This window comes from Streptomyces sp. NPDC018026 (assembly GCF_044327745.1).
GTDB classification, from domain to species: Bacteria; Actinomycetota; Actinomycetes; order Streptomycetales; family Streptomycetaceae; genus Streptomyces; species Streptomyces rubrogriseus.
Genome location: NZ_JBIRFY010000004.1, coordinates 1 through 111,777, shown reverse-complemented (window position 1 = coordinate 111,777; position 111,777 = coordinate 1). Strand labels below are relative to the sequence as shown.

General features: G+C 73.4%; 107 protein-coding genes and 1 riboswitch (1 of these 108 only partly in view). Of the genes, 51 read left to right on the top strand and 56 right to left on the bottom strand.

Features of this window, described 5'->3' with window-relative positions:
• Both ACH4D3_RS14500 and ACH4D3_RS14495 read right to left on the bottom strand, forming a co-directional pair.
• Positions 1-328 carry the 5' end (the start) of a serine/threonine-protein kinase gene (locus tag ACH4D3_RS14500; RefSeq protein WP_398321428.1) on the bottom strand. The gene continues 1,415 nt to the left of window position 1, outside the view, so 328 of the gene's 1,743 nt are visible here — the first part of the coding sequence; it begins with the start codon at positions 326-328; its stop codon lies beyond the left edge, outside the window.
• A gap of 122 nt (positions 329-450) precedes the next feature.
• Complete coding sequence (locus tag ACH4D3_RS14495; RefSeq protein WP_398321425.1) at positions 451-1,428, bottom strand: EamA family transporter; 978 nt, start codon at positions 1,426-1,428, stop codon at positions 451-453.
• 196 nt (positions 1,429-1,624) lie between these two features.
• Between ACH4D3_RS14495 and ACH4D3_RS14490 the strand changes: the two genes are divergently transcribed.
• On the top strand, positions 1,625-2,077 hold the full coding sequence (locus ACH4D3_RS14490) for an NUDIX hydrolase (RefSeq protein ID WP_398321422.1): 453 nt from the start codon (positions 1,625-1,627) through the stop codon (positions 2,075-2,077).
• A 9-nt stretch (positions 2,078-2,086) separates the two neighbouring features.
• Here the strand turns inward: ACH4D3_RS14490 and ACH4D3_RS14485 are convergent, their stop codons facing one another.
• From ACH4D3_RS14485 to ACH4D3_RS14475, 3 genes are all read right to left on the bottom strand, one after another.
• Positions 2,087-2,614: a DinB family protein gene (locus ACH4D3_RS14485; RefSeq protein ID WP_398321419.1), complete on the bottom strand. Its 528-nt coding sequence runs from the start codon at positions 2,612-2,614 to the stop codon at positions 2,087-2,089.
• A gap of 100 nt (positions 2,615-2,714) precedes the next feature.
• The gene (locus tag ACH4D3_RS14480; protein WP_398321416.1) at positions 2,715-3,878 is read right to left on the bottom strand and encodes a serine hydrolase domain-containing protein; all 1,164 of its coding nucleotides are present in this window, start codon (positions 3,876-3,878) and stop codon (positions 2,715-2,717) included.
• A 126-nt stretch (positions 3,879-4,004) separates the two neighbouring features.
• The gene (locus ACH4D3_RS14475) at positions 4,005-5,615 is read right to left on the bottom strand and encodes an FG-GAP-like repeat-containing protein (RefSeq protein ID WP_398321413.1); all 1,611 of its coding nucleotides are present in this window, start codon (positions 5,613-5,615) and stop codon (positions 4,005-4,007) included.
• A 224-nt stretch (positions 5,616-5,839) separates the two neighbouring features.
• Between ACH4D3_RS14475 and ACH4D3_RS14470 the strand changes: the two genes are divergently transcribed.
• Positions 5,840-6,649, top strand: a complete 810-nt coding sequence (locus tag ACH4D3_RS14470) for a hypothetical protein (RefSeq protein WP_398321410.1) — start codon at positions 5,840-5,842, stop codon at positions 6,647-6,649.
• A gap of 214 nt (positions 6,650-6,863) precedes the next feature.
• The gene (locus tag ACH4D3_RS14465; RefSeq protein ID WP_398321407.1) at positions 6,864-8,030 is read left to right on the top strand and encodes an alpha/beta hydrolase family protein; all 1,167 of its coding nucleotides are present in this window, start codon (positions 6,864-6,866) and stop codon (positions 8,028-8,030) included.
• Positions 8,031-8,048: 18 nt separating this feature from the next.
• Here the strand turns inward: ACH4D3_RS14465 and ACH4D3_RS14460 are convergent, their stop codons facing one another.
• Positions 8,049-10,934 (bottom strand): FAD-binding and (Fe-S)-binding domain-containing protein, encoded by a 2,886-nt coding sequence (locus tag ACH4D3_RS14460; protein ID WP_398321404.1) that lies wholly within the window; start codon positions 10,932-10,934, stop codon positions 8,049-8,051.
• A gap of 110 nt (positions 10,935-11,044) precedes the next feature.
• On the opposite strand from ACH4D3_RS14460, the gene serC reads away from it, so the two are divergent.
• Both serC and ACH4D3_RS14450 read left to right on the top strand, forming a co-directional pair.
• Complete coding sequence (gene serC, locus ACH4D3_RS14455; protein WP_398321401.1) at positions 11,045-12,163, top strand: phosphoserine transaminase; 1,119 nt, start codon at positions 11,045-11,047, stop codon at positions 12,161-12,163.
• Between the two features lie 191 nt (positions 12,164-12,354).
• A complete protein-coding gene (locus tag ACH4D3_RS14450; RefSeq protein WP_398321398.1) occupies positions 12,355-13,554 on the top strand; it encodes a methyltransferase in 1,200 nt (399 codons plus the stop codon).
• A gap of 24 nt (positions 13,555-13,578) precedes the next feature.
• Here the strand turns inward: ACH4D3_RS14450 and ACH4D3_RS14445 are convergent, their stop codons facing one another.
• From ACH4D3_RS14445 to ACH4D3_RS14425, 5 genes are all read right to left on the bottom strand, one after another.
• Positions 13,579-14,259, bottom strand: a complete 681-nt coding sequence (locus ACH4D3_RS14445; protein WP_398321395.1) for a response regulator — start codon at positions 14,257-14,259, stop codon at positions 13,579-13,581.
• On the bottom strand, positions 14,256-15,455 hold the full coding sequence (locus ACH4D3_RS14440) for a sensor histidine kinase (RefSeq protein WP_398321392.1): 1,200 nt from the start codon (positions 15,453-15,455) through the stop codon (positions 14,256-14,258). Before ACH4D3_RS14440 ends, ACH4D3_RS14445 begins: the two co-directional genes overlap by 4 nt.
• 2 nt (positions 15,456-15,457) lie before the next feature.
• Positions 15,458-15,994: a hypothetical protein gene (locus ACH4D3_RS14435; RefSeq protein ID WP_398321389.1), complete on the bottom strand. Its 537-nt coding sequence runs from the start codon at positions 15,992-15,994 to the stop codon at positions 15,458-15,460.
• A gap of 114 nt (positions 15,995-16,108) precedes the next feature.
• Positions 16,109-16,951, bottom strand: coding sequence for an ABC transporter permease (locus ACH4D3_RS14430; protein ID WP_398321387.1), 843 nt, complete (start codon positions 16,949-16,951; stop codon positions 16,109-16,111).
• A complete protein-coding gene (locus tag ACH4D3_RS14425) occupies positions 16,948-17,973 on the bottom strand; it encodes an ATP-binding cassette domain-containing protein (RefSeq protein WP_398321385.1) in 1,026 nt (341 codons plus the stop codon). Before ACH4D3_RS14425 ends, ACH4D3_RS14430 begins: the two co-directional genes overlap by 4 nt.
• Positions 17,974-18,069: 96 nt before the next feature.
• On the opposite strand from ACH4D3_RS14425, the gene ACH4D3_RS14420 reads away from it, so the two are divergent.
• Entirely contained in the window at positions 18,070-18,858 is a 789-nt protein-coding gene (locus ACH4D3_RS14420) for a TetR/AcrR family transcriptional regulator (RefSeq protein WP_398321383.1), read from the top strand.
• Here the strand turns inward: ACH4D3_RS14420 and ACH4D3_RS14415 are convergent.
• The gene (locus ACH4D3_RS14415) at positions 18,832-19,821 is read right to left on the bottom strand and encodes a WD40 repeat domain-containing protein (RefSeq protein ID WP_398321381.1); all 990 of its coding nucleotides are present in this window, start codon (positions 19,819-19,821) and stop codon (positions 18,832-18,834) included. The genes ACH4D3_RS14420 and ACH4D3_RS14415 overlap by 27 nt on opposite strands.
• A 111-nt stretch (positions 19,822-19,932) precedes the next feature.
• Here ACH4D3_RS14415 and ACH4D3_RS14410 point away from each other — a divergent pair, with 111 nt between their 5' ends.
• Positions 19,933-20,622, top strand: coding sequence for a GDSL-type esterase/lipase family protein (locus ACH4D3_RS14410; protein ID WP_398321379.1), 690 nt, complete (start codon positions 19,933-19,935; stop codon positions 20,620-20,622).
• Here the strand turns inward: ACH4D3_RS14410 and ACH4D3_RS14405 are convergent.
• On the bottom strand, positions 20,595-21,377 hold the full coding sequence (locus ACH4D3_RS14405) for an aminoglycoside adenylyltransferase family protein (protein WP_398321377.1): 783 nt from the start codon (positions 21,375-21,377) through the stop codon (positions 20,595-20,597). The genes ACH4D3_RS14410 and ACH4D3_RS14405 overlap by 28 nt on opposite strands.
• Positions 21,378-21,467: 90 nt before the next feature.
• Here ACH4D3_RS14405 and ACH4D3_RS14400 point away from each other — a divergent pair, with 90 nt between their 5' ends.
• Positions 21,468-22,055 carry a Uma2 family endonuclease gene (locus tag ACH4D3_RS14400; RefSeq protein ID WP_398321374.1) on the top strand — a complete coding sequence of 196 codons (588 nt, stop codon included), beginning with the start codon at positions 21,468-21,470 and terminating at the stop codon, positions 22,053-22,055.
• A gap of 48 nt (positions 22,056-22,103) precedes the next feature.
• Positions 22,104-23,096: an aldo/keto reductase gene (locus tag ACH4D3_RS14395; RefSeq protein ID WP_398321371.1), complete on the top strand. Its 993-nt coding sequence runs from the start codon at positions 22,104-22,106 to the stop codon at positions 23,094-23,096.
• A 139-nt stretch (positions 23,097-23,235) separates the two neighbouring features.
• On the opposite strand, the gene thpR is transcribed toward ACH4D3_RS14395, so the two are convergent.
• Genes thpR through ACH4D3_RS14380 form a run of 3 tightly spaced genes read right to left on the bottom strand, consistent with a single transcriptional unit; the run spans position 23,236 to position 25,702 of the window.
• Positions 23,236-23,808: an RNA 2',3'-cyclic phosphodiesterase gene (thpR, locus tag ACH4D3_RS14390; protein ID WP_398321368.1), complete on the bottom strand. Its 573-nt coding sequence runs from the start codon at positions 23,806-23,808 to the stop codon at positions 23,236-23,238.
• A gap of 49 nt (positions 23,809-23,857) precedes the next feature.
• Entirely contained in the window at positions 23,858-25,237 is a 1,380-nt protein-coding gene (locus tag ACH4D3_RS14385) for an MFS transporter (protein ID WP_398321365.1), read from the bottom strand.
• 27 nt (positions 25,238-25,264) lie between these two features.
• Positions 25,265-25,702, bottom strand: a complete 438-nt coding sequence (locus ACH4D3_RS14380) for a MarR family winged helix-turn-helix transcriptional regulator (RefSeq protein ID WP_003974639.1) — start codon at positions 25,700-25,702, stop codon at positions 25,265-25,267.
• A gap of 156 nt (positions 25,703-25,858) precedes the next feature.
• Here ACH4D3_RS14380 and ACH4D3_RS14375 point away from each other — a divergent pair, with 156 nt between their 5' ends.
• Positions 25,859-26,041, top strand: a complete 183-nt coding sequence (locus ACH4D3_RS14375) for a ribbon-helix-helix protein, CopG family (RefSeq protein WP_398321362.1) — start codon at positions 25,859-25,861, stop codon at positions 26,039-26,041.
• Between the two features lie 31 nt (positions 26,042-26,072).
• On the opposite strand, the gene ACH4D3_RS14370 is transcribed toward ACH4D3_RS14375, so the two are convergent.
• A complete protein-coding gene (locus tag ACH4D3_RS14370; RefSeq protein ID WP_398321359.1) occupies positions 26,073-27,530 on the bottom strand; it encodes an NCS2 family permease in 1,458 nt (485 codons plus the stop codon).
• Positions 27,531-27,733: 203 nt separating this feature from the next.
• Between ACH4D3_RS14370 and ACH4D3_RS14365 the strand changes: the two genes are divergently transcribed.
• Positions 27,734-28,012, top strand: a complete 279-nt coding sequence (locus ACH4D3_RS14365; RefSeq protein ID WP_398321356.1) for a DUF2530 domain-containing protein — start codon at positions 27,734-27,736, stop codon at positions 28,010-28,012.
• 99 nt (positions 28,013-28,111) lie between these two features.
• Positions 28,112-30,538, top strand: a complete 2,427-nt coding sequence (locus ACH4D3_RS14360) for an HAD-IC family P-type ATPase (RefSeq protein ID WP_398321353.1) — start codon at positions 28,112-28,114, stop codon at positions 30,536-30,538.
• A 98-nt stretch (positions 30,539-30,636) separates the two neighbouring features.
• Here the strand turns inward: ACH4D3_RS14360 and ACH4D3_RS14355 are convergent, their stop codons facing one another.
• Together ACH4D3_RS14355 and ACH4D3_RS14350 are read right to left on the bottom strand one after the other, a co-directional pair.
• The gene (locus ACH4D3_RS14355) at positions 30,637-33,765 is read right to left on the bottom strand and encodes a sacsin N-terminal ATP-binding-like domain-containing protein (RefSeq protein ID WP_398321350.1); all 3,129 of its coding nucleotides are present in this window, start codon (positions 33,763-33,765) and stop codon (positions 30,637-30,639) included.
• Positions 33,766-34,016: 251 nt separating this feature from the next.
• Complete coding sequence (locus ACH4D3_RS14350) at positions 34,017-34,943, bottom strand: DUF3027 domain-containing protein (RefSeq protein ID WP_398321347.1); 927 nt, start codon at positions 34,941-34,943, stop codon at positions 34,017-34,019.
• 333 nt (positions 34,944-35,276) lie between these two features.
• On the opposite strand from ACH4D3_RS14350, the gene ACH4D3_RS14345 reads away from it, so the two are divergent.
• Genes ACH4D3_RS14345 through ACH4D3_RS14330 form a run of 4 tightly spaced genes read left to right on the top strand, consistent with a single transcriptional unit; the run spans position 35,277 to position 38,797 of the window.
• Positions 35,277-36,668, top strand: a complete 1,392-nt coding sequence (locus ACH4D3_RS14345; protein ID WP_398321344.1) for an MFS transporter — start codon at positions 35,277-35,279, stop codon at positions 36,666-36,668.
• Positions 36,669-36,726: 58 nt separating this feature from the next.
• Positions 36,727-37,236 carry a DUF2771 domain-containing protein gene (locus tag ACH4D3_RS14340; protein ID WP_398321341.1) on the top strand — a complete coding sequence of 170 codons (510 nt, stop codon included), beginning with the start codon at positions 36,727-36,729 and terminating at the stop codon, positions 37,234-37,236.
• 15 nt (positions 37,237-37,251) lie between these two features.
• The gene (locus ACH4D3_RS14335) at positions 37,252-37,959 is read left to right on the top strand and encodes a futalosine hydrolase (protein WP_398321338.1); all 708 of its coding nucleotides are present in this window, start codon (positions 37,252-37,254) and stop codon (positions 37,957-37,959) included.
• A complete protein-coding gene (locus tag ACH4D3_RS14330) occupies positions 37,949-38,797 on the top strand; it encodes a 1,4-dihydroxy-6-naphthoate synthase (protein ID WP_398321335.1) in 849 nt (282 codons plus the stop codon). Before ACH4D3_RS14335 ends, ACH4D3_RS14330 begins: the two co-directional genes overlap by 11 nt.
• Before the next feature lie 26 nt (positions 38,798-38,823).
• On the opposite strand, the gene ACH4D3_RS14325 is transcribed toward ACH4D3_RS14330, so the two are convergent.
• On the bottom strand, positions 38,824-39,207 hold the full coding sequence (locus ACH4D3_RS14325; RefSeq protein WP_003974650.1) for a cold-shock protein: 384 nt from the start codon (positions 39,205-39,207) through the stop codon (positions 38,824-38,826).
• Positions 39,208-39,382: 175 nt separating this feature from the next.
• Between ACH4D3_RS14325 and ACH4D3_RS14320 the strand changes: the two genes are divergently transcribed.
• The gene (locus ACH4D3_RS14320) at positions 39,383-39,661 is read left to right on the top strand and encodes a hypothetical protein (protein ID WP_398321331.1); all 279 of its coding nucleotides are present in this window, start codon (positions 39,383-39,385) and stop codon (positions 39,659-39,661) included.
• Here the strand turns inward: ACH4D3_RS14320 and ACH4D3_RS14315 are convergent.
• Together ACH4D3_RS14315 and ACH4D3_RS14310 are read right to left on the bottom strand one after the other, a co-directional pair.
• Positions 39,610-40,272: an HAD family hydrolase gene (locus ACH4D3_RS14315; protein ID WP_398321328.1), complete on the bottom strand. Its 663-nt coding sequence runs from the start codon at positions 40,270-40,272 to the stop codon at positions 39,610-39,612. The two genes, ACH4D3_RS14320 and ACH4D3_RS14315, sit on opposite strands and share 52 nt — an antisense overlap.
• Before the next feature lie 82 nt (positions 40,273-40,354).
• Positions 40,355-41,371, bottom strand: a complete 1,017-nt coding sequence (locus tag ACH4D3_RS14310) for a hypothetical protein (protein WP_398321325.1) — start codon at positions 41,369-41,371, stop codon at positions 40,355-40,357.
• 150 nt (positions 41,372-41,521) lie between these two features.
• Here ACH4D3_RS14310 and ACH4D3_RS14305 point away from each other — a divergent pair, with 150 nt between their 5' ends.
• The 3 genes from ACH4D3_RS14305 to ACH4D3_RS14295 all read left to right on the top strand — a co-directional run bounded on the left by ACH4D3_RS14305 (position 41,522) and on the right by ACH4D3_RS14295 (position 46,429).
• Entirely contained in the window at positions 41,522-44,128 is a 2,607-nt protein-coding gene (locus tag ACH4D3_RS14305; RefSeq protein WP_398321322.1) for a helicase-associated domain-containing protein, read from the top strand.
• A gap of 390 nt (positions 44,129-44,518) precedes the next feature.
• The gene (locus ACH4D3_RS14300; protein WP_398321319.1) at positions 44,519-44,713 is read left to right on the top strand and encodes a hypothetical protein; all 195 of its coding nucleotides are present in this window, start codon (positions 44,519-44,521) and stop codon (positions 44,711-44,713) included.
• A gap of 78 nt (positions 44,714-44,791) precedes the next feature.
• Positions 44,792-46,429, top strand: coding sequence for a DNA repair helicase XPB (locus ACH4D3_RS14295; RefSeq protein WP_398321316.1), 1,638 nt, complete (start codon positions 44,792-44,794; stop codon positions 46,427-46,429).
• Positions 46,430-46,432: 3 nt separating this feature from the next.
• On the opposite strand, the gene ACH4D3_RS14290 is transcribed toward ACH4D3_RS14295, so the two are convergent.
• Complete coding sequence (locus ACH4D3_RS14290) at positions 46,433-46,618, bottom strand: hypothetical protein (protein WP_003974657.1); 186 nt, start codon at positions 46,616-46,618, stop codon at positions 46,433-46,435.
• Between the two features lie 377 nt (positions 46,619-46,995).
• On the opposite strand from ACH4D3_RS14290, the gene ACH4D3_RS14285 reads away from it, so the two are divergent.
• The gene (locus ACH4D3_RS14285; protein ID WP_398321313.1) at positions 46,996-49,044 is read left to right on the top strand and encodes a HelD family protein; all 2,049 of its coding nucleotides are present in this window, start codon (positions 46,996-46,998) and stop codon (positions 49,042-49,044) included.
• A 64-nt stretch (positions 49,045-49,108) separates the two neighbouring features.
• On the opposite strand, the gene ACH4D3_RS14280 is transcribed toward ACH4D3_RS14285, so the two are convergent.
• The 4 genes from ACH4D3_RS14280 to ACH4D3_RS14265 form a co-directional block, all read right to left on the bottom strand.
• Positions 49,109-49,705, bottom strand: a complete 597-nt coding sequence (locus ACH4D3_RS14280) for a TetR/AcrR family transcriptional regulator (RefSeq protein WP_398321310.1) — start codon at positions 49,703-49,705, stop codon at positions 49,109-49,111.
• Between the two features lies 1 nt (position 49,706).
• Entirely contained in the window at positions 49,707-50,276 is a 570-nt protein-coding gene (locus tag ACH4D3_RS14275) for a hypothetical protein (protein ID WP_398321307.1), read from the bottom strand.
• Positions 50,277-50,341: 65 nt separating this feature from the next.
• Positions 50,342-51,277: an N-acetylmuramic acid 6-phosphate etherase gene (murQ, locus tag ACH4D3_RS14270; protein WP_398321304.1), complete on the bottom strand. Its 936-nt coding sequence runs from the start codon at positions 51,275-51,277 to the stop codon at positions 50,342-50,344.
• Positions 51,278-51,376: 99 nt separating this feature from the next.
• Positions 51,377-52,357: a MurR/RpiR family transcriptional regulator gene (locus ACH4D3_RS14265; RefSeq protein ID WP_398321301.1), complete on the bottom strand. Its 981-nt coding sequence runs from the start codon at positions 52,355-52,357 to the stop codon at positions 51,377-51,379.
• Between the two features lie 55 nt (positions 52,358-52,412).
• On the opposite strand from ACH4D3_RS14265, the gene ACH4D3_RS14260 reads away from it, so the two are divergent.
• Together ACH4D3_RS14260 and ACH4D3_RS14255 are read left to right on the top strand one after the other, a co-directional pair.
• Positions 52,413-52,793 carry a hypothetical protein gene (locus ACH4D3_RS14260; protein WP_003974665.1) on the top strand — a complete coding sequence of 127 codons (381 nt, stop codon included), beginning with the start codon at positions 52,413-52,415 and terminating at the stop codon, positions 52,791-52,793.
• Between the two features lie 33 nt (positions 52,794-52,826).
• The gene (locus ACH4D3_RS14255; RefSeq protein WP_398321298.1) at positions 52,827-53,123 is read left to right on the top strand and encodes a DUF4031 domain-containing protein; all 297 of its coding nucleotides are present in this window, start codon (positions 52,827-52,829) and stop codon (positions 53,121-53,123) included.
• Here the strand turns inward: ACH4D3_RS14255 and ACH4D3_RS14250 are convergent.
• Both ACH4D3_RS14250 and ACH4D3_RS14245 read right to left on the bottom strand, forming a co-directional pair.
• Positions 53,105-54,211 (bottom strand): GNAT family N-acetyltransferase, encoded by a 1,107-nt coding sequence (locus ACH4D3_RS14250; protein WP_398321295.1) that lies wholly within the window; start codon positions 54,209-54,211, stop codon positions 53,105-53,107. The two genes, ACH4D3_RS14255 and ACH4D3_RS14250, sit on opposite strands and share 19 nt — an antisense overlap.
• A 10-nt stretch (positions 54,212-54,221) precedes the next feature.
• Entirely contained in the window at positions 54,222-54,932 is a 711-nt protein-coding gene (locus tag ACH4D3_RS14245; RefSeq protein ID WP_398321292.1) for a hypothetical protein, read from the bottom strand.
• A gap of 101 nt (positions 54,933-55,033) precedes the next feature.
• Between ACH4D3_RS14245 and ACH4D3_RS14240 the strand changes: the two genes are divergently transcribed.
• From ACH4D3_RS14240 to ACH4D3_RS14230, 3 genes are all read left to right on the top strand, one after another.
• On the top strand, positions 55,034-55,684 hold the full coding sequence (locus tag ACH4D3_RS14240) for a TetR/AcrR family transcriptional regulator (RefSeq protein ID WP_398321289.1): 651 nt from the start codon (positions 55,034-55,036) through the stop codon (positions 55,682-55,684).
• A 10-nt stretch (positions 55,685-55,694) separates the two neighbouring features.
• Positions 55,695-56,405 (top strand): maleylpyruvate isomerase family mycothiol-dependent enzyme, encoded by a 711-nt coding sequence (locus ACH4D3_RS14235; protein ID WP_398321286.1) that lies wholly within the window; start codon positions 55,695-55,697, stop codon positions 56,403-56,405.
• Between the two features lie 84 nt (positions 56,406-56,489).
• Positions 56,490-57,179 carry a copper homeostasis protein CutC gene (locus ACH4D3_RS14230; RefSeq protein WP_398321283.1) on the top strand — a complete coding sequence of 230 codons (690 nt, stop codon included), beginning with the start codon at positions 56,490-56,492 and terminating at the stop codon, positions 57,177-57,179.
• A 27-nt stretch (positions 57,180-57,206) separates the two neighbouring features.
• On the opposite strand, the gene ACH4D3_RS14225 is transcribed toward ACH4D3_RS14230, so the two are convergent.
• Positions 57,207-57,674, bottom strand: a complete 468-nt coding sequence (locus ACH4D3_RS14225) for an RrF2 family transcriptional regulator (protein ID WP_398321280.1) — start codon at positions 57,672-57,674, stop codon at positions 57,207-57,209.
• Between the two features lie 205 nt (positions 57,675-57,879).
• Between ACH4D3_RS14225 and ACH4D3_RS14220 the strand changes: the two genes are divergently transcribed.
• Both ACH4D3_RS14220 and ACH4D3_RS14215 read left to right on the top strand, forming a co-directional pair.
• Complete coding sequence (locus ACH4D3_RS14220) at positions 57,880-59,085, top strand: NAD(P)/FAD-dependent oxidoreductase (protein WP_398321277.1); 1,206 nt, start codon at positions 57,880-57,882, stop codon at positions 59,083-59,085.
• A 99-nt stretch (positions 59,086-59,184) separates the two neighbouring features.
• A complete protein-coding gene (locus tag ACH4D3_RS14215; protein ID WP_398321274.1) occupies positions 59,185-59,625 on the top strand; it encodes an SsgA family sporulation/cell division regulator in 441 nt (146 codons plus the stop codon).
• A gap of 29 nt (positions 59,626-59,654) precedes the next feature.
• On the opposite strand, the gene ACH4D3_RS14210 is transcribed toward ACH4D3_RS14215, so the two are convergent.
• On the bottom strand, positions 59,655-60,404 hold the full coding sequence (locus tag ACH4D3_RS14210; protein WP_398321271.1) for an SDR family NAD(P)-dependent oxidoreductase: 750 nt from the start codon (positions 60,402-60,404) through the stop codon (positions 59,655-59,657).
• A gap of 104 nt (positions 60,405-60,508) precedes the next feature.
• Between ACH4D3_RS14210 and ACH4D3_RS14205 the strand changes: the two genes are divergently transcribed.
• Complete coding sequence (locus ACH4D3_RS14205; protein WP_398321268.1) at positions 60,509-61,117, top strand: TetR/AcrR family transcriptional regulator; 609 nt, start codon at positions 60,509-60,511, stop codon at positions 61,115-61,117.
• A gap of 52 nt (positions 61,118-61,169) precedes the next feature.
• Here the strand turns inward: ACH4D3_RS14205 and ACH4D3_RS14200 are convergent, their stop codons facing one another.
• The 7 genes from ACH4D3_RS14200 to thrC form a co-directional block, all read right to left on the bottom strand.
• Positions 61,170-61,511, bottom strand: a complete 342-nt coding sequence (locus ACH4D3_RS14200; protein ID WP_398321265.1) for a hypothetical protein — start codon at positions 61,509-61,511, stop codon at positions 61,170-61,172.
• Positions 61,508-63,049: a carboxylesterase/lipase family protein gene (locus tag ACH4D3_RS14195; protein WP_398321262.1), complete on the bottom strand. Its 1,542-nt coding sequence runs from the start codon at positions 63,047-63,049 to the stop codon at positions 61,508-61,510. Before ACH4D3_RS14195 ends, ACH4D3_RS14200 begins: the two co-directional genes overlap by 4 nt.
• Before the next feature lie 33 nt (positions 63,050-63,082).
• Entirely contained in the window at positions 63,083-64,213 is a 1,131-nt protein-coding gene (locus ACH4D3_RS14190) for an NADH:flavin oxidoreductase (protein WP_398321259.1), read from the bottom strand.
• A 206-nt stretch (positions 64,214-64,419) separates the two neighbouring features.
• A complete protein-coding gene (gene groL, locus ACH4D3_RS14185) occupies positions 64,420-66,045 on the bottom strand; it encodes a chaperonin GroEL (RefSeq protein ID WP_030399380.1) in 1,626 nt (541 codons plus the stop codon).
• Positions 66,046-66,348: 303 nt separating this feature from the next.
• Complete coding sequence (locus ACH4D3_RS14180; protein WP_004929928.1) at positions 66,349-66,552, bottom strand: cold-shock protein; 204 nt, start codon at positions 66,550-66,552, stop codon at positions 66,349-66,351.
• 407 nt (positions 66,553-66,959) lie between these two features.
• Positions 66,960-67,235, bottom strand: a complete 276-nt coding sequence (locus ACH4D3_RS14175; RefSeq protein ID WP_003974680.1) for a MoaD/ThiS family protein — start codon at positions 67,233-67,235, stop codon at positions 66,960-66,962.
• Positions 67,232-68,524: a threonine synthase gene (gene thrC / locus ACH4D3_RS14170; protein ID WP_398321255.1), complete on the bottom strand. Its 1,293-nt coding sequence runs from the start codon at positions 68,522-68,524 to the stop codon at positions 67,232-67,234. The genes ACH4D3_RS14175 and thrC overlap by 4 nt, the downstream gene beginning before the upstream one ends.
• A gap of 17 nt (positions 68,525-68,541) precedes the next feature.
• Positions 68,542-68,689, bottom strand: a riboswitch (SAM riboswitch).
• Positions 68,690-68,841: 152 nt separating this feature from the next.
• On the opposite strand from thrC, the gene ACH4D3_RS14165 reads away from it, so the two are divergent.
• Positions 68,842-69,786, top strand: coding sequence for a glucosyl-3-phosphoglycerate synthase (locus ACH4D3_RS14165; protein ID WP_398321252.1), 945 nt, complete (start codon positions 68,842-68,844; stop codon positions 69,784-69,786).
• 8 nt (positions 69,787-69,794) lie between these two features.
• Here ACH4D3_RS14165 and ACH4D3_RS14160 read toward each other — a convergent pair whose 3' ends face one another.
• Positions 69,795-70,514: a hypothetical protein gene (locus tag ACH4D3_RS14160; RefSeq protein WP_398321249.1), complete on the bottom strand. Its 720-nt coding sequence runs from the start codon at positions 70,512-70,514 to the stop codon at positions 69,795-69,797.
• Positions 70,515-70,660: 146 nt separating this feature from the next.
• Here ACH4D3_RS14160 and ACH4D3_RS14155 point away from each other — a divergent pair, with 146 nt between their 5' ends.
• Entirely contained in the window at positions 70,661-72,049 is a 1,389-nt protein-coding gene (locus ACH4D3_RS14155) for a trehalose-6-phosphate synthase (protein ID WP_398321246.1), read from the top strand.
• 6 nt (positions 72,050-72,055) lie between these two features.
• On the opposite strand, the gene ACH4D3_RS14150 is transcribed toward ACH4D3_RS14155, so the two are convergent.
• The 4 genes from ACH4D3_RS14150 to ACH4D3_RS14135 form a co-directional block, all read right to left on the bottom strand.
• Positions 72,056-72,532 carry a hypothetical protein gene (locus ACH4D3_RS14150; protein WP_398321243.1) on the bottom strand — a complete coding sequence of 159 codons (477 nt, stop codon included), beginning with the start codon at positions 72,530-72,532 and terminating at the stop codon, positions 72,056-72,058.
• 139 nt (positions 72,533-72,671) lie between these two features.
• Complete coding sequence (gene otsB, locus ACH4D3_RS14145) at positions 72,672-73,544, bottom strand: trehalose-phosphatase (protein ID WP_398321240.1); 873 nt, start codon at positions 73,542-73,544, stop codon at positions 72,672-72,674.
• A gap of 380 nt (positions 73,545-73,924) precedes the next feature.
• Positions 73,925-74,158 carry a DUF3263 domain-containing protein gene (locus ACH4D3_RS14140; protein ID WP_398321237.1) on the bottom strand — a complete coding sequence of 78 codons (234 nt, stop codon included), beginning with the start codon at positions 74,156-74,158 and terminating at the stop codon, positions 73,925-73,927.
• A 36-nt stretch (positions 74,159-74,194) separates the two neighbouring features.
• Complete coding sequence (locus ACH4D3_RS14135) at positions 74,195-75,439, bottom strand: extracellular solute-binding protein (RefSeq protein ID WP_398321234.1); 1,245 nt, start codon at positions 75,437-75,439, stop codon at positions 74,195-74,197.
• Between the two features lie 129 nt (positions 75,440-75,568).
• On the opposite strand from ACH4D3_RS14135, the gene ACH4D3_RS14130 reads away from it, so the two are divergent.
• The 3 genes from ACH4D3_RS14130 (at position 75,569) to ACH4D3_RS14120 (ending at position 78,808) form a co-directional block, all read left to right on the top strand.
• Positions 75,569-76,606, top strand: a complete 1,038-nt coding sequence (locus ACH4D3_RS14130) for an ROK family protein (RefSeq protein ID WP_398321231.1) — start codon at positions 75,569-75,571, stop codon at positions 76,604-76,606.
• Positions 76,606-77,751, top strand: coding sequence for an N-acetylglucosamine-6-phosphate deacetylase (gene nagA, locus ACH4D3_RS14125; RefSeq protein WP_398321228.1), 1,146 nt, complete (start codon positions 76,606-76,608; stop codon positions 77,749-77,751). Before ACH4D3_RS14130 ends, nagA begins: the two co-directional genes overlap by 1 nt.
• A 124-nt stretch (positions 77,752-77,875) precedes the next feature.
• Positions 77,876-78,808, top strand: a complete 933-nt coding sequence (locus ACH4D3_RS14120; protein WP_398322724.1) for a 1-phosphofructokinase family hexose kinase — start codon at positions 77,876-77,878, stop codon at positions 78,806-78,808.
• A gap of 37 nt (positions 78,809-78,845) precedes the next feature.
• Here ACH4D3_RS14120 and ACH4D3_RS14115 read toward each other — a convergent pair whose 3' ends face one another.
• Complete coding sequence (locus ACH4D3_RS14115) at positions 78,846-79,799, bottom strand: CBM35 domain-containing protein (protein ID WP_398321225.1); 954 nt, start codon at positions 79,797-79,799, stop codon at positions 78,846-78,848.
• A 155-nt stretch (positions 79,800-79,954) separates the two neighbouring features.
• Positions 79,955-81,616: a diguanylate cyclase CdgB gene (cdgB, locus tag ACH4D3_RS14110; RefSeq protein WP_398321222.1), complete on the bottom strand. Its 1,662-nt coding sequence runs from the start codon at positions 81,614-81,616 to the stop codon at positions 79,955-79,957.
• Between the two features lie 335 nt (positions 81,617-81,951).
• Here cdgB and ACH4D3_RS14105 point away from each other — a divergent pair, with 335 nt between their 5' ends.
• Positions 81,952-82,560, top strand: coding sequence for a flavin reductase family protein (locus ACH4D3_RS14105; protein ID WP_398321219.1), 609 nt, complete (start codon positions 81,952-81,954; stop codon positions 82,558-82,560).
• Positions 82,561-82,608: 48 nt separating this feature from the next.
• A complete protein-coding gene (locus ACH4D3_RS14100; protein WP_398321216.1) occupies positions 82,609-83,079 on the top strand; it encodes a GNAT family N-acetyltransferase in 471 nt (156 codons plus the stop codon).
• A 17-nt stretch (positions 83,080-83,096) separates the two neighbouring features.
• Here ACH4D3_RS14100 and arfB read toward each other — a convergent pair whose 3' ends face one another.
• The gene (gene arfB, locus ACH4D3_RS14095; protein ID WP_398321213.1) at positions 83,097-83,534 is read right to left on the bottom strand and encodes an alternative ribosome rescue aminoacyl-tRNA hydrolase ArfB; all 438 of its coding nucleotides are present in this window, start codon (positions 83,532-83,534) and stop codon (positions 83,097-83,099) included.
• 157 nt (positions 83,535-83,691) lie between these two features.
• Between arfB and ACH4D3_RS14090 the strand changes: the two genes are divergently transcribed.
• Complete coding sequence (locus tag ACH4D3_RS14090) at positions 83,692-84,267, top strand: TerD family protein (RefSeq protein ID WP_003974698.1); 576 nt, start codon at positions 83,692-83,694, stop codon at positions 84,265-84,267.
• A 107-nt stretch (positions 84,268-84,374) separates the two neighbouring features.
• On the opposite strand, the gene ACH4D3_RS14085 is transcribed toward ACH4D3_RS14090, so the two are convergent.
• The gene (locus ACH4D3_RS14085; RefSeq protein WP_398321210.1) at positions 84,375-85,046 is read right to left on the bottom strand and encodes a response regulator; all 672 of its coding nucleotides are present in this window, start codon (positions 85,044-85,046) and stop codon (positions 84,375-84,377) included.
• The gene (locus tag ACH4D3_RS14080; RefSeq protein ID WP_398321207.1) at positions 85,043-86,338 is read right to left on the bottom strand and encodes a sensor histidine kinase; all 1,296 of its coding nucleotides are present in this window, start codon (positions 86,336-86,338) and stop codon (positions 85,043-85,045) included. The genes ACH4D3_RS14085 and ACH4D3_RS14080 overlap by 4 nt, the downstream gene beginning before the upstream one ends.
• Before the next feature lie 251 nt (positions 86,339-86,589).
• Between ACH4D3_RS14080 and ACH4D3_RS14075 the strand changes: the two genes are divergently transcribed.
• Positions 86,590-87,159 (top strand): heme-binding protein, encoded by a 570-nt coding sequence (locus tag ACH4D3_RS14075; RefSeq protein ID WP_398321204.1) that lies wholly within the window; start codon positions 86,590-86,592, stop codon positions 87,157-87,159.
• 87 nt (positions 87,160-87,246) lie between these two features.
• Complete coding sequence (locus ACH4D3_RS14070) at positions 87,247-88,668, top strand: M1 family metallopeptidase (protein WP_398321201.1); 1,422 nt, start codon at positions 87,247-87,249, stop codon at positions 88,666-88,668.
• 45 nt (positions 88,669-88,713) lie between these two features.
• Here the strand turns inward: ACH4D3_RS14070 and ACH4D3_RS14065 are convergent, their stop codons facing one another.
• The gene (locus tag ACH4D3_RS14065) at positions 88,714-89,685 is read right to left on the bottom strand and encodes a GNAT family N-acetyltransferase (RefSeq protein ID WP_398321198.1); all 972 of its coding nucleotides are present in this window, start codon (positions 89,683-89,685) and stop codon (positions 88,714-88,716) included.
• Between the two features lie 9 nt (positions 89,686-89,694).
• A complete protein-coding gene (locus tag ACH4D3_RS14060; RefSeq protein ID WP_398321195.1) occupies positions 89,695-90,789 on the bottom strand; it encodes an NAD(P)-dependent alcohol dehydrogenase in 1,095 nt (364 codons plus the stop codon).
• Between the two features lie 133 nt (positions 90,790-90,922).
• Between ACH4D3_RS14060 and ACH4D3_RS14055 the strand changes: the two genes are divergently transcribed.
• Positions 90,923-91,510 carry a TetR family transcriptional regulator gene (locus ACH4D3_RS14055; protein ID WP_398322721.1) on the top strand — a complete coding sequence of 196 codons (588 nt, stop codon included), beginning with the start codon at positions 90,923-90,925 and terminating at the stop codon, positions 91,508-91,510.
• A 2-nt stretch (positions 91,511-91,512) separates the two neighbouring features.
• Here ACH4D3_RS14055 and ACH4D3_RS14050 read toward each other — a convergent pair whose 3' ends face one another.
• Positions 91,513-93,273, bottom strand: coding sequence for a DUF4328 domain-containing protein (locus tag ACH4D3_RS14050; protein ID WP_398321192.1), 1,761 nt, complete (start codon positions 93,271-93,273; stop codon positions 91,513-91,515).
• Positions 93,274-93,452: 179 nt separating this feature from the next.
• On the opposite strand from ACH4D3_RS14050, the gene ACH4D3_RS14045 reads away from it, so the two are divergent.
• Positions 93,453-93,959: a hypothetical protein gene (locus ACH4D3_RS14045; protein WP_398321189.1), complete on the top strand. Its 507-nt coding sequence runs from the start codon at positions 93,453-93,455 to the stop codon at positions 93,957-93,959.
• 22 nt (positions 93,960-93,981) lie between these two features.
• Positions 93,982-94,731, top strand: a complete 750-nt coding sequence (locus ACH4D3_RS14040) for a hypothetical protein (RefSeq protein WP_398321186.1) — start codon at positions 93,982-93,984, stop codon at positions 94,729-94,731.
• Between the two features lie 6 nt (positions 94,732-94,737).
• On the opposite strand, the gene ACH4D3_RS14035 is transcribed toward ACH4D3_RS14040, so the two are convergent.
• Both ACH4D3_RS14035 and ACH4D3_RS14030 read right to left on the bottom strand, forming a co-directional pair.
• Positions 94,738-95,277 carry a hypothetical protein gene (locus ACH4D3_RS14035; protein ID WP_398321183.1) on the bottom strand — a complete coding sequence of 180 codons (540 nt, stop codon included), beginning with the start codon at positions 95,275-95,277 and terminating at the stop codon, positions 94,738-94,740.
• Positions 95,278-95,538: 261 nt separating this feature from the next.
• Positions 95,539-96,291 (bottom strand): DUF5919 domain-containing protein, encoded by a 753-nt coding sequence (locus tag ACH4D3_RS14030; protein ID WP_398321180.1) that lies wholly within the window; start codon positions 96,289-96,291, stop codon positions 95,539-95,541.
• Positions 96,292-96,483: 192 nt separating this feature from the next.
• On the opposite strand from ACH4D3_RS14030, the gene ACH4D3_RS14025 reads away from it, so the two are divergent.
• Positions 96,484-96,864 carry a DUF6415 family natural product biosynthesis protein gene (locus tag ACH4D3_RS14025; protein WP_398321177.1) on the top strand — a complete coding sequence of 127 codons (381 nt, stop codon included), beginning with the start codon at positions 96,484-96,486 and terminating at the stop codon, positions 96,862-96,864.
• Positions 96,865-97,018: 154 nt separating this feature from the next.
• Positions 97,019-97,477: a glycine-rich domain-containing protein gene (locus tag ACH4D3_RS14020; protein ID WP_398322719.1), complete on the top strand. Its 459-nt coding sequence runs from the start codon at positions 97,019-97,021 to the stop codon at positions 97,475-97,477.
• 344 nt (positions 97,478-97,821) lie between these two features.
• On the opposite strand, the gene ACH4D3_RS14015 is transcribed toward ACH4D3_RS14020, so the two are convergent.
• The gene (locus ACH4D3_RS14015; protein WP_398321174.1) at positions 97,822-98,544 is read right to left on the bottom strand and encodes a pentapeptide repeat-containing protein; all 723 of its coding nucleotides are present in this window, start codon (positions 98,542-98,544) and stop codon (positions 97,822-97,824) included.
• A gap of 164 nt (positions 98,545-98,708) precedes the next feature.
• Here ACH4D3_RS14015 and ACH4D3_RS14010 point away from each other — a divergent pair, with 164 nt between their 5' ends.
• From ACH4D3_RS14010 to ACH4D3_RS13995, 4 genes are all read left to right on the top strand, one after another.
• Positions 98,709-99,869 carry an NAD(P)-binding protein gene (locus tag ACH4D3_RS14010; RefSeq protein ID WP_398321171.1) on the top strand — a complete coding sequence of 387 codons (1,161 nt, stop codon included), beginning with the start codon at positions 98,709-98,711 and terminating at the stop codon, positions 99,867-99,869.
• A gap of 69 nt (positions 99,870-99,938) precedes the next feature.
• Complete coding sequence (locus ACH4D3_RS14005; protein WP_398321168.1) at positions 99,939-100,919, top strand: zinc-binding dehydrogenase; 981 nt, start codon at positions 99,939-99,941, stop codon at positions 100,917-100,919.
• A gap of 79 nt (positions 100,920-100,998) precedes the next feature.
• Positions 100,999-102,510, top strand: coding sequence for an MFS transporter (locus ACH4D3_RS14000; RefSeq protein WP_398321165.1), 1,512 nt, complete (start codon positions 100,999-101,001; stop codon positions 102,508-102,510).
• A gap of 50 nt (positions 102,511-102,560) precedes the next feature.
• Entirely contained in the window at positions 102,561-103,442 is an 882-nt protein-coding gene (locus ACH4D3_RS13995; protein WP_398321162.1) for an aminoglycoside phosphotransferase family protein, read from the top strand.
• Between the two features lie 25 nt (positions 103,443-103,467).
• Here ACH4D3_RS13995 and ACH4D3_RS13990 read toward each other — a convergent pair whose 3' ends face one another.
• The gene (locus tag ACH4D3_RS13990; protein WP_398321159.1) at positions 103,468-106,815 is read right to left on the bottom strand and encodes an AAA family ATPase; all 3,348 of its coding nucleotides are present in this window, start codon (positions 106,813-106,815) and stop codon (positions 103,468-103,470) included.
• A 342-nt stretch (positions 106,816-107,157) separates the two neighbouring features.
• Between ACH4D3_RS13990 and ACH4D3_RS13985 the strand changes: the two genes are divergently transcribed.
• The 3 genes from ACH4D3_RS13985 (at position 107,158) to ACH4D3_RS13975 (ending at position 110,793) form a co-directional block, all read left to right on the top strand.
• Positions 107,158-107,844: a LuxR C-terminal-related transcriptional regulator gene (locus ACH4D3_RS13985; RefSeq protein WP_398321156.1), complete on the top strand. Its 687-nt coding sequence runs from the start codon at positions 107,158-107,160 to the stop codon at positions 107,842-107,844.
• 193 nt (positions 107,845-108,037) lie between these two features.
• Positions 108,038-108,715, top strand: a complete 678-nt coding sequence (locus ACH4D3_RS13980) for a DUF4255 domain-containing protein (RefSeq protein WP_398321153.1) — start codon at positions 108,038-108,040, stop codon at positions 108,713-108,715.
• A gap of 5 nt (positions 108,716-108,720) precedes the next feature.
• Entirely contained in the window at positions 108,721-110,793 is a 2,073-nt protein-coding gene (locus tag ACH4D3_RS13975) for an ATP-binding protein (protein ID WP_398321150.1), read from the top strand.
• 24 nt (positions 110,794-110,817) lie between these two features.
• Here ACH4D3_RS13975 and ACH4D3_RS13970 read toward each other — a convergent pair.
• On the bottom strand, positions 110,818-111,777 hold a 960-nt coding region (locus ACH4D3_RS13970), incomplete at its 5' end, for an RICIN domain-containing protein (protein WP_398321147.1).

Here is a 111,777-nt window from a genome sequence, read left to right as displayed (position 1 = left end):
CGGCGTCCGACAGTGCGGGGCCGGGCACGTACAGCGTGGCCAGCCAGGGCGGGGTGCCGTCCGGGTCGGCGTCGATCAGTTCGGCGGTGTAGGCGCCCTTCACCTTCCGGGCCGCCTTGATCTCCCGGCCGAAACGCCGCCGGAAGGTCTCGTCGTCGGCCAGTTCCGAGCGTACGACCTTGATGGCCACGGGCCGCCCGCCCCGGGTGTGGGACAGATAGACCCGGCCCATGCCGCCCGCGCCGAGCCGGGCCGCGAGACGGTAACCGGCCACCGTGCGCGGATCGTCGTCCTGCAAGGGCTGGAAGACCTCGGCCGAGTGAGTCATCGGTTTCCTCCCCATGGTCCCGATGAGCTGACCAGGTACGCAGCCTATGCGCTGCGGGTGAGGGCCACGCGCGGCGGGGCCGTCACCGGGCGGTCACGCACACCGGGCGTCACCGGCGCGGGTCACGGCAGCTCGGGGACCGGCGCCTTCGTCCGCCGCCGCCCCACCTGGGTCCGTACCGCGCCCATGCTGGCCGCGATGACCAGGGCGATGGCGGCGGACTGGGTGGCGGTCAGGGCCTGGTCGAGGATGAGGAAACCGGCCGCCGCGGCGATGGCCGGCTCCAGGCTCATGAGGATCGCGAAGGTCGGCGCGGGAAGGCGGCGCAGCGCGAGGAGTTCGAGGGTGTAGGGCAGGACGGAGGAGAGCAGGGCGACCCCGGCGCCCAGCGCGAGCGTCACCGGGTCGATCAGCTTCGACCCCGACTCCACGATGCCGAGCGGCAGGAACAGCAGCGCGCCGACCGCCATCGCCAGCGCCAGCCCGTCGGCCTGCGGGAAACGGCGTCCGGTGCGGGCGCTGAAGACGATGTACGCCGCCCACATCACGCCCGCCGCGAGGGCGAAGGCGGCACCGGCCGGGTCGAGGCCGCCGAAGCCGCCGCCGCCCAGCAGGAAGACGCCGGCCAGGGCGAGCGCGGCCCAGAGCAGGTTGACCGCACGGCGGGAGGCGAAGACGGACAGGGCGAGCGGGCCGAGCACCTCCAGGGTGACGGCGGGGCCGAGCGGGATGCGGTCGACGGCCTGGTAGAAGAGGCCGTTCATGGCGGCCATGGCGATGCCGAAGACGACGACCGTGCCCCAGTCGGCCCGGGAGTGGCCGCGCAGCCGGGGGCGGCAGACCAGGAGCATGACGACGGCGGCCACGGCCAGCCGCAGGGTCACCACGCCGAGCGCCCCGGCCCGCGGCATCAGGCTCACCGCCAGCGCGGCACCGAACTGCACGGAGATGCCACCGGCGAGGACCAGGCCGACGGGGCCGAGGGCACCGAACCGTCCGCCCGGCGCACCGTCCGGCACGGACGCGTGACCGACGGCGGGCGCGGCGGCGGGCGCGGCGGCCGGGGACGAGGTGCCGGGGGTGGCGCTGGGGGTACTCACGGAGGCTCCGGGACGGTGTGCGGACGGACGTCGTTCAGCGTACTGCACTGCGCGGTCCACAGTAATGGACCATGTCAGGCACGTAGCACTTTTACGCAACTGTCGGGGCCGGGGTGTCCGGCTGTCAACGCACGTCCGCCAGGCGGGCCGGGACCACCCCTGCCCGGCCCCGCACCGAGCGGGTAGCGTCCACCGGGTGAGACGACTCCTGACCCGCCTGTGGCGCCTGCTGCGCCCCGTCCAGAGCCGCCTGATGTGGCTGGTGAACGCCAAGTTCGTGGTCGGCGTGACCGGCGTCGTGCGGGACGACGAGGGGCGGGTCCTGATGCTGAAGCACCGGCTGTGGGCGCCGGGCCGCCAGTGGGGTCTGCCGAGCGGCTTCGCGCACAAGGGCGAGGACTTCCGGCAGACCGTCGTCCGGGAGGTCAGGGAGGAGACCGGGCTCGACGTGGAGGCGGGCCGGCTGATCATGCTCAACAGCGGCCTGCGCACCCGCCTGGAAGTGGCCTACGAGGCCCGGCTGCTGGGCGGCGAGCTGCGCCTCGACCCCTTCGAGATCCTGGAGGCCCGCTGGTGCCGCCCGGACGAACTGCCCGAGGACGCCCAACCGGTCTGCCGTCCGCTGGTACGGGGCGAAACGGCACCCTGACCGGGCCGGTCATCCCATACTCTTGGCGCCGTCCAGGGCCTCTCGGATGATGTCGGCGTGGCCGGCGTGCTGGGCGGTCTCGGCGATCACGTGCATCAGCACCCGGCGCGCCGACCACTCGGTGTCGGCCTCGAACCACGGCGCCTTCGGCAACGGGTGGGCGGCCCCCAGGTCGGGCAGCGTGGCGATCAGCTCCTCGGTCCGGCGGGCCACCTCGGCGTAGTCGTCCAGCACACCGGCCAGCGTCTCGCCCGGCAGCATCTTGAACTCGTCGGCCCGCCGCGCCCAGTCGGCCTCGGTCATGGTCGCGAAGTCGCCCATCGCGGACGGGCCGTTCACGATGAAGCCGGTCCAGTTCCGCTCGGCGGCGGTCGTGTGCTTGATCAGGCCGCCCAGACACAGCTCGCTCACGGTGGTCCGCAGCCCGGCCTGCTCGTCGGTGAGGTCACGGGTGGTGAAGCGCAGGAAGTGCCGGTGCTTGGCCAGTGTCTCCAGCAGGTCGGCACGCTCGCCGGTGAGGGGCTCGGTGGTGGTCATGGGGGTCTCCGCCTTCCGGTGGTCTTGCTCCGCCTTGCTCTTGCTCCGTCGAACGAGGACCACATTAGGAGCGATCTAGGCCTGATCGTGTCCTATATCGTCAGCCGGCGGCAGAGGGACGGCACAGTTCCCGACCCACGAGTCCGGTCATGGCCTGCTGGGTGCCCCGGCCACCGTCGCTGTTGATGTACACCGCCGCGCTCCGGGCCCCGTCGCGGGTGGCGCCGGCCCAGGTGACGTAGCCGAGCAGTTCGCCCCGGTGACCGAACCAGCTGCCGCCGCAGGGCAACGGGATCTCGGCGAGACCGAGTCCGTACCGCACGCCCAGCTCGGGCGCCGCCACGGTGCGCGTCATCTCGGCGAGCTGCGCCGGAGCCAGCAGGCGGCCGCCGAGCAGCGCGGCGTAGAACCGGTTCAGGTCATGGACGGTGCTGATGACCGAGCCGGAGCCGACGGCCATCGTCGAGTTCAGCTCCGTGACCTCGGTGCCCGCGCCGGTGCCGGTGCCGAACGCGGTGTACCCCTGGGCGTGCCGCCCCCGGATGAACGGGAAGGCACCCGGCGTACCGGTGTCCCTCAGGTGCAGGGGCCGGATGATCCGGTCCGTCACCTCCCGTGCCCAACTGCGGCCGGTGACCCGGTGGATGATCATCGCGGCGAGCGTGTAGTTCGTGTTGGAGTACGACCAGCCTTCGCCCGGCGGGAAGTTGGGGGCGTGCCGCATCGCCGTGCCCACCAGCTCCGTCGGACTGTAGGTGCGGAACCGCTCCGCCCGGTAGCCCTCGGGGCTCCGCAGCGCGGGTATCTCCGGGACCACGTCGGGGACACCGCTGGTGTGCTGCAACAGTTGTCGCACGGTGATCCGGCGGCCGTCATTGCCGTTGCCGCGGACCACTCCCGGCAGCCACCGTTCGACGGTGTCCTCCAGGGACATCCGCCCCTCGCCGACGAGTTGCAGCACCACCGCGGCGGTGAAGGTCTTGGTGGCACTGCCGATCCGGAACCTGCCGTCCCGCGGCATCGGCCTGCCGGTGCCCGCCGCGGCCGTCCCGGCGTACGCGCTGTCACGGGCGCCCCGTGAGTTCACCTCGGCCTGCACACCCACGGCCCCGGTGTCGTGGATCGCCTCCACCTGCCGCTGGAGCGGATCGGCCGGGCGCGGCGCCCCCGCCGCCGCGGTGGGTGCGGTCGACGCGGCGAGGACGACCGCGGCCAGACCGGTCAGGACGAGCAAGTCCCTCCGGCGCCTTCTCAACCCGTGCATGACGGCTCCCTCCCCTGAGGTGGTCGGCGACCATTGCACCAGCGGAGGGCAGGCCGGCCCATCCGGCTGCCCCCAGACCCTCCGATGCGCTGTCCCCAAGGGCTGCCGGGGGGTTATCCCCCTGGTTCAGCGGGCGATCTCTCCGCCGCCCATCAGCATGTCCAGCCCCCTGGTGTCGTCGAAGGTGCGCGCGAGCAGCCGGCTGACGCCCTCGGTGGAGGGCCCCTTCGCCGTGCCCCGAAGCAGGTACACGACGCCCTCGGCCGTGTCGCCGCCCGGCGCGGTCACCACGAGGTCGGCCCGGCCGTCGCCGTCCAGGTCGGTGAGGCCCACGGCGGCGCCGAAGTCCGCCGCCCCGTCCGGCGCGGCCCCGAGGTCGTCCCCGTCGAACAGCCGGGCGCCCGCACCGCTGAGCCCGTCCGGCCCGCCCGCCAGGAACAGCACCTGCTCGGGCCCCGGTTCCCCGTACACGTCCCACCGGGGAGCCCCGGCCACCACGTCCGCGTACCCGTCGCCGTTGACGTCCCCGGTGTCCAGGCCGGTGAAGACGGCGTCCTCGTCCTGGGGTTCGTCGCCGGGCACGCCGGGGGTGTCCCGGTCGACGGTCGTCCTCCGCTTCCCCGGGCCGCCCTCCGACCCGTACACCACCGTCACCGAGCTGCGGCTCGCGTCGCCGCCTCGGGGACTGAGCACCAGGTCGTCGACGCCGTCGCCGTCCACGTCGCCGATCGCCCCCTCGCCCGCGCCGGGGAGCCGGACGTCCCCGGGCTGCGTGAAGCCGTCCCGGCCGCCGCGCAGGTAGCTCACCGGCTGGGTCCGGTCCCGCCAGGGCACTTCGCCTCCGGTGTCGGCGTCGTGGATGCTCACCAGGTCGTCCACGCCGTCGCCGTCGAGGTCCCCGGCGAGGAGGTCGTCGTAGTTCGCGCCCTCGACGTCCGGGGCGGGGCGGCGCGGAGCCGGGACGCGGCCCGTCCCGGCGGGGGTGCCGTCCCGCCCGAAGGGCCCCTTGAGCAGGCCCTTGTCGGAGCCGAGCCCGAAGACCAGGTCGGGGTGCCCGTCCCCGTCGAAGTCACCGGCGGCGAGCTGCTCGTCCAGGATCGGGTCCTCGCCCCAGGGGACGTGGCTGCCGTCCGTCCCCGGCACCCGGACAGCACGCGAGAGCCCGTCCTCGGACCCCCACATGATGATCACGCTCCGCTCCCAGTCGAAGACGGATGCGGCGAGATCGGTGTATCCGTCCCCGTCCAGGTCCCGCGCCACCACGTCCGTCCCGAAGAACGACTCGTCCCGGTTCTTGCCCGGTATCCCGGCGTCGGCCTGCGTCAGGTACTGGCAACGGTCGATCCCGGTCCCGTCCCCCGCCCCGTACACGACCTCGATGCTCCCCCCGCCGTACCCGCCCGGCACGTCCCCCATCGAGCCGAACGCCAGGTCGGGGTGCCCGTCCCCGTCGAAGTCGGCGGCGCCGTCCGACGCGGGCCGGTCCGACGCGGGCCGGTCCGACGCGGGCCGGTCCGACGCGGGCCGGTCCGACGCGGGGGAGGCGGCCGCGGTGCCGTGAGCGCCGCCGGTCCCGCAGCCGTACGGCGCGGCGATGTCGGCGGGCCCGTCGTCGGCGATCACCAGACCCGCGGCAACCGCCATGGCGACCAGGGCCGCGCCGCCCCCGACCACCCACGGCCGCCTACCGCCCCGCCACCGCGACGCCGCCTCCACCTGATCTCCCGAACCGTTCATACGGACGATCACGCGCTACTCGCGGCACGCGGTTCCGACGCCTCGGACGGGCCGACGCCCGACGGCAAGCAGGTGCGAACTCGCCGCCAACAACGCGGGGTAGGCTCCGGGGCCCCGTCTCCGGCGCCTTGCAGTACTGTGCGCACACGTGATCGAGGGGGGTCATGGACCAGACATCAGGACGATCCGTTGCGTCCGTCGCGGTGCGCGGGCGGGACGGGAGCGTGTGGCTGGAGGGCACGGCGGTCCGGCTGACGCAGGACGGATCGCAACGCCGGATACCACTCACCGCGATCGAAGAGATCCGGCTCGGCGTGGGACCGGAAGGGGCGGTCGAGGTTGTCCTGACCGCGAGTCCAGGCACGCCCCCGACGGTATACCGGCTGGAGGGCGGTGCCCCAAGGGCGGCGGACCAGTTCGCGCGCACGGTCAACGAGGCGTTGCCGCGGCGGATGCCGGGGGCGCCCGTGCGGGACGGGGAGCAACTCGTTGAGGTGCTCGGGAATGTCCCACCTGCGGCGAGGCCCCCGGCGCACGCCGGCAGGTGGAGGAGCCGCCTCCTCATAGCGGTGTCGGCGTTGCTCTACCTCGTCGGCCTGGCGGTCTTCGTGGCCGTGGACGACATAGGGCGGGCGATGCTGTGGGGCATCGGTGTCCTGCCCCTCGGTTCCGGGGGGTTCCTGCTGTCCTTGGGTATGACCTGGTGGTACGACTGGACCGTGCTGAACCGCCGCGGCGTCTCCGTCATGGCGAGGCATGCCCGGGGGTTCGAGAGCAGGAGCCACTTCGCCTACGTCGATCTGCAGGGTGTAGAGCGGGAGATCCTTCCGGGCCTGCCGTCGCGCCACTACGGCGGCGACTACACCCGGCTCGCGGTTGTCTTCGACCCGCTGCGTCCTACCCGGGCCGCGCCCGTGGCGCCGGGCCGACACTTCGCTGCGCGGATCTCCGGCCCCCTGGCCATCGGGGTGCCGCTCCTCGGCCTCGGCTTGTTCATGGTCCCGTACCAGATGATCGACTTCCTCGTTGGGTAAGCCTTTCGTCCGGCGCAGTTCAACTTGGTCTTCACAGCGGAACCGCTCGCCCACGCGTACGGTCTCCTCCCCCGCACGGCCGCCAACTCCGGCTCCGGGGCCCGAACCGATCCCACGGTGCCATCGCGCCGCCGGTCGTCAGACTCCGGTCGTACGCCCGAGTACCCCCCTGCTCCGACGCGTTGAACGCACCCGGACACCTAACGTCGTCCGCATGACCGGCAGATCACGCACCTCACGCAGGACCGTCCTGACCGCACTGCTCGCGGGAGCCGTGTCCGTCCCCCTCCTGGGGGCCGCCCCCGCGTCGTCGGCACCCGCCGGCGTGCTGGAGTTGCCCTCGCCCACCGGCCCCCGCCCCGTCGGCCGCCGCACCCTGCACCTCGTCGACCGGCACCGCGGCGACCCCTGGGTGCCGGCGGCGCGGGGCAGGGAGCTGATGGTGTCCGTGTCCTACCCGGCACGCTCGTCCGGCGGACGCCCGGCGGCGGCGTACATGACCGAGAGGGAGGCGCAGCGGCTCCTGGAACTCAAGGGGTTGGCCGGGGTCGTACCGGCCGCGACGGTCGCGGGGACGCGTACCCACGCGCAGGCCGACGCGCCCCCTGCGCCGGGTCGCTTCCCCCTCGTGCTGCTGTCCCCCGGCTTCTCCGTGTCGCGCACCACGCTCACCGCGCTCGCCGGGGAACTGGCCGCCCGCGGTTACGTCGTCGCCGCCGTGGACCACGCCTACGAGTCCGTCGGGACGGAGTTCCCCGGGGGCCGGGTACCGCCGTGCGTGGCCTGCGACCGTGTCGGCGTCGACGTCGACGAGGCGACGGTCGTGCGGGGCCGGGCGGCGGACCTCTCCTTCGTGATCGACGAGCTGACCGACCGCCGGAGAGCGGGGGCACTGGCACGCATGATCGACCCGGGCCGTATCGGCGCCGCCGGGCATTCGATGGGCGGAGCGGCCGCCATGGCCACGATGGCGGCCGACCGCCGGGTACGGGCGGGGGTCAACATGGACGGGGGCTTCTTCGTGCCGGACGCGGGACACCGCATCGGCGGGCGTCCGTTCATGATGATCGGGGCCGAGTCCATCCACGGTCCCGGCAACACCGCCAGCGACTGGGCCGCCACCTACGACCGCCTGCACGGCTGGAAACGCTGGCTGAGCGTGGCGGGGGCCGGGCACTTCTCCTTCACCGACATCCCGTGGCTGGCGGAGCAGCTGGGGCTGCCCGATCCGGAGGTGCCGCTCTCGGGCGAGCGGGGCTGGTACATCACCCGCGACTACGTCGGCGCCTTCTTCGACCTCCACCTCCGGGGAATCGCCCAGCCCCTCCTCCTCGGCCCCACGTCCTCCTACCCCGAGGTCGGATTCCACCACCGGCCGTAGCGGACCCCGACGGGACCGTCATTCCAGGCCCTCAGCCAGCCCCTCCGCCAGCCCTTCCGCCAGCCCCTCCGCCAGCACCTCCGCCAGGTGCCGCCCCCGCACCCCCGCCAGCTGCTCCAGCTGGGTCCGGCAGGAGAACCCGTCCGCCAGGACCACCGCGCCGTCCGGGGCCTCGCGCACCGCGGGCAGGAGCTGGTCCTCGGCGCACGCGGCCGACACCTCGTAGTGGCCGTCCTCGAAGCCGAAGTTGCCCGCGAGGCCGCAGCAGCCGCCGCTCAGCTCACCGGTCAGGCCCGCCGACTCGCGCAGGCGCCGGTCGGCCGCGTCGCCCAGAACCGCGTGCTGGTGGCAGTGGGTCTGACCGGTGACCGGACGGTTCACGGCCGGCGGGGTCCAGTCGGGGGCGTGACGCTCCAGCGCCTCCGCGAAGGTGAGCACCCGCGCCGCGAGGCGGGCCGCGCGCGGGTCGTCGTGCAGCAGCTCGGGCAGGTCCGTGCGCAGGGCGGCGGCACAGCTCGGCTCCAGGACGACGACCGGCACGGAGGTCTCCAGCACCGGGGCCATCAGGTCCAGCGTGCGGCGCATCACCGCGCGGGCCCGGTCCAGTTGGCCCGTCGAGACGTACGTCAGGCCGCAGCACACCTGTCCCCGGCGGGCCGTCAGCAGCGCCAGGGCCGACCTCGACGTACCGTCCCCGACCACCCCGCGCTCCCGCAGCGTCGGCGGCAGCACCACCCGCAGCCCCGCCGCCTCCAGCACCCGTACGGCCGCCCGGCCGACGGAGGGCGAGAGGTGCTCGGTGAAGGTGTCCGGCCACAGGACGACCAGGTCCCCACCCCCGACCGGTCCGCCCCGCCCCCGCCACCACCTGCTGAACGTCTCCCCCGCCAGCCGCGGCACCTCCCGCTCCCCCGCGATCCCGCCCAGCCGCTTCGCCACCGCGGCCAACGGCCGCACCGACGCGAGCGCGTTGAGTACCGGCGCAGTCCGCGTCCGCGCCGCCCAGCGCAGCCACACCGGCAGCCACCCCATCGCGTAGTGGGCGGCGGGCCGACGGCGCCCCTCGTAGTGGTGGTGCAGGAACTCCGCCTTGTACGTGGCCATGTCGACCTCGACCGGGCAGTCGGAGCGGCAGCCCTTGCAGGACAGGCACAGGTCGAGGGCGTCGCGGACCTCCGTCGACCGCCAGCCGTCCGTCACCAACTCCCCGGCGAGCATCTCGTGCAGCAGCCGGGCCCGCCCGCGCGTGGAGTGCGCCTCGTCCCCCGTCGCCCGGAACGACGGGCACATCACGCCCGCCCCGGACACCGACGTCGTACGGCACTTGGCGACGCCGACGCAGCGGCGCACCGCCGCCGAGAAGTCGCCGCCGTCGGCCGGGTAGCCGAACTCCACGTCCACCGGCTCGCGCGGCAGGACGGAGAAGCGCAGGTTGGTGTCGAGCGGCGCCGGGCGGACCAGCATGCCGGGGTTGAGGAGGTCGTCCGGGTCCCAGACGGCCTTGGCCCGCTCGAAGAGCGCCACCGTCTCCTCCCCGTACATCCTCGGCAGCAGCTCCGCGCGCGCCTGCCCGTCCCCGTGCTCCCCGGACAGCGAACCCCCGTGCGCCACGACCACGTCAGCCAGCTCCTCCGAGAAGCGGCGGAAGCGGGCCACCCCTGCCTCCGTCAGCAGGTCGAAGTCGATGCGTACGTGGATGCAGCCGTCGCCGAAGTGCCCGTACGGCGTGCCGCGCAGCTCGTGGGCGGTGAGCAGCCGCCGGAAGTCCCGCAGATAGCCGCCCAGCCGGGCCGGCGGCACCGCGCAGTCCTCCCACCCCGGCCACGCCTCCGAGCCGTCCGGCATCCGCGTCGCCGTACCACTCGCGTCCTCCCTGATCCGCCACAGCGTCCGCTGCCCGGCCGGGTCGGTCACCACCAGCGCGTCGACGACGTCCGCCGCCCGTACGACCGCCTCCGCACGCGCCCGCGCCTCCGCCTCCGTGTCGCCGCCGGTCTCCACGAACAGCCAGGCACCGCCCCTCGGCAGTCCCTCCGTGGACGGCACCAGGTCGACCGCCATGCCCTCCACCGTCAGCGGGCCCAGCGGCAGCAGCCCGGCCGCCGCCTCCGCCGCCCCGGCCTCGTCGGCGTAGCCCAGCACGGCCAGCGCACGCGCGCGGGGCGACTCGACCAGCCGGACGACCGCCTCGGTCAGCACGCCGAGCGTGCCCTCCGAGCCGCAGAAGGACCGGGCCACGTCCGCGCCGTTCTCCGGCAGCAGGGCGTCCAGCGCGTAGCCGGAGATGCGGCGGGGGAGGTCGGGGAAGCCGGTGCGCAGGCGGGCCAGGTCGCCGTCCACCAGATCGCGCAGGCCCTCCGGCGCCCCTGCCCACTCCCGCCCGAGCCGCAGCCGCCGCCCCCGCGCGGTGAGCACGGTCAGCTCGCGCACGCTGTCCGCCGTCGTGCCCCAGGCCACCGAGTGGGAGCCGCAGGAGTTGTTGCCGATCATGCCGCCGAGCGTGCAGCGGCTGTGGGTGGAGGGGTCGGGCCCGAAACGCAGCCCGTGCGGCGCGGCGGCGTCCTGGAGACGGTCGAGGACCAACCCCGGCTGGACGACGGCGGTACGCGCCTGCGGGTCGATCCCGACCAGCCGGTTCATGTGCCGGGTGAAGTCCAGCACCACCCCCGTACCCGTCGCCTGCCCGGCGATCGACGTACCGCCGCCCCGCGCCACGACCGGCACCCCGCGCTCCCGGCACACCTCCAGTACGGCCGCCACGTCGTCGGCGTCCCTCGGGGCCACGACACCGAGCGGGACCCGCCGGTAGTTCGACGCGTCCATGGTGGTCAGCGCCCGGGACGTGGTGTCGAACCCGACCTCGCCGCGGACGGCCCTGCGCAGTGCTGCCTCCAGATCGGTCATGCCTCCAGCATGGGCTCTCGTAGCTCCGCACAGGTCCGCACGGCGGAGATCTCGTCTCATCGGACGGACATGTCTTCGTCCGGTTTGGCCGAGGCGATACCCTCCGGCTCGTGGCTGAGATCCAGATTCCTGCTGACATGAAGCCCGCGGACGGTCGTTTCGGCGCGGGTCCCTCCAAGGTGCGGGTGGAGGCGCTGGACGCCCTGGCCGCCACCGGTACGTCCCTGCTCGGCACCTCCCACCGCCAGGCGCCCGTCAAGAACCTGGTCGGCAAGGTCCGTGAGGGCATCCGCGACCTGTTCCGGCTCCCCGACGGCTACGAGGTCATCCTCGGCAACGGCGGCTCCACCGCGTTCTGGGACGTCGCGACGCACGGCCTGATCGAGAACAAGTCGCAGCACCTGAGCTTCGGCGAGTTCTCCTCCAAGTTCGCCAAGGCCGCGAAGCTCGCCCCGTGGCTGGCCGAGCCGACCGTCGTCTCCGCCGACCCCGGCACCCACCCCGAGGCGCGCGCCGAGGCCGGCGTGGACGTGTACGGCCTCACGCACAACGAGACGTCGACCGGTGTCGCCATGCCGATCAAGCGCGTGGCCGGTGCCGACGAGGGCGCCCTCGTCCTGGTCGACGCGACGTCCGGCGCGGGCGGCCTCCCGGTGGACATCACCGAGACCGACGTCTACTACTTCGCCCCGCAGAAGTCCTTCGCCTCCGACGGCGGCCTGTGGATCGGCGTATTCTCCCCGGCCGCGATCGAGCGCGCCGAGCGCGTCCACGCGTCCGGCCGCCACGTCCCGGAGTTCTTCTCGCTGCCGACGGCGATCGACAACTCCCGCAAGAACCAGACGTACAACACCCCGGCGCTGGCCACCCTGTTCCTCCTCGGCGAGCAGCTGGACTGGATGAACGGCCAGGGCGGCCTGGACTTCACCACGGCTCGCACCAAGGACTCCTCGTCCCGCCTGTACACGTGGGCCGACGAGTCCAAGTACGCCACCCCGTTCGTCTCGGACCCGGCCCAGCGCTCGCAGGTCATCGGCACGATCGACTTCTCCGACGACATCGACGCGGCCGCCGTCGCCAAGGTGCTGCGCGCCAACGGCGTCGTCGACACCGAGCCGTACCGCAAGCTCGGCCGCAACCAGCTCCGCGTCGCGATGTTCCCGGCGATCGACCCGGCGGACGTCGAGGCGCTGACGAAGTGCGTGGACTACGTGATCGAGAAGCTGTAGCCGCGTCTCGTCGTACAACGACCTTGGGCGCCCGGCGGATCCCCCGCCGGGCGCTCCACGTTTCTCTCCCTCGCCCTGGTGGCCTGCTCCCCGAAGGACGGGACCCGCGCCCTGCCCTGCCGCATGCCTTGAATCGTGTTGCCGCACCCGCTCTTGAAACTGACATGGTGTGAGGACCTAGCGTTGCCGCCGTGGACGACGGGACGGCGTGGTGGACGGTCGGCGAGCTGGCGCTGGCGACCGGGGTGTCGGTGCGGGTGTTGCGGCACTGGGACGCGTTGGGCGTGGTGTCTCCCGAGCGGACGCCGAGCGGCCACCGCCGTTACGGCCCCGCGCACGTCACGCGTCTCTACCGGGCGACGGCCCTGCGCCGGACCGGCCTGGGGCTCCGGCAGATCGCCGCGTTGCTGGCGCACGAGGACCCGGACCCGGCAGCGACACTGCGCGCCCACCTCGACGACGTCGAGGAGGACCTCCGACGGCGAAGCCAACTCCGCGACCGACTCCGGGCCGCGCTCGAGAGTGCGGAGCCGGACCAGTTGATGAAGGTGATCGAGACCATGACCATGTTCGAGCAGTACGTGCACGGCTACCGCTCCGAGGAGAGCACACGTCTCGCGGACCAGGCGGACGCCCTCGCCGAGCTGTTGCACGGAGACACCGGCTTCCGGCCCGGCGAACGGGTCCTGGAGATGGGGTGCGGCGTGGGTGCTCAGACGACCACCCTGGCCGCACAGAGCCCGCACGCGCACTTCGTGTCCGCCGACGTCGCCCCCGACTCGCTGAAGTCGGCCTCGCGCCGCGTCGCCGCCGCCGGTCTGGCGAATGTCGAGTTCGTCGAGAAGGACGTGTTCGCGCTCCCCGAACCGGAAGGCGACTTCGCCGAGGCGTCCTTCGACCACGTCTTCGTGTGCTTCCTGCTTGAGCACCTGCCCGCTCCGGCCGACGCGCTGCGACGGCTGCGCCGCCTCGTCCGGCCCGGCGGCACGATCACCGTCGTCGAGGGCGATCACGGCTCAACGTATTTCCATCCGGACGACGAGGCCGCGCGCGCGGCCATCGCGTGCCAGGTGACGCTGCAACGCCACGCCGGCGGCGACGCCCTCATCGGGCGGCGGCTCTTCCCCCTGCTGCACGAGGCGGACTGGTCGGACATCAGCGTCACCCCGCGCACCGTCTACGTCGACGGCAGCCGGCCGGACCTCGCCGACAGCTTCACCAGACGCACCTTCACCGCGATGGTCTCCGGTGTCCGAGAGCCCGCCGTCGCGGCGGGGCTGATCGACCCGGACACCTTCGACGCGGGCATCGCCGCCCTACGGCGCACGGCTGAACCCGACGGAGTGTTCTGCTACACCTTCTTCAAGGCGGTCGCACACCGCCCGGCCTGACGGCGGGTCACGCACCCACGCCCCTCAGGCCAGCCCCGCCCCGATGGCGCGCCGGACGGCGTCCGCGCGGTCGCGGATGTGGGCCTTGGCGAACAGGTTGTTGATGTGGGTCTTGACCGTGGCCTCGCTGATGAAGAGCTGCTCGGCGATGCCCCGGTTGGACAGGCCCTGGCCAATCAGGGCGAGGACCTCGCGTTCGCGGGGGGTGAGGTCGCCCGGCAGGGGCTGACGGGCCGCCGCCCGGTCGGGGGCGGGTGCCTTCGCCCTGGCCGTGGCGAGCAGGCGGGCCTGGACCTCGCCGTCGAGTACGGACTGGCCCGCGCCCGCGGCCCGGATCGCGCGGGTGATGTCCTGGCGTCCCGCGTTCTTGGTCAGGTAGCCGCGGGCGCCCGCACCGAGCGCGCCCAGGATCGAGTCGTCGTCGGCGAAGGTGGTCAGGACGACGACCGCCACCTCCGGGTGCTCCTCGGTCAGGCGGCGGGTGGTCTCGATGCCGTCCAGCACGGGCATCCGCAGGTCCATCAGCACCACGTCGACGGGGCCGGCGGCGACCGCCGCCAGTACCTCGGTGCCGTCCGCGGCCGCCGCTACGACGTCGATGTCCTCGGCCAGGCCGAGCACCGCGGCGAGCGGCTCCCGCACGGCGGCCTGGTCGTCGGCGACGATCACCTTCAACCGCGTCGGCCCCCCGGTCTGTTCGCTCATCCTGGAATCACCGTCTCCACCTGCCAGCCGCCCCGGTCCGGTCCCTCGGTGACCGGCCCGGCGGTGACGCTCCCGCCCAGCAGGGCGACGCGCTCGCGCATTCCGATCAGACCCATGCCGCTGCCGACGCCCGGGGTCACCGCACGGGTGGCGGGCCGGTTGCGGATCCTCAGTGTGATCGACGCGGCGGTGAATGTCAGCTCCGCCTCGACCCGTCCGCCGGGAGCGTGCCTGGCCGCGTTGGTCAGGGCCTCCTGGGCGATCCGCAGCAGGTTCTGGGTCACCTGGGCCGGCACTTCCCGGACGGTTCCCGTGACCGTGAGGGCGTCGTGGTGGCCCGACGACTCGACCATCGCGGACAGGCTCTCCAGCAGCGGCAGCGCGTCCTCGCGCAGCGCGTGCACGGTCCACTGGGCCTGCTTCAGGCTCTCCTTGACCAGGCCGTGGGCCTTGGTGGTGGCCTCCCTGACCCTCTCCAGGTCACCGGTGTCGAGCAGTGCGTCGGCCAGTTCCAGCTGCATGTTGATCCCGGCCAGGGAGTGCGCGAGGACGTCGTGCACGTCCCGGGCGATCCGGCCGCGCTCGGTGAGGACGGCGGTCCGGGCCTCCGCACGGGCGGCGCGTTCCGCCGACTCGGCGGCCGAGAGCGCCGACCGTACGGCCTTGCGCTGGGCGCGGTTGAGGATGCCGACCACGACCGGGACGCCGGTGGTGAGGCCGAGCACCCAGGGCAGCTCCGGGTCCCCCGGCCCGAGGTCGAAGTGGAGGACGGCCGCGCAGAGCAGGGAGCATGCCGCCGCGAGGGTGAGGGCCCGGCCGGTGTCGAGGCGGTAGCCGATGTGGCCGGCGAGGAAGAAGGCGAACAGGTAGCTCGTACCGCTGCCGCTGACGCCGAGCAGCGCGGCCGCCGCGACGACACCGAGGGTGAGCCAGGTGAGCGCCGCCCGCGCGGAGACCCGGTGTTCGGGCAGGCCCCGGCCGAGCAGCGCCGCGGAGTTGAGCACGAAGAGGACGACGACGGCCAGACCCTGGCCGGTGAACCCCATGGGCCGGATCGTGAGCGCCCCCACGGCGACGACCGCGAGGCTCAGGGCCCACTGCACACGCGGGTCCCGGCCGGGGAGCGGACGCGGGTCCGCCCCCGGGTTCGGGGGCGCGGTGATCTCGGTGGCGGACACCGGCCGAACATAGCGCACGGTCAGGCCGTACGGTCGAGGACGGGAGCGGCGGGGACCACGGCCCCGGCCCCGGCCCGGACGCGGCTGCGTACGTAGATCGTGGCCACTCGGGTGACCACCTCGGTGACCGCCATCAGCACGAACGCCGTCACCCACGCCTGGTCGCCCGTGATGTGGTGGGCGACGCTGAACCGGGCGACGTCGTCGGCGCCGCCGCCGTGCTCGACCCAGACCTGGAAGCCCATGCGGGCGCCCATGCCCAGCACCCACAGGATCGCCGACACGGCGCCCGCCCTGATCATGAGGTGCCCGTCGAGGGGCCGGATCCGGGTGTAGACGCCGCCCGCGACGCCGAGCACGGCGCCCGCGCCCGCCAGGGCCGCGATCAGTACGAGGTCGTTGCCGCCGGTGGGGACGGAGTCCAGGTAGGAGTACGCCACGACGGCCACGATCCCCAGCGGGATCAGGAACGTCCTGCGGTCGAGCCGGCCTTCCCGCAGCTGCCGGAAGACGACGAGAACGAGGGCGATGTCGGTGATCCACTCAGTCGTTGTCATGCCCTCAAGGCTGCTCCGACCAGGCCCGCGACACCTGGACCCATGGGTGGAGCCGGGGGTGGAGATCCCTCGCTCCCCCGGTCTCCACCCTCGGCCCGGTCGTCCTGCGCGCCGCTACCGGCTGAGCCGCTGGAACCTGCGGACCGCCAGCGGCAGGAAGACCGCCGTCAGGATCACCGGCCACACGCCCGCCATCAGCAGCGCGTGCTGTTCCACCCACGAGTCGCCGCCGCCGACCGGCGTGCCGAACAGGTCGCGGGCCGCCGCCGCCGTGGACGAGATCGGGTTCCACGCGGCCACCCAGCCCAGCCAGTCGGGCATGAGCTGCGGGGCGACGAAGATGCTGGAGATCATCGTCAGCGGGAAGGCCACCGCGAACAGACCGCCCGCCGCCTCCGGGTTGGGAACCAGGAGGCCCAGCCACACGCCGATCCAGATCAGCGCGAACCGCAGCCACAGCAGCAGTCCGAACGCGGCCAGGAAGCCCCAGCCGCCGTCCGGGCGCCAGCCCATGGCCATCGCCGTCAGCATCATGATGGCCAACTCAGCGCAGGCCACGACCAGATCGGTCACCCCGCGCCCGGCCACCACCGCCGAGGACGCCATCGGCATGGAGCGGAAACGGTCGATGACGCCCTTGGTGGAGTCGTAGACGACGACCGTCGCGGTGTTGATGAAGCCGAACGCCATGGTCATCACGAACATGCCCGGCATCAGGAAGTCCTTGTAGTCCCCGCCGCCGGGCACCGTCATCGCGCTGCCGAACACATAGCCGTAGAGGAGGACCGACAGGATCGGGAAGCCCAGCTGCCAGGCGATGTTGACGGGCTGGCGCTGGTAGTGGGTCAGACCGCGGCGGACGATGTTGCCGCAGTCGGCGAGCAGCCAGTACAGGCGGCCGCGCTCGGGCGGGGCCGTCGCCGGACCGGCCGCGCTGTCGACACCGAGGGCGCTCATGCGGCCACCGCCTCCTTCTCCTTGCCCTTGCCGTTGCCCTTCTCCGTCTCCTTCTCCGCGTTCCGCGCGGGCTCCACGCTCGTGCGGTGGCCGGTCAGGCGCAGGAACACGTCGTCGAGGCTCGGCCTGCGCAGGCCGATGTCCTCGACGGCGACGCGCTCGTCCTGGAGGGTGCGGGCCACCTCCGTCAGGGCCGACACCCGGTCGGTGACCGGGGCGTGCACGCGCAGCGCCTCCTCCTCGACCTCGGGTTCGCCCTTGCAGACCCGGGCGACCGTCTTCACCACCCGTGGGATCTCGGCCCGGTCGGCGACCACGACCTCGATCCGGTCGCCGCCGACCAGGTTCTTCAGCCCGTCCGGGGTGTCGTCGGCGATGGCCCGGCCCCGGTCGATGACGGTGATGCGGGAGGCGAGCTTGTCGGCCTCCTCCAGGTACTGCGTGGTCAGCAGGACCGTCGTGCCGCTCGCCACCAGCTCGCGGACCGATTCCCAGACCTCGCCGCGGCTGCGGGGGTCCAGGCCCGTCGTCGGCTCGTCCAGGAACAGGACGGACGGGGCGAGGATCATCGACGCGGCGAGGTCGAGGCGCCGCCGCATGCCGCCGCTGTACTTGCCCACGCCCCGGTCGGCGGCGTCGGTCAGGTCGAACTGCTCCAGCAGCTCGACCGCGCGGGCCCGGGCCCGCCTGCCGCCCAGGTGGAACAGGCGCCCGAACATCTCCAGGTTCTGCCGGCCGGTGAGCACCTCGTCCACGGCCGCGTACTGGCCGGTGAGGCCGATCCGCGCCCGCACCTCGCGTGCCTGCCGGGCGATGTCGAGGCCCGCCACCTCGGCCCGTCCCCCGTCCAGCCTGATCAGCGTGGACAGGATGCGCACGGCCGTGGTCTTGCCCGCGCCGTTCGGCCCGAGCAGGCCGTGCACGGTGCCCTCGCGGACGCTCAGGTCGAAGCCGTCCAGAGCGCGTTTGTCGCCGTAGCGCTTCTCCAGACCCTCGGCCCGTACCGCGTGTCGCTCGCTCATGGGTCCCAGTCCCCCTTCCATTCCCTAACTGAGTACACCGTACCCGATTGCGCGTACACCGTACTCAGTTTTTCGTCGCGGACTTAAACTGACCCCATGGCAAGCGGTACGGAGACCAGCGGCAGCGGCGACATCGGCCGCACCCTCGAACTGTTGTGGGACACCGGCCGACGCCCCAGCCGGGGCCCGAGGCCGGGCCTGACGCTGGAGCGGATCGTGGAGGTCGCCGTCGAGGTCGCGGACCGGGACGGTCTGGGCGCGGTCTCGATGCGCCGGATCGCCACCGAGCTGGGCACCGGCACGATGTCCCTGTACCGCTACGTCCCCGGCAAGGGCGAGCTGCTCGACCTGATGCTGGACCGAGTGCAGCGCCCGTCCGAGAACCCGGCCGACCTCGGCGACGGCGGCTGGCGCCCGGCGCTGCACGCCCTCGGCCACGCCACGCTCGCCCTCTACCGCCGCCACACCTGGCTGCTGGAGGTCAACCAGTCCCGCCCGGTCCTCGGCCCGTCCGCCCTGGACGGCATGGAGAAGGTGCTCGCCCGGATCAAGCCGATGGGCCTGACCGACCCCGAGCTGGTCTCGGCGATCGTCATGATCGACGGGTACGTCGTCGGGGCCGCACGCACGCAGGTCTACGAGCGGGAGGCCGAGCGCAGGTCCGGGCTGACGGACGCGCAGTTCTGGGCGGCCCAGGAACCGGTGCTGGTGAAGGCCATGACCAGCGGGCGCTACCCGGTGCTCTCCTCCCTCTCCGAGGACGCCTTCGGCACCGGCTTCGACCACTTCGAGTTCGGGCTCCAGCGCATCCTGGACGGGCTGGAGGTGCTGGTGACCTCACGTCGCGCGGCGGACGGTTCAGCGGCGCCGGAACAGCCGGCGTAGCCCGAACAGCGCGGCGAGCGCGAGGAGCAGCCCGACCGCGCCCACCTTGAGCGTGATGCCGCCCGGGCCGTCGGACCCGGCGGAGTCCCCGTCCGATGCGCCGGAGCCGCCCCCGCCCGGACCACCGCCCTTCCCGGGCACGTCCTCGGCCTTCACGGGGCTGTTGACGCCCTCCATGCCGAGCAGCAGCTTCTTGCCGTCGGTGGTGTAGGTGGCGGACTCGCCCTGCCCCAGGGGCACGCTGATCCGCTCCCCGCGCTTGATCTTCCCGCCGTTCCAGTCGTACCAGATGCCCCCGAGGTAGCCGCGCACGGCGAGCTGCTCGCCGTCCGGGGAGAACGCGGCGTCCGTGGCCCAGAGGTCGACGGGGACGGTGGGCTTGAAGACGTTGGTGCCGGAGGGGGAGAGCTTGGCCGGACCCTCGTACAGGTGCCCGCCGTCCTCGTTCTTGTCGATGATGTAGACCCGCCCGGTCTTCGGGTGGACCACCATCGACTCCGCGTCGCGGGAACCGTCCGTGTACTTCACCACGTACTGCGTCGCCTTGACGGTCTGGTCCTTCAGGTCCGTAGGCTCGGGCAGCTCGTAGATCCACACGTACGGCCAGGTCACGCCGTCGTTGTCGCCGATGTCGCCGACGAAGATCTTGTTGCCGGGCCCGATGGCGATCGCCTCGACGTCGCGGGGCGTGCCGACGCCGGACAGCGCGACCCGGGCGACGGTCTCGCCGGTGGCGCCGTCCACGGCGTAGATGTACGGGCCGGTGTCCTGGTCGTTGTGCGTCCAGTAGATGCCGGGGTGCTGACGGGACGCGGCGAGGCCGCTGGACTCGGTGATGCGCGGGTCCTTGATGGTGAACCCGTCGCTCCCGGCGGGCCCGTCGCCCCCGTCCGCCGCGGAGGCGGGCACGGCGAGCGCACCCACGAGAAGGGCCGAGGCGAGGAGGGCGAAGGGTCGGCGCATGCGCCAAGCCTGCCATCCCGCGCGGGCGTTCACGTCGGCGGCCACCCCTCGGTCACCCTGCGTGGTCGGGCTCACATCGCGTCGACCAGGCCGATCGTCCATGATGAGCGGATGCTCAGGTTCATGTTCGTCGGTGACTCCATGACGATCGGAAGCGCCGGCGAACACACGTGGCGCTTCCGGCTGTGGCAGCACCTGCGCGACTCCTGCGGCCGCCCCTTCACCTTCGTCGGCCCGCGCGAGACCCTCCACGACCAGGGGACGGACGCCCCCACCTCGTGCGCCTACGCCGAACCCGGCTTCCCCCGCGCCCACCTGGCCGGCTGGGGCGAGGGCTGGCACCACATGGCCCCACTGATCGCGGAGACGGTACGGTCCTGCCGCGCGGACGTGCTCCTGGTCTCGCTGGGCCTCATCGATCTGGGCTTCTACACCAACGCCGAGCAGACCGCCGCCAACGTCCGCGCCTTCGTGGCGAACGCGCGCTCGGCGAACCCGCGCGTGCGCGTGGCGGTGCTGCCGGTGCTGCACAACATCCGGGTGGACGCCGACGAGACCTTCGCCGAGCAGGTCGCCCACTTCAACGAACTCCTCGTGAAGACCGTCGCCGACCTCGACGACGAGGGCTCCCCGCTGCTGCTCGTCCCGCCGCCGCCCGCGTACGACTTCCACACCGACACCTACGACGGCACGCATCCCAACCAGCGCGGCGAGCACCGGATCGCGGAGGCCTTCGCGACGGCGATGGCCGAGGAGTGGGGGCTCGGCGGGCCCTACTCCCCCGGCCCTTCGTCCCCGTAGGCCGCCCGGATCTCCCGGATCTCCCGGACCAGCCGGTCGGCGCAGGCCCGCACGGCCCGGCCGCTCCAGTCCTCCGTCTCCTGCCCGAGGTAGACGGCGCGCGCGTGGGCGAGCGGCGGCCGGTACGAGGCGGGCAGCCGCCCCAGGGCCCAGTCCGCCGCCGCGTCCTTCGACCGGATGTCCCCGGTGACCAGCGTGCTCCAGACGCGGGCGAGGGTGAGCAGCACGTTGCGCGTGTCCGGCTCCAGCCCGGCCAGCAGCTCCGGCACCCCGGCCGCGATCGCCCGCCGCAGGTCGCCGTGCGGCACCGGGTCCAGCAGGGCCGCGGGCGGCGGGCCGTACAGCGGGGCGTCGGCGCGCAGCACCATCGTCAGCAGCGGCGCCAGGTCGGGGTCGTCCGCCGGCTCCGGGACGGCGCCGCGCTCGTATTCGTCGCGCAGCCACTCGCCGTACAGGTACTCCCGGCGGGGCGGATACCGCCAGGGCCGGACCTCGTCCCGCACGACGGCGATCAGCTCGACGGGGCGCCCCTCACCGCCGGACACGCCGAGCAACTCCCCGGTGAGCCGCTCGCGTTGACCGTACGTGGTCGGGCGTCCCAGGACGACGAGGAGATCGAGGTCGCTGTACGGGCGCAGCCCGCCGAGGGTGGCCGAGCCGTGCGCGTAGACGCCGAGCACGTCGCCGTCCTCGTCGAGGTGCCGCCGGACGAGGGCGACGAGGTGATCGGTGCGGTCCCGGTCCCGCTCTGGCATATGCGCGTCCTCCCGTGTCCTGGGCGCCGTGCGTATCGTTGTACCGCGCGGCTGTACTCGTCGTTGAGTCAGCTGGGGAGGAGCGCCACGATGACCGTCGTAGACGACAGGATCGCCATGGCCGACGTCAACACTGAGCGTTTGGACGAGTGGTTCGAGCGGCTTGAACGGATGCCTGTCCCCGAAGGATTCAGGGCCGAGATCGTCGGGGGCACCGTTCACATGACACCGCAGCGCGGCACCCATTGGGACATCATCTTCGAGCTCGCGTGGGACATCCGGTCCCATTTCGGGAGGCGTGCCAAGGTGCTCTCCGATGTCCGCATCGACTTTCCGGGCCACCAGAACGGCTTCTGCCCGGACGTCGTCAAGATGCGCGACGGTACGAAGGCGGACGACACGGGCCGCTGGCGCTACCAGGACGTCGAATTCGTCGCCGAGGTCATCTCCCAGGGCACCGCCGCCAACGACTACGGCCCCAAGAAGGCCGCCTACGCGGCCGCAGAGGTCCCCCTCTACCTGATCGCCGACCCGTACCAGGGCCGCTGCCACATCTTCACGCACCCCAAGGACGGCGAGTACACCACCGAGACCAGGGTCGCCTTCGGGCAGGACCTGGACCTCACCGACACGGTCCTCGGCCTCACTCTCAGGACCGACGTCTTCCCCCGCGACTGAGCGTCCCCGCTTGCCTGGAGCGCACTCCAAGTCGTTGGCTTGGGGACCATGGAGTACACGCAGCTGGGACGCACAGGACTCAAGGTCAGCCGGCTCGTCCTCGGCACCATGAACTTCGGTCCGCAGACCGACGAGGCCGACAGTCACGCGATCATGGACGCGGCGCTGGACGCCGGTATCAACTTCTTCGACACCGCCAACGTGTACGGCTGGGGCGAGAACAAGGGCCGTACCGAGGAGATCATCGGCAACTGGTTCGCCCAGGGCGGCGACCGGCGCGACCGGACCGTCATCGCCACCAAGGTGTACGGCAACATGGGCGCCGACGGCGAGGCGTGGCCCAACCACGACAAGCTGTCCGCCGTGAACATCCGGCGTGCGGTCGACGCCAGCCTCAAGCGGCTGCGGACGGACCACATCGACCTGTACCAGTTCCACCACATCGACCGCGCCACCGGTTTCGACGAGATCTGGCAGGCCGTCGACGCGCTGGTCCAGCAGGGCAAGGTGCTGTACGCCGGGTCCTCGAACTTCCCCGGGTACAAGATCGCGCAGGCCAACGAGACCGCCGCCCGGCGCGGCGGGACCATCGGCCTGGTCAGCGAGCAGTGCCTGTACAACCTGGCCGAGCGCCGCGCCGAGATGGAGGTGATCCCGGCCGCGCAGGAGTACGGCCTCGGCGTCATCCCGTGGTCGCCGCTGCACGGCGGGCTGCTCGGCGGGGTCATCAAGAAGGAGGTCCAGGGCGGTCGCCGGGCCTCCGGACGGGCGGCCGACGCCCTGGCCGACCCGGCGAAGCGGGCGCAGATCCAGGCGTACGAGGACCTGCTCGACAAGCACGGCGTCGAGCCGGGCGAGGCCGCGCTGGCGTGGCTGCTGACCAGGCCCGGCGTGACCGGTCCCATCGTGGGTCCGCGCACCGCCGAGCAGCTCGCGTCGGCACTGCGGGCCGTGGAGCTGGAGCTGTCGCAGGAGCTGCTGGCCGGGCTCGACGAGGTCTTCCCGGGGCCGGGGCCCTCTCCGGAGGCCTTCGCCTGGTAGCGGCGTGAGGTGGTGAGCGGGGCGGCGGCCGCCTCGGGCCGGTCAGCCGAGGGCCGCCGCCAACGCCACCACCACGAGCATCAGCACGAGCACACCGGCCATGATCCGGTTTCGGGTCTTCGGGTCCACGCACCCGAGCCTAACCGGAGGCGCCGAGCGGGCTGCGGGCGACCGCCTCGTAACGGGGCCGCTCGCCCGGCACGCCCGACTCCGGCAGGTTGCTGCGGACCAGCGCCAGGTCGGTCACGGTCCAGGTGGGGCCGGTGAAGCCGGACAGCGCCTCGACGTAGGGGCGGACGTCGAACGCCTGTCTGCCGCGGGCCAGGGTCAGGTGGGGCCGGTAGCGGCGGTGCTCGCCCGTCCCGACGCCCGCCCTGCGCCCCGCGGCCTCCGCGCGGTCGGCCAGCAGCCGCAGGGTCGCCAGGCCGCCCTCCGCACCCGCCCACAGCGCCCGGCCGCGGCCGAACTGGCCGCCGCCGCGCAGCGCCAGTTCGAAGGGCGCGGTGCGGTGGGCCGCGCGCTCCAGGCGGGCCGACAGGTCGGGGACGAGTGCGTCGTCGACCTCGCCGTAGAAGGCGAGGGTGAGGTGCCAGCCCGGACGGCCGGTCCAGCGCAGCCCGTCGGCGCCGGGCAGCCCCCGCAGCACGGCCACCTCCGCGGCGAGGGCGGCGGTGACGTCCTCGGGCGGCAGTACGGCGGCGAACAGTCTCATGGGGCCAGCCTGGCAGAGCCCCGCCGCCCGGACCCCTGGATTTCCACCCCTACGCGGCCGGTGCCAGGGCCTCCTGCCGTTCCCGCGGCACGAACCGGACCTGCGGGTGGCCGCGGTGCCAGCCGACCGACAGGCGCAGGTTCCCGACGCGGGCCAGGACCAGGCCGATGACGAGGGCGGCGCCGGCGGCCACCGCGCCGCCCGCGGCGAAGCCGATCCGGGCGCCGTAGGTGTCGGTGACCCAGCCGACGATCGGGGCGCCGACCGGGGAGCCGCCGAGGAAGACCATCATGTACAGGGCCATCACACGGCCCCGCATGGCCGGGTCGGTCGACATCTGGATGCTGGTGTTGGCGGTGACGTTGACCGTCATGCTGAAGACGCCGATGGGGACCATGAGCAGCGCGAAGAGCCACAGCTCGGGCGCGGTCGAGGCCACGATCTCCAGGGCGCCGAAGCCGAGGGCCGCCGCGATCAGGACGCGCAGCCGGGCGGTGCCGCGCCGGGCGGCGAGCAGGGCACCGGCCAGCGAGCCGACGGCCATGAGGGTGTTGAAGAGGCTGTACGCCCCGGCGCCCGCGTCGAAGACGTCGTCGGCGAAGGCGGACAGGAAGACCGGGAAGTTGAAGCCGAAGGTGCCGATGAACCCGACCAGGGTGATCGTCCAGATCAGCTCGGGGCGGCCGGCGACGTAGTGCAGGCCCTCGCGCAGCTGGCCCTTGCCGCGCGGGGTGGGCCGGCCGGCGTGCAGTTCGCGGGCGCGCATCAGCAGCAGGCAGGTGAGCGGTGCGACGAAGGACAGGCCGTTGGCGAGGAACGCCCAGCCGGTGCCGACCCCGGTGATCATCAGACCGGCGACGGCGGGGCCGACGAGCCGGGCCGACTGGAAGTTGGCCGAGTTCATGCTGACCGCGTTCTGCAGCTGGTCGCGGCCGACCAGCTCGGAGACGAAGGTCTGGCGGGCCGGGTTGTCCATGACGGTGGCCAGGCCCATCGCGAAGGCGGCGACGTAGACGTGCCAGACCTGGACGTGTCCGCTCAGGGTGAGGACGGCGAGGGCGAGCGCGGTCAGCGCCATCGCGGTCTGGGTGACCAGCAGCGTGGGCCGCTTGGGCAGGCGGTCGACGAGGACGCCGCCGTAGAGGCCGAAGAGCAGCATGGGCAGGAACTGCAGGGCGGTGGTGATGCCGACGGCGGCCGAGGAGCCGGTGAGGCTGAGCACCAGCCAGTCCTGGGCGATGCGCTGCATCCAGGTGCCGATGTTGGAGACGACCTGGCCCATGAAGAACAGGCGGTAGTTCCTGACCTTCAGGGAGGCGAACATCGAGGTCCTGCGAGGGGCGGCGGGGCCCGTCGGACCGTCCGGGGTGGTCGGGTTGTCGTTGCCGTCAGGTGCGGGGGCGGAAGCTGCTCCGGATCCCGTACTCAAAAGGGTTCGCCTCCTCGCGAGAACTGCTTACTTGTGTGCGAGCTTCTCCAGCACGGGGGCGGCGGCGCGCAGTTTCGCCCACTCGTCCTCGTCGAGGCCCTCGACCAGCGTGGCCAGGAACGCGTTCCGCTTGCGGCGGCTCTCCTCAAGCATCACCACGGCCTGCTCGGTCTGCGTCACGACCTTCTGGCGCCGGTCCTCGGGGTGCGGCTCCAGCCTGACCAGGCCCTTGGCCTCCAGCAGCGCCACGATGCGGGTCATCGAGGGCGGCTGGACGTGTTCCTTGCGGGCCAGCTCGCCCGGGGTCGCGCTGCCGCAGTTCGACAGGGTGCCCAGCACCGACATCTCGGTGGGGCTGAGCGACTCGTCGACCCGCTGGTGCTTGAGCCGACGGGACAGCCGCATCACGGCGGAGCGCAGGGAGTTCACGGCGGCGGCGTCGTCGCCATGCTTGAGGTCCGGCATGTTCCTTAGCGTAACTCATTAGTCTGGCGAAATACCAACGCACGTCACCCCGGTGCCCCGTGACACCCGCCACTGAAACCCGCAGTTCACCCGTACGAGTGAGTCGTTTCCGGAAATGGAGGCATCACCCGGTCGGCCGGGGCGACCCTCGTCCTCATGGGGACCAGCGTGCTCAGCCTGCGGATGGACGGGGAGCTGCTCGACCGGCTCCGGGACCATGCGGCCAAAAGAGGAATGAGCGTCCAGGACTATGTCGTCCGGACGCTCATCCGCGATGACTTCGACGAGCGGTTCCAGTCCGCCGTGGAGGAGACGGAACGGTTCTACGGGGTGCCGTGAGCCGGAAGGCCCGGTTCGGACCCCCGCGGGATCAGGTCAGGCCCAGGGCCGGCATCAGGTAGTAGAAGGCGAAGACCGCCGACACCACGTGCATCGCCACCGGCACCTCGCGGCCCCGTCCGGCCGCCAGGCGCAGCACCGAGAAGGTGATGAAGCCCATGCCGATGCCGTTGGTGATCGAGTAGGTGAACGGCATCATCAGCATCGTCACGAAGGCCGGGATGGCGACCGTGAAGTCCGACCAGTCGATCTCCTTGATCGAACCGGCCAGGATCAGGAAGCCCACCGCGATCAGCGCCGGGGTCGCCGCCTGCGACGGGACCATGGTGGCGACCGGCGTGAGGAACAGCGCCAGGGCGAACAGCGTGCCCGTCACGAGGTTGGCGAAGCCGGTGCGCGCGCCCTCGCCGACACCGGCCGTGGACTCCACGAAGCAGGTGGTGGCGGAGGCGGAGCTGGCACCGCCGACGGCGACCGCGACGCCGTCGACGAACAGGACCTTGTTGATGCCCGGCATCTGGCCCTCGCCGTCGGTCAGCTTCGCCTCGTCGCTGACGCCCATGATCGTGCCCATCGCGTCGAAGAAGCACGACAGCAGCACGGTGAAGACGAACAGCACGCCGGTCAGGACGCCGACCTTCTCGAACCCGCCGAACAGGCTGACCTCGCCGACCAGCCCGAAGTCGGGCGTGGCAACGGGGTTGCCGGGCCACTCGGGCGTGGTCAGGCCCCAGGAGGGGATGTCGGCGACGGCGTTGACGATCATCGCGACGCCGGTCATCACCACGATCGAGATGAGGATGGCGCCCGGCGTCTTCCGGACGATCAGCGCGAGGGTCAGCAGCACGCCGAGGACGAAGACCAGGACCGGCCAGCCGGTGAGGTGCCCGCCGGTGCCGAGCTGGATCGGGACCGTGGTCTGGGCGGCGTCCGGCATCCGGGTGATGAAGCCGGAGTCGACCAGACCGATGATCATGATGAACAGGCCGATGCCGATCGCGATGGCCTTGCGCAGGCTGTAGGGCACGGCGTTCATCACGCGCTCGCGCAGCCCGGTGGCGACCAGCAGCATGACGACGAAACCGGCCAGCACCACCATGCCCATGGCGTCCGGCCAGGACATCCGCGGGGCGAGCTGGAGGGCGACGACGGAGTTCACGCCGAGACCGGCGGCGAGCGCGATCGGCACGTTGCCGATGACGCCCATCAGGAGCGTGGTGAACGCCGCCGTCAGCGCGGTCGCGGTGACCAGCTGACCGTTGTCGAGCTGGTTGCCGTACATGTCCTTCGCGCTGCCCAGGATGATCGGGTTCAGCACGATGATGTAGGCCATCGCGAAGAAGGTGGCGAAGCCGCCGCGGATCTCACGGGGCAGGGTGCTGCCGCGCTCGGAGATCTTGAAGTAGCGGTCGAGGCCGTTCTGCGGGGGCCGCCGGTCTTCCGGCGACTCGGGGGACGGGGGGACCTTGGCGGAGGCCGAGGTGGACATGCGGGGACCTCATCACCAACAGGTTCCCCCACGGCCTTGTCGGTGTTCCTATTGGTGTTTTCTACGAATGAAAGTGGTCAGAGACAAACGGGTTCAGTATGAACGTATGAGCCCCTGATCGCTATCTCCGCGCGTAGACCCGCGGAATCACCGTGTGGCGGCGCGCCGTCAACCCGTTCGCACGCTCCTCGTAAGCTGTACGCATGACGAAGTGGACACCCACGCACGAGGCGCCGGAGCCCCTGGAGGGCCCCGTGGTTCCGACCATCGTCGGCGGCACCATCCTCTGGTTCGTCCTCTTCCTGGTGCAGCTGCCCTTCTACGGCTGGTTCGACGACCACGGGCACACCTGGTGGGTGTGGACCTGCCTGGCCGGCGCGGGTCTCGGCCTGATCGGCATCTGGTACGTCCGGGGACGCGACGCCGCGATCAAGCGGGACTCGGCCGCCAAGGCCGCCGAGGCAGCCAGGGCGGAGAACTAGTACCAGGGCAGCACACCGCGCCCGCCCGTCTCGTACCCAGGTCGGATCTTCGCCGCACTCGATGGGTGGAGCCGTAAATCCGCACGTACCGTCGAATCCATGACGCATCTCGACGCGGACAGACTCGACCCCGGGCAACCCGCGCACGCCGTTGACGCCCCTTCGCCCGCTACCGGGCTCACGGCGGCCGGGGTCGCCGAGCGGATCGCCCGCGGCCAGGTCAACGACGTGCCGGTGCGCAGCAGCCGCTCCCTGGCCGACATCGTCCGCGCCAACGTCTTCACCCGGTTCAACGCGATCATCGGCGTGCTCTGGGTGATCATGCTGTTCGTCGCGCCGATCCAGGACAGCCTGTTCGGCTTCGTGATCCTCGCCAACACCGGCATCGGCATCATCCAGGAGTGGCGGGCGAAGAAGACCCTCGACTCACTGGCCCTGATCGGCGAGGTCCGCCCGACGGTGCGCCGGGACGGGAAGCCCGCCGAGATCAGCACGTCCGAGATCGTGCTGGACGACGTCATCGAGATCGGCCCCGGCGACAAGGCCGTCGTCGACGGGGTGTGCGTCGAGGCCGACGGGCTGGAGATCGACGAGTCCCTGCTGACCGGCGAGGCCGACCCCGTGGTCAAACAGCCGGGCGACCAGGTCATGTCGGGCAGCTTCGTGGTCGCGGGCGGCGGCGCCTTCCGGGCCACCAAGGTCGGCCGCGAGGCCTACGCCGCCCAGCTCGCCGAGGAGGCCTCCCGCTTCACGCTGGTCCAGTCCGAGCTGCGCTCCGGCATCTCCACGATCCTCAAGTACGTCACCTGGATGATGGTCCCGACCGCGATCGGCCTGATCCTCAGCCAGCTGCTCGCCAAGGACAACGAACTGGACGACTCGATCGCGCGCACCGTCGGCGGCATCGTGCCCATGGTCCCCGAGGGCCTCGTGCTGCTCACCTCCGTCGCCTTCGCGATCGGCGTCGTCCGGCTCGGCCGCAAGCAGTGCCTCGTCCAGGAGCTGCCCGCCATCGAGGGCCTGGCCCGCGTCGACACCGTCTGCCTGGACAAGACCGGCACCCTCACCGAGGGCGGCATGGACGTCACCGACCTGCGCCCGCTCAACGGCGCCGACGAGGGTCACGTCCGCGCCGTGCTCGGTGCCCTCGGCGCGTCCGACCCGCGCCCCAACGCCTCCCTCCAGGCGATCATCGACACCTACCCGGTCGACGGGTCCGCCGGGGCCGACGGGTCCGCCGGGGCGTGGCGGACCACGGGGGTGCTGCCCTTCTCCTCCGCCCGCAAGTACAGCGGCGCCGCCTTCGACGAGGGCGACGGCGCCACCGGCACCTGGCTGCTGGGCGCCCCGGACGTGCTGCTGCCCGAGGACGACCCGGCGCTCGCCGAGACCGGCCGGCTCAACGAACAGGGCCTGCGCGTACTGCTGCTCGCCCGCGCCGCCCGCGACCTGGACGACCCCGAGGTCGCCGAGGGCGTCGAGCCCACCGCCCTGGTGGTCCTGGAGCAGCGGCTGCGCCCGGACGCCGCCGACACCCTGCGCTACTTCGCCGACCAGGACGTGCGCGCCAAGGTCATCTCCGGCGACAACGCGGTGTCGGTCGGCGCGGTCGCCGCCAAGCTCGGGCTGTCCGGAGCCACCGTGGACGCGCGCCGGCTGCCCGCCGAGCGGGAGGAGATGGCGGGCGCCCTGGACGAGGGCACGGTGTTCGGGCGGGTCACCCCGCAGCAGAAGCGGGACATGGTGGGCGCCCTGCAGTCACGCGGCCACACGGTCGCGATGACCGGCGACGGCGTCAACGACGTCCTCGCCCTCAAGGACGCCGACATCGGTGTCGCGATGGGCTCCGGCTCGGAGGCGACCCGGGCGGTCGCGCAGATCGTGCTGCTCAACAACAGCTTCGCCACACTGCCGTCGGTGGTGGCCGAGGGCCGCCGCGTCATCGGCAACATCACGCGCGTGGCGACCCTGTTCCTGGTCAAGACCGTGTACTCGGTGCTGCTCGCGATCCTGGTGGTCTGCTCGCAGGTGGAGTACCCGTTCCTGCCCCGCCACCTCACCCTGCTCTCGACGCTCACCATCGGCGTCCCGGCCTTCTTCCTGGCCCTCGCCCCGAACAAGGAACGGGCCAGGCCGCACTTCGTCCGGCGCGTGATGCGGTACGCGATCCCGGGCGGGGTGGTGGCGGGGGCGGCGACCTTCGTGACGTACCTCGTGGCCCGGCAGCACTACACCGGCCCGGGCGCGCTGGACGCGGAGACCAGCGCGGCGACGCTGACGCTGTTCCTGATCTCGATGTGGGTGCTGGCGATCATCGCCCGGCCGTACACGTGGTGGCGGGTGCTGCTGGTGGCGGCGATGGGGCTGGGCTTCGTGATCGTGCTGGCGGTGCCGTGGTTGCAGGACTTCTTCGCGCTGAAGCTGGTGGGGGCGACGATGCCGTGGACTGCCGTCGGCATTGCGGTGGTTGGCGCCGGGGTTCTGGAGTTCACCTGGAGGTGGGTGGACCGGCGGTTTCCCGTATGACGGTTCGTTGTTTGCCGCGGCGCCGTCGTGGCTGGTCGCGCCCACGCGGCGGAGCCGCATATCGAACACAGCCCCGCGCGACCAGATGGCACCGCCCGTCAGTCGAACCAGCGGTCCCTGGCCAGTTCCTCCGTGCGTGACTCGTCCTCCAGGAGGGCCGCCACCTCGAAGCGGCGGGGCCACTGGCCCGCCGCCCAGGCGAGGCCGGCGGCCACGCCCTCCAGCGTCGCCGCGTGGAGCGCACCGTCGTCGGTCAGACGCCAGTCGATCTCCACGCCGTCGACGAGCAGTTCCCCGTGCTCCACGTACGACGCCGGGGTGCGCGCCCCGAGCAGCACCCGCACCGGCTCCGGTACGTCGTGCTCGGTGCCCTCGGAGTCGACGCGGCCGGTGACGGACTCGCTCAGCCGCCGCACCTGGAACAGCTCCGCCAGCTCGGCGGCCCGGGCCGGGCGGACCGGCAGCAGCGGCACGCCGGAGGTGAAGGGCAGCAGGTCGGGCGAGTCGACCACGACGGCGTCGGCGGCGTCCACGACGCGCACCTCGCCGTCGACCACGGCCCGCACCTCGTCCGGCAGGGTGACCTGCTCGGGGTCCAGCTCGGCCAGCGCGCCGTACAGGGCGTGCAGTTGGGCGGCCGTGACCGGGCGGTCCGGGTCGGCGAGGCGGTCCAGGAGTTCGGCCGCGCCGCCGGGCTCGTCGAGGAGCGCGGCGACCGAGGTGCGCACGCCGAGCGCCCGCAGCACCTGCTCGTCCTCGAAGCCGGTCGCGTCGGCCTCGTCGTACAGGCCCCGCAGCAGCGGGTCGCCGCCCGCCGCGCGCAGACCGGCCGGGCGGCGTCCGCCGAGCACCGGGTGCCCGCGCAGCCACCACGCGGTGTACGGCCGTACGACCTCGTGGGTGCCGTCGGGCAGCAGCACGCGCACGGGCTGGACCAGCGCGTCGCGCAGCGGCGGCCGGGACAGCAGGGCGAGGGCCTCGGGCCAGTGGTCGTCGTCCACGAGGTCGAGGTCGCGCACGGCGACGATCTCGGTGGCGACCGGCGGGACGGGGGTGTCCGGGAAGCGGTCGAGGACGTCCTCGCTCCACACGTCCACGGCGTCGAGCAGTCCCGCGTCGTCGGGCTCGGCGAAGTCTCCCTCGCGGGGCTCCAGTTCGTCGGGGTCCAGGACGACGTCGGTGGCGCGGACGAGGGCGAAGGTGACGAGGACGCCGCAGGCGGCCAGCGGGTCGGGACCCCACTTCTCGGCGAGTTCCGCGTCCACGGCGGCGAGTTCGTCCTCCCGCATGACCCGGGCGAACGGACCGCCGGGGAAGACGAGTTCGCCCGCCGGGGAGAGCTCGCCGTCCTCGTCGGGCAGGGCGAGGGCGCCCAGCCAGGGCTCGTCCCCGGCGTCGAGCCCGGCGTCGCGGACCAGGCCGAGCACGGTGTCGGCCAGCTCCTCGGCGTCGAGGGCGTCCTCCTCCCAGTTGGTGCCGCCCTCGTCGTCCAGGGAGGCGGCGACGGCGGCCCTCACCTGCGGGGTGGTGAGGACGGCGCGCGGGGTGGCCGGGAGGGCGCCGAGCTTCTCCAGGAGCGGGTGCGCGGCGTCGGGGTGGGCGACCTTGAGGCCGAGCCGGGTGAGGACCTCCGGGTCGAGGGAGGCGGCCTCCGGGGAGGGCAGCAGCACCTGCCGGGGCCCGATGGTCGTGCGTCCGTCGGCGAGCGGCACCGGCAGCCCGGACAGCCGGTCGGGGTCGACCCCGGCGAGGCTGTCGTAGAGGCTGCGCCACCAGGCGGGTGCCTTCTCCAGCCCCGCCAGCCGGTCGATCGCGTCGGTCAGCGGCACCCGGGCCACGCCCAGGGTGCGCAGTTCGGCGCGGCGTTCCAGACCGGCGGGCAGCAGGGTCGGCAGTACCTCGGCCAGCACCCGCACGGTGTCGGCGCCCGCGCCCTCCACCACCTCGGCGTCGCGCGGCCGCAGGGACTCCGGAAGGTCGTCCTCCGCTTCCTCGCCCCCGGAGGGGACGGCGGGCGGCAGGAAGGACGTACGGGGCAGCCGGTCGAGGATCGCCTGCCGCAGCGCGCCGTCCAGTTCGCCCCGGCCCAGCGCGCCGGGCACCAGGTCGATGAGACCGGCGGTGACCGGCCGCCAGTCGGCGAGCAGCCCGGCGTAGGCGTCGGCGGCCCGTTCCGTCAGGAAGTCGGTCAGCGGTCCCGGCGCGGTGTGCCGGCGGGTGGAGTCCAGCGGGAAGGACGCGATGAGCAGGGCGGGCACGCCGAGCGGTTCGTCGCTGGGGGTGGGCGCGTGGACCACCGGGCTGGTGCGGGGGCGGGCGGGAGCGCCGTCGGCGTCGACGGGCACCGCCCAGGTGACGGACCAGTGGGGCCGCAGCCGTTCCTCCACCGGCCGGTCGGCGAGGAGGTCGGGGGTGAGGGGGCCGTGCGCGGCGGCGGTGCGCCAGCGGGTGACGCCCTGCCGGGAGTCCTCCACGACGGTCAGGGCGCCCTCGGCGCGGCGGGAGAGGGTGCGCACCTCGTCGCCCGCCTCGATCACGACCTCCTCCAGACCCGGCAGGGCGAGTAGCAGGGCGTCGTCCACGCCGTGCAGGAGCCGTTCGGCGAGGTCGGCGGCGGCCGTGTCGCGCAGCGGAAGGATGACGGCCGTGTCGTACGGGTCCGGGGCGGTGCCCTCGGCGGGGAACGGCAGCCGCAGCAGCGGTACATGCCCGTCGCGCCGCCGGATCTCGTCGCCCAGGCCGGGGCTGTGCCGGGCGGTGTCGGCGGCCAGGTCGCGGGCCTCGGCCAGGGACCAGCGCACCCCGCCGTGCCGGCCGACGACGGCGGGCTCGTCGGTGACGGCCAGGACGGCGGCGAAGCCGACCCCGAACCGGCCGACCGAGCCGTCCACCGCGTCCCGCTTGGCGGAGGCGCGCAGGGTGGACAGCGACTCGACGCCGGTCGCGTCGAGCGGGGCGCCGGTGTTGGCGGCGACGAGGACGCCGTCGCGCAGGGTGAGCCGGAGCCGGCCGGGCACGCCGGCCCGGGCGGCGGCGTCGGCGGCGTTCTGCGCGAGTTCGACGACCAGCCGGTCGCGGTAGCCGCCGAGGACGAGGTCCTCCTCCGCGTTGGCGTCCTCACGGAACCGGGCCGGGCTCGTCGCCCACGCGTCCAGCACCCCGCGCCGCAGCCGTGCCGTACCGAACGGATCGGCACCCTCGGCGGCAGGCCGTACGAACATGCTCACGGTGACTCTCCTCATCGACGGACCACGAAGGTACCGCCCACGCGGCCCGTCCGATGCCGTGTGGCCCCGGCCGGCACCATCCAGCCCGTCCGATGCCGTGTGCCCCCGCCCGGCACCATCCAGCCCGTCCGATGCTCTGTGGCCCCGGCCGGCACCATCCAGCCCGTCCGGCGTTTGAGGACGAGGCCGTCAAGGCCGAAGGGGGGTCTGGGGGCGCAGCCCCCAGGGACCTCAGCCACCCACGGCGGGCCTCAGGAGTGCCCCAGCTCCGCCACCGCCTGGTCCTCGGTCGCCGGGACCGACCCCGAATCCGCGGCCGGCCGCAGCGGGAACGGGTCCACCCGCGTCTCGTCGATCACCGGCGGAGCCACCCGCGGCGGCTTCGGCATCACCGCGGCCTCGGAGTGCCCGCCGCACCCGTAGGCCAGCGACACGACGTGCCCGTCGGCCGGGGAGAACTCGTTGGCGCACACGCCGAAGGCCTGCCCGAGCGAGCCGCCGATGCGGGCGAGGAAGCCGCAGCTGACGCAGGAGGCGGGGGCCGCCTGGGCCATCGCGGTCTTCGGGCCGTAGCCCTCCTCCCAGCGGTCGGCGGCGACGTGCAGGCCGTACCGGGACAGCACCCGGGTGCGGCGCAGGCCCAGCTCCTCGGCGACCGCCGAGATCGTGCCGCGGGCCGGGACGGTCGGCAGCTCGGCGGGCGGCCCGGCGGTCACCTCGGCGTCCTCGGCCTCGACCAGGTCGGCCATCTCGTGCGAGACGGCGGAGTTCGGCGGCGGCTCGTCCTCGCCGGTCCAGCCGGGCTCCAGGCGCAGGTCCTCCGCGTCGGTGGGCAGCAGGTCGCCGGGGCCCATGTCGCCGGGGCGCAGCCGCTCGCTCCACGGCACCCACTCGGGGGCCAGGAGCGCGTCGGGGCCGGGCAGCAGCACCGCCTCGTCCACCGTGACGATCTTGGCGCGGGAGGCGCGGGCCACCGTCACGGCCCAGCGCCAGCCCCGGTAGCCCATCTCCTTGCAGGCGAAGTAGTGGGTGACGACCCGGTCACCCTCCGACACCAGGCCCTCGTGCTCGCCGACGACGCCGGGTGCGGCGGCCTCCTCGGCCGCGGCCCGGGCGAGGTCGACGGCCTCGGCGCACAGGCGGTCAGGGGTGCGGCTTCGCGTTGTCGCTGCGCTCACAGGTATCGCTTCTCTCCATACGCCGTCTCACGAGTGCGCCGCTGTGTGCGAGGGGCGGACGGAGCGGACCTGTGGACCGCGTCGACGTCCGCGCCCGATCGCGCTCGGGCGCACCTACGTCATCCATTCTGCGGGATGGCCGTACGGCGCGCGGCCGAGAACGTTCGCCACGGCGCGCTACGCACGCTACCTGCTCATGTGCCCTGGGCCTACACCGACGGGGATTTCGGCGGGGTACGGCCACGCGTTCCCGGGCGGGTCGCGCCCGACTCGATCACCGCCATCCGTGCCGTATCGACGCTACAGCCGCCTCTGACGGGGCACTATGACGGGGTGGCAGCCGCACGGACGGAATTCAAGCGCGGGAGCCGGTGGCGCGGTCCCGGCTCCCGGTTCCGTGCGGTCGGCCGCGCCCTGCGCCTGCCGGTGACCGGTACCGCGCGCGGCATCCGGCGGGCGACGCACGCGCACGGCGCGGGCGAGTCGGGCCTCGGCAAGCTGATCGAGCTGCACGGGGTGAACGGCGCCGGCGACGTCATGATCACCGTCGCGCTCGCCTCCACCGTGTTCTTCTCCGTCCCCACCGACGAGGCACGCGGGCGGGTCGCGCTGTACCTCGCCATCACCATGGCGCCCTTCACGCTCCTCGCGCCGGTGATCGGCCCGCTCCTGGACCGGCTGCCGCACGGCCGCCGCGCGGCGATGGCGACCGCGATGGGTGCCCGCGCGGTGCTCGCGCTGGTGCTGTCCGGCGCGGTCGTCACCGGCGGCATCGAGCTGTACCCGGCCGCGCTCGGCGTACTGGTCTCCTCGAAGGCGTACGGCGTGGTCAGGAGTGCCGTGGTGCCGCGGCTGCTGCCGCCCCGGGTCTCGCTGGTGAAGGCGAACTCCCGGGTCACGCTGTGCGGGCTGCTGGCCACCGGGGTGGCCGCGCCGATCGGTGCGGGCCTCCAGCAGGTGGGGCCGCGCTGGCCGCTGTACGGGGCCTTCGTGATCTTCGTGGCGGGCACCGTGCTGTCGTTCACGCTGCCGCGGAAGGTGGACTCGGCGCGCGGCGAGGACCGGGCGCTGCTCGCCGCGGACGAGGGCCACCTGCCGGGACCGCTGCGAAAGCGGGGCAAGCGTCCCGGCCTGCGCACGGTGGGCCCGGCGGTGACCCACGCGCTGGCCGCCAACGCCGCCATCCGCTGCCTGACCGGCTTCCTGATCTTCTTCCTGGCGTTCCTGCTGCGGGTGCACCCGATGACCGGCCAGAGCGCGGCGGTGTCGCTGGGGATCGTGGGCGTCGCGGCCGGTACGGGCAACGCGCTGGGCACGGCCGTCGGGGCGTGGCTGCGGTCCCGGGCACCGGAGGTGATCATCGTGACGGTGGTCGTGATCGTGCTGGGCGCGGCGGTGGTCGCCGCGGTGTTCTTCAGCGCCTTCCTGGTGGCGTGCCTGGCGGCGGTCGCCGGGTTCGCGCAGGCGCTGGCCAAGCTGTCCCTGGACGCGCTGATCCAGCGGGACGTGCCGGAGCACGTGCGCACGTCGGCGTTCGCGCGCTCGGAGACGCTGCTCCAGGTCTCCTGGGTGCTCGGCGGCGCGGTCGGCATCGTGCTGCCGCTCAACGGCACGCTGGGCCTGTCGGTGGCCGCCGCGATCATCGCCACCGGGTGGCTGACGACCGTACGGGGGCTGCTCGACTCGGCACGGCACGGGGGCCGGACTCGGCCGAGAGTGGCGTGACCACGCCACGCCGTACCCAGGTGGGGGACGGGGCTCGGGCGCCGTATAGCCTTCCGCCATGACCACGTTGCCCCGCGGCACCGCCGCTATCGGACACCGCGTTGTGCGACGCCGCCGCGCCGTCGCCGCTGTCGGCGCCGTGTCCGCCGGACTTCTCCTGCTGTCGGCCTGTGACGAGCCGACCCCGATCGCGACGATCACGGTCGGCAGTGACTCGGTCAGCTCCGAGGCCACCTGCGGCGGAGAGGGCGAGAACCTTTCCCCCGAAGAGATCGACAAGTGCCTGAAGGACAAGGACGCGAAGTCCATCACCGTCGACCAGGACGAGACCGTGCGGTTCGGTGTCGACCCGGACATCGCCGACAAGCACTGGACAATCCTGATGAACGGTCAGCAGCTCGTCGAGGACAGCGACAAGACGTACCGCACCGTGCCGGGCAGCGTGTTCTTCAACGCCCAGTACGGCGCCCAGGGCGACTCGACGAACGTCGCCGTCGCGGTCCGGGACGGCAAGGACGACAGCCAGAACATCACCGGTGTGTGGGTCTTCGAGCTGAAGAAGGACTGACCGCCCACGTCCTCCGTGCACCTCCTCGTGGCCACCGCGGTCCCCGTCGAACGGGACGCGGTGGCTCGGGCGTTCCCGGCGCCGGGCGCGGAGGTGTCCCGGCCCGGGGTCACCCTCCACCGGCTGCCGGACGGCTGGGACCTGCTGGCCGCCGGGGTGGGCCCGGCCCGCGCCGCCGCCTCCACGGCCGCCGCCCTGACCGCCGCCGCCCTCGACGCCACGCCCTACGACCTGGTCGTCTCGGCCGGTATCGGCGGCGGCTTCGCGCCCGGGGCGCCCGTCGGCTCACTGGTCGTCGCCGACGCGATCACCGCCGCCGACCTGGGCGCCGAGACCGCCGACGGCTTCCTGCCGGTCACCGACCTCGGCTTCGGCACCGTCACCCACCTGCCGCCGACCGGTCTGGTCCGCGCCGCCGCCGAGGCGACCGGGGCCCGGCCCGGCACCGTACTGACCGGGTCCACCGTCACCGGCACCGCGGCCCGCGCCGCACTGCTGCGCGAGCGCCACCCGGACGCCCTGGCCGAGGCGATGGAGGGCTTCGGCGTCGCCGAGGCCGCCGCCGCGCACGGCGTGCCGGTGCTGGAACTGCGCGCGGTCTCCAATCCGGTCGGACCGCGCGACCGCGCCGCCTGGCGCATCGGCGAGGCGCTCGCGGCCCTGACGGACGCCTTCGGGAAGCTCGCACCCGTCCTTGAGAGTTGGAAACCGCATGAGCGCTGACACCCTGCAGATCGCGTACTCCCCCTGCCCGAACGACACCTTCGTCTTCGACGCCCTCGCCCACGGCCGCGTCCCCGGCGCCCCCGCCCTCGACGTGACCTTCGCGGACATCGACATCACCAACGGCATGGCCGAGCGCGGCGAGTTCGACGTGCTGAAGGTGTCGTACGCCGTGCTGCCCTACGTCCTCGACGACTGGGCCCTGCTGCCCTGCGGCGGCGCGCTCGGCCGGGGCTGCGGGCCGCTGGTGCTGACCCGGGAGGCGGACGCCGACCTGCGGGGCCGCACGGTCGCGGTGCCCAGCGAGACCTCCACCGCCTACCTGCTCTTCCGCCTCTGGGCGGCGGACACCGTGCCCGGCGGGGTGGGCGAGATCGTCGTCATGCCGTTCCACGAGATCATGCCGGCCGTGCGGGACGGGAAGGTCGACGCGGGCCTGGTGATCCACGAGGCCCGCTTCACGTACCAGAACTACGGGCTGCACAAGCTCGCCGACATGGGCGAGCACTGGGAGCACACCACCGGGCTGCCGATCCCGCTCGGCGCGATCATCGCGAAGCGCTCGCTGGGCGCGCCGGCGCTGACCCGGCTCGCGGACGCCGTGCGCGCCTCGGTCCGCGCGGCCTGGGACGACCCGGAGGCGTCCCGGCCGTACGTCATGGAGCACGCGCAGGAGATGGACCCGGCCGTCGCCGACCAGCACATCGGGCTGTACGTCAACGAGTTCACCGCCGACCTCGGCGAGGACGGCTACGCGGCGATCCGGGGACTGTTGACCCGCGCGGCGGCCGAGGGACTCGTACCGGCCCTCGGCCCGGACGCGCTGGCGTTCCCGTAACGGGGGCTCCCCCGGCGGGACGGCGATCAGACGTCGAGCTGGTCCGCGACCGCGCGGAGCAGCCCGGCGATCTTCTTGCCGGCCGTCTTCTCGGGGTAGCGGCCGCGCTCCAGCATCGGCGTGATGTTCTCCAGGAGGGTCGTCAGGTCCTGCACGATGGAGGCCAGCTCGTCCGGCTTCTTGCGCTGCGCGGCCGCGACCGAGGGGGCCGGGTCGAGCAGGGCGAGCGACAGTGCCTGGTCGCCGCGCTGCCCGGCGACGACACCGAACTCGACGCGCTGTCCCGGCTTCAGGCTCTCGACTCCGGCGGGGAGGACCGAGGAATGGACGAAGACGTCACCGCCGTCGTCGCGGGAGAGAAAGCCGAAGCCCTTCTCGCTGTTGAACCACTTGACCTTGCCGGTAGGCACGTCTGTCCTCGTCCTCGTACTCGTCGGGAACACTGCTCGGAAATATGCTCGAAAACGGCTCTTGATAGCACTCGGGCGGGTCGTCCTGACCCGCCGGTACCAAGACTATGGGTCTTCAGACGGGTGACAAGACGTCCCCCGGCTGTTCTCCAGACCTGGGAACTACCCTGGTCGAGTGCGTGAACAAACCCAAACGAATTCCGCCGCTCCCGGTGACCGGTTGATCCGCGCCGGTGCGATCGTCTTCTTCGTCGGCGCCGTGGCCACTCTGGTCACGGTGGCCCCGCTGCTGCTGGACACGACGCCCTTCCCCACCTACATGTTCGGGCTGAGCATGCTGATGGGAGTGGGCTTCCTGGTCGCCGGTGCCGGGGTGCTCCGGTCGGTCGCCGCCGGGCGGCGTCAGGCGCGGGCCGCGTCGAGCCCCTCGGTGTCGCCCTCGCCGTCCCGGTAGGCCGCGAGCCACTCCGGGAACGCGGTGAGGTCGGTGAGGACCACGTCGGCGCCCGCCGCGCGCAGTTCCCCGGCGTCGCACGGCCCGCTGGCCACGGCCACCGAGCGGGCACCGGCGGCGCGGGCTCCGCGTACGTCGCCGACGTGGTCGCCGACGTAGACGTCCGCGTCGTGCTCGCGCAGTGCCAGGGCCTTCTGCTCGGCCCACAGGCCGCCGATCACGGCGTCCGGCTCGATGCCGAGGTGCGCCAGGTGCAGCTTCGCGTTCGGCTCGTACTTGGCGGTGACGACGATCGCGCGCCCGCCGGCCCCGCGCACGGCGGCCACCGCCTCACGGGCGCCGGGCAGCGCGAGCGTGGGCTCGATCGCGTACACCGGGTAGATCTCCCGGTACAGGTCGGCGACGGCGTCGATCTCCCCGGCCGGGAACCAGTTGGCCAGTTCCTCGGCCAGCGGCGGCCCGAGCCGGGTGACGGCCAGGTCGGCGTCCACGTACGTCCCCGTGCGGGCGCTCAGTTCGAGGTAGCAGGCACGGATGCCGGGCCGTGAGTCGATCAGCGTCATGTCGAGGTCGAAACCGACGGTGGGCGCGGGGCGGGTGGTGGAGGCCATGGCTCCCATTGTGCCGGGCCACCGGCGGGTGCCGTCGGCCGCGGGGCCGGTCGGCCGCAGGGCCGGTCAGCCGCGGGGCCGGTCAGCCTCGGGGGCGGCGGGACCGCCAGAGGAGATAGAGGGCGGTGGCCACGGCGGCGGTGCGCAGGACCCAGGGCCAGGTCTCGGTGATCGCGTCGTTCATGTGGCCCTCGGCGACGGGGTCGCCCCAGCGGCCCTCGGTGCGGCCCCACAGCCAGACGACGCCCGCGGCGGCGACCGTGCCGGGCAGGCCCAGGACGGCCCACTTCGACTGGGCCGGGGTCAGCCGGCGGGAGAGGTAGGCGATCAGCCAGCCCAGGCCGAGGGGGACCAGGCTGCCGAGCACCGCACCGGCGAGCAGCAGGGCCGCGGCGAGCAGGAGGAGGGGGTTGTTCCAGCCGCCCTCGGGCCACAGGCGGGGCAGGCGGCGGCCCTCCCGCTTCCCGGCGGGCACGGCGGTCGGCTCCTCGGCCTCCTCCACGGGCGGCTCCGGTGCGGCCGGCTCCGTCCTCCCCGCCTCGTCCAGCGCGCCCGGCGGCTTCCTCAGCAGCTCCGGGATCTCGACGCCGCCGACGAACCCGGGCACGCTGTCGCCGAGACCCCCGCCGGCGAAGGGGCCGTCGTCGACGCGCCACCAGTCCGGCTGTCCGTCGCCGACGTCGCCCAGTTCCCGGGCGCTCGCCAGGTGGGGCGGGGAGGCGGCGGGAGGCGCGGCCGGGGTTTCGGGCGCGGGCTTCCGCCGGCCCTTGCGCCGCCCGGCGTCGCGGGGACCGGCATCGCGCGGACCGGTGTCGCGCTGCTCGGGCACCGCGGTGGGCGACGGCGCCGCCGCCTGCTGCCGTACGCCGCTCGTGCCGCCCGCCGCGGTGACGATGTCGTCGGGCTCGCCGAGCCGGTCCAGGATGCGGCGGACCGCGGCGGGGCTGTCCACGGTGGTCTTCGCACGGTGCCGGTCGATCTCGTTGCGCAGCTCCGACACCAGCCGCATCCGGGTGGCCGACGGCAGCTGCCGCTGCTGGGCCACGTCGCCGACGCGGCTCAGATACTCGAAGACGACCTGGTCGCTCTCGATCCCCACGTTCCCCTCCGGGGCGGTGCGTTGCGGTACTCCGTCGTGCCCTGTCGTACCCCGTCGGACGAAGGTACCGAATCTTCCGCGTCCGGCCGACGGCACCGCACCGTCGCGGGCACACCTCCGCCGTCGCACGCACCCGCTAACGTGGACCGGATGAGCACCGAGGAGAAGTCCGCGGCCCCCCGGTCCCTCGCGGAGGCGCTCCGCGTCCGGGACGACGTCTCGCTGGCCGCCCTCCTGCGCAGCCGCCCCGACCTCATCACCCCCGTGCCGACCGACCTCACCCAGCTCGCCACCCGCGCCGGCACCCGCGCCTCCGTCGTACGGGCGCTGGAGCGGCTGGACCGGTTCGCGCTGCAGACGGCCGAGGCGCTGGCTGTGGCGCCGGAGCCGGCGTCGTACGGCGAGCTGCTCGCCCTGATGGGCGGTGACGAGGAGGATCCCGTCGTCGCGGCGGCGCTGCCCCGGGCCGCCGCCCTGTTGCGCGAGCAGGCGCTGGTGTGGGGCGCCGACGACCGGCTGCGGCTGGTGCGCACCGCCCGTGAGCTGCTCGCGCCCTCCCCGCAGCACCCGTCCCCGACCGGGCTCGGGCCGACCGTGCGGGAGGCGACGGCGGGGATGTCGCCGGGCCGGATCCAGGACATCCTCGCCGCCGTCGGCCTGCCCTCGACGCACGACTCGGTCTCGGCCGTGTCCGCGCTCGGCGGCCTGTTCGCCGACCGGCGGCGGATGGCCGCGCTCCTCGCCGAACTGCCCGGGGAGTCCCGGGAGGTGCTGGACCGGCTGGTGTGGGGGCCGCCGTACGGCCAGGTCACCCACGATCCCGCGGCACATCTGCGCGCGCTCCTCGACCGCGGTCTGCTGCTGCCGACGGCGCCCGGCACGGTCGTGCTGCCCCGCGAGGTCGCCCTGCACCTGCGCGCGGGCCGGGCGCACCGGGCGCCCGAGCCGGTGCCGCCGCCGGTGGAGGCGGCCGCCACGCACCGTCCACAGGTTGTGGACGCCACCGCGGCCGGCCAGGCGCTGGCGGCGCTGGCCACCGTCGACGAGCTGCTGAAGGAGTGGGACGAGGGCGGTCCGACGGTGCTGCGGGCCGGCGGCCTGAGCGTGCGCGACCTGAAGCGGACCGCCGTCGCCCTGGACGTGCCCGAGCCGGTCGCCGCGTTCTGGGTCGAGCTGGCCTACGGGGCCGGTCTGATCGCCTCCGACGGGGCGGCCGAGGAGCGGTACGCGGCGACCCCGGCGTACGACGAGTGGCGCGAGCTGCCGCCCGCCGAGCGCTGGGCGCACCTCGCGGCGGTGTGGCTGACCGCGACCCGGACGCCGGGCGTGGTCGGCGGGCGGGACGCGAAGGACCGCACGCTCTCCGCGCTGGGCCCGAACCTGGACCGTTCGGCGGCGCCGGAGGTGCGGCACCGGGTGCTGGCGCTGCTCGCGGGGCTGCCCGAGGGTGCCTCGCCGATCGAGGAGTCGCTGCTGGCCCGGCTGCGCTGGGAGCGCCCGCTGCGCGGCCCCCGGCGCGAGCAGCGGGAGCAGCGCGAGCCGGGGCAGGCGCGGGACGACGACCTGCGCGGCCGCGTCGCCCGGTGGACGCTGTCCGAGGCCGAGCTGCTGGGCGTCACCGGCCGCGGCGCGCTGGCGGCGCCGGGGCGGGCCCTGATCGGCGCGCCCGAGGTGCCCCGTCCGGCGGAGGCCCAGGAGTCGGAGCCCGCGGGTCCGGGCGACAAGCTCCCCGTCCACCACCACCGCATGCCCCCGGTGACCGCTCCCCCGACCCCCGCCGAGCGGGCCGCGGCCACCGCGACCGCCGCCCGGCTGCTCGCCCCGCTCTTCCCCGAACCGCTGGACCACGTGCTGCTCCAGGCCGACCTGACGGCGGTGGCGCCGGGGCCGCTGGAGCGCGGGCTTGCCGACGTGCTGGGGGTGCTCGCGGACGTGGAGTCCAAGGGCGGGGCGACCGTCTACCGGTTCACGCCGGGCTCGGTGCGCCGGGCGCTGGACGCCGGGCAGAGCGCCGCCGACCTGCACGCGTTCCTCGCCCGGCACTCCCGTACGCCAGTGCCGCAGCCCCTGACGTACCTGATCGACGACGTGGCCCGGCGGCACGGGCGGCTGCGGGTGGGCGCGGCCTCGGCGTACGTGCGCTGCGACGACGACGCGACGCTGGACGAGATCCTCGCCGACAAGCGGGCCGCCAATCTGGGCCTGCGCCGGCTGGCGCCCACCGTGCTGGCGGCGCAGGCCGACCCGGCGGCGCTCCTGGAGGGGCTGCGCGCGATCGGGTTCGCGCCGGCCGCCGAGTCCGCCGCCGGTGACGTGCTGATCGCCCGCGCGGACTCGCACCGCACCCCGCCGCGGGCGGCGCCCGAGCCGGTCCCGGACGGTCCGCCGGCGCCCGACGACACGCTCCTGACGGCGGCGATCCGGGCCGTGCGCGCCGGTGACCTGGCCTCCACGACCCCGCGCAAGCCGGTCCCGGGGGACGGCGAGGGCGGCGGCGAGGCGGGCGCGCCCGGCGGCACGCTGCCCCGCACGGGCGCCGCCGAGACGCTGGCCACGATGCAGGCGGCGGTCCTGACCGGCGAGGCGCTGTGGATCGGCTACGTGAACGCCGAGGGCGCGGCCAGCCAGCGCGTGATCGCGCCGATCCGGGTCGAGGGCGGCTTCGTCACGGCGTACGACCACACGGCGGACGAGGTGCGCACCTATCCGCTGCACCGGGTCACCGGCGTGGCCGAGCTGGCCGACGACGCGGGCTGACCTGAGTTCTTGCGCACGGTGCGCTCTTTCGGGTGTACGGCGTGATCCATGCACGCCACGCCGGGTGATTCGCACCTGAGAGGGAGCTTTTTTCATAAACCGCATCGAGCCGTCGGGGCTCGGGCAGCCACCGGTTGTCCTGCACCGAAGCGAAAGGAAGAGCCCGATGCGCACTGCAGTTCGCCGTCTCGCCACCGTCCTGGCCTCCACCGCGACGCTGGTCGCCGCGTTCGCCGCCGAGGCCGCCGCGGTCGGCATCGACCTCGGTGGAGGCCTCACCCTCTGACCGTCCGCCCACCGCGTCCCCGGCGGCGGGCCGGGGACGCGGCCCTTCCGGACCCGGCCCGCCGTCTCTCTCCCCCCTCCCCCGAGAACCCCGAAAGGCCCCCCATGCGTGGCAAGACCCCCGCCCCAGGTCCCGACCGGTCCGCCGACCGGACCGCCGCCCGTTCCGCCGCCCGTTCCGCCGTCGCCGTCTCCGTCGCCGCCCTGATCACCGCCGCGGCGCTGTTCGGCGCCCTCGCCCCGAAGGCCGCCGCGCTGGAGGGCCCGCTCATCAACAACATCAGCATCGCTCTCGGGTAGGCCCCGCCCCGCGATCAGGCACACTTGACGTTTGGCCGAGCCGTCGTCCGGCCGTACGCACGCGAAAGGGTGCCGCCCGTGAATGGTCCGCTGATCGTCCAGTCCGACAAGACCCTGCTCCTGGAAGTCGACCACGAGCAGGCCGCCGACTGCCGTCGGGCCATCGCGCCGTTCGCCGAACTGGAGCGGGCGCCGGAGCACATCCACACCTACCGGGTCACCCCGCTGGGCCTGTGGAACGCGCGGGCGGCGGGCCACGACGCCGAGCAGGTCGTGGACGCCCTCGTCGAGTACAGCCGCTACCCCGTGCCGCACGCGCTGCTGGTCGACATCGCCGAGACGATGGACCGCTACGGCCGCCTCACCCTCTCCAAGCACCCGGCGCACGGCCTGGTCCTGACGACCACCGACCGGCCGGTCCTGGAGGAAGTGCTGAAGTCGAAGCGGATCGCGCCGCTGGTCGGCAACCGCATCGACCCCGACACGGTGGCCGTGCACCCCTCCGAGCGCGGGCAGATCAAGCAGACGCTGCTCAAGCTGGGCTGGCCCGCCGAGGACCTCGCCGGGTACGTCGACGGCGAGGCGCACCCCATCGAGCTGGCCGAGGACGGGTGGGCGCTGCGCCCGTACCAGAAGCAGGCGGTGGAGAACTTCTGGCACGGCGGCAGCGGCGTCGTCGTACTCCCCTGCGGCGCGGGCAAGACGCTGGTCGGCGCGGGCGCGATGGCCCAGGCCAGGTCGACGACGCTGATCCTGGTCACCAACACCGTCTCCGCCCGGCAGTGGAAGCACGAGCTGGTCAAGCGCACCTCGCTGACCGAGGACGAGATCGGCGAGTACAGCGGCACCCGCAAGGAGATCCGGCCGGTCACCATCGCCACGTACCAGGTGCTGACGACCCGGCGGAAGGGCGTCTACCCGCACCTGGAGCTGTTCGACTCCCGGGACTGGGGGCTGATCGTCTACGACGAGGTGCACCTGCTGCCCGCGCCGGTCTTCAAGTTCACCGCCGACCTCCAGGCCCGCCGCCGCCTCGGCCTGACCGCGACCCTGGTCCGCGAGGACGGCCGCGAGTCGGACGTGTTCTCGCTGATCGGGCCGAAGCGGTTCGACGCGCCGTGGAAGGAGATCGAGGCGCAGGGCTACATCGCGCCCGCCGACTGCGTGGAGGTCCGGGTCAACCTCACCGACTCGGAGCGGCTCGCGTACGCCACCGCCGAGACGGAGGAGAAGTACCGCTTCTGCGCGACGACCGACACCAAGCGGAAGGTGACGGAGGCGATCGTGCGGCGGTTCGCCGGGCAGCAGATCCTCGTCATCGGCCAGTACATCGACCAGCTAGACGAGCTGGGCGAGCACCTGGGCGCGCCGGTCATCAAGGGCGAGACGTCCAACGCCCAGCGGGAGAAGCTCTTCGACTCCTTCCGGCAGGGCGAGATCAGCGTCCTCGTGGTGTCGAAGGTCGCGAACTTCTCGATCGACCTGCCGGAGGCGACGGTCGCCATCCAGGTGTCGGGCACCTTCGGGTCCCGGCAGGAGGAGGCCCAGCGCCTGGGCCGGGTGCTGCGGCCGAAGGCCGACGGCCACCAGGCGCACTTCTACTCGGTCGTCGCCCGCGACACCCTCGACCAGGACTTCGCCGCCCACCGCCAGCGCTTCCTGGCGGAACAGGGCTACGCCTACCGGATCATGGACGCGGACGAGGTCCTCGGCTGACGTTCAGTGACGGCGGACGCCGGCCTCCTCGCCGTACTCGCCGAGAACGACCACGTCGAAGGCGGCGCCCGCGAACACCCTGACGGCGCGCAGGGTGTCACCGAGCCGGTGCCGGTGGCTGCCGGCCACGGGCGTGGCACCGGACGCGCGGCCCGGTGCCGGGGCGGGGGAGATGGTTGCTGCGCTCATGTCTCCATGGTGCGACCGCCACCCCCCGACCGGCATCGGTCTACGGACCCAATCCCCGCACGCCTCGGCTACAACCCTGGAGGGAGCGCATCCCCCAGCGCGGATGACGTGATCCCCTAGGGGTCCAGCGCGGGGCGGGGCGCGGGGCGGCGCGGGGCAAGGCGCGGGGCGGAGAAAAACGGTTGGCCCGCGCCGCACGCCCTACCCTAGAATCTCCGCTCTTGCCCGCCTCCCCTCACGGAGTGCCCGCCCGTCTCCCACCACCACCCTCAACCGAGGCCCTAACGGGCCGCAGTGACTTTTCCGTCCGGACGGAAACCGGTCGGTCCCCGCGCGTCCCGCGCCCACCACACCGCAGGTCATCCGGAGGCACCCCCTTGTCCACGCCCGTCCACGACGACCCCCTCTCCAAAGAGCGCTCCCACCTCGCCGCGTCCCGTTCCGCGCTGCGCGCCATGCGCGAGGACGTCGAGTCCCTCGACATCACCGACGTGACGGCGAACTGGGTCAACGCCGCCGTCCTGGAGAGCCAGATCGAGCAGCGCATCAAGGCGCTCGCGGACCTCAGCGAGACCCCGCTGTTCTTCGGGCGGCTCGACTACCTGCACGCCCCGGGCGCCGAGCGGGCGGAGGGCGGGGACGGGGAGCGCTTCTACGTCGGGCGGCGGCACGTGCACGACGCCGACGGCGACCCGATGGTGATCGACTGGCGGGCGCCGGTGTCCCAGCCGTTCTACCGGGCGTCGAAGAAGGACCCGCAGGACGTCTCGCTGCGCCGCCGCTTCGGCTACACCGGCGGCGACCTGACCGCGTACGAGGACGAGCACCTGCTCGACCCGGCGGAGGCGGCGACCACCAGCAGGCTGCTCCAGCAGGAGATCGAGCGGCCCCGCGTCGGACCGATGCGGGACATCGTGGCGACCATCCAGCCCGAGCAGGACGAGATCGTGCGCGCCGGGCTGGCCGGCTCGGTCTGCGTGCAGGGCGGCCCCGGCACCGGCAAGACCGCCGTCGGCCTGCACCGCGTCGCCTTCCTCCTGTACGCGCACCGCGAGCGCCTGGCCCGCACCGGCACGCTGGTCATCGGCCCGAACCGGTCCTTCCTGCACTACATCGAGCAGGTCCTCCCGGCGCTCGGCGAGCTGACGGTGCGCCAGGCCACGGTCGACGACCTGGTCGCCCACGTCGAGGTGCGCGGCGCGGACGAGGCGGCGACGGCGGTGATCAAGGGCGACGCGCGGATGGCGGAGGTGCTGCGCCGGGCCCTCTACTCCCACGTCGTCCCGCCCACCGAGGGCGTGGTCGTGGTGCGCGGCTCGCGCCGCTGGCGGGTGCCGGTGTACGAGCTGGAGGAGATCGTCCGCGAGCTGCTCGCCCGTGACATCCGCTACGGCGCCGCCCGCGAGGCGCTGCCGCAGCGGGTGGCGCACGCCGTGCTGGTGCAGATGGAGCGGGCGGGCGAGGCGCCGGACGACCGGGTGCAGAACGCGGTGGCGCGCAACGCCGCCGTGAAGGCGCTGGTGAAGTCGGTCTGGCCGCAGGTCGACCCGGCCAAGCTGGTGCTGCGCCTGCTGGCCGACGCGGACTTCCTCGCCAAGCACGCCGAGGGGATCCTCACCGAGGACGAGCAGAAGGCGGTGCTGTGGGTGAAGCCGGCCCGCTCGGTGAAGTCCGCGAAGTGGTCGCCGGCCGACGCCGTGCTGATCGACGAGGCGACCGACCTGATCGAGCGCACCCATTCGCTCGGGCACGTGGTCCTCGACGAGGCGCAGGACCTCTCCCCCATGCAGTACCGCGCGGTGGGCCGGCGCTGCACCACCGGCTCGGCGACCGTCCTGGGCGACCTGGCGCAGGGCACCACGCCGTGGGCGACCCGGAGCTGGGCGGAGGCGCTGGGGCACCTGGGCAAGGGCGAGGCGGTGGTCGAGGAGCTGACGGCCGGTTTCCGGGTGCCGACGGACGTCATCGCGTACGCGTCCCGGCTGCTGCCGTACATCGCGCCGGGTCTGACGCCGGTCGCGTCGATCCGCGAGAACCCGGGCTTCTTCGACATCCGTGAGGCGGCGGACGCGGGCCCGGCGGACGTGCTGGCCGCGTGCCGCGAGCTGCTGGAACGGGAGGGCTCGGTCGGCCTGATCGCCGCCGACGCGCGGGTGCCGGAGCTGGCGGCGGCCCTGGCGGCGGCCGGTATCGGCCACGTCGGCCCCGGCGAGGAGACCACCCGTGCCACCCGCCTGACCCTGGTCCCGGCCTCGCTGGCCAAGGGCCTGGAGTACGACTACGTGGTCCTGGACGAGCCGCGGGCCGTGGTCGACGGCGAGCCGGACGAACGGACGGGGCTGCGACGGCTGTACGTGGCGCTGACGCGAGCGGTCTCGGGCCTCGTCGTGATCCACGCGGCCGGGCTGCCGCCGCAGTTGGCGTAGGCAGGACACGCGGCGCCCCGGAGTCACGGCACCCACGGCGCGGCAATCCGGGCAGGTCATGTGGTCAGGGACGGTCGAGTACGCCCCCCGGCGTCACGATGCGCTCGACCGCCGCCGCCACCAGTTCGTCGCGCTCGGCCGGGGTGAAGACGTCCGGCAGGGTGAGCTGTTCGACGATCAGCCAGTTCAGGGCGAGGATGAGCAGCTTGACGGCCATGGCGTCGCCGGGGAGGCCGGACGCCTCGTGGTAGGCCACGTTGGCGGCGACGTCCTCGCGGATGCGCTCGGTCAGCACCGCGCGCAGGCCGGGGCGCCGGGTGGCCTCCAGGCGCAGCTCCAGCAGGGCGAGGTAGCCGGTGCGGAACGAGGCGACGCGGTCGACCAGTTCGCGCATCAGCTGGACGTAGGTGTCCCGGTCGCGGCCGGCCGTGCGCTGCCGGGCGATGGTGGCCTCGTCGGGGCGCAGCCGCTCGTAGACGCGGGCGCCCGCCTGGGTGAGCAGGTCGTCGCGGTTGGCGAAGTAGTTGGACGCGGTGCCGGGCGGGACGGCCGCCTCGGTGTCCACCGCCCGGAAGGTCAGGCCCCGGGCGCCCTGCGCGGCCAGTACCTCGATCGCGGCGTCGACGAGGGCGGCGCGGCGCTGGTCGTTGCGTCTCACCATGTCACGGGCCGCCCATCGGCTCGATGTCCACCCGTACCGGCGTGCCCCACATCCGCAGCACCTCGTAGTCGGTGAACTCGTGGACCAGCCGGTACGCCATCGCGGCGTGCGGGCCGCGCAGTTGGGCCGCGATGTACAGCTCGGCCTCGCGGCGGTCGCGGCGCGGGGTGCCGCACAGCTGCCACGCCTGGCCGTTCCACAGCTCGGGCAGCCAGCGCTGCTGGGGCTGCGGGCGGTCGCCCCGGACGCCGTAGCGGGACTGGACCGGCTCGGTGGGCCGGGCCGGCAGCGGGCCGCCGTTGTACTCGGCGCGGCGGGCCGTGCGGCGGCGGGTCTCGCAGAGCAGGCACAGGTCGGGGGCGGCCTGGTCGACCGGCCCGTTCGGGTGCTCCGGGCAGCGGGTGCTGGGGGCCGTCGTGGTGACGCTCTCCTCCAGCTGGTCCAGCGCGCGCTTCAGGTCCGCGCGGACCTCGTGGAGCTTGGCCTCGGGCGTGTCGGCGGTCAGGGCCTCGCCGTGCTCGCCGAGGAGACGCAGGGCGCGGCCCAGGGCGGTCAGCTGGGCGTGGTTCATGTCCTTCAGAATCGCACACGGCGCCGACGGCCCCGGGCCCGCGCCCGGAGGGGATGCCGCGCCGGTCAGCCGAGCGCCGCCGTCAGCGCCGCCCGCAGGTGGCCGCCGGACTCGGTCAGGAGGCGGCCGGCCGTCGGGCCGTCCACGTCGGCCAGCAGGACCAGGATCGCGTGCTTGACCTCGCCGTCGGTCGCCGTCAGGGCGCGCTCGATGTCGTCGTCGGCGGCGCCGGTGGCGAGCGCGACGATGCGGCGCGAGCGGGCCCGCAGCTTCTCGTTGGAGGCGCGCACGTCCACCATCAGGTTCCCGTACGTCTTGCCGAGCCGGATCATCGTGATCGTCGACAGCATGTTCAGGACCAGTTTCTGCGCCGTGCCCGCCTTCAGCCGCGTCGAGCCGGTGAGCAGCTCCGGCCCGGTGACCACCTCGATGCCGTGCTCGGCCGCGGCGGCCAGGGCGCTGCCCCGGTTGCAGGCGAGACCGACGGTCAGGGCGCCGCGCGCGCGGGCGTACTCGACGGCGCCGACGGCGTACGGGGTGCGGCCGGAGGCGGAGACGCCGACCACCGTGTCGTCGGCGGTCAGCGCGAGGGCGTCCAGGTCGGCGCGGGCCAGCTCGGGGGAGTCCTCGGCGCCCTCGATGGAGGTGACCATGGCGTCCGGGCCGCCCGCGATCAGGCCGACGACCTGCCCGGGGTCGGTGTTGAAGGTGGGCGGGCACTCGGAGGCGTCCAGCACGCCCAGCCGTCCGGCCGTACCGGCGCCGGCGTAGATCAGCCGCCCGCCGCGCGCCATCCGGACGGCCACGGCGTCGATGGCGGCGGCGATCTCCGGCAGCCGCTCGGCGACGGCGGCGGGCACGGTGGCGTCCTCGCCGTTCATCAGCCGCGCGATGTCGAGGGTGGGCAACTGATCGATCTCGGCCAGCTCCGGCCGGAACGCCTCGGTGGTGAGCGTCTCCAACTGGGAACGCAGATCGGGGTGATGGGGGGTGGAGGTCATAGGAATGCGGCCCTTTTCAACTTGCGATGCCTGTACTAACCCAGGTGCGCGGGGAACTGCGCGACCAGCCACACTCGGCCCGCAGCCACCCGCGAAAGCTCAAGCCCTACGGTCCCCCGCCCCCGCGCGGAGCGCCCCGTGCCGATGCGCCAGGGCCTCGTAGGACGCGGCCAGAGCCGGCGCGGCCGCCTCGTACGTCCGCTGCGCCACCCCCACGAAGAGGCAGTCCACGACCAGCAGCTGGCTGGTCCGGGACGACATGGCCGCCGGTCGCAGCTCGCTCTCCCGGGCGGTGGACGTGGTCAGCACGTGGTCGGCGTACTGGGTGACGGGACTGTCGGGGCGGCCGGTGATGGCGATGGTCGTCGCGCCCCGCTCGAAGGCGACCCGGAGCGGCTCGATGACGTCCCCCGTGGAGCCGGAGTGCGTGATCGCCAGAGCCACGTCCCCCGCGCGCAGCTGCACCGCGTTGGTGACGGCGAGGTGCGGATCGCCCGGGGCGTGGGCTATGAGCCCTATGCGCAGCATCTTCTGGGTGAGGTCCTGGGCGACCAGGTTGGACGCGCCGATGCCGTACACGTCGGTGCGCCGGGCGGCGGTCAGGGCGGCGACGGCCGCGCCGAGCTGGACGGTGTCCAGACCGGCGGCGGTGTCCGCGAGGGTCTGCTGCTCGTCGTAGGCCAGCTTGGCGACGACGTCGGCGATCGGGTCGTCGACCGCGATGTCCGTCGTGATGGCGGGCGCGCGGCCGGACTGCTGCTGGGCGGCCAGCCCGGCGAGCGCGAGGCGCAGATCGCGGTAGCCGGGGTAGCCGAGCAGCCGGGCGGTGCGTACGACGGTCGCCTCGCTGGTGCCGGTCAGCTCGGCCAGGCCGGTGACCGTGAGGGCCGCGCAGCCGGCCGGGTCGCCCGCGACGGCCTCGGCGACCCGCTGCATGGAACGGGTCATCGACGGCGCCAGGGTGCGGACCTTGGCCGCGAGGGCGGCGGGCGCGGGTGGTGCGGGTGGCGCGCTGCCGCCGCCGGTGGCTCGGCGGCCCCCGGAAGCATTCACGAAAGTTTCCTTCACTTCATCGGTCACTCATGAAAGATATTTTCGTTTCGGTCCGCGGGTCAAGAGTGCGCACAATGGGTGCATGAACCCCATCAGCCCCCTGGAGCAGGCGCTGCACGCCGCACGCGCCCTCGTCCTCGCCGACCTGGTGGCGGGCGAGGTCGCCGAACCGGACGTCGTCTCGCTGGTCGAGGAGTCCGTCGTGCAGCGGCGCTGGTGGGTCGAGCAGTGGCCCGAGGGCGTGGAGTTCGTGGCCGGGCTGGTCGCGCAGGACGTGCAGGACGCGCTGCTGGAGCGGTACGGCCGCTGGCCGCTGTGCCCGGTGTGCGGCTCCGGCGACCCGCACGCGCTGGACGTCGAGCCCGAGCTGGGTCCCGACCCGCACTGGGTGTGCGGCAAGGCGGGCGTGAAGGTCGCGGCGGTCGGCTCGCTGGGCGCGGCCACCGGCGGAGCCCCCTCGTGACCACCGGAGGAGCGCCCTCGTGAGGACTCCCGGATGACCCTCTACATCGACCCGCCGACCTGGCCGGGCCACGGCCGCCTCTGGTCCCACCTGGTGAGCGACGCCTCCTACGCCGAACTGCACGCCTTCGCCGCCGCCCTCGGCGTGCCGCGCCGCGCCTTCGAGCGCGACCACTACGACCTGCCTGCCCACCGGTACGCCGACGCGGTGGCCGCCGGTGCGCTGGAGGTCAGCAGCCGCGAGGTGGTGCGGCTGCTGCACGGGGCGGGACTGCGCCGCCGCAAGGGGGCCGCCCGTACCGCCCCGGATGCTCAGCCGCGCAGCTCGTAGGCGAACTGCCCGGCGCCCTCGCCGCCCGTACCGCCCGCACCGCCCTCGGCGGAGTCCCCGGCGACCCGGGTGAACCCGGCGCGGGCGATGACCGCCTGCGACGCCGTGTTCTCCGGATCCGTCGTCGCGCGCACGGAGGTCACCGTCTCCCGCCCCAGCGCCCATGCGGACAGCGCGCGCAGTCCCTCGGTCGCGTAGCCGTTGCCCCGGGCCGCCTCGACGAGGTCGTAGCCGATCTCCACCCGGCCCTTCTCGTCCGGCGCCCCGTGGAAGCCGATGCCGCCGACCGCGCGCCCGTCCTCGCGCCGGACGAGGACGAAGACCCCCCACGCCGGGCGGTGGGCCCCCGTCTCGTAGGCCTTCACCAGCATTCCGGCGGCGTCCCGGGTGCCCTGGAAGGGCCCGCCGTCGACCCACGCGAAGCCGCCGTCGCCGCCCGCGGCGAGGTCGGCGGCGGCGGCGGGCGTGACGCCCTGGAGGGTGAGCCGCTCGGCCGGGATCACCAGGTTGTTGCGCCAGCGCCACTCGGTGACCGGGGCGCGGCCGGGCAGGTCGCCGCGGCCCGTGGCCCACAGCAGGGTGCGCCAGGGGTCGGTGTCGGGCCGGACGTGCGGGAAGAGCCGGGCGAGGAGGTCCGCGCAGCGCTCGGCGGGCGGTGCGTAGGTCAGCCCGAGGCCCTCGGCGATGTCGTGGGTGTGCAGGAACACCTCGGCGATCCCCATCGCGGCGAAGCCCTCGCGGTTCGCGCTGCGGAACGGGTACGGGTGGAAGGCACGGACCTCGCGCGGGGTGGTGCGCAGGGTGGCGGCGAGCAGGGCGCCGGTCGTCTCGATCACCTGGAGCACGTCCTCGTTGCCGGTGCCCTCGTCGAGGGTGATCTCGAAGGGCACGTACGCCTCGGTGGCGCGGCCGGCCAGCTGACCGGCGTAGGCGATGAGGTCGCCCGCGACGTGCTCCGCCGTGTACCGGCAGCTCCACTCCAGCCGTCCGGCCCGTACCGACTCCCAGTCCCGGTCCGTCGCCGTCCGCAGCAGCGCGACGGCGCCCGCGACGGCCTCTTCCACCTGTTCCCCGCCCAGTGTCCGCATGCCGGGCAGGCTAGACGCCCGGGCTGTCCGGGAGCGACAGCATTTCCAGCTCGCCGGTGAGGTTGTGGCGGGCGGTGGCCTCCCACTCCCGTCGTCCGTGCGGGGTGTGGAACAGGCTGGGCAGGCCGAGGAGTTGCCGCAGGATCGCGGCCCGGCCCGCGCGGAAGGCCTCGTTCGGCACGAAGTGGTACTCCTCGCGGACGGCCGCCGCGTACGCCGCGTACGCCGACGGCGGCGCGGCGAGGACCGCCAGGTCGGCGTCGCACAGCACCTGGCCGTCGCGGTCGTCGCCGGCCGGGGCGTGCGTGACGGTGAGCCGCACCAGCCGGGCCACCTCGGCGGTCTTCGCCGCCGGTACCCCGGCCTCGGGCAGCGCGCGCTCGGCGAGCCGGGCCGAGCGCTCCTCGTTCTCGGACCGGTCGGGCTGGTAGACGGCGTCGTGGAACCACGCGGCGAGGCGTACGACGTCCACGTCTTCGGCGTGCTCCGCCAGGACGTCGATCCGGTCCAGGACCGCGGTGAGGTGCGCGAGGGTGTGGTACCGCCGCTGGGGCTCCTGCCAGCGGGCGAGCAGGTTGTCGGCGTACGGCGCGGGGTCAAAACCGGAACCGGAGGCGGGACCGGAACCGGAGGCGGGACCGGCGGTGGCAGCGGGGGCGGCGGCGGTGGCACCCGCCATGGCGTGGGCGAATCGGGAGCGCAGGGCGTCGAGGTCGGCCATGGGGCGCATTCTCCCAGATAATGTTCGTGATAGCTTCTAACCAAAGTGCCCGCGTTCCCGGCGGGCGGGCCGGGCAGGACTCGAAAGGCGGCGGGCGGACCATGCCTCAGGCGCGCACCAGCACCCCGCGCGAGCGGTACCGCGCCCAGGTGCGTACGGAGATCAAGGACCACGCGTGGGAGCAGATCGCCACGGCCGGGGCCTCCGCGCTCTCCCTCAACGCGATCGCCAAGCGGATGGGCATGAGCGGACCCGCGCTCTACCGCTACTTCGACGGCCGCGACGAGCTGATCACCGAACTCGTCCGGGACGCCTACCGCAGCCAGGCGGACGCCTTCCGGGCGGCCGCCGGGTCCGGCGCCGACCTGGCCGGCCTGGCGCACGTCCTGCGCGCCTGGGCCCTCGACGACCCGCAGCGCTACTTCCTCGTCTTCGGCACCCCCGTCCCCGGCTACCACGCGCCGGACGACATCACCGAGATCGCCGCCGAGACCATGGCGGTCATCGTCGACGCCTGTGCCGCACTGCCCGCGCCGGACGGCACCGACGCGGCGTTGGACGCGCACCTCGACACCCACCGGCAGTGGGCGGGCGGCCACCCGGCGCCGTCCTCCGCGCTCCACCGCGCCCTGTCCTTCTGGTCCCGGCTGCACGGCGTCCTGTCCCTGGAACTCGCCGGCCAGTTCACCGGCATGGGCTTCGACCCCGCTCTTCTCTTCGACGCCGAACTGAAGGACCTGCTGGGCCCCTAACGTGGAGCTCATGACGACTCCCGCAGACCTGCGCGACGTACGCGACCCCGAGCTGCCCGGCCGGCTGCTGATCCTCGAACGCGACGACCTGGTCCCGCTGCTGCGCTCCCGCGCGGACGCGGACTTCGCCCTGCCGGTGGCCGCGTGTCCGGGCTGGACCGTGCGCGACGTACTGGCGCACTGCTCCAGCGCCCTGATCCGGGTGGTGGAGAAACGCTTCGAGAAGGGTGTCTACTCACCCGAGTCCAACGACCGCGACATCGCCGAACGGGCCGACTGGAGCAACGCCCGGATCGTCGACGAACTGGAGCGCGGCATGACGGAGGCGGGCCCGGCGATCGCGCGGGCGGGCGGCGTGCTGGACGCCGTGGCACTGGGCGAGTGGGTGCACGCGGGTGACGTACGGGTGGCCTTCGGCGAGCCGGGGGCGTACGGCGGGCGCGGGCTGCCGGAGGCGCTCGCGCTGCTCGGCGCGGTCACCCGGGCGCGCGGTCACCTGCCGCTCCACGCCGACCTGGACGACCTCGACGAGCCCCTGAAACTGGGCGAGGCCAGCGGTGAGCGGCCGCCGGGCCGGTACATCGGCGACGCCGCCACCCTCGTACGGCTCTACTCGGGCCGCCCCCTGGACGGCACGGACGACGCGGGCGGCGTGAACGGCGCGACGGCGTACGAGCTGGCCGGGGTGGAGGCGGCGGAGCTGAACATCTTCGGCGACTGAGCGGCGGCGCGGGCACCTCGGCCTGCCGTCGGGGCGTAGTCTTAGATTGGACTAGACCTGTAGCAGGCCGACGAATGGGGTCCCATGAGCAAGCGTGCAGTCCTGGAGGTGATCGCCCTCGACGCCGAGGACGCGGTCGCCGCCCAGGCCGGAGGCGCGGATCGCCTCGAACTGGTCACCGACATGGCGGCCGACGGACTCACCCCGTCGGCCGCCACCGTCGCCGCGATCCGGGCCGCCGTCGACATCGACGTACGGGTGATGCTGCGGCTCGCGGACGGGTTCGCCGCCGGGGACATCGAGCGGCTGTCGCGCGTCGCATGCGAGATGCGGGAGGCCGGGGCCACGCAGTTCGTACTGGGATTCCTCGACACGCAGGGCGATGTGGACCTCGGGGCGGTGGAGCGGCTCGCCGAGGTGCTGGACGGGTGCCGGTGGACGTTCCACCGCGCGATCGACCGGGCCGCGAGCCGGGACGCGCTGCGCAAGCAGCTCGCGGACTTCCCGGGCCTGGACACGTATCTGACGGCCGGGGCGGCCGGCGGCGTGGACGACGGCCTGAACGTACTGCGCGCGGAGGCACGGCGGCGCGGCGAGCCGGGGTACGAGCAGCAGCTGCTGGTGGGCGGCGGACTGCGCCTCGACCACGTGCCGGGGCTGCTGGACGCGGGGATCGACGGCTTCCACATCGGCGGCGCGGCCCGGCCGGCCGGGTGGAGCGGGCCGGTGTCGGCGGACGCGGTGGGCGCCTGGCGCCGGGTGCTCGGGGAGTAGTTACGGGCGGTCGGTCCGCCGCGCGGGTCAGTCCAACGCCTTGCGCACCAGCCGGGCGGCCGCCGGAGTGACGTTCAGGTCCGCCCTGATGCCGGCGAGGGTCTGGGCGGCCAGCGCCTGCCGCCACGCGTCCTCGGCGCGGCGCATGGCCGCGTGGACCGCGCAGGTACGGGTGGGCGGCGGCGAGAGCGCGCCGATCTTCCCTTCGCAGCGGATCTCCGTGCAGTGGAAGGCCTTGACGTCACCCTCGATGGCCTCCACCACGTCGAGCAGCGTGATGTCCTCCAGGGCCCTGGCCAGCCGGAAACCGCCGTGCGGACCCGACACGGAGGAGACCAGACCTGCCTGGGCCAGCTGCTGGAGCTGTTTCGTCAGATAGGACGGCGACAGGCCGTGGGCCTCGGCGAGCCGCCCGCTGTGCATCGGGCCGCCCCCGATCACGTCCAGGTTGATCAGCGTGTGCAGGGCCCATTCGACCCCCTTCGACATCCGCATATCCAGGACATTACAGGTCCAAGAAGAAGGTTGGTACAGACCCCGGCACCCCTCTCACCCCTCTCGCCTCCCTCTCCGCTCATTCTTGACATCAGATATCCAGGATATTTAAAGTCCTGGATATCGAATATCCCGGATCTCGGGTTCCCGCCGGACCCACGGACTCACCGGACCGGCGGACTCGGGACGGAGTGGAGAGAGGCCCATGAAGGACATCCTCGTCATCGGTGGCGGTTTCGCCGGCATCTGGAGCGCGGCGGGCGCCGTCCGCGCCGCACGCGAGGCGGGCGTCGCCGCGGACGCGCTGCGCGTGACCCTGGTCAGCGGCGGCGACGACATGGTGGTCCGCCCTCGTATGTACGAGGCCGACCCCGAGGGCATGCGGGTCCCCCTCGACCGCGTCCTCGGCCCCATCGGCGTGCGCCGCATCACGGCGACCGTCACCGGGATCGACACCGAGGCACACACCGTCCGCGCCGTCGCGCGCACCGGTGAGGAACTCGACCTGTCCTACGACAAGCTCGTCCTGGCCACCGGCAGCCGGCTCGTCCAGCCCGAACTGCCCGGCTCCGAGCACCTCTTCGACGTCGACACCCTGCCCGCCGCGGCCCGCCTCGACCACCACCTGAGGCAGCTGCCGCAGACGGGGCCGGCCGAGGGCCGCTACACGGCCGTCGTGGTCGGTGCCGGATTCACCGGCCTGGAGATCGCCACCGCCCTGGTGGAGCGGCTGCGCCTGCTCGCCGAGCCGCACGGCGACGCGGAGAGCGCGCGCGTCGTCCTGGTCGACCGTGCCGACGTCCTGGGCCCGGAGCTGGGCGCGGGGCCGCGGCCCGTCATCGACGCCGCCGTGGACGAGCTCAAGATCGACCGACGCCTCGGGCGCACCGTGGCCACGCTGACCCCGCACAGCGTCACGCTCTCCGACGGCGAGGTGATCCCCACCGCGACCGTGGTGTGGACCGCCGGCATGATCGCCAGCCCGCTCACGCGGCAGATCCCGGGCGAGCACGACCGGCTGGGACGGCTCGTCGTCGACCCGCAGCTCCGGGTCGTCGGCGTGCCCGACGTGTACGCCGCGGGCGACACCGCGCACGCCCCGGCGGAGGACGGCCGGACCACCACGCAGTCCTGCCAGCACGCCCAGCCGATGGGCAAGTTCGCGGGCCACAACGTGGCGGCCGAGCTCCTGGGCGGCGACCTGCTGCCGTTCGCCCCCGACCCCTACGGCACCTGCCTCGACCTGGGCCCGGCCGGCGCCGTCCTCACCCAGGGCTGGGACCGCCAGGTCGTGGCCACCGGCGAGGACGCCAAGACCCTCAAGCGCAACGTCAACGCCGCGTGGATCTACCCGCCGGTCGACGAGGCGGACCTGATCCTCGCCCAGGCGGGCCGCTACACCAACGGCTGACACCTGGATCCGGACGGGTGTCCGTGACGCTCCGGCGCCGCGGACACCGCGGCCTCGCGCACGTCGGCCGGGTGTCGAGAAGAAGGACTGGAAGACGCCATGAGCGACCAGAGTGAGCCCGCCACCACCGTCGTGAGCCCGGTGACCGTGGCCGTCGGCATCCCCGGGGATCCCGCCGTACTGCTGGCCGCGCAGCTGCGTTACGACATGACCGACCCCTACGCCGTGCGGCTGTCCCTGGGCGCACCCGAGGCACCGGAGCCGGTCGACTGGATCTTCGCCCGCTCGCTGCTGGAGGAGGGCATGCGCCGCCCGGCCGGTCTCGGAAACGTGCTGGTGAGTCCGCCGCACCGGTGCCACCGCGACGCCGTCGCCGTCGTCGTGAGATCGGCCGCGGGCGCCGCGCGCCTCGAACTGCCGGCCCGGGAGACCGCCGAGTTCCTGCGCCGGTCGCACGCGCTGGTGCCGGCCGGCCAGGAGGGCCCGTACGTCGAGGACGCGCTGGCCACGCTCATGGACAGCTGCGACAGCTGCGACTGACGCACCGGCGTCCGTCCGGCCGCGCCGGGTCAGATCTGGTTCTCGCCGCCGTCGACGTACCAGTTGGCGCCGAGGACGAAGCTGCTCTGGTCCGAGGCCAGGAAGGCCACCACCGCGGCGACCTCCTCGGGGCGCCCCATCCGGCCGATCGCGGTGTCCCCGGCGAGCTTCGCGTGGACGGTGGGCGCGTTCGAGGCGCCGAAGAGATTGGTGATTCCGGGGGTGTCGACGGGGCCGGGCGAGATCGCGTTGACCCGGATGCCACGGCCCTTGAGTTCGTTGGCCCAGCCCCGCGCGAAGGTCCGCACGGCGGCCTTGGAGGCGGCGTACAGGCTGAACGCCTCCGCTCCGTTGTCGGCGGCGGTGGAGGCGTTGAGGATCACCGAGGCTCCGTCGTTGAGCAGCGGCAGGGCCTTCTGCACGGTGAAGAGCGTGCCCCGCACGTTGACGCCGAAGATCTCCTCGAAGCGCTCCTGGGTGATCTCCTCCAGCGGTACCAGCGAGGCGGTCGCCGCGTTCGCGAAGACCACGTCGAGACCCCGGCCGCGGGCGCGGACCGCGTCGTAGAGCCGGTCCAGGTCGGCCGGGTCCGAGACGTCACCGGTCACGGCCGTGACCCGCTCCGCACCGATGATCTCCACGGCCGCGTCCAGGGCCTCCTTGCGCCGCCCGGTGATGAACACGTGCGCGCCCTCGTCCGCCAGCCGCACCGCGCCGGCCAGGCCGATACCCGTGCCGCCGCCGGTGACGACGGCCGTCCTGCCTTCGAGCTGTCCCATGGTGAAAGACCTCCGCGATGTCCGACGCGATTCAGTACCGATCGGTACTGAAAACGACCGTAGCACATCAGTACCGATCGATACGGAAGGCGTAGACTGGAGGCATGGAGACGCGACACAAGGGGGCGGTCGGCCGGCCGAGGGGCTTCGACGCCGACGAGGCCCTGGAGAAGGCCATGCTGGTGTTCTGGGAACAGGGCTACGAGGGCGCCAGCCTCACCGACCTGACCGGCGCCATGGGCATCACCCGCACCAGCATGTACGCGGCCTTCGGCAACAAGGAGGACCTGTTCCGCAAGGCGCTGGAACGCTACGAGGAGGGGCCCGCCTCCTACGTCGCCCGCGCCCTGCGGGAACCGACCGCGCGCGAGGTGGCGACCGCGTTCCTGAAGGGTGCCGTCCAGGTCAGCACCCGCCCCGACTGCCCGGCCGGATGCCTGGGCGTCCAGGGCTCACTCGCCGCCGGCGAGACCGGACGCTCCGCCCGGGACCTGCTCGCCGACTGGCGCGAAGGGGGCGTCGACCAGCTCCGCGACCGGTTCCGGCAGGCCGTGGACGACGGCGACCTGCCGCCCGGCACCGATCCGCTGCACGTCGCGCGCTACCTCATGACGTTCGCCAACGGCATCTCCGTGCAGGCCGCCGGGGGCGCCACCCGGGAGGACCTCCAGCGGGTGGCCGACACGGCCCTGCGCACCTGGCCACCCGCCTGACGCAGCGCCGCCCGGCGCATCATCCGCCTGACGCGCCGCCCGGACCCGCGGCTCAGGAGCGGCGGCTGCGGCCCGGGCGGGAGACGGCGAACAGGCCCGCCGCGCCGTACACCAGCCACCAGCCCCCGGTCAGGTAGTCGCTCCTCGCCTCCTCGTCCTGCGCCTTCTTCTGCTGCTCGTACGTCCGCGTGCCCGCCGAGCGGCCGTCGGCGAAGTCGTACAGATTGCACGTCTGCCCCGGCTTCATGGGGCCGGAGCGCTCCGCGTCCCCGTACTCCTCGATGATGCCGTCGCACTGCGGGGTGCTGCTCCGGAGCGCCGGCTCGCAGAGCAGGTACACGCCGGCGACCACCGGCACGACGAACAGGGCCAGCAGGTATCCCCGCCCGGTCACTCCCCCGTTCCCAGCAGCGGCAGCGGCGCGAACTCGTGGCCCTCCCACAGGCGCCGGGAGGCCTCTTCCGGGTACGGCACGACCGCCGGCTCGGCGTCCAGGACCTGGACCGAGCGCCGCTGGGTGTCGTACGCGGGCCAGCCCGGGTCGCCGGTGCGGGCGAACGCCGTCCAGGAGGAGCGGAAGCGGGCGGACAGGGCCAGCGCCTCCTCGGACGGCTCCGCGCCGCCGAACTGGAGCAGCGCGAGGTCCGCCTGGAAGGTGCCGAAGAGGAGCGGGATGTCCAGGGCGTGACAGGCGCCCAGGGCGCCCCCGTAGGCCGGGGCCGGCCAGGTGAGTTCGTACACGTGGGCCCGGCCGCCGCCCGCGAGGTGGGCCTCGGCCAGGTGCAGGGACGGCATCGCGAACAGCCAGTCGGTCTGGACGCGTTCGTAGAGGTCGTTGGCCGACGCGTCCGGGAAGGCGGCGCGGTAGGCCGCCTCGCCGCCCGGGGCGTACAGGCGCAGGGCGGCGCTCGCGCGGTCCTCGCCGATCTCGCCGAGCTTGCCCGCCAGCGCGGTGAACAGGCGGCTCTCGTCCCGGTTGTGACCCACCATCAGCTCAATGTCCCGGGCCGCACCGGAGGCCAGCGCCTGCCAGGGCGCGACCGGCAGGAACTCCCCGTCCACGACCGGCGCGTACGGGGTGACCGTGGGCGCCGCCCGGCCCCAGCGGGGGACGTTGCCCGGCATCTTCGGGGCGAGGGCCTGGCCCGCCTTGACGAGCTGGTCCGGCGTGACCTCCGAGAGGTCTTCGACGGTCGGGCGCAGGCCCAGCTCGGCGGCGAGGGCGGCGCCGATGTCGGCGGCGAGGGAGGTGGAGAGGAACGTGCCCGGCACGCTCTGGGCGACGGCCCGCCGGAAGAGTCCGGCCGCGCGGGGCATGGCGAGCAGGGAGGCCACGGAACCGGCGCCGGCCGACTCGCCGAAGACGGTGACCCGGTCGGGGTCGCCGCCGAACGCGGCGATGTTCTCCTGCACCCAGACCAGCGCCGCGATCTGGTCGAGCAGGCCCCGGTTGGCGGGGGCGCCCTCGATGTGGGCGAATCCCTCCATGCCGACGCGGTAGTTGAGGGTGACGACGACGAGGTCGCCGTCGACGGCTATGCGGCGGGCGTCGTAGGCGGGGCTGCCCGAGTGCCCCATCTTGTATGAGCCGCCGTGGATCCAGACCATGACCGGACGGTGGGCGGCCGGGTCGGGCACGGGGCTCCAGACGTTGACCGTGAGCCAGTCGTCGCCCTCGGGGGCGGCCGGGCCGCCGGCGGCGCCCGCGACGCCGAGGTCCTGCGGGGGCGGCGGGCCGAAGGCGTGGGCGTCGCGCACGCCGTCCCAGGGGCGGGGGCGGCGCGGGGCGGCGAAGCGGGCGTCCCCCACCGGGGGCTGGGCGAAGGGGATGCCGCGGAAGACGGTCAGCCCGTCCTCGGTACGGCCGCGCACCGCGCCGGAGGAGGTGCGCACCACGGGTTCCACTGACTCGGCAGGTTCAGGGATCGTCATCCTCCGGACCCTACGCCGTGGTGCGCACCGCGCTCAGCTGAGGGTCTTGAGCGATGCCGCGTCGTACGGGGCGAGTTCGTCGAGGCGTCCGGTGAGGACCTTCTCGGCCCACCGCGGGTCGTGGAGCAGCGCGCGGCCGACGGCGACCAGGTCGAACTCGTCGCGTTCCATGCGGTCGAGGAGGTTGTCGAGGCTGCCGACCGGGGCGCCCTCGCCCTGGAACGCCTTGGTGAAGTCGCCGTCGAGGCCGACCGAGCCGACGGTGATGGCGGTCCTGCCGGTGAGCTTCTTGGTCCAGCCGGCGAGGTTGAGGTCCGAGTCCTCGAACTCCGGGAGCCAGTAGCGGCGGGTGGAGGCGTGGAAGGCATCGACACCGGCCGAGGCGAGCGGGGCGAGGACGGCCTCCAGCTCCTGGGGGGTCTCGGCGAGACGGGCGTCGTAGGCCTCCTGCTTCCACTGCGAGTAGCGGAAGATCACGGGGAAGTCCGGGGAGACGGTCTCCCGTACGGCGGCCACGATCTCGGCGGCGAACCTGGTCCGGGACACGGGGTCGCCGCCGTAGGCGTCGGTGCGGCGGTTGGTGCCGGACCACAGGAACTGGTCGACGAGGTAGCCGTGGGCACCGTGGATCTCCACGCCGTCGAAGCCGATGCGCTCGGCGGCCGCGGCGGACTCGGCGAAGGCGCCGATGACGTCGTCCAGGTCGCGCTGGGTCATCGCGGTGCCGGTGGGCTCGTCCTCGCCGATGCGCAGGCCGGACGGGCCGACGGCGGGGGCGTCCGGGAAGGGCTGGTCCCCGGCCTTGCGGACCATGCCGATGTGCCACAGCTGCGGCACGATCGTGCCGCCGCCCGCGTGCACCGCCTCGGCGACCTTCGCCCACCCGGCGAGCTGCTCCTCGCCGTGGAAACGCGGGACGCGGTCGCTCAGCCCGGCCGACTCGTGGCCGACGTAGGTGCCCTCGGTGACGATCAGTCCGACTCCGGCGGCGGCGCGGCGGGAGTAGTACGAGACCACGTCCTCGCCGGGGACGCCGCCCGGGGAGAACATGCGGGTCATCGGCGCCATCGCGATGCGGTTGGGCACGGTGAGGCCGTTGATCGTGGCCGGGCGGGCAAGGAGTCGGGCGGCGCGGGTGGCGACCTCGGTGGGGGTGACGGTCACGTGGGGGCTCCTGAGGTGGGTACCGGCTGGTATGTGCACGCGCATGCAACGCACTCCTACGGGAACGGGGCCGCCCCGCCGGGCCATTCCGTCCGGCGCCCGGATGTGAGACTGGCCACAGCCGGAAACGCCCGAGGGCGGCACCCCCTGTCGGGGAGTGCCGCCCTCGGTCCGTACTGGACGGTCGATCAACCGGAACCGGTCGATCAGAAGTCCATGTCACCGCCCGGCATGCCGCCCGGGGCGCCCGCCGGAGCGGCCTTCTCGGGCTTGTCGGCGATGACGGCCTCGGTGGTGAGGAACAGCGCGGCGATGGAGGCGGCGTTCTGCAGCGCGGAACGGGTCACCTTCGCCGGGTCGATGATGCCCTCGGCGATCATGTCGACGTACTCACCGGAGGCGGCGTTCAGGCCGTGGCCGACGGTCAGGTTGCGGACCTTCTCCACGACGACGCCGCCCTCGAGACCGCCGTTGACGGCGATCTGCTTCAGCGGGGCCTCCAGGGCGAGCTTCACGGCGTTGGCGCCGGTCGCCTCGTCACCCGACAGCTCCAGCTTCTCGAAGACCTGGGAGGCCTGGAGCAGGGCCACGCCACCACCGGCGACGATGCCCTCCTCGACGGCCGCCTTCGCGTTGCGAACGGCGTCCTCGATGCGGTGCTTGCGCTCCTTGAGCTCGACCTCGGTGGCGGCACCGGCCTTGATGACGGCCACGCCGCCGGCCAGCTTCGCCAGGCGCTCCTGGAGCTTCTCGCGGTCGTAGTCCGAGTCGCTGTTCTCGATCTCGGCACGGATCTGGTTGACGCGGCCCTGGACCTGGTCGGCCGAGCCGGCGCCGTCCACGATCGTGGTCTCGTCCTTGGTGATGACGACCTTGCGCGCGCTGCCCAGCAGGTCCAGCGTGGCGTTCTCCAGCTTGAGGCCGACCTCCTCGGAGATGACCTCGCCGCCCGTGAGGATGGCGATGTCGCCGAGCATGGCCTTGCGGCGGTCGCCGAAGCCCGGGGCCTTGACGGCGACGGACTTGAAGGTGCCGCGGATCTTGTTGACGACCAGGGTCGACAGGGCCTCGCCCTCGACGTCCTCGGCGATGATCAGCAGCGGCTTGCCCGACTGCATGACCTTCTCCAGGAGCGGCAGCAGGTCCTTGACGTTGCCGATCTTGGAGTTGGCGATCAGGATGTACGGGTCGTCGAGCGACGCCTCCATACGCTCCATGTCGGTGGCGAAGTACGCCGAGATGTAGCCCTTGTCGAAGCGCATACCCTCGGTGAGCTCCAGCTCCAGACCGAAGGTCTGGGACTCCTCGACGGTGATGACGCCTTCCTTGCCGACCTTGTCCATGGCCTCGGCGATGAGCTCGCCGATCTGGGTGTCGGCGGCGGAGATGGAGGCCGTGGAGGCGATCTGCTCCTTGGTCTCGACGTCCTTGGCCTGCTCCAGCAGGGCGGCGGAGACGGCCTCGACGGCCTTCTCGATACCGCGCTTGAGGGCCATCGGGTTGGCGCCGGCCGCGACGTTGCGCAGGCCTTCCTTGACCAGGGCCTGGGCGAGGACGGTCGCGGTGGTCGTACCGTCACCGGCGACGTCGTCCGTCTTCTTGGCGACTTCCTTGACCAGCTCGGCGCCGATCTTCTCGTACGGGTCCTCGAGCTCGATCTCCTTGGCGATGGAGACACCATCGTTGGTGATCGTGGGGGCGCCCCACTTCTTCTCGAGGACGACGTTGCGGCCCTTGGGGCCGAGCGTCACCTTGACGGCGTCCGCGAGCTGGTTCATGCCGCGCTCGAGGCCGCGCCGCGCCTCCTCGTCGAACGCGATGATCTTGGCCATGTGAAGTGGTCCCTCCAGGACTGGGGGTGATTCCTTCGGACCGCGCCCGCGCCCGCGACGGACGGCTCGCCGGCCTTGTGGTTCCTTCCCCACCCGGCCTGCGGGCCTCACCGACCCGGTCCTTCGTTGTCACTCTCACCTTCAGAGTGCTAACGCCAATGATTAGCACTCGGCATGGTCGAGTGCAAGCGCCTCTCGGGGATCGGGCCGCCCCGTCAGCCACCCGCGAACAGGCCGAAGGGCCCGTACCCAGCGGGTACGGGCCCTTCGGATGAAGACCGGGTGCTGCGGCGGCCGCGCGTCTCAGGCGCTGAGGCGAACCATGTCGGCCTGCGGGCCCTTCTGACCCTGCGAGATCTCGAACTCGACCCGCTGGCCTTCTTCGAGGGTGCGGTAGCCGTCCATCTGAATCGCGCTGTAGTGGACGAATACATCCGCACCACCGTCGACCGCGATGAAGCCGTACCCCTTCTCCGCGTTGAACCACTTGACGGTGCCCTGAGCCATGCCTAACTCCCCTATTACTGGCCCTTGCACAGATCCGCACTTCGCGGATCCGGGTCAGACCTCGCCCCCTCACGACTGGGGGCGTGCGCCGGAACGCGTCGACCGCGGCTGAATGTATCTGTCCAACTGCCGTCTGCAACAGGTCAATCGGACGAGAAATCTGGACGCACCCGGTCCGGAATGTAGCGAGAATTCGCCTGAATTCGGGTCAAGTCGGGTCACGCAAAGGGAACAAAAGCCGCAGAATACGCTCGCACTTTGGCTACTTCTTGTCGGGCGGGCGGCAGGAATTGACGGTTCCCGTTGTGCCGATCGGGAGCGCGTTCCCCAACTCTACCGCGCTCAACCACATGGAATTGCCCCCTCCGTTTCTCTTACGGAGAGGGCAATCAACGCTACGACACGTATCAGCCGCCGGCGACCGCCGGGATGATCGAGACGCCCGCGCCGTCCGGGGTGGCCGTCTGAAGGCCCTGCTCGAAGCGGACGTCGTCGTCGTTGACGTAGACGTTGACGAAGCGGCGCAGCTTGCCCTGGTCGTCCAGGACGCGGGCGGCGATGCCGGTGTGGTTCTTCTCCAGGTCGGAGATGACCTCTCCGAGGTTGGCACCGTCGGCGCTGACCTCGGCCTTTCCGCCGGTGTAGGTGCGCAGGATGGTCGGGATGCGAACGGTCACGCTCATGCGAGGCCAGCCTCTCGGAAGGAGTCCAGGTTCGGGCGGATGGTGGCGGTCAGGCCGGTGCCGGCCACCGCGTCGAGGGTCTTCAGGCCGTCGCCGGTGTTCAGGACGACGGTGGTGAGCGACGGGTCGAGGACGCCGTTGTCGATCAGCTTCTTCGTGACGCCGACCGTCACGCCGCCCGCCGTCTCCGCGAAGATGCCCTCCGTGCGGGCGAGCAGCTTGATCGCGTCCACGACCTGCTCGTCGGTCACGTCCTCCACGGCACCGCCGGTGCGGCGGGCGATGTCGAGGACGTAGGGGCCGTCGGCCGGGTTGCCGATGGCCAGCGACTTGGCGATGGTGTTGGGCTTCTGCGGGCGGACCACGTCGTGCCCGGCCTTGTACGCCGTGGAGACCGGCGAGCAGCCCTCGGCCTGCGCGCCGAAGATCCTGTACGGCCGGTCCTCGACCAGACCGAGCTCGATCAGCTCCTTGAGCCCCTTGTCGATCTTCGTCAGCTGGGAGCCGGAGGCGATCGGCACGACGATCTGGTCGGGCAGCCTCCAGCCGAGCTGCTCGCAGATCTCGTAGGCGAGGGTCTTGGAACCCTCCGCGTAGTAGGGGCGCAGGTTGACGTTGACGAAGCCCCAGCCCTCGCCGGCCGGGTCGCCGATCAGCTCGGAGCAGAAGCGGTTCACGTCGTCGTAGTTGCCCTCGATGCCGACCAGCTCGCCGCCGTAGACCGCGGCCATGACGACCTTGCCCTGCTCCAGGTCGTGCGGGATGAACACGCAGGAGCGGAAGCCGGCCCGGGCGGCGGCGGCGCCGACGGCACCGGCGAGGTTGCCGGTGGAGGAGCAGGACAGGGTGGTGAAGCCGAAAGCGCGGGCGGCCTCGATGGCCTGGGCGACGACGCGGTCCTTGAAGGAGTGCGTGGGGTTGCCGGAGTCGTCCTTGACGTACAGCCCACCGGTGACGCCCAGTTCGCGGGCGAGGTTGTCGGCCTTGACGAGCTTGGTCCAGCCGGGATTGATGTTCGGCTTGGTCGCCACGTCGGCCGGGACGGGCAGCAGGGGGGCGTAGCGCCAGATGTTCGCCGGGCCCGCTTCGATGCGCCCCCGCAGTTCCTCGGTGTCGTAGTCCGAGAAGTCGTAGGCGATCTCGAGGGGGCCGAAACACTCTTCGCAGGCGAAGACCGGTCCGAGCGGAACCCGGTGGCCGCATTCCCGGCAGCTCAGCGCGGCGGCGGGGCCGAGGTCGACGGCGGGGTCGGCGGGGTTCGTGGCGGTTTCGGCAGTCTGCACAGCCATGGAGGCGAGGCCCTTTCTCCTCATCTTCCTCACGACGCATCTCGCCGTGAGACGGATTTGGCACCTTCCCTAGCCGGGAGCCTCGCCACGTCCGTGTGACAAGAACCGACTGGAGGGTTGCCGGGGCTTCATCGGGCCGTATCCCTCTGCCCCTCTGGATGAGCGGTATGAAGTTGTTTCGCGGTGGTGCACGCGGCGACCCCGGCATGCGGTGGTCCCACGCGTTGTTCAAGACTGTAACCGAAGGCCAGGACGGTTGAGATAGTCGTCCGTACCGCGAGATGCATCACAATGGATCACGAAGGAGACCACGGGACGTGCTGGAAGAAGTCGAGCGCTGGCTGAACGCACGCTCCTGGTCGGCCGCGGACCGGCCGGTCCAGCACCTTCTGTCCGCCAAGCACGCCACCGGGCAGTCGGTGAGCGTGGTGCTCCCCGCCCTGGACGAGGAGGCGACGGTCGGCGACATCGTCGCGGCGATCCGGCGCGAGCTGGTGCTCCGCCACCCGCTCGTCGACGAGATCGTGGTCGTGGACTCCGGGTCGAGCGACCGCACCGCGGAGGTGGCCGCGGCGGCCGGCGCGCGCGTCGTGCACCGGGACGCGATCCTCCCCCGCATCCCCGCCGTGCCCGGCAAGGGCGAGGTGCTGTGGCGTTCGCTGCTGGTCACCGGCGGGGACATCGTCTGCTTCGTCGACGCCGACCTGCGCGAGTTCTCCGCCGACTTCGTCTCCGGGATCGTGGGCCCGCTGCTCACCGATCCGGACGTGCACCTCGTCAAGGCCATGTACGACCGCCCGCTGGCCGGGGCGGCCGGGCAGGGCGGCCGGGTCACGGAGCTGATGGCCCGCCCGCTGCTCAACATGCACTGGCCGCAGCTGGCCGGCTTCGTCCAGCCGCTGGGCGGCGAGTACGCGGCCCGCCGCTCCCTGCTGGAACGGCTCCCCTTCCCGGTCGGCTACGGCGTCGAACTGGGCATGCTGGTCGACGCCCTGCACCTGGTGGGCCTGGACGCGCTCGCGCAGGTCGACGTCGGGGTCCGCGTCCACCGCCACCAGGACGGGCGGGCGCTGGGCCGGATGGCCGCGGCGATCTACCGCACCGCCCAGCTCCGGCTGGCCCGCGGCCACCTGGTGCGCCCGGCCCTCACCCAGTTCGAGCGCGGCGTCGACGGCTTCGAGCCGCGCACCTACGCCGTGGACACCGAGGAACGGCCCCCGATGACGGAGATCGCGGAGTACGCGGCCCGGAAGGTGGCCTGACCCGGGGCTCAGCCGGAGACGCCGTCCGACCAGCGCCACCTGCCGTCGGAGTCCGGCTCGCAGGTCAGGTACTCGCCGCCGCGGCCGTGGGTGCTCAGGCCCCGGTGCTTCTTGGCGCAGAACTGGCCGTCGGCGTAGCAGTTGCCGGCCGGACTCATCAGCTCGCAGGCGCCGGTGCCGCCGCCTGTTCCGCCGCCCCCGCTCGTGCCACCGGTGCCGTCGGCCCGGGTCTTCGACGGCTTCGGGACCGGCTTCGGCGTGTGCAGCAGGCGCCCGGCGCAGTCTCGGCCGTCGCGGGGGACGGTGAAGGTCACGGTGCCGGAGCCGCCGCTCTGCTCGCAGACCTTCTCGTCGAGGCCCCAGGAGGAGGCCTGTCGCCCGGTCCCTTGGAGGAGCACGGTGTAGTCGACGTGCGCCTTCTTGGCGGCGAGGACGGCCGCCCCCATGGTGCGGCCGGTGAAGTCCGACAGCGTGACGGCGGTCGGGGTGGGCGGCGGTGCCTCGGTAGTGGGGGACGCCTCGGTAGTGGGGGACGCCTCGGGGGTGGGGCTGCTGCTCGGCGTGGCGGCGGCGGTCGCGGTGGCCGCCGCGGGTGTCCCGTCCGCCTTCGTGCTCGCGTCGCCGCCGTCGCCGCAGCCCGCCAGGGCCAGCGCGCAGGCCGCGATCAGGGCCGCCGTGCCGGTGAGTCCGCCCCCGCGCGGGTGTCGCCTACGTGTGCGTATGGGCATGGTTCGCCCGCCCCCCAAGAAGTTGAAATGCGCACCGCACATCCTCGACCTGTTCACAGTTTCCACACAAGACGCGTGACCGAATCGCCGCCGAGGTGACACCGGGAAACGTTTGAGGTGGGAGGGGCCGGGCTAGGTTGAGGCGTATGGCTTCAAGCTTCGGTGCTGCTCAGGTGCTGGTCGCCTCCAACCGGGGGCCGGTCTCGTACGAGGTGCGGGAGGACGGGTCGCTGCACGCCAAGCGGGGCGGTGGCGGGCTCGTGTCGGGGCTGTCGGCCATCGGTCCCGACGCCGGGGCGCTGTGGGTGTGTTCGGCGCTGTCCGACGGGGACCGCGAGGCGGTGCGGCGCGGGGTCGGCGAGGACGGCGTACGGATGCTGGACGTGCCGGCCGGCGTGCACGCGGACGCGTACAACGGGATCGCCAACTCGGTGCTGTGGTTCGTGCACCACATGCTCTACCAGACGCCCCTGGAGCCGGTCTTCAACGCGGAGTTCCGGCGGCAGTGGGCCTCCTACGAGGCGTACAACCGGGCCTTCGCCGAGGCGCTGGCCGAGGAGGCCGCCGAGGGCGCGGTCGCGATCGTGCAGGACTACCACCTGACGCTGGTGCCGGGGATGCTGCGCGAGCTGCGTCCGGATCTGCGCATCGGCCACTTCTCGCACACGCCCTGGGCCCCGGTGGACTACTTCCGGCTGCTGCCGGACGACATCGCCGAGCAGGTGCTGCGCGGGATGCTGGGCGCCGACCGGCTCGGGTTCCTGACCCGGCGCTGGGCCGACGCGTTCACCGCCTGCTGCGACGCCGTGGTGGGCGGGCTCGGCGGCACGGAGATCGGCGTGCACGGGCTGGGCGCCGACGGCGACTTCCTGCGCAAGCGGTCGCACGAGGCCGACGTCGAGGAGCGGATGGCGGAGCTGCGGGAGCAGATCGGCCAGGGCCGCCGCACGATCGTGCGGGTGGACCGCACCGAGCTGTCCAAGAACATCGTGCGGGGCCTGCTGGCCTACCGGGAGCTGCTGGCCGGGCGGCCCGAGTGGCGCGAGCGGGTCGTGCACGTCGCGTTCGCCTACCCCTCGCGGCAGGATCTCGCCGTGTACCGGGAGTACACGGCCGAGGTGCGGCGGGTCGCGGAGGCGGTCAACGAGGAGTTCGGCACGCCGGGGTGGACGCCGGTCCTGCTGAATCTGGAGGACGACTTCGCGCGGTCGCTGGCCGCGTACCGGCTGGCGGACGTGGCGCTCGTCAACCCCGTCCGGGACGGGATGAACCTGGTCGCGAAGGAGGTGCCGGTCGTCTCCGACGCGGGGTGCGCGCTGGTGCTGTCGCGGGAGGCGGGCGCGTACGAGGAGCTGGGCGAGGACGCGGTGGTGGTCAACCCGTACGACGTGGTGGGCACGGCGGACGCGCTGCACGCGGCGCTCGGCCTGTCGGTGGAGGACCGGGCCGAGCGCTCGAAGCGGCTGGCGGCCGCCGGTACCGCGTTGCCCCCGGCCCGGTGGTTCCTGGCGCAGCTGGAGGCGCTGCGGGGCTGAGGCGGGCTACTTGTCCTGCACCGGCGGACAGGTGCCGGTCTCCTCGCCGATGGAGTTGATCTCGGCGTTCGGCCGCGGGTCACCGGCGTAGTTCACCTGGTCCGTGCACTTGACCCCGTCCTCCTTGGGGGTGCCGGAGGGGGCGTTGCCCGACTGCGGCTCGGGGCAGGTGCCGGTGTCCGCGCCGATGGAGTTGATCTCGGCGTTCGACCGCGGGTCACCGGCGTAGTCCCGCTGGTCCGTGCACTTCTCGCCCGCCTCCCGGTCCGGCTTCGAGGCCGCCGGGGGCTGCGAGGACGCGCCGCCGGTGTCGGTCCCGGCGTCCGCGGCGGGGGACTGTGCGGTGCTCGGCGCGGTCGCGGTGGGGGCGGCGTCGACGTTGACGTCGCCGTTGCCGCCGTCGCCGCTGTTGCCGCAGGCGGTCAGCGCCAGGCCGAGGGCCACGGCGGCGAGGGCGAGCATCGGGGTCTTCCGAGCGGACATGGCGGGTTCCTCCACGGTCGTGGGCCTCACTGAGCAGGCCTTACGGCGGGCAAGACAGCGAAGGCGGCGGCCCGGGTTGCCCCGCCCCCGGCGTCCGGACACGCCTGTGACAGGCGGGGGAACCGTCCGTGACGTTGTCTCAGGCCAGCCGCCGCGCGAGGGCCGCCAGCAGGGCCACCACTCCGGCGGGGCCGGGCACCTCGACGTCCGCGCGCTGCCTCAGTTCCGTCACCTCGTCGCTGCCGCTGCAGACCAGGAGGCCCGGGGTGCCCTCGGTGCGGAGGGTGTCGACGGCCGCGTAGGCCGGGAGGTCGCCGAGGTCGTCACCGGCGAAGAGGACGCAGCCGGCGTCGAGGGAGCGGACGTGCGACCGCAGCGCCGCGCCCTTGTCCATGCCGGGTGGGCGCAGTTCCAGGACCATGCGGCCCGGCTCGACGATCAGGCCGTGCCGGGCGGCCAGGCCGGTGAGCGGGGCGCGCAGGGCGTCGAAGGCGGCCTGCGGGTCGGGGGCGCGGCGGGTGTGGACGGCGACCGCGTGGCCCTTGTCCTCCGTCCAGGTGCCCTGCGCCGCGGCCCCGGACCGCTCCAGCAGCCCCGGCAGCCCGGCGCGCACGGCGGCGACGCCGGGGTGCGGTTCCGGCGTGGTCAGGGTCCCGGTGGCGGCGTCCCAGCGCTCGGCGCCGTAGTGGCCGAGGACGACGAGGTGGTCGAGGCCGGGGACGTCCGCGAAGCCGCCGTGGTGGACGGCGACCTCGGCGGGGCGCCCGGTGATCACCGCGACCGAGGCGACCTTCGGGGCCAGGGCCGCGAGCGCCGGTACGGCCTCCGGGTGGGCGCGGGCCCGGTCGGGGTCGGGCACGATCGGGGCGAGCGTGCCGTCGAAGTCGAGCGCGACCACCGCGCGGCCGGGGTCGGCGAGGAGGGCGTCGAGCCCTTCGCGTCCGGCCGCCGTCGCGGGCGTCGGCAGGGGCGGTGGGGAGTCGTCTCGGGTGGAGTCCTGGTGGCTGCCCATACCGCGAACCTATCCCCCCGAGGCCGGGCCCACGCGTCGCGCGCGAGCCGCGTCACGAGGGCCGGCTCCCGGCGTGCCGGCGCGGCCGGACCCATGGTCCCGGGGCGGCCTCTTCCGGAACGCAGCCCCGCCCCGCCCGGCCCGGCGTCCCGCCCATCACCGGCGTCTCGGGGAAACCGGCACGGCGCCTCGTCCGGCGCGGCGGCTCGTCCGGCGCGGCAACCGGCCGGAGCGGCGGCCCGGCCCTGGCGGGCGGTCCCGGTGACCCACACGGGCCGGGGCGGTGTCCCGGCTCGCACGGTGACCGGATGGTGCGGGCCGCCCCCGCACCACGGCACTCGACGCGGACCCGCGCCGAGTCCCACCCGGCGGGGTGGGACTCAGCGGTCCGTGCGGCGGGATTCCCGTATGCGGCGCAGGCGGTTGACCGTCACCGGGTCGGTCGCCAGGGCGCGGGGGTCGTCGAGGAGGGCGTTGAGGAGCTGGTAGTAGCGGACGGGGGCCAGGCCCAGCTCCTCCCGGATGGCGCGCTCCTTGGCGCCGGGGCCGGTGAAGCCCCGGCGTTCCAGCGCGAGGATGCTCCGCTCCCGCTCGGCCAGCTCTCCCGGGTCCATGTACGGCACCGTAGCGCCCGCCGCCGACAGCGGCCGCTACTCCGCGCTGCCCGCCTTCATCGCCGTCGCCTGGATCTGGCCGAGGACCTCCTTGGGGCTGGCGCCCGGGGCGACCGCCTGGCCGATGCGCTTCTTGACGTCCGCGCTGACCGAGGCCCAGGAGGTCTTGCCGACCGGGTACAGCTCGGAGAGCAGCAGCTCGTCCAGGAACGGCTTGAGGTTCTCGTCCTCCGCCGCGGCGCTCATGGTCTGGGAGGCGGAGGTGGTCACCGGCAGCAGGTCGTACTCGCGGGAGAAGTCGAGGACGTTCTCCTCGCTGTAGACGAAGTCGAGGAAGTCGCCGATCTCGTCCTGGTGGCCGTTCTTCTTGAAGGCCGTCATCCAGTCGGAGACCCCGAGGGTGCTCTTGCTCTCGCCGTCGATGCCGGGGGTGGTGACCATGCCGTACTTCACGCCCTTGTCGGACGCCATCTTCATCAGCGAGGGGTGCCCGTTGAGCATGCCCACGTCGCCGGCCGCGAACGCCGCGAAGGCGTCGGCGCGGTTGAGCTTGCCGGGGGCGACGGGGCCGGTGAGGCCCTTGCCGACCAGTTCGTCCCGCAGCCAGGTGAAGGTGGTGACGTTCTGCGGGGAGTCGACGGAGTAGGTGCCGACGTCGTCGGTGTAGCCGCCCTCGCCGCTGAGCATCCACTGCATCGTCTCGGCCTGCGCCTCCTCGGCGCCCAGCGGCAGGGCGTAGGGGTACTTCACGCCCTTGTCCTTGAGCGCCTCGGCGGCCTCGGCGAGGTCGTCCCAGGACTTGGGCGGCTGGACCCCGGCCTTGTCGAAGAGGGTCTTGTTGTAGAAGAGCACGCGGGTCGAGGCGGCGAACGGCAGGCCGTACTGCACGCCGTTGACCTGCCCCGCGGCGGCCAGCTGGGAGACGAAGTCGGCCTGGACCGGAATGGAGAGCACGTCGTCGGCCCGGTAGAGCAGGTCCTTGTCCGCGTAGTCGGAGTAGGCGCCGATCTGCGCCATGTCGGGCGCCTCGCCCGCCTCGACCATCTCGCGGACCTTGCGGTCGACGTCGTTCCAGGAGTAGACGCTGACGTCGACCCGCACGTCGGGGTTCTTGGCCTCGTAGGACTTGGCCAGCTCGTCCCAGTACTTCTGGGAGCTGTTGTCCTTGCTGTCGCCGTAGTCGGCGGCGACGAGCTTCAGGGTCACCCCGTCGGAGTCGCCGGTGAGACCGCAGCCGCCGAGGACCGCCGTCATGCCCAGCGCGGACACCACCGCGATCATTCCTGTCCTACGCCGCTGCACCCTGTTCCCCAACCCTGACTGCTCGTTCGCGCGTTCGCTTACCGAATTAAGGTCTACACCACCGCAGTGGACTAGACCTCTCCCGGGTGCACGGGCCACACTGTCCCCGTGAGACATGTCATCGCCCTCGATGTGGGCGGCACCGGGATGAAGGCCGCCCTGGCGGGGCCTGGGGGCGAGCTGCTGCACCAGGCGCGCCGGGCCACCGGCCGCGAACGGGGACCCGAGGCGGTCGTCGCGGGCATCCTGGACTTCGCCGCCGAGCTGCGCGCCTACGGCGCGGACCGGTTCGGCGAGCCGGCCCGCGCCGCCGGTGTCGCCGTCCCCGGCATCGTCGACGCCGAGCGCGGCGTCGCCGTGTACGCGGCCAACCTCGGCTGGCGCGACGTGCCGCTGCGGACGCTGCTCGGCGAGCGGCTCGGCGGCATTCCGGTCGCCCTCGGGCACGACGTGCGCACCGGCGGGCTCGCCGAGGGCCGGATCGGGGCCGGCCGGGGCGCCGACCGCTTCCTGTTCGTGCCGCTGGGCACCGGGATCGCGGGCGCCATCGGCATCGACGGCCGGGTCGAGGCGGGCGCCCACGGCTTCGCGGGCGAGATCGGCCACGTCGTCGTGCGCCCCGGCGGCATCGCCTGTCCGTGCGGTCAGCGCGGCTGCCTGGAGCGGTTCGCCTCCGCGTCGGCGGTCAGCCAGGCGTGGGCCCAGGCCTGCGGCGACCCCGGGGCGGACGCGGCCGACTGCGCCAAGGCCGTCGAGTCGGGGGACGCCCGCGCGCTCGCCGTGTGGCAGGACGCCGTGGACGCGCTCGCCGACGGGCTGGTCACCGCGCTCACCCTGCTGGACCCACGTGTCCTGATCATCGGTGGCGGCCTAGCCGAGGCGGGGGAAACCTTGTTCACACCGCTGCGGGACGCCGTCCGGCGGCGCGTCACCTTCCAGAAACTGCCGGAGATCGTCCCCGCCGCGCTCGGGGACACCGCCGGTTGCCTGGGTGCCGGGCTGATGGCCTGGGACCTGCTCGACACCACTGCCCCGCCTGCTCCGCCTGCTCCGTCTGCTCCGACCGGTCCGACTGATCCGACCGGTCCGGCTTCCACAGCTTCCACGGCCGCCACGGCCGCGACTCCCCCGGAGGTAACCACCTGATGGCCCCAAGCAAGGTTCTCGCCGGTGCCCGGGTGGTACTGCCCACCGGGACCGTGAACGACGGCCGCGTGATCGTCGACGGCGCGCGGATCGCGGACACGGCTCCCCCGCAGGCCGAGACCGTCGACGTGTCGGGCCACTGGGTGGTCCCCGGCTTCGTCGACATCCACAACCACGGCGGCGGCGGGGCCTCCTTCGCCGGCGGCACCGCCGAGGAGGTCCTCAAGGGCGTCGAGACCCATCGCCGGCACGGCACCACCACGGTGGTCGCCTCCGCCGTCACCGGTGATCTGGACTTCCTCGCCCGGCACGCCGGGATGCTCGCCGAGCTGGCGCAGCAGGGCGACATCGTTGGCATCCACTTCGAGGGGCCGTTCATCTCGCCGTGCCGCAAGGGCGCGCACGACGAGCAGTTGCTGCGCGACCCGGACCCGGCCGAGGTGCGCAAGCTGGTCGACGCGGCGCACGGGCACGCGAAGATGATGACGCTGGCGACCGAGCTGCCGGGCGGCCTGGACTCCGTACGGCTGCTGGTCGAGCACGGCGTGATCGCGGCCGTCGGGCACACCGACGCGACGTACGAGCAGACCGTGCAGGCCATCGACGCGGGCGCCACCGTCGCCACGCACCTCTTCAACGCGATGCCCCCGGTCGGTCACCGCGCCCCGGGTCCGATCACGGCGCTCCTGGAGGACGAGCGGATCACCGTCGAGCTGATCAACGACGGCACGCACCTGCATCCGGCCGCGCTCCAGCTGGCCTTCCACCACGCGGGCGCGGCCCGGGTCGCCTTCATCACCGACGCGATGGACGCGGCCGGCTTCGGCGACGGCCGCTATCGGCTCGGCCCGCTGGAGGTCGAGGTCGCGGACGGCGTGGCCCGGCTGGTGGAGGGCGGCTCGATCGCGGGCTCCACGCTCACCCTGGACCGCGCCTTCAAGCGGGCGGTGACGGTGGACCGGCTGCCCGTCGGGGACGTCGTCGCCGCGATCTCCGCCAACCCGGCGCGGCTCCTCGGCCTGGACGACAGGATCGGCTCGCTGGAGCCCGGCAAGGACGCCGACCTGGTCGTCCTGAACGACGCGTTCGACCTGGTGGGCGTGATGCGCCGGGGCGAATGGGTGGTCGATCCCCGACTGGGCTGATCCGTCCCCGAGCCCGCTCCGGGTCCGGGGGCTGGGCCGACCGCCTCCCGTTTGGCATGATCGTGTCGTGGAGCACGGCTCCGCGGGCACACCCAGCCGCAGACGATCGGGGGAGGTCGGCACGGTGATCCTCACCGTCACTCTCAACACCGCGCTCGACATCACCTACCGCGTGCCGGGCCTGCGGCCGCACGCCTCGCACCGGGTGACCGAGGTGACCGAGCGGCCCGGCGGCAAGGGGCTGAACGTGGCCCGCGTGCTGGCGGCCCTCGGCCACGAGGTCACGGTCACCGGCTTCGCGGGCGGCACCACCGGGGGCGTCGTGCGCGAGGGGCTGACCGGCGTCCCCGGGGTGACCGACGCGCTGGTGCCGGTCGCGGGGGCGACGCGGCGCACCGTCGCCGTCGTCGACGAACGCACCGGCGACACCACCCAGCTCAACGAGCCGGGCCCGGCCGTGTCGCCCGCCGAGTGGAACGCCTTCCAGGAGGCGTACGAGGAGCTGCTGGCCGGCGTGGCCGCGGTGGCGCTGTGCGGCAGCCTGCCGCCGGGCGTCCCGGTGGGCGCCTACGCCGGGCTGGTGCGGGACGCGCGGGCCGCGGGCGTGCCGGTGCTCCTGGACACGAGCGGGGAGCCGCTGCGCCGGGGGCTGGCCGCCCGCCCGGACCTGATCAAGCCGAACGCCGACGAGCTGGCCGAGCTGACCGGCTCGCACGAGCCGCAGCGGGCCGCGCAGGCCGCCCGGCGCCGCGGTGCCCGCTCGGTCGTCGCCTCGCTCGGCGCCGAGGGGCTGCTCGCGGTGACCCCGGAGGGCCGCTGGCGGGCCGCCCCGCCGGCCCATGTGCGCGGCAACCCGACCGGTGCGGGCGACTCCGCGGTCGCGGGCCTGCTCTCCGGTCTGGTGGAGCACCTGCCCTGGCCGGACCGGCTGGCCCGCGCGGTCGCCCTGTCGGCGGCGACGGTGCTGGCGCCGGTGGCGGGCGAGTTCGACCGGGCGGCGTACGAGGAGCTGCTCGGACGCGGCGTCGCGGTGACGGCGGAGGCGGGCGCGGCCTGAGTGCGGGGCCCGGGTGCGGTTGCCCGGGCCCGCCCGGTCACTCGGACTGGAGCGAGAGCGTGTCGAGGACGAGGTCGCACTTGTTGCCCTCGTTGCACGCCAACTCGATCGTGTTGGTGCCTTCGTTGAGGTTCACGTTGGCCCAGGTGGTCTGCCAGCCCTTTTCCCAGTCGCCCTCGGGCGTGCCGCCGAAGTTCTTCATGTTCAGCGGGCGCGCGGAGGCCTTGCCGTTGATGACCAGGGTCGCGTCGGCGTCCTTGCCCGGGATGCCGTAGCGCACGTTGAGCCGGTAGCCGCCGGCCTTCTCGATGCCGTCGACGGTCCAGGTGACCTTCGCGCCGACCTGGTTGAAGCCCGTGACGTAGACGCCACCGTCGGACTCCGCGCCCTCGAAGTCGGAGGCGGTCCCCATGCCGGGCGACAGCCGCAGGGCCTTCGCGTCGGTCGCGGGCAGCTCAACCTCCTCCTCGGCGCCCTCGCTCGCCGACGGGCTGGGCTCGGTGCTCTCGGACTGGGTGGGGGTCGGGTCGCCGCCCGCCTCGTTGCCGCCCTTGTCGTCGTCGGAGCCGCTGCTCGTCATGGCCACGGCGATGCCGATGACGACGGCGGCGACGACCGCCACCGCGCCGATCAGCAGGCCCTTGGTGTTGGGGCCGCGGCGTCCGCCGCCCCCGCCGTGCCCGGACGGCTGCTGCGGGCTCCCGGGACCGCCACCGCCGGGGAAGGTCTCCGGCGCGGCGTAGTGCGCGTTCGGCTGGCCGTAGGCGCCCTGCTGGGGCGGGGCTGCCTGGCCGTGGGCGGCGGTCTGCGCGCCCTGGCCCTGCGGTGCCCCGTACTGCCGTGTACCGACGGGACGCACCCGGTTGACGGAGTTCGGATAGCCGTAGCCACCGGACGGCGGCTGGGCCCCGTTGGCCTGCCCGTCGGCGTAGAGGTAGCCGAAGGGGTCGTCGTCCTCGGGCGTGCTCGCGCCGTTGTTGCCGGGCGTCATCCCTAGGTCTCCTAACCAGATGCGGTGCGTGGTGCGGTACGGGTCGTGAGAGGGCGAGCCTACCCTCCCCCATTCTCGAATTCGCTCGAACGGGGGGACCCCCACCACTGACCCAAAAGGGTGACTCGGACCGCATCAACGCGCTGACCTGGTGATCATCCGGCGCGGCGGTGCTGTTTGGGACGAGATCGTTTCTCGACGTACATCCGTTCGTCAGCGGACTTCAACACCTCGTCCGCCGTCATGCCGCAGTGGGCCCAGCCGATGCCGAAGCTGGCGCCCACCCGGACGGCCCGGCCCTCGGCCCGGATCGGCTGGATGATCTCGCCCCGCAGCCGTACGGCGAGGTCCTGGGCGTCGGCCCGGCCGAGCCCGTTGGCGAGGATCACGAACTCGTCGCCGCCGAGCCGGGCCACGGTGTCGCCGTCGCGGACGCCGCCGCTGAGCCGCCGGGCGACCTCGATGAGGACGGCGTCGCCCGCGTTGTGCCCGAACCGGTCGTTGATCGACTTGAAGCCGTCCAGGTCGCAGAAGAGGACCGCGAGCCCCTTGGTGCCGTCGTCGCGCCCGTCCTCGGGGGCCACGGCGTGCACGTGGTGGTCGAAGGCGCCGTACGGCTCGGCCGCGGCGGAGAAGTCGAAGGTGTGGCCGCCGGAGTCGAACACGGCGGAGTTCCCGTAGGCGGCGTCCATGGCGTCGGCCACCGCGTGCGACGACTGCGGGCGCTGGCAGAGCCGGGCGGCCAGCCGGGAGCGCAGCTCGGCGCTGTTCGGCAGGCCGGTGAGGGAGTCGTGGGAGGCGCGGTGGGCGAGGTGCAGCTCGCGGCGCTTGCGCTCCTCTATGTCCTCGACGTGGGTGAGCAGGAAGCGCGGTCCGTCGGCGGCGTCGGCGACGACGCTGTTGCGCAGCGAGACCCAGACGTAGGTGCCGTCGCGGCGGCCCAGGCGCAGCTCGGCCCGGCCGCCCTCGGCGGAGGTGCGCAGCAGGGTGCCGATGTCCTCGGGGTGCACGAGGTCGGAGAAGGCGTAGCGGCGCATCGAGGAGGCCCGGCGGCCCAGCAGCCGGCACAGGGCGTCGTTGGTGCGCAGGATGCGGCCGTGCTGGTCGCCGCCCATCTCGGCGATGGCCATGCCGGAGGGGGCGTACTCGAAGGCCTGCCGGAAGCTCTCCTCGCTGGCCCTGAGCGCCTGCTGGTCGCGCTCCAGGCGGACCAGGGCGCGCTGCATGTTGGAGCGGAGCCGGGCGTTGCTGATCGCGATGGCGGCCTGGAACGCGTACATCTGCAAAGCCTCGCGGCCCCAGGCGCCGGGGCGGCGGCCGTTGCGCGGCCGGTCCACGGACAGGACGCCGATCAGCTCGCCGCTGTTGCCGCCGCCCTGCGGGCCCGGCGCGTACATCGGGGCGAAGAGCCGGTCCGAGGGGTGCCACTCGTCCTCGAAGCGGGGCGCGGGCCCGTCGGTGTACCACTGCGGGACGTCGTCGTCGTCGAGGACCCAGCCCTCGGTGTGGGGTATGAAGATCAGGTCGCCCCACTGCTCGCCCATGCCCAGGCGCCGGTCCCAGGACTCGCGGGAGCCCGAGCGGCCCGTGATGAGCGCCTCGGCGGCCTGGTTGCCGGCGAAGGCGGCGACGACGAGATCGCCGTCGGGTCCGACCAGGTTGACGCACGCCAGCTCGTAGTTGAGGGCCTGGACGACGCCGTCCGCGACGGCCTGCAGGGTGTCGGCCAGGCTGCGGGCCTTGTTCATGTCGGCCATGGCCTGGTGCAGCTGCCGCAGGGAGGCAAGACGGACATAGGGCTCCGAGTCGGTCTCCATGCTCGCCCTCCCCCCGAGACCTCGCAGTGAATCAAGGGTTCTCTTCGGCGCCTTTACTGATGGTGCCCTTGCAGGTTCCCCGCCACTGAATCACAGCGCGCTCTCCACTCGGTACACAGGGTCAACAATTACCGCCCCTTGTGACTCAAGTCACAACGAAACATGAACAATTGAGTGGGGTTTCTGCTTTTCCCTGCGCGTTTACCGAACGCAAAGTTTGTGGGTATGCGTACGTCTCCTCCTCGCCCGCCTCCCCGCCTCCTCCCGTGGTCCTAGGTCCTGATTGGGACCGGGGCCCGATGCCCGGCCCACGCCCCGGACATTAGCGTGACGGAGTGCCGAACACTCCGCCTCTCACGTATCCCGGGTCCCCCGCGGCCCCCGCGTCCCCGTTGCCGTCGCCCGCCCCCGGGCATGCTGAGGGGGTGAGCAACGAGGAGTTCCGTGCCGCCATGTCCCGGCTGGCCTCGGGCGTGGTCCTGGTGACCGCGCAGGAGCCGCCGCTGGACCCGGACGACCCGCTGGCGCCGCGCGGCGAGGACGTCGGGATGACGGCCACCGCCTTCATGTCGGTGTCCCTGGACCCGCCGCTGGTCCTGGTCGGTCTGCGCGAGGGCTCCCGCATGGACGACCTGCTGGACGAACAGCCCCTGTGGGCCGTGTCGGTCCTCTCCGAGAGCCAGCGGCACATCGCGGGCCGCTTCGCGATGAAGGGCCGCGTCAGCGACCGCCTCCTGTTCGCGGACATCCCGTACACGCGGGGGGAGGCGACCGGGGCGCCCCTGGCCGGCGGCGCCCTGGCGACCCTGGAGTGCCGCACCGAGCAGCGGGTGCCGGCCGGCGACCACACGCTGGTGATCGGCCGGGTGCTGACCGCGACGCTGCCGAGCTCGGACGGGGGTCCGCTGACGTACTTCCGGGGCCGGTACCGGCAGCTGGGCTGAGCGGTAATCCGCTCGTCCGGCGGGCGGGCGCCCGCCTAGGGTGCGGGCATGACGACCAGCACCGGGCCCCGACTGGAGCCGATCACTCCGGCGAACCTCGAGGCCGCCCTCGCCATACGGGTGCGCCCCGAGCAGGAGTTCGCCGTCGACCCGGTGGTGAAGTCCCTCGCCGAGGCCTACGTCCACCCCCACACGGCCTGGCCGCGCCTGATCCTCGACGGCGACCGCCCGGTCGGCTTCCTCATGGGCTTCTTCGGCGTCGACTGGTACGACGACGGCAGCGCGCTGCGCTCCGGCCTGTGGCGGCTGAACATCGCCGCCGGGGAGCAGGGCCGGGGATACGGCCGCTTCGCCGTGGAGTCGGTGACCGGCGAGATCCGGCGCCGCGGTGGCACGGAGTGCTTCGTCACCTGGCACCCCGGCGAGCACGGTCCGGAGAACTTCTACCTGGGCCTCGGCTTCCGTCCGAACGGGGAGAAGGCCGAGGAGGAGACGGTCGGGGTGCTGGGGCTGGACTGAGCCGCGCTCCCTCCCGGTCAGTCCCAGCCCCGCCCGGAGCGCCCGCGCTTGGTGTCCGAGCGCTGCTTCTTCTCCCGCAGCCGGCGTTCGTTGATGCCGCGCGGTATGCGGGTCGGCCTGCGGGGCCTGGGCGGGGGCGCGGTGGCCTCGGCCAGGAGGGCGGCCAGGCGTACGGCGGCGGTCTCCCGGTTGCGCCACTGGGAGCGGTGCTCGGAGGCGCGGACGGTGACGACCCCGTCGGCCAGGCGCCCGGCCAGCCGCTCCAGCGCCCGCTGCTTCCACACCTCGGGCAGGGCCTCGGTCCGCGCCAGGTCGAAGCGCAGCTCCACCGCCGTGTCCGTGGTGTTGACGTGCTGTCCGCCGGGCCCCGAGGAGCGCGAGAAACGCCAGACCAGCTCGGCCTCGGGCAGGGAGACGGAGCCGCGGATGACATGGGGACCGGACATGCCCTCCATGTTCCCGTCCGCGGGCGGCCCGCGTCACTCGAATATCCTGATCCCGCTCTTGGTAAAGAAAGTAAAGAGAGGCGGAACCTTGTGGACCCCTCTCGACGTTCATGGTGGTAGCTGTAGCTTTCTTGCCGTACGTAAACGAGGGAAGGGACTCCCAACAATGGCTGTAAGCCTGTCCAAGGGTGGCAACGTCTCGCTCACCAAGGAGGCTCCGGGCCTGACCGAAGTCACCGTGGGGCTCGGCTGGGACGTCCGCACCACCACCGGCACCGACTTCGACCTCGACGCCTCCGCGATCGCGGTCAACACGCAGGGCAAGGTCTACTCCGACGCCCACTTCGTCTTCTTCAACAACAAGCAGACGCCGGACAACACGATCGTCCACACCGGTGACAACCGCACCGGCGAGGGCGCCGGCGACGACGAGGCGATCAACGTCAACCTGGCGGGCCTCCCGGCCGACATCGAGAAGATCGTCTTCCCGGTCTCGATCTACGACGCCGAGAACCGCTCGCAGAACTTCGGCCAGGTGCGCAACGCCTACATCCGCATCCTCAACCAGGCCGGCGGCGCCGAGATCGCCCGCTACGACCTGTCCGAGGACGCGGCCACCGAGACCGCCATGGTCTTCGGCGAGCTGTACCGCAACGGCGCCGAGTGGAAGTTCCGCGCCGTCGGCCAGGGCTACGCCTCGGGCCTGACGGGCATCGCCCAGGACTTCGGCGTCAACGTCTGAGGTTCATCCGCCCGTCGGTTCCGTACGAAGGCCCCCCGGACGTCCGGCCGGGGGGCCTTCGGCGTGCCGTCGGACGGTCGGGGCGGCGCGGGGCCGGGGCCGGGGCGTCATGGCAGCAGGCGCTGCTCCTTGGCCACGGCGACCGCACCGGCCCGGGTGTCGACGCCGAGCTTGTCGTAGATGCGGCGCAGATGCGTCTTCACCGTGGCCTCGCTGATGAACAGGGCGCGGGCGATCTCCCGGTTGCCGAGCCCGGTGGCGAGCTGGGCCAGGATGTCGCGCTCGCGGTCGGTGAGGGCGGGGCGCGGCTTGCGCAGGTTGGCCATCACCCGGCCGGCGACCGGCCCGGACAGTGCCGTACGGCCCTGGGCGGCGGCGTGGATGGCCGCGAACAGCTCCTCCGGGCGCTCGGCCTTCAGCAGGTATCCGGTCGCGCCCGCCTCGATGGCGCGGGTGATGTCGGCGTCGGTGTCGTAGGTGGTCAGGACCAGCACGTGCGGTGTCCGGGCGGGGGCGGCCCCGGTGGCGGCCGTGAGGCGGCGGGTGGTCTCCACGCCGTCGATGCCCGGGCCGAGCTGAAGGTCCATCAGGACCACGTCCGGCGCCAGCCGTGCGGCGAGCGCGAGCGCCTCCTCGCCGGTGCCCGCCTCGCCGACCACCTCGATGCCGGGGGCGCTGTCGAGCAGGGCGAGCAGCCCGGCGCGTACGACGACGTGGTCGTCGCAGACCAGGATGCGCACGGGGGCTGAGGCCGGGCCGGGGGCGGCGGGGTCGGTCATCGGGGGGCCTCCTGCGGGCCGGCCGGAGCTGCCGGGTCGGTTCGGGGCGGGTCCAGGGGGATCGCGGCGGACAGGGCGGTGCCCTCGCCGGGCGCGGACTCGACGGTCAGGGTGCCGCCGAGCTGGCGCAGGCGTGCGTGCATGGCGGGCAGCCCGTGCCCGCGCGTCCCGGCGGGGGCGTCGGACGGCTCGGCGGGGTCGAAGCCGTGCCCGTCGTCGGTGACGTCCAGGACGACCTCGTCGTCGAGGAGGGTGAGGCTGAGCGCGGCGGTGGACGCGCCCGCGTGCTCCCGGACGTTGGCCAGGGCGCCCTGGGCGATGCGCAGCAGGGCCGACTGGACGCGGTCGGGCAGCGGCGGGACGCGGGTCCCGTCGTCGACGTGGACGCGGACGGTGAGGTGGTCGCCGGACTCCCGGGCGGCCAGGGCCCGCAGCGCCGCCTCCAGACCGCCGCCGCGGGCGAGGTCGGCCGGGGCCAGGTCGTGCACGAAGCGGCGGGCCTCGGCCAGGTTGTGCTCGGCGACGGAGGCGGCGCCCCGCACGTGGGTACGGGCCTTGTCCTGGTCCGACTCCCAGACCCGCTCGGCTGCCTGGAGCAGCATCCGCTGGCTGGACAGGCCCTGGGCGAGACTGTCGTGGATCTCCATGGACAGCCGCTGGCGCTCCGCGAGGGTGCCCTCGCGGCGTTCGGAGGCGGCGAGTTCGCGGCGGGTGCGGATCAGGTCGTCGATCAGGGCGCGCTGCCGGGCCGCCTGCCGTTCGGTGTGCAGGAACACGGCCGCGGCGATCGCGGCGACGGCGGGCGGGGCCAGCAGCAGATTGGGGTCGAAACGCCCGGCGAGACGGAACTGCGCGGCGACGACGAACACCGTCAGGACGGTGACCAGCACCAGCGCCGCCCGGGCGGGCAAGGTGCGCAGGCCGGTGTAGAAGAGGGGCACCGCGCACCAGGAGAAGCTGGGTGCGAGGACGACGAGCACCATCCACACCACGACCACGAGGCCCAGCCGGACCAGCCGTCGCCGGGCGGCCGGAGTGCCGGGACCGGACGGTCCGGGACCGCTCAGGACCGGCCCGAGCAGGTGCAGCACCGCGAGGGTGACGGACAGGGCGAGGATCCACGGGGTGCGGGGCTCACCGGGGTGGCGCAGCAGGAAGCGGGCGAGGGCACCGCCGAGCAGCAGGAAGAACGCCATGTGCATCACGGCGCCGAGCCACCGGCTGTCCGCGTCGGCCGTGCTGTTCGAGTTGTTCGAGTTGTTCGAGGCGTAGGAGTCGTACGGCTTCGGCATCCGGCACCCGCCTCCTCTCGCCCGTCGCTCCCGCTTTTGCTGTCCTACAACGTGCCGCAGAAGACCGCTGAGCTGCACGAACATTCCCATGGTGCCCCCATCGGACGCCGTGCGGGTCAACCGATCGGACGACCCCTCCGTCGCCCGTTCCGTCGCCCACGAGCAGCCGGAACGGCGACCGTGGGCCTCCGGTGCGGGCCGGAGAGTGGAGAGCACGAAGCCGACCGCCTCACCCGCAGGAGCAGACCACCATGAAGAAGACCCTCTCCCGTCGTGCCCGCATCGCCACCGGCGGTGCCGTGCTCGCCGCCGTCGCCGCCGGCACCTTCGGCACGGTGGCCGCGAACGCCTCCGCCCCCGAGGCGGCCCAGGACTCCGCGGTGTCGGCCGCCCCGGCCGCCGCGGCCGGCAAGCGCGACACCACCACCTCCACCCACCTGACGATCGACGCTGCCACCGAGGCCGCGCAGGCCGCGCTGAAGGCCGCCAAGAAGGAGAGCCAGCGGATCACGGTCGCGGTCGTCGACCGCAACGGCAACACGATCCTCACCATGCGCGGCGACGGCGCCGGTCCGCAGTCCTACGAGTCGGCCGAGAAGAAGGCGTACACGGCCGTCTCCTGGAACGCCCCGACCAGCGAGCTGGAGGGCCGTCTGGAGAACGCCCCGAACCTGAAGGACATCCCGGGCACGCTGTTCCTGGGCGGCGGCGTCCCGGTCACCGCGGGCAAGGCGCCGATCGCCGGTATCGGTGTCGCGGGCGCCCCGTCCGGCGCCCTGGACGAGAAGTTCGCCCAGGCCGGTGCGGATGCGCTGAACTAGCCGGTCCCGGTGGCCGGGTCCCAGTAGCCGGTCCCCACAGCCGGTCCCAGCAGGCGTTTCACGTGAAACGCCCCATAGGATCACGTCGTGCGCACCCCCGTCCCCCGTCTGTTCGCAGCCGCCGCCACCGTCGTCGCCCTCGCGGCGTGCAGTGGCGGCGGCGCGGTCGAGGGCACCCCCGGCGGCTCGGGTGTGCGCGACCCGTACTTCCCCAAGGCGGGCAACGGGGGCTACGACATCGGCCACTACGACCTGAAGCTGGACTACGACCTCGACGCCGACGCCGGCGCCGGGCACCTCACCGGCACCGCGACGATCACCGCCCGTGCGACCCGCGACCTGTCGGCCTTCGACCTCGACCTCAAGGGCCTGGACGTCGAGGAGGTCACGGTCGAGGGCCAAGACGCCCGGTTCAACCGGGCCGGACAGGAACTGACGGTCCGCCCGGCCGAGGAGCTGAACGACGGGGAGACGTTCCGGGTGACCGTCCGGTACTCCGGCGAGCCGGAGACGATCACCGACCCCGACGACTCCGAGGAGGGCTGGCTGCCCACCGCCGACGGCGCGGTCGGGCTGGGCGAGCCGACGGGCTCGATGGCCTGGTTCCCCGGCAGCCACCACCCCTCCGACAAGGCGACGTACGACCTCGCGATGACCGTGCCGGAGGGCCTCGGCGTGGTCTCCAACGGCGAGTTGCGGGACGAGCGGACCCGGGACGGCCGTACGACGTTCACCTGGCACACCGCCGAGCCGATGGCGAGCCATGTCGTCACCGTCGCCGTCGGCGAGTGGGAGACCGCCCGCTCCGCCACGGACGACGGTCTGCCGGTGTACACGGCCGTCGATCCGACGCAGGCCGGTGCGAGCCGGAAGGTCCTGAAGCGGATCCCCGAGATCATGGACTGGGCGCGGGAGAACTTCGGCCCCTACCCCTTCTCCTCCACCGGCGCGATCGTCGACCGCGACGAGGACGCCGGGTACGCCCTGGAGACCCAGAACCGGCCCTACTTCCCCGGCGCCCCCGACACCGTCCTGCTCGTCCACGAACTCGCCCACCAGTGGTACGGGAACTCCGTCAGCCCGAAGACCTGGCGGGACATGTGGCTCAACGAGGGCTTCGCCACCTACGCGGAGTGGCTGTGGGAGGAGGACCACGGCGGCGACACCGCCCGGGAGACCTTCGAGGCGCTCTACGACGGGACGTACTACGACGACGAGGCCGCGAACGACTCGATCTGGGCGTTCCCGCCCGCGGACCCGCCGGACGCGGCGCGCCTCTCCGACAGCCCCGTCTACCAGCGGGGCGCCATGGTCCTGCACAAGATCCGCGAGACGGTCGGCGACGACGCCTTCCGGGAGCTGCTGCACGGCTGGGCCGCCGCCCACCGCCACGGCAACGCGGACACCGAGGACTTCACGGCGTACGTGGAGAAGTCGGCGCCGGACGAGGACTTCTCGCAGATCTGGGCCGACTGGCTGCGCGGGGACGGCCGGCCGGACGAGCCGTGAGCCGCCAGGACGCGCCGTGAGCCGCCGCTTCGCCCAGCCGCCGCCTCACCCCCCGTGGCCCCCGAAGGTTTCGAGCAGCAGGGCCAGGTCCGGCGGCCAGAGCGGTTCGGGCGCCGCGGCGAGTTCGGCCCGGCTCCACCAGCGCCAGGTGAGGATGCCGTCCGCGGCGTGCGCGGCGGCCAGGTGGGGGCCGGTGGGCTCCCGGCGGGGCCCCTGGGCGACGTAGACGTGCTCGTACTGGCGGACGGGGCCGACGCTCAGGTGGGTGAAGTCGTGTTCCCAGGTGCAGAGCAGCGGGCCCGGTTCCAGGTCGGTCCAGCCGGTCTCCTCGCGCACCTCGCGCAGGGCGCCCTCGCGGGGGTTCTCGTCCGCCTCCAGGCCGCCGCCGGGCATCGCCCAGTGCACGCCGACCTCCACGTTGTCGTAGCGCAGGAGGAAGACGGCGCCCTCGGGGTCGAGCACGGCGACGCGGGCGGCGCGGCGCGGGGTGCGCGGCCGGTCGCTCTCCAGCTCCCTGCGCAGCACGGCGCAGGGGCGGTCGGACCGGAGGTCGCGGCGGTGGTCGACGGCCGTGTAGCCGAGGGCGGTCCAGAAGGCGAGCGCGTCGGTGTTGCCGTCGAGGACGGCGAGCCGTACGGCGGTGCGGCCCGCGGCGCGGAAGCGGTCCTCGACGAGGGAGACGAGCCGGCTGCCGTGTCCCTGCCGGGTCAGCGCCGCGTCCACCATCAGCAGCCCGATCCACGGGTCCGGGTCGGACGGGTCGGGATGCCGGGCCAGCGTCACCGCGACCCCGACCAGCCGGCCCGCGTCCCTGGCCAGCAGCACCTCGGCGCCGGGCCGCGCCAGTTCGTCGGCGAGCGCGGTCGCGACCTGCTCCGGACGGATGTCCGCCGGGTCGGGGAAGTCGCCGCTGAGCGCGTGGAAGGCGCGGTGGGAGGCGTAGAGGGCGGTGAGTTCGGTGAGAACGGGGCCCGGGATGTCGTGGTCGGGGGTGAGGGCGAGCGGGGTGAGGATCACCCGGGCAACCTATCCGTCCGCGGGGCGCTGGGGCCCGGACCGGTCCAGGTCGGAGAGGTCGAGGACGAAGCGGTGGCGGACGTCGCCCCGGTCCAGCCGGTCGAGGGCCTCGTTCACGCGGGCGGAGGGGAGGAGTTCGATGTCGGCGGTGATGCCGTGCTCGGCGCAGAAGGCCAGCATCTCGGCGGTGCCCTTCCGGCCGCCGCTGCCCGCGGAGCTGAGCTTCTTGCGGCCGATGAGCAGGTCGAGGGTCTCCAGGGTGACCGGTCCCAGGTGCCCGAGGTGGCTGAGCGTGCCGTCCAGCGCGACCAGGCGGAGGTAGGCACCGAGGTCGTGCGGGGCGGAGACGGTGTCGATGAGGATGTCGAACCGGTCGCGGGCGGCGGCCATCTGCTCGGGGTCCGTCGAGACGACGAGTTCACGCGCGCCCAGTGCGCGCGCGTCCTCGGCCTTGTCCGGCGACCGGCTGATCACCGAGGTGTCGGCGCCGAGCGCGACCGCGAACTTCACGGCGAGGTGGCCGAGGCCGCCGAGACCGGCCACGGCGACCCGGGTGCCGGGTCCGGCGCCCAGGGCGCGCAGCGGCTCCCAGACGGTGATCCCGGCGCACAGCAGCGGGGCGGCGGCGGCCGGGTCCAGAGCGGCCGGGAGGGCGTACGCGAACCGTTCGCCGAGCACGTACTCACGGGAGTAGCCGCCGAGGGTGGTGGATCCGTCGACGCGGTCGGTGCCGCCGTAGGTCAGGGTGGGGAAGGCGTGGCAGAAGTTCTCCTGGCCGATCCGGCACATGGCGCACGCGCCGCAGGAGTCGACGATGTTGCCGACCGCGACCGGGTCACCGGCCCGGAACCGGCTGACCTCCGTCCCGGTCGCGGTCACCACGCCCGTGAACTCGTGTCCGGGGACGAGGGGGTCCGGCCCGCCGTCCGTGCCGCCGCGGGCCCGGAGGGCGTGCAGGTCCGTGTGGCAGACGCCGCAGTAGTCGACCCGGACGGCGAGGTCGTCGGGGCGCAGCTCGCGCCGTTCCAGCGGGGCGCGGCGCAGTGCCGGGGTGGTCGCGGCGGCGTTCGCGGGCTCCGCCTGCCAGCCCACTGTGGTCCTCATGGCTCTTTCCAGCTCCTCAGACAGACTGTTCGGTCTATTTGAGAGTAGGCACGTTTGCCGCACTGAGGCAAACCAACTGTTCTGTTTGGCCGTGGGATACCCTGAGACCATGCCCGACCGCGCTCCCGACCGCATTCCCGACCAGCCCCTGACCTCCCGCGGCGCCGCCACCCACCGGCGGATTTTGGACGTCGCGACCCGGGAGTTCGCCGAACACGGGATCGCCGGGGCGCGCGTCGAGCGGATCGTGGCCGCCGCGCGCACCAACAAGGCGCAGCTCTACGCGTACTTCGGCAGCAAGGACGGGCTGTTCGACGCGATCTTCTTCGGCTCGCTGGACCGCATCGTGAACGTCGTCCCGATCGACGCCGGCGACCTCGCGGACTGGGCCGTGCGTCTCTACGACGAGTATCTGCGCCGCCCCGACCTGATCCGGCTGGCCACCTGGGCGCGGCTGGAGCGGCGTCCGGCGGGGCACCTGGTCGACGACGCCGACCGCCGCGACGACGCCAAGCTCCGGGCCATCGCCGAGGCCCAGGCGGCGGGCCGGGTGCGGCCGGGCGACCCGTTCGACGTGCTGGCCCTCGTCATCGCCATGTCCATGGCCTGGTCACCGGTCAGCAACGTCTACGCGGCGACCGCCGACGAGCCCGACGACGTGCACGAACGCCGTCGGGCTCTGCTCCGCGACGCGGTCCGCCGCGCCACGTCACCCCACTGACCTCAGCGGGCCCCGGCCGCTCCGCCGCCTGCGGCCCGGTCCCCCTGGAGCCTGGTGAGCCGGGAGACGAAGAGCACGGCGAACACGGTGCTCACGACGGCGACGACGTCGCCGCCCAGGGCGCTGATGACGGTCCCCATGGCGTCGTCCGCGGTCTTCTCCTCGTCCCAGGTCCGGTAGGCGCTCAGTTCTGTCGCGAGGTGGAGCACCCAGAGCCACCACCACGTGTGCATCAGCCACCGTCCGGCGCCCGCCGGGCGGCCGGTCGTCGCGGTCCAGATGTCGTTGGCGATCTGCTTGGGCAGGAAGAAGTTGCCGACGGGGATGAACCAGGAGCCCACCGCCAGGCCCGGCTTGTAGCGGACGCGGCCCGGCGCGAACGACTCGGCGTTCTGCCGCATCCGGCGGAACCAGCACACCCACACGGCCGCCGCCGCGAGCAGCACCAGCAGGCCCAGGCCCTCGGCCACGAGACTCGTCACCTGCAGCGCCCTGAAGTCGTCGATGCCCCTGGGAGACGACGAACCGGGCCGCCCGTCGAGCTCGTCGCGGACGGCCATGAGGACGTTGAATTCGAACAGCACCGGCACGACGAACAGGATGAGCAGCACGTTCAGCGCCGTGGCCAGCCCCTTCGCCTGACGTACGGGCGGCGAGGCGTACGGCGACGGGGCGACGGGTACCGCCGCGGGGGGCGGGGTGGCGTACGGCGAGGGCCGAGCGGCTCCGGGTCCCGCCCCGAGCGGCGAGCCGCCCTGCCACGGGGGAGTCGCCGGACCGTACGCGGCGGGCGGCGGTCCGAAGCCCGCGGCGGGAGCCGCCCCGACCGGCACCCTGTCCTCCGGGTCCTCGCTGTCCAGCAGCTGCACGGCGTGCCGGCCCAGCTCCGCCAGCACCTCGCCGGGCAGCCACGCGCCGCCCGGGGTGCCGTCGGCGCCCCCCATGTCCTCGATCGACGTCAGCAGTTCCTCGGGCGTGGGCCGCTTCTCGGGCTCCTTCGCCAGGCAGGCCGAGACGACGCCCTGCCAGGGCTCGGGGACCCCGGTCAGGTCCGCCTCCTCGGTGGCGATGCGGAAGAGCAGCGAGTGCAGCCCGCCCTCGTCGGTACCGAAGGGCATCCGGCCGGTCGCCGCGTAGGCCAGCACCGCGCCGAGGCAGAAGACGTCACTCGCGTACGACACCTTCTCCCCGCGCACCTGCTCGGGGGACATGAAGCCGGGCGACCCCACGACGGCGCCGGCCTTGGTGAGCCCCTCGGCGGACCGCGTGGAGGCGTCCAGGGCGCGGGCGATGCCGAAGTCGATGACGCGGGGGCCGTCGATCGTCACCAGGACGTTGGAGGGCTTGAGGTCGCGGTGGACCAGCCCGGCGGCGTGAATGGCCTGCAGCGCCCTCGTCAGCCCCGCCGCCAGCACCCGCAGGGTGGCGGAGGGCAGCGGCCCGTACTGCCGGTCGACGACCTCGGCGAGCGAGGGCCCGGCGACGTACCCGGTGGCGACCCAGGGGGTGGCCGCCTCGGTGTCGGCGTCCAGCACCGGCGCGGTCCACTCGCCGCCGACGCGCTGCGCCGCCTTCACCTCCTGCGCGAAGCGCCGCCGGAAGTCGGGCATGCGGGCCAGTTCCTCCCGGACGGTCTTGACGGCCACCGTCCGGCCCCGGTCGGAGCGGGCCAGGTACACCCGGCCCATGCCGCCCTCACCGAGCCTGCCGAGCAACCGGTACCTGCCGATCCGTTCGGGATCGTCCGGCTTCAACCCGTCCATCTTGCTCCCTCTCCCCCGGCGACACCGTGCGCACCGGGATTGGGGACGAGGATAGAGACAGCGGCGGCGCATGGAAAAGCCAGTGCTCCCAGTGCAGTTGAGCCCGGCACGGCCCGCGCCCGTGGCCGCGGAGCGGTCCGGTCCGTCTCCGCGCCCCGGTCCGTGACACCATCTCCTGCGTGCTCGACATCGGCTACGCCCTCTCCACCCGCTTCACGGACCCGCCGCAGACGGACTACCGGCGCGCGGACGTCCACGCCCTGCGGCACGACCTGTTCTGCGGGGACGTGTACCTCGCCGACACCAAGGCGGACCGGGAGCTGTCCACAGCCTGGGGATGGGTGCCGGTGCTCGACTTCGCCTGGGCGCTGTGCGACATCGTCGAGCACGTCGACCGGGACCCGGCGGGCTCCAGGGCCGCCCGGCCGCAGCGGGCGGAGCTGGACTTCACCGAGTCCACCGACCGCCTGCTCTTCGAGCGCCGCTTCGGCTGGGTCGACATCGAGGCGGAGTGGCTCCCGGCGGACGAACCCCCGCTGTCCTTCTCCCACACCGAACTGCGCCGCGAGGCCCGGGACTTCCTCCACGACCTGCTCGCCGACCTCACCGACCTCCACGACGACCTCGCGGACAACCCGGCCATCTGGACCCTCCAGGCCCGCTTCCCGCGGATGCCCTCCGACTAGACAGCAGGGAGAGTCACTTCCGATGACCGCACAACCCGCGCCGTTCAAGCCTTCCCTCGTCAAAGCGGTGTTCCGGGACGTGACCCCGCTGCACGTCTCCCGGTCGGCCGCGTGGGCCGCCGCGTCGGTGACGCGGACGGTGCTGACGGAGATCATCGAGGGCGCGAGGAGGGTGGCGGCGGAGCAGTCCCGGAGGAAGCTGATACCCGGGGACCTGATCTCGGCGACCGACCGCGATGTCGAGCTGGAAGTGGGGGGCACGTGGTACGTCCACAGCCCGACGTTCCGAAGTCGGACCGGTGACCTGTACGACGCCGACGGTGTCCTCGTACCCCTTCGTCAGCGCAGGGGGACGCGCACCCCAAGTGCCGTGGCCGGAGCCCACCGGTTCGAGGCCGGGGTCAGGAAGCTGCTGCGGAGCCGGGGTGCGCCGGCCGTCCCGGCGATGGTCCGCGACCTGGACGGCATCGCGAGCGTGTTCCTGACGGACCTCGCCCGGGGCGCGGCCGTGGTCGTCCGCGAGGGCGGGGTCACACGCTTCGGCACGGTCGTCCTGGGGACGCCGGACGAAGCGGCCGCGCCCCCGTTCCCCAAGGATGTCCTCGGGGCCCTGTCCACCCGCACGGGAGACCGGCGGACCGTCGGCAGGGACGACGTCCTGGCCGCCACCACGATGGTGTTGTTCGGCGACCTCAGGCAGCGGGCCCTCACCGAAGCAAAGGTGTCCACACGGAACATCTCGGCCTCGACTGGTAACGAGGGCGACGTCTGACAGCGGTCACACCCAGGTGAGGTTCTGCCCACCGGGGCCGACGTGCAGCCGCATGCGGCCGGCCGACGGGCGCCCGTCGGTCCGCCACCGCGCAAGGCGCTCGGTGATCTCGTCCCACAGCCGCACCGGGCCACCCTGTCGCACCATCCACCGCGCGCCGTCCTGGAAGACCCAGCCGTACGGCACCGTGTGCACGCCGCAGGTGGCGATCACGCGACCGTACGGACCGCCCTCCTTGTGTCCCGCCAAGCCGTCACCGACCACGAGCTCGGGCCAGTACCCGGCCCCCGCAAGCGCCATCCCGGCACGGGCGGACACCTCAGCGTCGACCTCGACCGTGGTCACGTCCTCGCCCACGGCATGGCACCGCAGCGCGGTCGAGTAGCCGGTGCCCGTGCCGATCTCCAGGACACGACTCTCCTCAGTCGCCCGCAGGTACTCAAGCATCCGCACCACAAGACTCGGCAGGGTGGACGATGACGAGGGGGCCGCGGCGATGCGCCCCTCGACCTGATCGGGGAAGACGCCTCCGGCCACCTGCGTCACGAGGGAGTCGTCTTCGTAGATCCGCGCGAGGCCCTCCGGGGAGGCCCCGACTGGCTGCCGGCCGGTACCAGCCGCCGTCCTCGGACTCGAACCAGCCGCGGGAAAAGGAACGACTCCCGGGGAACCGACGTGACAGCCGCCGCCCATTTCGCGCTACGCAGGACGCCGGACTTGGTCAGGCGTCTCGCCAGGTCGGCCCGTAGGCGTTCCGAGGGCGGGGCCGCTTTCGTGCGTCCAGGGGTTTCGGTTAGAGCGAGACCCCTACGCCTGATCGGGGACGGCGACGCCGGGAACCGGCATACCTCGGCCCCACAGCTCTTCGGCGTGCTCGGAGAACCGGTCGAACAGTCCGCCTTGCCCTCGGCGCCGCACGTGCATCAGCGGGGAGTCGTGGCCGACGACGCGCGCCAGATGCGGGGTGATCAGCGCCTGGTCGTCGAAGCGGAAGACGGACAGGCTCACGTGGTTCACTGCGTCCTCGGCCGCCGTGCAGCGCACCTCGATCTGCGGAACGTCAGCCAGCTTGGCCAGCTCTTCCAAGGACATGTGGATGCGGGTGGACACCGTGAGCGCCACGCCCTCGATGGCTTCTCGCTGCCTGGTGACGTCGCCGTCGGGGTCGCCGAGCAGGAACCGCACCCGGCACCCGGCCGCCGCCTTCTGCCGCAGCGTCGCCGCGATCGCCGGTACCTGGGTCCACAGGAAGTAGTTGGTGTACCCGGCGAAGAGCAGTTCCTCGGACGCGTCAGCGATCAGCCCTGCCCAGACTGTCGACGGGCAGGCAGATCGGTACGGGTACGTCTGGACGACTTCGCGGTCCCCGCCCGTCTTCAGCCGGTCCCTTACGGCCTTGGGCCACAGCATGTCTGGCTCAACTCCCAACGCCTGCGATGCGTCTTCCCTGTTCCGTGCGTGCGGGATCAGCTCGTCGTCGGCGATCCAGCGCTCCACCGTCTTCCCCGAGACACCGACGCGAAGCGCGAGCTGCCGCGGCGAGAGCCCGGCGGAATCCATAGCTGATCGTAAGGCCGTATTCAAGGCTCCCCCTGTGGACGTTTGGACGCTTTCGAAGCTAGCGCCCTTACGCCCCAACTGTCTGCCCGCCCGCGCCGATCAGGGCCTGATGGGGCATCACGATGGGCTGGAAGACCCCGGCGACCGCGCGAACGGACCCGGGTCGTGGCCAACGCTGCAAGGAGCGTCGACATGGCAAACGCTACAACCCCGGCCGCCACCAAAGCGGGGGGAGCCTCGGCCCCGCCGGACATCGCCACGGTCCGCGCCACGGCGCGCCGGCTGCTCGCGGCTGACGCCGAGTCGTTCGAGGCCGCGGAGGTCGCGGAGATGACCGCTCGGCTGCGCGAGGACATCGCCGGGCTGATCACCGCGGTGGAGGCCCTCACCCGAGCACTGCCCAAGGACGACGTTCCCCGGGCGTGCGCACTGGCGTGCATCGGAGAGGCCCGCATGCGGCTCCGCCTCGGCGACGGCGACACCGACCGGGTGCGCCTGTCCGCCGCCATCCGTATGGCCCGCACCGCGAACGCTCTCGCCGACCACCACCAGGCCCTGGGTCGCGCGTCGTAGGCCGCCCACAGACTCCCGCCCAGGCCGGGCAGACCCGGCAAGGTGCCCCGACCCGGGCGGGCCATCCCCATCCGCAACGAGCGAAGGAGATCCCGTGACCATACCTCCGGGCCCGACCCCGCCGCCCGCCCTGGCGCTGCCCGCCCTCGTGCGCATGCTCATCACCGACCAGCAGTTCGCCGGCGTCCGCGGCACCGTCATGGACGCCAACCCGGACATGGCCAAGGAGATGGCCGGCCGGATCGTCGACGAGAGCCTCAAGTTCGTGGCCGTCTGCGCGACCAACCCGGGCGTGGGCCTGGCCCCGTCGCGGATCGTCGACGAGGGCTGGCACGCCCTGATCCTGCACACCCACATGTACGCCGGCCTGTGCGAGCGGCTCGGCGGCGAGGGCACGTTCGTACACCACTCCCCGGGCTACGACCCCATCAGCTACGACCCGCCGATCCTGGACCGGACCCGCGAGACCATCGCGGCGCTCGGCTGGGAGGCGGACCCGGAGCTGTGGGGGCCGCCGTCGGACGAGACCCTCGTCTCGGTAGCGGCGAAGTGCCAGCACGCCCCGGAGTGCACCATCATCATCACGCCCAAGCCCAAGCCCGGGGCGGCGTAGCCTGCCCGTGAAGGGAGGCACCGTGTCCGAATGGATCGACCCACGCTACGCGGAACTGGTGGCAGCGTGGAGACGCTCGCAGCAGCCCGCCACGCGTGACCCGAAGGAGCAGCGGCCTGTCCGGGGATTCGTGTCCCCGCCCAAGCCCTGACCGCTCACCGCGGCCCCGGATCGACGTCACCCGTCGTCGGTCCGGGGCCGCTTCACGTCTGCCCCTTGTGGTGAGCGGGCGAGTGCGGGGCAATGGAATCTGCGCGGGTCGACCCGCGCGGTACCCCAGGGGGTTGCGGGAGCGGTGCGGAGCGGAGGTCCCCGAGCGGGCCGGATTCCCGGGGGCGGGGGCTCTACTCCTCCCCCAGCACCCGCACCCCCAGCTCCGCCGCCAGGGCCGGGGCCAGGTCGAGGAGTTGGGTGGGGCTGATGACCGCGCCCGAGAGGCGGTCCACGCCTCGGGACAGGTCCAGTGGGGCGGCGCCGCGCAGGTCGACATCGGTGAGGGTGGCCGCGCTGAGGTCCGCCTGCTTCAGGGCGCAGTCCACGAACTCGACCCGCTCCAGGCGGGCGCCCCCGAAGTCCGGCTCGACCAGGACGCAGCTCTCGAAGACGACGTCCTTGAGGCGGGCCCGGCGCAGATTGAGGTAGTCGATCTTGCCGCCGCGGATCAGGACCCGCTCCAGGACGGCGCCGTGCAGCTGGGTGCCGCCGAGGCGGGCGTCGAGCAGCTCCACGTCGCGCAGCGTCGCCTCCGCGAGGTTCGTGCCGACGCCCCGGACGCCGGTGAGGCGCGTGTCCAGCAGCCGGGCGGCGCGCAGTGACGCCTCGTCCAGCGCGCAGCCGGTCAGCGCGCAGTCCATGAAGCGGGCGCCCGCGCCGTCCTGGCCGGTCAGGTCCGTCTCCCGGAAGTCCAGCGCGTCGTAGTCCCCGTCCGGCTCCAGGCCGCCGCCGTCCTCGTACGGCGTGAGCGGCGGCAGGCGCAGCTCCGGGCGTCTCGCCCCTCGTACCGTCGTCGTGCCGCGCCCGCCCGCCGTTCCCGCCGTACTCGTCGTTCGCGCCGTTCTCCTCGCCATGGGCCCATGCTGCACCGCGCCACTGACAATCCTCTCCGACCTGCGGAAATCTCCCTGCCTCCGGCCGGATGTCACATCCGGTACCCCCTCGGCCGTCGTACGGGCAGACAGGCGCCGTGCCAGGCGACCCGACCGCGACCCCGAACCGAGGGAGAACCCGAGCCATGCATCGCATCACCGTCATCGGCGGCGGCTTCGCCGGACTGACCGCGGCCATCACCGCCGCCGAGGCGGGCGCCAAGGTCACCGTCCACGAGGCCCACCACACGCTCGGCGGGCGGGCCCGGACGGCCGACGGCCCCTACCGGACCAATGACGGGCCGCACGCCCTCTACAACGGCGGCCCGCACTGGGCCTGGCTGCGCCGGCGCGACCTGATCGGTCCGCTCGCACCCATCCCGCCGCTGGAGGCGGCCCGGCTGCGGCTGCGGCACAAGGGGGCGCTGCGCCGCACCCCGCCGTTCGCCATGCTGAAGCTGCTGCGCCGGAGTGTCGGGCCCGCGCCGGTCGACGTCGACTTCCTGACCTGGGCGACCGGGATCGCGGGTGAGGAGGGGGCCCGGGCCGCCGCCCACTACTGCGCGGTCGCCCTCTTCCACCACGATCCGGGGTCGCTGTCCGCCGCCTTCGTGCAGGAGCGGCTGCGCCGGGCCGCCAAGCTGCCGCCCGAGGCGCACTACCCGCGCGGCGGCTGGGCCGGGGTGGTGGACCGGATGGCCGCCCTGGCCTGGAACCTCGGGGTGCGGATGGAGACGCTGTCCCGCGTGGACACGCTGCCCACCGACGCCCCCGTCATCGTCGCCACGTCCCTCGACGCGGCCCGCCGGCTGCTGGACGACCCCGCGCTGACCTGGCCGAGCGGCCGCACCACCCTGGTCGACCTGGCGGTACGGACCCGGCGCGGCGACGCCTTCGCCGTCTCCGACCTGGACGCGCCGGGGTGGATCGAGCGGTTCACGGCGCAGGACCGCACGCTCGCACCGGCGGGCGAGCAGTTGATCCAGGGGCAGATCCCCATCGCGCCGCACGAGTCGAAGGGCGACGGCACCGCACGGGCCGAGCAGCTGCTCGACCTCGGCTTCCCCGGCTGGCGCGAGCGGCTGACCTGGCGGCGCGAGGCGGTCGCGAACGGCCGTACCGGCGCCGTCGACCTGCCCGGCAGCACCTGGCGCGACCGGCCGGCCGTGGACCGGGGCGACGGCGTCTACCTCGCCGGTGACCAGGTCGCCTCGCCCGGTCTGCTGTCCGAGGTCTCCTTCAACAGCGCGCTGACGGCGGTCTCCCTCGCCCTCGGGCGGCGCGAGCTCGACCTCAAGGGTGCTTGACCTCAAGCGAGCTTGAGGTCGTTGAGTGGGGCCAGCAACAGCTCCGCTCCTCACCCTGGGGGTTTCGCCATGCACGCCATCCGACTGCACGCCTTCGGCCCGGCCGGGAACCTCGTCCTGGACGAGGTCGAGGACCCGGCGCCGGGCCCCGGCCAGGTCCGGGTCGCCGTCCGCGCGGCGGGCGTCCACCTCCTGGACACCGCCCTGCGCGAGGGCATCCAGGGGCCCGCGCCCACGCTTCCGGAGCTGCCCACCGTCCCCGGCCGCGAGGTCGCCGGCCTCGTCGACGCCCTCGGGGAGGGGACGCCGGAGAGCTGGCTGGGCAGGCGCGTCGCCGCCCACCTCGGCTTCGCCCCCGGCGGTTACGCCGAACTCGCCGTCACCGATGCCGCCCGCCTGCACGAGATCCCCGCGAACCTGGACTTCGCCGAGGCAGTCGCCATGATCGGCACGGGCCGTACGGCGATGGGGATCCTGCAGTTCGCCGACCTCGGACCCGGCTCGGTGGCCGTGGTCCCGGCCGCCGCGGGCGGCATCGGCACGCTGCTGGTGCAGTACGCGAAGAACGCCGGCGCCACCGTGATCGGCCTCGCGGGCGGGCCGGACAAGACCGCGCTGGTCGCCGCGAACGGCGCCGATCTCGCCGTCGACTACACGGACCCCCAATGGCCCGCGAAGGTCCGCGCCCACCTGGGCGGCAGGGAGGCCACCGTCGTCTTCGACGGCGTCGGCGGGGACATCGCCCGCGAGGCGGTCGCCCTGCTCGGTCCCGGCGGCCGCCACCTGGTCTTCGGCTGGTCGGGCAAGGGCCTGCACGACGGCACCCCGTACCTCGTCGACGGCGTCTCCCAGCAGGTCCTCGGCCCGGTCATGATGGAGCGGGCAGGCGGCGCCGATCCCGTACGCACCCTCGAACTGCGCGCCCTCGCCGAGTCCGCCGGGGGCCGGCTCGTCCCGGCCGTGCGGCGCTTCCCGCTGGCCGACGCCGCCGCCGCGCACCGCGCCCTGGAGAACCGGGGGACGACCGGGAAGGTGGTCCTCGAACCATGACCGGCGGCCGGCGCACCGATCCGCCCGGCGGCCCGGGCAACGGGATGCGACCCGTCCCGAATCGTGTTCTTCTGGCGAAATGAGTGGCTCCCGGACAGGTCGGACAGGGGGACCCGCCGCGCCCGGGGAGACCGATCCCCACCGCTGGTGGGGTCTGGTCGTCATCGCCCTGGCCCAGCTGATGGTCGTCCTCGACGCGACGATCGTGAACATCGCGCTGCCCTCGGCCCAGCGCGACCTGGACATGTCCGACGCCAACCGCCAGTGGGTGATCACCGCGTACACCCTCGCCTTCGGCGGCCTGCTGCTGCTCGGCGGGCGGGTCGCGGACCTGGCGGGGCGCAAACGCACCTTCGTCATCGGGCTGATCGGCTTCGCCGCGGCCTCCGCGATCGGCGGCGCCGCCACCACCTCTGCGATGCTCTTCGGCGCCCGCGCCCTCCAGGGCGTCTTCGCCGCCGTCCTCGCGCCGTCCGCGCTGTCCCTGCTGACGACCACGTTCACCGACCCGCGGGAACGCGGCAAGGCCTTCGGCATCTACGGCGCCCTGGCCGGCAGCGGCTCCGCGATCGGCTTCATCGTCGGCGGCTTCCTCACCGAGTACCTGAACTGGCGCTGGTGCCTGTACGTCAACATCCCCATCGCGGTCATCGCGGTGATCGGCGCGTTCGCCCTGCTGCACGACCGGCCCGGGCACGCCGGTGCCCGGCTCGACGTGCCCGGCGTGGTCCTCGGCTGCGGCGGTCTGGTCGCCCTCGTCTACGGCTTCAGCGAGGCCCAGCCCCGCGGCTGGACCGACCCGCTGGTGCTGGCCCTGTTCGGCCTGGCCGTGGTCCTGCTGGCCGCCTTCGTGTGGTGGCAGACCCGGGCGCCGACGCCCCTGCTGCCGCTGCACGTCATCCGGGAACGCAACCGCGCGGGCTGCTTCCTGACGATGATGCTGGCGGTCATCGGCATGTTCGGGCTGTTCCTGTTCATGACCTACTACCTCCAGGTCATCCTCGGCTACTCCCCCGTGCGCACCGGCCTGGCGTTCCTGCCGCTGACCGTCGCGATCGTCGTGGGCTCCACCCAGATCTCGGCCCGGCTGCTGCCGCACGTCAGCCCCCGGATGCTGATGGTCCCCGGCATGCTCCTCGCCTCCGGCGGCATGGTGATCCTCACCCGGATGACCGTGCACTCGGAGTACGTCTCCGAGATCCTCCCGGCGCTGCTCCTGATGGGCCTCGGCATGGGCCTGACCTTCATGCCGGTGTTCTCCACGGCCACCGCCGGGGTCGCCCCGAAGGACTCCGGCGTGACCTCGGCGACGGTCAACACCTCGCAGCAGGTGGGCGGCTCGATCGGCACGGCGCTGCTCAACACCATCGCGACCAGCACGAGCGCGTCGTGGATCACCGCCCACCTCACCGACCCCTCCCAGCGGGAACTGATCGTCCGGGAGGGCATCGTGCACGGCTACACGGTCGCCATCTGGGTGGCTGCCGGGATCATGCTGCTGGCGGGGGTGGTCGCGGGGGTGATGGTGACGGCCAAGGCGCCGAAGCACGGCACCCCGGCCGAACGCCCGGTGCCGGAGCCGGTGAGGTGAGGCGGAAATCCGCGTGACCGCGAAGGCGCCCGCCGGTAGCGTCCGGTGATGTGATCGATGTGCCCGAGGGACTCGCGACCGCGCAGGCGAAGTACAACGGGGCGGCCGGACGCGCCTTCGTCGAGGGGCTGCCGGCGCTGGCGGCCGGGTTCCTGGAGCGGTGGGAACTGCGGCTCGACGGACCGTCGATGCACGGGTGGGCGGCGCTGGTGCTGCCGGTCGTGCGCCGCGACGGCACCGAGGCCGCGCTGAAGCTCCAGATCGTCGACGCCGAGTCCGAGGGCGAGCCGATCGCCCTGCGGGTGTGGGACGGGGACGGCGCGGTGCGGCTGCTCGACCACGACCCGGCCACCGGCACGATGCTCCTGGAGCGCCTGGACGCCGGCCGCATGCTCAGCCACGTCGCGGACTCCCGCGAGGCCGTCCTGGTCATCGCCCGCCTGCTCGCACACCTCACCGCGACGCCCGCACCGCCCGGCGTGCGCCGTCTGGGCGACATCGCGCGGGGCATGCTGGAGCGCACGCCCAACACCCTGGAGCGCATCCCCGACCCGGCCGACCGGCGGCTGGTCGCCGACTGCGCCGCCGCCGTGCGGGAGGTCGCCGACGAGCCGGGCGACCGGCTGCTGCACTGGGACCTGCACTACGAGAACGTCCTGGCCGCGGACCGCGCCCCCTGGATCGCCATCGACCCCAAGCCGCTGGCCGGCGACCCGGGCTTCGACCTGCTGCCCGCCCTGGACAACCGCTACGACCCCGGCGAGACCCGGTGGCGTTTCGACGCCATGACCGACGTCCTCGGGCTCGACCGGGAGCGGGCCCGCGCCTGGTCGCTGGGCCGCGTGCTGCAGAACAGCCTGTGGAACGTCGAGGACGGCGACCCGCTGGAGACGGAGCAGCTGGAGATCGGGCGGCTGCTGCGCGACCTGTGAGGACCGCGCCGATCACCGGCGGTCCTCAGCGCCGGCTGTCGGGGCGCGGCTCCCGTTCCCGGCGCCCGCCGCGCTCCAGGGCGGCCGGCAGTTCCGTCCTGCGCCGTATCCGCAGCTTGCGGTAGGTACTGGTCAGGTGGGTCTCCACGGTGCGCCGGGCGAGGTGCAGCAGGTCGGCGATCTCGGTGTTCGTGCGGCCGTCGGCGGCCAGTTCGGCGATCCGGCGCTCGCTGCCGGTCAGTGCGCCGGCGCCGGTGCGGGACGCCACCGGGCCGCGGGCACCGCCCTCGCGCAGGGCCTGCCCGGCCAGGGTGAGCCAGCGCAGGGCGCCCTTGCGTTCGGCCAGTTCCGCCGCCTCCCGCAGCCGGGCCCGGGCGCGTCCGCGCTCGCCCGCGCCGAGGAGCTGGCGGCCCTGGGCGAGCAGCGCGGGGATCAGCTCCATGTCGGTGTCGGCGGGCGCGTCCCGCAGGGTCCGTACGGCCTCCTCGGCCAGTTCCAGGCCGCGGCGCCCGCCGGTCGCGGTGCCCAGCACACGCAGGGCGCGGCCCACGGTGCGCGGGGTGTTCCACACCCGGGCCAGCCGCAGTTCCTCCGTCGCCAGGGCCAGCGCCTCCGGGCCGCCGCCCAGCGCCAGCCGGCATTCGGCGACGGCCGTCCGCCACGGGGTGACGACCGGGCTGATCACCTCCCGGGCCGCCTGGCGCCGCCCGCACTCCAGGAAGTCGTGCAGGGCGCCCGCCGGGTCGCCGGTGGCGGCGCGCAGCACGCCCCGCGCGTACAGGTAGCGGTTCAGCTCCCAGTTCTCGGGCACCTCGCGCAGGTCGAAGCGGGCGGCGTAGTGCAGGGCCTCGTCGGTGCGGCCGGTGTGCACCAGGGCCATCAGGGCGTGGGCGTCCCGGTTGCCGGGTCCGGAGCCGGGTCCGGGCCCGCGGTCGGCGGCGAGGGCGAGCAGCCGGGCGTGGTCGCCGCGGGCGGCAACGATGTCGGCGCGGGTGTTGAGCAGCGCGTGCTGCATCGGGTGCAGCAGGGCGGGGTGCTGTCCGGCCAGGCCGCGTTCCACGAGCCGTTCGGCCTCGTCGAGTTCGTCGGCCCACTGGGCGACCGCGGCGGCCGTGCCGAGGAGGAAGGGTTCGGCCAGCGGGTCGGTGGGCTGGGCGAGCAGGTCCCGCACCCGGACCATCGCCTCGTCGGCGGAGATCAGCGCGGCCGTCGCCGCGTACCGCACCAGCAGGGCCTGTCCGGCGGTGCCGACCAGTTCCGGGGAGACCCGGCCGGTCTCGCACAGCCACCGGTACACCTCCTGCCGGGTCGCCAGGTCCGCGTCGGACAGCAGCGCGGTGGCGGTCTGCACGGTGCGGGCCAGGCCGGGGTGGCCGGACAGCCGGCCCTCGGTGCGGCGCAGTACCTCCATCGCGGTACGGATCTCGCCGCGCCCGGCCAGGGCGGTGCCGAGGGCGACGGCCGTACGCACCCGGTTGCGCGGCTCGGCCGGCAGGTGCTGGGCCTCGGCGAGCCGGGCGATGGCGGCCGGGGTGTCGGCCGACGCGTACTCCAGGGAGCCCAGTTCGGTCAGCAGCCGCTGCCTGAGATCGTCGGACACCGGCTCGTCCAGCGCCCGGCGCAGATAGCCGACGGCGTCGGCGGGACGGGCGTCGTGCACGGCGACGGTCACCGCGTCGCGCAGGACGCGCAGCGCCCAGGACAGGCCGACGGCCGGAGTGCGCAGCAGATGCCGGGCGACCGCCTCGACGCGGTCGCCGCGGCGCAGCATCGCCTCCGCCGCCGACCGGTGCACGGCCTCGCGGCGCGGCCGGGGCCAGCCGGTCAGCACGGCGTCGCGCAGCAACGGGTGCGCGTAGCGGGGGCGGCCGCCCTCGTCGGGGCGCAGCAGACCCAGCCGCGTCATGGCGGCGAGCCAGCCCTCGATCCGCGCGGGATCGGCGCCGGCCGCCTCGGCGAGCACGTCGACCGGGTCCCCGGCCGACCCCTGCGCCGGGGGCGGGGACGGGGTGCGCCACAGCGTCGTGCGGTGCGGCGCGTGGGCGTCGTACGGCCCGTGGACCGAGGACGCCGGGTACGGTGCCCCGTCGGTGAATCCGGCGGGTTCGTCGGGGTGCGGATAGGGGCCGTGCTCCACAAGCTCCGCGCCGGGCGGCGGGGTCCGCGGATCCGCGCCGCCTCCGGAGTCCGCGCTCCACACGTCCCGGCAGCCCGGCGCGATGTCCCGGGGCCGACGTGTCCGCGCGGTCGGCGTCTCATGGGTGTGCCGGCGCACGGCGCCGAACGCGGGGCCCTGACGGTACGCACCGTCCGACGGCAGCGCCTGCCCGTACGCGGACGCCTGCGCGTACGCGGCATCCCGCGACGACGCCGGCCGGGCCGTTCCGTCCAGCGGCGGCGCCTGCCCGTACGCACCGGCCAACGGCGACGCCTCCCGGTACACGCCGTCCGACGGCGGTGCCTGCCGGTACGCGGCGCCCGGCGGGGACGCCTGCGGGTGTGGGAGGGCATGCCGGAGTGCGGCCCGGTGGTCCGGCGGGCCCGTGGGCCAGGCCTGTTCCAGGGCCGCGAGGCAGCGCGCCACGTCGGCCGTCGCCGGGCCCGCGCTGTTCAGCCACCAGGAGACGGCGGCCGGGTAGGACCCGGGGTACAGCGCGGCGCAGCTGTCCGGCACCGGCGGGACGCCGTCGGGGTGCGGGGTGCCGCCGAGGTCGTCCAGCAGGGCGTGCAGGAGCAGCGGGCTGCCCGCACCGGCCCGTACGCACTCCTCGGTCCAGCGCGCGGACGCGTCCGGGAAGGCGTCGCGGACCAGCCCGGCCGCCGCCGAGTCGCTGAGCGGGGCGAGGGTGTGGGTGCGCACCAGGGACGGCGACAGCGCCTGGGTGAGTCCGGCGGGCCGCGGGTCGACGTCGTACTGGCTGCGCTCGGTGGCGACCAGCAGTACCGGTAATCGGTCGACGTGCCGGGCCGCCTCCGTCAGCCAGCGGCGCGAGGAGTCGTCGGCGAGGTGGACGTCGTCGACGGCCACCAGCACCGGGCCCTCGGCCGCGTGCGAACGCAGCAGCCGCCACAGCCGGGCCGCACTGCCCCGGTCGTCGCCGCCGGGCGCCGTGTCCGTGAACTCCGGTACCGGCCCGAGGAGGTGGAGGACCATGGCGAAGGGCACCGAGGTGTCCTCGGGCGAGCAGCGCACGCGCAGCACCCGCAGGCCGCGGTCCTCGGCGTGCCGGGCGGCGGTCTCCAGTACGGCGGTGCGTCCGGTGCCGCTGGCGCCGCGCAGCAGGACGAGGCGGCCGGTGCCGGCCCGGGCGCGCTCGATCTCGGCGGACAACAGCGCGTGGGCGTCGTCGCGTTCACGGAGCGGTCCGGTCATCGGTGCCTCCTGTGGTGGATGGTGCTCCCCCGGTGTGTGAGACGAACGACTGCGGTGAACGGTGGTGCGAAGTGGCGCGGGTCACGGTGGTCCGCGGCCGCCTCCACGGGCCCCCACGTCCTTGCGGAGCCCCTCTGACCTGCCGGGACGACCGCACGACGGCCGCTCGTGGCGGTCGGCGCACTGGTCTCGTGGTGTGCCTCGTGGTGCTCCACGATTGCGAAGTCCCAGCAGTCCCATAAGTGTGGAACACGCACATCCGCTACCGGCCTGTGCCGGAGTGCGGGCACGTGAACAGGGGGGAAACGGTTGCTCAACTCACCCCGGAACACCACCACATCCATGACATCCGCCACATCCACGACGTCCACGGCGTCCGCGCACGGGCCGGGCAAACCGGTCGGCGTCGTCGACCGGCGGGTCCCGGTGGCGGTGTCCGCTCCGGACCCGATCAGCCGCGAGGGCGCGGTCAGCCAGTTGCGCCGGCACCCGGAGATCGACCTGCGCGATGAGTCGGGGCCCGGCACGGTGGCCCTGCTCATCGAGGACGCGCTCGACGACGCGGCGCTCACCCGGCTGCGCCGGATCGTGCGCAGCGAGGGCGCGCGCGCCGTGCTGGTGATCGGTGCGATCCGCGAGAGCGAACTGCTCGACGTCGTCGAGTGCGGCGTCGGCGCCATCGTCTGGCGGCACGAGGCCACCGCCCACCGGCTGGTGCAGGCCGTACTGGCCGCCTCGCGCGGCGACGGCGACCTGCCGGCCGACCTGCTGGGCCGGCTCATCAGCCAGGTGGGCACGCTGCACCGGGGCGCGGCGGGTCGCCCCGGCGCCCCCTCGCTGGGCCTCGCACCCCGAGAGGTGGACGTCCTGCGGCTGGTCGCCGAGGGTCTCGACACCGGAGAGATCGCCGGCAAGTTGTCCTACTCCGAACGCACCGTCAAGAACGTGATGCACGGACTCACCACGCGGCTCCATCTGCGCAACCGCGCCCACGCCGTGGCCTATGCCCTCCGGGAAGGCTACATCTGACCGAACGGGCAATCGAGGGCGGACCCATTGGTCCGCGCGGGCACGGCATCCTGCCCGTCCGTCGTCCCCGGGGCGCGTGCGGGCAGGGCGGGCCGGAGGAACGATCGGTGAGAGCATCGGTGACCGGCACCGGTGACCGGCGGCAGCGGGCGGGCCGCGCGGACTGGAGTGCGGGCAGGGCGGGAGCGCTAGCGTGATCCACGAGGTGGACGAGGTCCTCAAGACCCTGCTCAAGGGCGGGGCGTTGACGGACTCGGGCATCGACGTGGCCTTCGAGGCACCCACCCGTGACTGGGCGGCCCGCCGCAACGCGCCCGTGGTCAACGCCTACTTGTACGACATCCGCGAGGACGTGGGCCGTCGGCACCGCGGCCAGGTGGCGGTGCGCGACCAGGACGACATCGTCGTCAAGCGCCGCCAGCCGCCCCGCTGGTTCCGGCTGTCGTACCTGGTGACCGCCTGGACGAAGACCCCGCAGGACGAACACCGGCTGCTGTCCGCGGTACTCGCGACGCTGCTGCCCCGCGAGCAGCTGCCCCCCTACGAACTCCCCGGCGCGCTCGGCTCGATGGGTCTCCCGGTGCCGATGACGGTGGCCGGTGTCCAGACCGAGTCCCGTTCCCTCGCCGAGATCTGGTCCGCCCTGGGCGGCGAGCTGAAGCCGTCCCTCGACCTGGTGGTGACCGCGCCCTTCCCGGCCTACCCCGAGTACGACGCCGGGCCCCCGGTCACCGAGGGCGCGACGGTCCGGATCGGCGGCGTCGAGGGCGACCCGCCGATGTCCGAGGGCCGCTCGCACCGGCCGCACCAGGTGGTGGCGGCCCGCGCGGCCCGCAAGGCCGTGACGGACGGCCGCACGAAACGACAGTGACGACAGTGACGACCGCCGACACCCGCACTCCCGACGCCGCCACCGCCTCCACCACCGGCACACCGGGCGCCGCCCCGCCCGGCGATTCCGGCCGGGCACTGCTCGCCCGGCTCGACGTCCTGCGGGAGCGGGTGGCCGCGCTGGTCGAGCACCGCACCGCCGACGACCCCACGGCCGACGATCCGCTGCGTGGCCTGTACCTGCCCGACGAGGCCGTCCAGCACCTGCTGCGCACCTGGCCGTCCGCCGGCGCCGAGCCGGTGGGCGTGGGCGTCCCCGTGGCGCCCGCCGCCGCCCGCACTCCGGCCGGCCTCGCGGACCGGCTGGCCCGGCTGGCCGGGCAGACAGGGCTGACCGAGCTGGACACCGCCGCCCTGCTCGTCGCCCTCGCCCCCGACGTCGACCGCACGTTCGAGCCGCTCTACGGCTACCTCAACAACGACGTGAGCCGCCGGCGCGCCACCGTGGGCCTCGCCCTCGATCTGTGCGGGGTGCCCGCGCACATGGCCACGGCCCGGGCCCGCTTCCACACCTCGGCCCCGCTGCGCGCCCTGGGCCTGCTGGAGGTCGAGGAACCCGAACGCCCCTTCCTGACCCGTTCGCTGCGCGTCCCGGACCGGCTCGTCGCCCACCTCCTCGGCGACGACACCCCGGACGCCGCGCTCCTCGGCCTGCTGCTCCCGATGCCGGGCCCGCTGCCCGCCGCGGGCGGCGACGCCGACGTCTTCGTCCGGCGCCTGGCCGCCCGGCTGCAGGACGGCCCGCTCACCGCCTATCTGCGCGAACCGCGCGAGGGCGACGGCCTGGCCGCCCTCGCCACCGTCCTGGACGCCGCGGGCATCGACGCACTGCGCTGCACCGGCCCCGAGGACCACGTGCCCGAGCTTCTGCGCGAGGCCCGGCTCGGCGGCCGGGCGATCGTGGTGTCGGGTCTGCCCGAGAAGCCGGGCCCGTTGGTGCGGTCGCTGACCGCCGCGACCGACGTGACCGTGCTCATGACGGACCCGCGCCCCTACGACCCCCACTGGGCCCCGGCCGACCCGCTCGTCCTGGACGCCCCGGGCCGCCGGGCCGGTGGCGTGGCCGTCTGGCGGGCCGCGCTGGGCGCCGACGCCGACGGGTTCGACCTGGCCACGGCCGTCGCCCCGTACCGGCTCGGCGGCGACCGCATCCAGCGGGCCGCGCACACCGCCCAGGCCCTCGCCGCCTTCGACGGCACCCCGGTCGGCGCCGAGCACGTCCGGCTCGCCGCCCGGCGCCAGTCGGCCTCCGGGCTGGAGAGCCACGCCCGCCGGATCCGGCCGGACGTGGACTGGCAGGACCTGGTCCTGCCCCACAAACCCCTGGTCCAGCTCCGCGAGCTGGCCCTGCGCGCCCGCCACCGCGACCGGGTCCTCGGCGACTGGCGGCTCAGCGCGGGCGGTGGCCGGGGCCGGGGCGTGCTCGGCCTGTTCGCGGGCGAGTCCGGCACCGGCAAGACGCTGTCGGCCGAGGTGGTCGCCGCCGACCTGGGCCTCGACCTGTACGTGGTCCAGTTGTCGTCGGTCGTCGACAAGTACGTCGGCGAGACCGAGAAGAACCTGGAGCGGATCTTCACGGAGGCCGACCGCACGGACGCCGTACTCCTCTTCGACGAGGCCGACGCCGTCTTCGGCAAGCGCTCCGAGGTCAAGGACGCCCACGACAAGTACGCCAACATGGAGAGCGCCTACCTGCTCCAGCGGCTGGAGTCCTTCGACGGCATCGCCCTGCTCACCACCAACCTGCGCGCCAACATCGACGAGGCGTTCACCCGGCGCCTGGACCTGGTCGTCGACTTCCCGTTCCCGGACGTCGAGCAGCGCCTGGCGCTGTGGCGGCACAGCCTGTCGCGGGTCCCGTCCTCCGACGGCATCGACCCGGGGGTGCTGGCGCGGGACTTCGAGCTGGCCGGCGGTTCGATCCGCAGCGCGGTCGTCACGGCCGCGTACCTCGCCGCCGGGCGCGACGACATGGTGACGGCGGACGACCTCCTGGAGGGCGCCCGCCGCGAGTACCGCAAGGCCGGGAGACTGGTCCCGGGGGAAGGCGGCTGGTGACGGCCGCCGGGCCGCCTCCGGCCGTCACCCCTTCTTCGGGTGGATGATCTCCCACTCCTGGTCGTCGACGTTACTGCAATTGTCGAGCACCATCTTGGAGAAGAGGGCGCCGCCGTTCGCGCCCTCGACGCCGAGGCACTTCTGGTTGCTGGAGAAGTTGCGGATCCAGTAGGCCCCGCTCTCCTGCTTGTCGACCCACCAGAACTGGTTGTCGGTCGCGCTGGTGCTGTCGCACTTGAACTCGGTGACGGGCGTCCCCACGGCAGCGGCACCATGGTAGGGCAGGTCCATGCAGTACTGGTCCTTGATGTTCCGGATCTGGAAGAGGTCCGTCCCGCCGGGGCCGGCCTTCGCGTACTTCACCTCAAGGTTCCAGATCTGGTTGTCCCCGTCGGTGTCGTCGCAGACCGCCTGCTGGACGGGTCCGTCGAGCTCGCCCTTCTCCCGCCCGGGGAGTTCGGCACACATGTGGCTGGTGGTGTTCCGCAGCAGGATGTTCTGGGCGGGGACCACCGGCTTCACGGCCGGTTTGGCGGGCTTCTTGGCCTCCCCGCCCTTGTCGCCGCCGTCGCCTCCGCCGTTGTCCTTCTCCGGCTCCTGGGTGGCCGGCGGCTGCTGCACCTGCGGCTGCTCGACGGGCGCGGACTCGGCACTGCTGGGCAGCGTCTCCGGAGTCGCACTCGGACTGGGCGCCAGCGCGGCACCGGCCTGCTCGGTCTGCTCCGTCGCACTCGTACGGACCTGCGGCTTGTACGCGATCCAGATCATCACGAACGCGATCGCCAACGCCAGGAAAATCCCGAAGAACGTCGCCAGCCAGCGGGGCAGAAAACCACGCTGGACATACGTCCCCTCGACCTCGGTGGGGTCCACCCCGGAACGCCGCACCGCCAGCGTGTACGGACGCTCCTCCTTCGCACCGAACCAGATGATCTGCTTCGGCTTCAGCCGCGTCTCCACGAACGCCGCACGACCCGGCTCGAT

Coding starts and splice junctions, on each gene's coding strand:
- ACH4D3_RS14395 (WP_398321371.1), top strand. CDS start 22,104: ATGGAGTACACGCAGCTGGGACGCACAGGACTCAAGGTCAGCCGGCTC.
- ACH4D3_RS14205 (WP_398321268.1), top strand. CDS start 60,509: ATGGAGACGCGACACAAGGGGGCGGTCGGCCGGCCGAGGGGCTTCGAC.
- nagA (WP_398321228.1), top strand. CDS start 76,606: ATGGCCCCAAGCAAGGTTCTCGCCGGTGCCCGGGTGGTACTGCCCACC.
- ACH4D3_RS14160 (WP_398321249.1), bottom strand. CDS start 70,514: ATGCCCATACGCACACGTAGGCGACACCCGCGCGGGGGCGGACTCACC.
- ACH4D3_RS14260 (WP_003974665.1), top strand. CDS start 52,413: ATGAACCCCATCAGCCCCCTGGAGCAGGCGCTGCACGCCGCACGCGCC.
- ACH4D3_RS14010 (WP_398321171.1), top strand. CDS start 98,709: ATGCATCGCATCACCGTCATCGGCGGCGGCTTCGCCGGACTGACCGCG.
- ACH4D3_RS14410 (WP_398321379.1), top strand. CDS start 19,933: ATGCTCAGGTTCATGTTCGTCGGTGACTCCATGACGATCGGAAGCGCC.
- ACH4D3_RS14245 (WP_398321292.1), bottom strand. CDS start 54,932: ATGGCCGACCTCGACGCCCTGCGCTCCCGATTCGCCCACGCCATGGCG.
- ACH4D3_RS14230 (WP_398321283.1), top strand. CDS start 56,490: ATGAGCAAGCGTGCAGTCCTGGAGGTGATCGCCCTCGACGCCGAGGAC.
- ACH4D3_RS14370 (WP_398321359.1), bottom strand. CDS start 27,530: ATGTCCACCTCGGCCTCCGCCAAGGTCCCCCCGTCCCCCGAGTCGCCG.
- ACH4D3_RS14445 (WP_398321395.1), bottom strand. CDS start 14,259: ATGAGCGAACAGACCGGGGGGCCGACGCGGTTGAAGGTGATCGTCGCC.
- thpR (WP_398321368.1), bottom strand. CDS start 23,808: ATGAGACTGTTCGCCGCCGTACTGCCGCCCGAGGACGTCACCGCCGCC.
- groL (WP_030399380.1), bottom strand. CDS start 66,045: ATGGCCAAGATCATCGCGTTCGACGAGGAGGCGCGGCGCGGCCTCGAG.
- ACH4D3_RS14280 (WP_398321310.1), bottom strand. CDS start 49,705: ATGGTGAGACGCAACGACCAGCGCCGCGCCGCCCTCGTCGACGCCGCG.
- ACH4D3_RS14135 (WP_398321234.1), bottom strand. CDS start 75,439: ATGATCGCGGTGGTGTCCGCGCTGGGCATGACGGCGGTCCTCGGCGGC.
- ACH4D3_RS14405 (WP_398321377.1), bottom strand. CDS start 21,377: ATGCCAGAGCGGGACCGGGACCGCACCGATCACCTCGTCGCCCTCGTC.
- ACH4D3_RS14415 (WP_398321381.1), bottom strand. CDS start 19,821: ATGCGCCGACCCTTCGCCCTCCTCGCCTCGGCCCTTCTCGTGGGTGCG.
- ACH4D3_RS14480 (WP_398321416.1), bottom strand. CDS start 3,878: ATGCACGGGTTGAGAAGGCGCCGGAGGGACTTGCTCGTCCTGACCGGT.
- ACH4D3_RS14080 (WP_398321207.1), bottom strand. CDS start 86,338: ATGCCGAAGCCGTACGACTCCTACGCCTCGAACAACTCGAACAACTCG.
- ACH4D3_RS14235 (WP_398321286.1), top strand. CDS start 55,695: ATGACGACTCCCGCAGACCTGCGCGACGTACGCGACCCCGAGCTGCCC.
- ACH4D3_RS14340 (WP_398321341.1), top strand. CDS start 36,727: ATGACCACGTTGCCCCGCGGCACCGCCGCTATCGGACACCGCGTTGTG.
- ACH4D3_RS14460 (WP_398321404.1), bottom strand. CDS start 10,934: ATGACCGATCTGGAGGCAGCACTGCGCAGGGCCGTCCGCGGCGAGGTC.
- ACH4D3_RS14050 (WP_398321192.1), bottom strand. CDS start 93,273: ATGGACGGGTTGAAGCCGGACGATCCCGAACGGATCGGCAGGTACCGG.
- ACH4D3_RS14000 (WP_398321165.1), top strand. CDS start 100,999: ATGAGTGGCTCCCGGACAGGTCGGACAGGGGGACCCGCCGCGCCCGGG.
- ACH4D3_RS14485 (WP_398321419.1), bottom strand. CDS start 2,614: ATGACCACCACCGAGCCCCTCACCGGCGAGCGTGCCGACCTGCTGGAG.
- cdgB (WP_398321222.1), bottom strand. CDS start 81,616: ATGGAGACCGACTCGGAGCCCTATGTCCGTCTTGCCTCCCTGCGGCAG.
- ACH4D3_RS14180 (WP_004929928.1), bottom strand. CDS start 66,552: ATGGCTCAGGGCACCGTCAAGTGGTTCAACGCGGAGAAGGGGTACGGC.
- ACH4D3_RS14240 (WP_398321289.1), top strand. CDS start 55,034: ATGCCTCAGGCGCGCACCAGCACCCCGCGCGAGCGGTACCGCGCCCAG.
- ACH4D3_RS14290 (WP_003974657.1), bottom strand. CDS start 46,618: ATGAGCGCAGCAACCATCTCCCCCGCCCCGGCACCGGGCCGCGCGTCC.
- ACH4D3_RS14365 (WP_398321356.1), top strand. CDS start 27,734: ATGACGAAGTGGACACCCACGCACGAGGCGCCGGAGCCCCTGGAGGGC.
- ACH4D3_RS14115 (WP_398321225.1), bottom strand. CDS start 79,799: ATGACGCCCGGCAACAACGGCGCGAGCACGCCCGAGGACGACGACCCC.
- ACH4D3_RS14030 (WP_398321180.1), bottom strand. CDS start 96,291: ATGGATTCCGCCGGGCTCTCGCCGCGGCAGCTCGCGCTTCGCGTCGGT.
- ACH4D3_RS14075 (WP_398321204.1), top strand. CDS start 86,590: ATGAAGAAGACCCTCTCCCGTCGTGCCCGCATCGCCACCGGCGGTGCC.
- ACH4D3_RS14100 (WP_398321216.1), top strand. CDS start 82,609: ATGACGACCAGCACCGGGCCCCGACTGGAGCCGATCACTCCGGCGAAC.
- ACH4D3_RS14430 (WP_398321387.1), bottom strand. CDS start 16,951: ATGAGCGCCCTCGGTGTCGACAGCGCGGCCGGTCCGGCGACGGCCCCG.
- ACH4D3_RS14175 (WP_003974680.1), bottom strand. CDS start 67,235: ATGAGCGTGACCGTTCGCATCCCGACCATCCTGCGCACCTACACCGGC.
- ACH4D3_RS14220 (WP_398321277.1), top strand. CDS start 57,880: ATGAAGGACATCCTCGTCATCGGTGGCGGTTTCGCCGGCATCTGGAGC.
- ACH4D3_RS14085 (WP_398321210.1), bottom strand. CDS start 85,046: ATGACCGACCCCGCCGCCCCCGGCCCGGCCTCAGCCCCCGTGCGCATC.
- ACH4D3_RS14090 (WP_003974698.1), top strand. CDS start 83,692: ATGGCTGTAAGCCTGTCCAAGGGTGGCAACGTCTCGCTCACCAAGGAG.
- ACH4D3_RS14040 (WP_398321186.1), top strand. CDS start 93,982: ATGACCGCACAACCCGCGCCGTTCAAGCCTTCCCTCGTCAAAGCGGTG.
- ACH4D3_RS14020 (WP_398322719.1), top strand. CDS start 97,019: ATGCTCATCACCGACCAGCAGTTCGCCGGCGTCCGCGGCACCGTCATG.
- ACH4D3_RS14435 (WP_398321389.1), bottom strand. CDS start 15,994: ATGACAACGACTGAGTGGATCACCGACATCGCCCTCGTTCTCGTCGTC.
- ACH4D3_RS14360 (WP_398321353.1), top strand. CDS start 28,112: ATGACGCATCTCGACGCGGACAGACTCGACCCCGGGCAACCCGCGCAC.
- ACH4D3_RS14425 (WP_398321385.1), bottom strand. CDS start 17,973: ATGAGCGAGCGACACGCGGTACGGGCCGAGGGTCTGGAGAAGCGCTAC.
- arfB (WP_398321213.1), bottom strand. CDS start 83,534: ATGGAGGGCATGTCCGGTCCCCATGTCATCCGCGGCTCCGTCTCCCTG.
- ACH4D3_RS14465 (WP_398321407.1), top strand. CDS start 6,864: ATGACCGGCAGATCACGCACCTCACGCAGGACCGTCCTGACCGCACTG.
- ACH4D3_RS14275 (WP_398321307.1), bottom strand. CDS start 50,276: ATGAACCACGCCCAGCTGACCGCCCTGGGCCGCGCCCTGCGTCTCCTC.
- ACH4D3_RS14140 (WP_398321237.1), bottom strand. CDS start 74,158: ATGGACCCGGGAGAGCTGGCCGAGCGGGAGCGGAGCATCCTCGCGCTG.
- ACH4D3_RS14255 (WP_398321298.1), top strand. CDS start 52,827: ATGACCCTCTACATCGACCCGCCGACCTGGCCGGGCCACGGCCGCCTC.
- ACH4D3_RS14025 (WP_398321177.1), top strand. CDS start 96,484: ATGGCAAACGCTACAACCCCGGCCGCCACCAAAGCGGGGGGAGCCTCG.
- ACH4D3_RS14400 (WP_398321374.1), top strand. CDS start 21,468: ATGACCGTCGTAGACGACAGGATCGCCATGGCCGACGTCAACACTGAG.
- ACH4D3_RS14225 (WP_398321280.1), bottom strand. CDS start 57,674: ATGCGGATGTCGAAGGGGGTCGAATGGGCCCTGCACACGCTGATCAAC.
- ACH4D3_RS14380 (WP_003974639.1), bottom strand. CDS start 25,702: ATGCCGGACCTCAAGCATGGCGACGACGCCGCCGCCGTGAACTCCCTG.
- ACH4D3_RS14375 (WP_398321362.1), top strand. CDS start 25,859: ATGGGGACCAGCGTGCTCAGCCTGCGGATGGACGGGGAGCTGCTCGAC.
- murQ (WP_398321304.1), bottom strand. CDS start 51,277: ATGACCTCCACCCCCCATCACCCCGATCTGCGTTCCCAGTTGGAGACG.
- ACH4D3_RS13990 (WP_398321159.1), bottom strand. CDS start 106,815: ATGACCGGACCGCTCCGTGAACGCGACGACGCCCACGCGCTGTTGTCC.
- ACH4D3_RS14005 (WP_398321168.1), top strand. CDS start 99,939: ATGCACGCCATCCGACTGCACGCCTTCGGCCCGGCCGGGAACCTCGTC.
- ACH4D3_RS14305 (WP_398321322.1), top strand. CDS start 41,522: ATGAGCACCGAGGAGAAGTCCGCGGCCCCCCGGTCCCTCGCGGAGGCG.
- ACH4D3_RS14475 (WP_398321413.1), bottom strand. CDS start 5,615: ATGAACGGTTCGGGAGATCAGGTGGAGGCGGCGTCGCGGTGGCGGGGC.
- ACH4D3_RS14210 (WP_398321271.1), bottom strand. CDS start 60,404: ATGGGACAGCTCGAAGGCAGGACGGCCGTCGTCACCGGCGGCGGCACG.
- ACH4D3_RS14330 (WP_398321335.1), top strand. CDS start 37,949: ATGAGCGCTGACACCCTGCAGATCGCGTACTCCCCCTGCCCGAACGAC.
- ACH4D3_RS14300 (WP_398321319.1), top strand. CDS start 44,519: ATGCGTGGCAAGACCCCCGCCCCAGGTCCCGACCGGTCCGCCGACCGG.
- ACH4D3_RS14060 (WP_398321195.1), bottom strand. CDS start 90,789: ATGAGGACCACAGTGGGCTGGCAGGCGGAGCCCGCGAACGCCGCCGCG.
- ACH4D3_RS14015 (WP_398321174.1), bottom strand. CDS start 98,544: ATGGCGAGGAGAACGGCGCGAACGACGAGTACGGCGGGAACGGCGGGC.
- otsB (WP_398321240.1), bottom strand. CDS start 73,544: ATGGGCAGCCACCAGGACTCCACCCGAGACGACTCCCCACCGCCCCTG.
- ACH4D3_RS13985 (WP_398321156.1), top strand. CDS start 107,158: ATGACATCCGCCACATCCACGACGTCCACGGCGTCCGCGCACGGGCCG.
- thrC (WP_398321255.1), bottom strand. CDS start 68,524: ATGGCTGTGCAGACTGCCGAAACCGCCACGAACCCCGCCGACCCCGCC.
- ACH4D3_RS14195 (WP_398321262.1), bottom strand. CDS start 63,049: ATGACGATCCCTGAACCTGCCGAGTCAGTGGAACCCGTGGTGCGCACC.
- ACH4D3_RS14155 (WP_398321246.1), top strand. CDS start 70,661: ATGGCTTCAAGCTTCGGTGCTGCTCAGGTGCTGGTCGCCTCCAACCGG.
- ACH4D3_RS14315 (WP_398321328.1), bottom strand. CDS start 40,272: ATGGCCTCCACCACCCGCCCCGCGCCCACCGTCGGTTTCGACCTCGAC.
- ACH4D3_RS14150 (WP_398321243.1), bottom strand. CDS start 72,532: ATGTCCGCTCGGAAGACCCCGATGCTCGCCCTCGCCGCCGTGGCCCTC.
- ACH4D3_RS14250 (WP_398321295.1), bottom strand. CDS start 54,211: ATGCGGACACTGGGCGGGGAACAGGTGGAAGAGGCCGTCGCGGGCGCC.
- ACH4D3_RS14420 (WP_398321383.1), top strand. CDS start 18,070: ATGGCAAGCGGTACGGAGACCAGCGGCAGCGGCGACATCGGCCGCACC.
- ACH4D3_RS14215 (WP_398321274.1), top strand. CDS start 59,185: ATGAGCGACCAGAGTGAGCCCGCCACCACCGTCGTGAGCCCGGTGACC.